The sequence below is a fragment of the Pseudomonas inefficax genome, assembly GCF_032164165.1.
In the GTDB taxonomy this organism is placed as follows: Bacteria; Pseudomonadota; Gammaproteobacteria; order Pseudomonadales; family Pseudomonadaceae; genus Aquipseudomonas; species Aquipseudomonas inefficax.
In genome coordinates this window covers 448,336-563,678 of the sequence record NZ_CP134401.1, presented here as the reverse complement: position 1 = coordinate 563,678, position 115,343 = coordinate 448,336, and the positions used below count along the sequence as shown (strand labels likewise).

The following is a 115,343-nucleotide window of genomic DNA, read 5'->3' as shown; positions in this document are numbered from 1 at the left end:
AGTTCAACACACATGAAAGCGATGCCCGAATGATGCGCACGCCAAAGGGGGCGCGTGTTGCCTATAACGTACAGACCGCGGTCGACGCAGAACACTGTCTGATTTTGCATCACGAAGTCACACAAGACGGTGATGACCGCAAGCAGCTTGAACCCATGGCTACAGCTACTAAGGCTGAGTTGGGGCAGGAAGCGTTGACCGTGACAGCCGATATGGGCTACTCAAACGGCCAGCAGTTCCAAGCGTGTGAGGAAGCCTCCATTACCGCGTACGTGCCGCCAAACCGAACCTCGAACCCAGGCGGAGAGACATTATTCGAGCGCAAGGACTTTACCTACGACGCCGAACAGGATCGGTACCAGTGCCCGGCAGGTCAGTGGCTAATGCTGAAGCAGCGCTACAAGGGCGACCGGATCTACCAGGCGGCGATCAGTGATTGTGCCAGGTGCGCGCTGAAAGCCCGATGCACGACGGCCAAGCGCCGCTATGTCTCGCGCCACGCTCAAGAGGAAGCCTTTGAGCGCATGGCGCAGCGAATGCAACTGCATCCAGAGATGATGGAGCGACGTCGATCCATCGTGGAGCACCCGTTTGGCAATCTCAAACAATGGCTATTTGGGAACGGGCGCTTCCTGCTGCGACAACTCGAAGGTACAAGAGCTGAAATGGCGCTGGCTGTGACCGCTTACAACCTCAAGCGAGCGATCAGCGTCCTGGGTGCCAAGCAAATGATGCAACTGATGGGCTGAAGAGCCTTTTTCAGCACAAAAACAAACGCCCCGAACAAGTCGGGGCGTTTGGTCTAGGGCCTGTCAGTGTGTTTTCACACAGTCTGTTCGGGGCCTTTTTTCGTTTCTGTCATTTGCTCTTTTCACTCCGCCGCCACGCCTGTCTGCTTGATCGACGCCACGCTAAGATCTGGTCATCAAAGGAGGCTTGAGATGCCCCGATCTTCTAATACCAGTGTTGCCACTGAAGTCAGAAACCTTGCCCAAAAGCACCATGTTACCGCGGAGCGTGACGGGGTGAGTGGTATGGCTGTGACTATCAGTCGTCTGGCTGGCGATATCATCAACCTGGACGTCGTCGAACAGTTGCTGGTGAACCTTAAAAGAAAAGGCGTGCTCAGCAAGGTTGAGATCATGGCACTGCAAGGGCGCTATCTCGCCGAAAAACGGTGCACCAGGAAACCGATCCGCGCATGAGCTTCGATCCGTTCGGAGATTTCGAGGTGGCAGGCTACCTGCAGAATGCCCTGCAACTCAAAGACCCTGTCGAAGTCAAAGAGTCGGAGCATTTGTCGTTCGAAGCAAGTATCGAAGAGGCGCTGGCGTTTCTAGAGAATGAGCCTTCGATCGACTATGGCGCGGTTCTCAAGGCGTAGCAGGGCTCGACACAACCCTGCTGCAGACCTGGATGTGGTGGCTATGCCCAAGCTACCGGTTGAGCACAATCCCTTCCTGCGCATGGAGGAGGTGCCTCAACTGCTGAGCAAGCTGCGAGGTTATCATGGCGGTCATGTCGACTGGCAGATGGGGCTTGCCATGGCGCTGGGCGGATTACTCAGTGTAAGTTGGGGAGTTCGGTGGGCTTATCGCGCCCCGGAAAAAACTCTTGTGCGGCTTATTTTCTTGCTTTTTGACCGTAAGCGCAGTGCTCTTGTTGATTCGGCCGTGAATAAATTCACGAACTGTGAATCCATGCTCCACTGAATGCGCGTTGATGCGCTTTACCGTATCGATATCCTGTTGTTGTTAACGCTGCCGCGCAGTGACCGTGATGCCTCAGGGCCTGAACAACAACAAGGGTATGAACTTGCGATGAGCAACCCAAGAACGCTATATCAGAAGCATATCGATTCCCACTCTGTCTGCGAGCTCGATGATCAGGGCCATGTCCTGCTGTACATCGATCGTCAAGTCGCCAACGAGTACACCAGTCCCCAAGCTTTCAGCGGCCTGCGCGAAGCGGGGCGCAAGGTTTGGCGCCCATCCGCCACCCTCTGCGTGGTGGACCATGTAAACCCGACTGCTCCGGAGCGTATTGCCGACATGCCTGATGCCGGCGGGGCGCTGCAGGTCAACTACTTTGAACAAAATTGCCGCGACTTTGGTATTGAGCTGTTCGATGTATTGGACAAGCGTCAGGGTATCGAGCACGTTGTAGCCCCTGAGCAGGGGTTTATCCTGCCGGGTATGGTCGTCGCTGCAGGTGATAGCCACACCACCACTTATGGTGCATTGGGGGCGTTCGGCTTCGGTATTGGTACTTCCGAAATCGAGCACCTGCTGGCTACTCAGACATTGGTTTACAAGCGTCTGAAAACCATGCGCGTCACTGTCGAGGGTGAGCCAGGTCCTGGCTTGGTGTCCAAAGACATCATCATGGAACTGATCCGCCAGATCGGCGCTGCAGGCGCCACTGGTTATGCGATTGAATTTACCGGTCCTGCGATCAGCGCGTTGAGTGTCGAAGCACGCATGACCATCTGTAACATGGCTGTAGAAGCCGGCGCGCGTGGTGCTTTCATGGCGCCCGACGACAAGGTCTACGCCTACCTTCAGGACAAGCCCCGTGCGCCGAAGGGAGCGCAATGGCAAGCGGCTGTTGAGCAGTGGAAGACCTTGTTCACCGACCCTGACGCGAGCTTCGATAAAGAAGTCCACATGCATGTTGCGGACGTGCAGCCCATGGTCACCTGGGGCACAAGTCCCGACCAGGCAGCCTCGATTACAGGTGTCGTGCCTGATCCGATGCAGGAGAAAGATCTCATCCTTCGTCAGGACCTGCAGCGTGCTCTGCGCTACATGGATCTGCAGCCTGGCACCGCGTTGGAAGGTATCCGCATTAGTCACGCCTTCATCGGCTCGTGCACCAATGCTCGAATCGAAGACCTTCGGGACGCCGCCCGCGTGGTCAGTGGCCGCAAAGTTGCGGCCGGTGTACGGGCGATGATTGTTCCTGGTTCGACGATGGTTCGTGATCAAGCGGAATCTGAAGGGCTTGCGCAGATTTTCCGCGATGCAGGTTTCGAATGGCGCCAGTCGGGTTGCTCGATGTGCCTGGCCATGAACGACGATGTTCTGAGCCCAGGGGACCGATGTGCTTCAAGTACTAACCGTAACTTCGAAGGACGCCAGGGCGCCGGTGCACGTACTCACTTGATGAGCCCAGCGATGGTTGCCGCTGCTGCGGTCACTGGTCATTTGGTCGATGTACGTTCTTTGGCGTTGGAGGCATGAGCATGGAACCTTTCAAGTATGTAGAGGGCTACGCTGCCCCGATGCTGGCAGCTAACGTCGATACCGATGTGATCATGCCCAAGCAGTTTCTCAAAGGTATCGACCGGAGTGGCTTGGACCGTGGCGTGTTTTTCGACCTGCGCTTCCTCCTCGATGGCACGCCAAACCCAGACTTCGTGCTCAATCAAGATCCATGGAATACCTCGACCTTCCTGGTGGTGGGCCCCAACTTTGGCTGTGGTTCCAGCCGCGAGCATGCGGTTTGGGGATTAAAGCAGTTGGGCATCCGGGCGTTGATCGGTACCACGTTTGCCGGGATTTTCTACGACAACTGCCAGCGTAATGGCGTACTCACCATCCAGCTCAGCCCCGCGGAATTGAAGGAATTGGGGCACGTGGTGAGTGAGCGTGGAGGTTCTTGCATCGCGATCGACCTTGAGGCACAGCACATTCTTCTGGTGGACGGTAGAGCAATCGAATTCAAGATCGATGCACTGCGCAAGCAAGCACTAATGCTGGGGCTGGACGCCATCGGCACGACGCTGCAGCGCAGCGATGACATTCGTGCCTTCGAGGCGCGCCACCTTCAGAGCAACCCCTGGCTGGTTTGATCGAAAGCTGATTGATGGGCGGGGGCGCGTCCCCCGCCTCGGAGTGTTGCCATGTTGAATGGATCTAGCCACGGCGACTGGCCTGCAGGCTATCTGATCAATCCCTGCGCGCCATCCTTGTCCGGGCAATGGCATGAGGCATTCGAAGGGATGCCCTCGGCCATCGTGAGTGATAGCTTGGGCCGTAATGCCGGCGGTTTGGGTTTGAAGCCCTATCACGGCCTACGCCATCTTTGTGGCACAGCGCTCACCGTACGGGTGCGACCGGGTGATAATTTGATGGTACTCAAGGCTATCCAAATGGCGAGGCCAGGCGATGTGCTGGTAATCGATGGCAGCGCCGACCTAAGCCGGGCTGTGATTGGTGGCATCATGCGGGCCATGGCCATCAAGGCGGGCATTACCGGGGTGGTAATCAATGGTGCCATTCGGGACCGAGAAGAATGGCTCGACGGCGAGCTACCGGTCTATGCGCTGGGTTATGTTCACCGTGGTCCCAGTACCGACGGTGGTGGCGAGATTAACGTTCCGCTGGTGTGTGCGGGAATGTTGGTCAATCCGGGGGATCTCATCGTTGGCGATGCCGATGGTGTCGTCGCAGTGAGGGCTGAAGAACTTCCCAAGATTCACGCGCGTTGCACCGAGTTGTTGGATCGCGAGGCCGCCATTCTCAAGGCAGTGGCCTCCGATGACCTGGACCCTACGCGATTTGACGAACTCTTGCGAAGCAAAGGGTGCCCTATTTAGCTTGGAACAATGGAACCGGTTCAGTCCGCTTTTAAACGACTGAACCACCCTTCGAGGAATTCGACGCAGGCTCGAAGCTTGCCTGACTCTCCCAGCCTGGTCGGATAAACCGCCCATACATTCGCGCTTTGACTGTAGTCGTGGAGTACCTGGACTAGGCGCCCCTGCTCTAAAAGCGGTTTGACATCCCACATCGATCGCAACAATAGCCCGCGATGCTTAAGGGCCCACTGCAACACTATCTCACCATTGTTGGATGACAAGCGCCCGTTGACCCGAACGGTTACTTCTTTATTGCCGTTTCGCAGCTGCCAAACGCCAAAGCTGTTATTCCTCTCTTTCAACACCAGGCAATCATGTTGCGCAAGATCTTCCAGTGTCTTGGGTGTGCCGCGTTTTTCCAGATACTCAGGCGTCGCACAGATAACCCTTCGATTAGCCACTAACTGGCGGCTAATATGCTGGCCGGGAATATCATCGCCAACGCGAATCTCCAGGTCGAAACCTTCCGCAACGATATCAACTACGCGGTCAAAAACGTCCACGCGCACTTCGAGGTCGGGATATTCCACCGCCAATTCGGCAATCGCGGGGGCGACGTAATTTCGCCCAAAGCCGAAGCTGCTACAAATATGCAGAAGGCCACGTGGTGCTTTGCGCACTTGGCTAAGGTCGCCCATAAAGTCGTCAATGTCATTCAAAATCCGGGTAGCCCATTGCTCAGCCCTGACACCTGTATCCGTGAGGGCGATACGCCGAGTTGAACGATGAATCAGCTTTGTGCCTAGCGTTTGCTCAAGGATTTTGATGCGTTTGCTGATGTAGGCAGGTGACTGCTGCAGCTCGATCGCGGCGGCGGCAAAGCTTAATTTGCGAATGACTGTCAGGAACACCCGCAGGTCTTCGGGCAGTGGAGCTTCTTCATGATTCGTGTTCATAGCGTGCATAGATGGCATGTTTTTCTACAGGTGGGTAAAGGATAGCATGTGCCTAGCCTCGAGCTTCCGTGATTCAGGCAGATTTTAATTTTCCTCACACAAAAATAATTGAGGACCAGTCAATGACTTCGCTTGCCCTTGCCTCATCGAAAAAAAGCCGCTTCAGTGCGCTCATGGAGTATGAAATCGGAGTGATCCCATTTCCATACTTTCTTGGCATATCCCTGATCGTATTCTGCTCCGCGCATTTTGGACTCTTGCCAAAGACCATGATTGGTGGTTTGGCTGTCATCATGACGCTTGGTATGTTTTTGGGTCAAATCGGGCAACGTTTGCCTATTCTGAAAGATATAGGCGGCGGAGCCATTCTATGCCTGTTGCTGCCTTCAGTGCTAGTGTTTCATGGTTTCTTCGGTAGCACGACAATCGACGCTACCAAGATGCTGATGAAAGATGCCAACTTCCTTTATTTCGTTATTGCCAGCCTGGTGGTGGGTAGTATTTTAGGTATGAATCGGACCATCCTGGTTCAAGGGATGATTCGCATGTTCGTACCCTTGTTGGCGGGTACTGTCGCTGCAATCGCGGCCGGTATTTTGGTTGGTGTGAGCTTTGGCTACACCGTGCACCACACTCTCTTTTACATTATCGTTCCCATCATCGGCGGGGGCATTGGTGAAGGTATTTTGCCGCTGTCTTTGGCCTATGCCCATATCCTTGGAGGCTCACCTGAGCAGTTCGTAGCGCAGCTGGTTCCCGCTGCGGTTGTGGGAAATATCGTGGCTATCATCTGTGCTGGTGTACTGGCTCGCATAGCGGTTAGAAAACCGCACCTGAATGGCGACGGTATGCTGATTCGCGCCAAGGAAGAAAACGACCAATTCAAGGTGGAAGAGGTCGAAGATAAAGAAATCGACTTCCGTTACATGGGCGCGGGCGTACTTCTGATCTGTGCGTTCTTTGTGTTGGGTGGGCTGCTGGAAAAGCTGGTGCATATTCCAGGCCCTGTAATGATGATTGTTGTCGCTGTACTGTTTAAATATCTTCGGGTACTGCCGGACCGGCTTGAAAAAGGTAGCAAACGTTTCTACAAGCTGGTTTCGACGGTGTTTATCTGGCCAACCATGATCGGTTTGGGCATGCTCTATGTTCCTCTGGAAAGTGTGGCTAGCGTGTTCTCTCTTGGTTATGTGATGGTCTGTATCGCAGTCGTAGTTGCGATGGCGCTAGCAGGCTTCCTGGTGGGTAATATGCTGAAAATGTACCCGATCGAGTCTGCCATCGTTACCTGCTGCCACAGCGGCTTGGGCGGCACGGGCGACGTCGCAATTCTTTCCGCTTGTAACCGTATGGCATTGATGCCGTTTGCTCAGATTTCCACGCGAATCGGCGGGGCGGCTACTGTAATCGCCGCGACGGTTCTGATGGGAATCTGGCATTAATCTAGCTGGTCGGTCACCGGCTTAGATTGGATGTACCTTGGCCCCCTTTTTCATTCCCTTTTGCCACGCTCTTGGGGGAATGCAGGAAGGGGGTTTTTTTATCGATATGTCTATCTCGCTGCTCACAACCGAAACCAGCAGTTCCTGGTACTGCAGCTGATTCAGGCATTCGCTGTGTTTACAGCAAATCCATCCGTGGTGAGCATCAGGCTCAAATCACTATAGCTGGCTTATGCTCTGTAGCTGATGAGTTTGAACCGACGGGAAGTGAGGCGAGTGCCTGGCGGGGCGAGGGAGAAGCGGGCAAGGGTAGGCGCGGGACTGATATAAAGAACAGGGGCTGAGTGGCTAACTCAACCCATGTCACTGGGCGCGCTGTGGCCAGAGGCTAAATTAACGGCAAAAGGAGTTTGGTCGCGTCTTTTGAAATGCCGGTTTAGGATCTTTGTTGCAAGGCTTCGGGATTGACCAGGTCTTTAGGCACTTGGCCGTCAAGCCCAGCTAACAGATTCTGCAGCGCGCGCTGCGCCATGGCCAAGCGAGTTTGAATGGTGGCAGAGCCGATGTGAGGGACTGTTACAGCATTGTCGAGTTTGAACAGTGGCGACTCTGAAAGAGGCTCTTTCATATACACGTCCAGACCTGCAGCGCGTATGCGCCGACTTGCCAAAGCATCAACCAGCGCGCTCTCGTCGACGATAGGGCCTCGTGAGACGTTGATAAAAATGGCCTCGGGCTTCATCAAAGACAGTTCTTGATGGCTGATGAGATTCCGGGTTTCTGAAGTCAATGGAACAACAGGGCAAACGAAATCAGCTTCTCTTAATAATTGATATTGAGGAACCCACTTTGCCCCAAGCTCTGCTTCAAGATCCGGTTTGCGGCTGCTCCCGGAGTAAAGAATGGTCATGCCAAAACCAAAACGCCCTCTGCGTGCGATCGCGGCGCCGATCTTGCCCAGGCCGATGATACCGAGCGTCTTGCCGTGGACATCACAACCAAATGCCGACTCATCAATAGTTTTTTGCCAAGCACCTGATTTTGTCCAGGCGTCGAGCTCTGGGATGCGCCGGGCCGTGGCGAAAATCAACGCGAAGGCGAGATCGGCCGTTGTCTCATTCAACACATCTGGGGTATTGGTCAGCAGGATGCCGCGCCGAGTCAGATACGCCAAATCATAATTGTCGTAGCCCACTGAAATACTAGAGACAATCTCCAGATTGTGCGCAGCCTCAAGCTCACGTTCGCCCAATTTTCGGTTGCCGCCAATCAGTCCATGAGCGCTCGGAAGCGCAGCCTGGAATTGAGCATCAATGTCACCGTTTTTTGCATCGAGTATTACAATATTGTAATGGTCAGCATACGGAGCCAGTAGGTTCGGATGAACGCGGCTAAATGCGACGATCGTTTTTTTCATCAAAACATGACCTATAGGTTAGTTAAAGCTTCTGCCGGCCTGAAGATAGGTGTCGGCTAATCGTTTGTAGCTATCGGACAAAGAGTATTTTGTAATTAATTGCGAAGCTGTCAATGCTGGATGTTCGCCTGGCTGTTCCGCGCAAAGTGCCTCGTAGGTCGCTCGCACCGCGGCAAAGTAGGGCTTGTGCCCGTTAACAACTATTCGAACATTCGCTGCGGCTAGTCGATCAGGATCGGCCAGTTCAGGGTTGCCATAATTTATTAGCATAATCGGCACTCTTAAATGCGCAGTTAGCTGGGCAAGATGATCGAAGTCCTTCACGCCCACTAGGCAAATGGCATCGGCGCCGGCTTTTTGATAAGCGGTCGTTCGGGCAATTGAGTCGTTGAGTGTTGTGACCCCGGCATGGGTTCTGGCGATTATGCTCAGGGTCTCATCGGAGCGGGCGACTCGAGCCGCATAGATTTTGCTTGCAGCCTCATCGAGGCTGATCAGTTGCGTGGAGGCGTTATTGTATCCTGCGGGCAGCTGTGTATCTTCAAGCGTCAGGGCTGCGACTCCGGCTTTTTGCAGTTCAGTAACGGTCCGCATGACGTTCAGGGCATTTCCGTAACCGTGATCGGCGTCGGCAATGACCGGAATTTGGCTGGCTCTGCCAAGCCTGGCTGCTTGCTCGGTGAATTCGTCTAGCGTAATCAGGGTAATGTCCGGTGCACCGAGAACCTGAAGAGAGGCGACAGAGCCACCCAAGATGGCTGTTTCGAAGCCGATATCGGCGGCCATGCGCACGGAGAGGGGATCGAAGACTGAGGCTGCAAACTTACACGACGCCCCCTGCAGGAGGGCGCGAAACGCGGTGCGAAGTTCCGAATGAGACCGTTCGTTCATGAGGTAGCTCCCAAAGCAAAATGCCAGCTCGCGTGATAAGCGCGAAGCTGGCATCTGTTACTGCTTACTTTTGAATGGCGTAGGATTCCGATTTCTGCTCCGGTTTGTCGCTCTTCAGTGCGGCGACTTCACGCTTGGCTGTTTCGACATCGAACGCGTTGTCCCATTTGGCAATCGCGATCGTGCCGATACCGTTACCAATCAAGTTGGTCACGGCCCGAGCTTCGTTGAGGAACCGGTCAATTCCCAGGAGCAGTACCAGACCAACCAATGGAATTGTATGGATAGTGGTGAGCGTGGCTGCCAAGGTAATGAAGCCGGCACCTGCGACACCTGCCGAACCTTTAGAAGTGAGGAGCAGCACGCCGAGCAGAACCATCTGATCCATAAGCGACAGCGGTGTATTGGTCGCTTGAGCGACGAATATTGCAGCCATCGTCAGGTAGATGCAGGTACCGTCAGCATTGAAGGTATAGCCTGTGGGTAGGACCATCCCCACGACGGATTTTTTGCAACCCAGCTTTTCAAGTTTAGCCATCATCCGTGGCAACACCGCTTCAGTGGAGCAGGTCCCCAAGGTAACGAGGATCTCGTCTTTGAAGTAACGCAGGAACTGCATCAGCGGCAGCCCCGACCACCGTGCCACCGCACCCAGGATGACAACGATGAAGACCAGGGTAGTAATGTACAGCGCGATGAGCAGTTGCCCGAGGGAGAGGAGGGTGCCCACGCCGTACTTGCCAATCGTGAACGCCATCCCAGCGCCGGCACCCAAGGGAGCGAGGCGCATGACCATAGCGACGATCTTGAACAATCCGTGCAGGAAGAGATCAATCATGTTGATCAATGGCTTGCTGGTCGGACCCATTTGCACAAGCGCCACACCCATCAACACCGAAAGCAGGATGACTTGAAGCATGGAGCCTTTGGCAAAGGCATCGATGAAGGTGCTGGGGATGATATTCAGCAGGAAGTCGACGGTGCCGCCTTGCTCTGATGCCGCTTGGCTGTATTTGCCAATGGCACTTCCATCGAGAGTGCCCGCGTTGATGTTCATGCCAACGCCTGGCTTGACGATGTTGACGACTACCAGGCCGATGACCAAGGCAATCGTAGAGAGAATTTCAAAGTAGATTAACGCTTTGACACCAATGCGTCCTACTTCTTTGATGTCGCCCATTTTGGCAATACCGACTACTACGGTGCCGAAGATGATGGGGGCCAGCAGCATTTTAATGAGTTTGATGAAACCATCGGCAAAGGGTTGTAGCTTGGCGCCGATGTCAGGCTCCAGATAACCGATCAGACCACCGATCACGATGCCAATCAGTACCTGGACATATAGCTGGCTGTACCAGCGGGATTTGGACGTTTCCACGAGCGCACCTCATTTTATTTTTGTGATCGGCTGTGTGGTCAAGCGCCGCCGAGCGACGCTTGTGATCCGGCAGTCTTGCGGGTGCAAGACTGCCGTTGGCAATGATCAGCCTTCGCCCAGCTCACGCATGACTTTGTACAGCTCCGATTTGGCCTCGAAGCCGACACCTGGGATATCCGGCAGGCCGACGTAACCATTTTCAACGCGAATGCCATCGGCAAAACCACCGAACGGCTGGAACACATCTGGATAGGATTCGTTACCGCCGAGGTGCAGACCGGCTGCAATGTTCAGCGACATCTGGTGGCCGCCGTGCGGCACGACGCGGCGAGACGACCAACCCATTTCTTCCATGACTTTCAAGGTGCGCATGTATTCGACCAGGCCGTAGGACAGGGCGCAGTCAAATTGGACATAGTCGCGGTCCGAGCGCATGCCACCGTGGCGCAGCAGGTTGCGAGCATCTTGGTGAGAGAACAGGTTTTCACCAGTGGCCATCGGCAGCTCGTAGTGATTGGCCAGTTCTGCTTGCAGCGCGTAGTCCAGAGGATCGCCTGCTTCTTCATACCAGAAGAGGTTGTAAGGTTTCAGCGCCTCGGCATAGGCGATAGCGGTTCGCTGATCGAAGCGACCGTTGGCGTCGACGGCCAGGCGGCGACCATCCCCGACCACCTTGATGACGGCTTCGATGCGGCGGATGTCGTCAGCCAGCGGCGCTGCACCGATCTTCATCTTGACGACGTCATAGCCGCGGTCGAGGTAGCCACGCATTTCATCCTGCAGCTTGGTGTCGTCCTTGCCTGGGTAGTAGTAACCACCGGCGGCATAAACCCAAACCTTGTCGTCTGCCTTGCCACCACGGTAGCGGTCAGCTAGCAGGCGATACAGCGGCTTGCCTTCTATTTTCGCTACAGCGTCCCAGACGGCCATGTCGATGGTGCCAACTGCGACCGAACGCTCGCCATGACCACCTGGTTTCTCGTTGGTCATCAGGGTTTTCCAGATGGCGAACGGATCCAGGTTGTTGTGTTCCTTGTCGATCAGCGACTCTGGGTCGGCTTCAGTAATGCGAGCCAGGAAGCGATCACGCATCAGCGCGCCTTGACCATAGCGACCGTTGGAGTTGAAGCCGTAGCCGATCACTGGTTTACCGTCGCGGATTACATCGGTGACCACTGCTACAACCGAGCAGGTCATTTTCGAGAAATCGATGTAGGCGTTGGCGATTGGCGAGGCAATGGAAACGGTCTTTTCGCGGATGTCGACGATACGCATGATGCGCTCCTCTTGTTGTTGGAGACTCCAAATTAAGCTTGGTCTTCGATGTCGCCCAATGCTATTAATGCAGTCCCCCATGCTGAAACGGCATTGCCCATGGAACTGGTCTGGCTAGAAGATTTTGTCGCATTGGCGGAGAACGGCAGCTTTGTCCGAGCTGCTGAAGCACGCCACGTGACCCAACCTGCGTTTAGTCGCAGAATACGGTCATTTGAAACTTGGATAGGTGTTGAACTTTTCACACGTACGCCACAAGGCGCGTCTCTCACGGATGCTGGCAAACTGATCTTGCCCAGTGTATTGGATGAGGTGAGCCGAATTTATCGAATACGCTCGGAAGCTCAAGAATTTTCCGGTAAAGCGGCAAAAGTTCTGCAATTTGCTGCCACTCATTCGCTTTCATTTACTTTCTTCCCTCGGTGGATACGGAGGGCAGAACGAGGCGCGCCAATTGAGGCTGTACGGTTACATTCCGACAGCATGGCCAGTTGCGAGCAAATGTTAGTGCACGGGCAGGTTCAGTTCTTGCTCTGCCATCGACACCCAGAAGTACCGCCACAACTGCCGCATAACCAATACATCAGTAAAAAGGTGGGTGATGACATTCTTATCCCTCTCGCCAGCCCTGCGTTAACCTTTGAGGGCGAACAGAGTTCCCTTCCTTATCTGGCGTACACTGAAGAATCAGGTTTAGGTCGTATCCTCCGGCACCGTTTGCAAGGTAAAGAAGAGTTTTTGCATCTTAATCCATTGTTTAGCAGTCACTTGGCCGCTGTGCTGATGTCAATGGCGATGGAAGGCAAAGGCATCGCTTGGCTACCTCGCAGTCTCACGGAGCAGGAAGTCGTTGATGGTCGACTTGTCCGAGCACTGGATGAAAGCTGGGACATCTTGCTGGATATAAACTTGACGCGCCCCGCGGCGCCAATGAATCGGTCTGCAGAAGCCTTCTGGAGTGGTCTCACCTCACAGTGAGGTGGGTTTGGCTCGCCGCCGTTAGGCGTGAGCCACTCCCATGTCTTCGCTCCAGATCGGTCAGGGCTGTCAACGATAAAGCCCCACAACAGACTGGCCTAGCAGACTTCGCCCTTTGAGCTTTTCCAAGAGGGCTTCTCGGTTGAGTCCCGCGGGAAGCTCACCTGGCGGAATTGTGGTTGCCACAACGGTCAACGTGTAATGGTGAGGATTTTCTTGTGGCTGCGCAGTTGGGCAAGCTTTTGCGCGCGTATTAACTGAATGAAACAGAAAGGGCGGGCAGCCCCATGATTTCACCCACTAAGCTGCCAGCTTCCGTCACCATGTGAAGGCCAGTGTAAGAGCCCGTGGTTACTACTAGGTCTTGGGGCAAAGTAACGCCTTGAGCGATGTGATGATTGACCAGCCATGTCAGCAATCGACGTGGATCGCCAGCGGGATTTTTCCCAGTTGTAGAACTGATGCTCGCTCCGTTAAAAGAAAATTTGAGCGGCGGATTAATGAAATCAAAGTCGCCCGAGTAAGGCACGAACTGACCGGTTACTAACGCTCCGTGATTCATCAGGTCCGCGAGTTTGGCCAGAGCAGGCGCTTCCGGCCAATTCGCGAATCGGCTTGATACAATTTCGATCGTTGCGCCCATTTCTCCGATAGCAGAAAGTACTTCGGCATCGCTGTAGGGTTCATGCCTGGGCGCGAATGACTCTTTTAAACGGAACGCAATTTCAAGTTCTACGCCAATAAATGGAAACTCACTTGTTGCAAGACGGCTGGCTGAAGGATATATACGGTCGTGAGGTAAGGGGGAACCTTGGATCGACGCGCTGGGTGAGCGTGCGCCTACTTTCCACCCTGCAGCCGAAACCCGGCGCAAGCGCAGTATTTCTTGTTGAGTTTGGTAAGCTTCTTTAACGTCAGCGGGGACGAGGGAGGCGTGCAGTTCGTAAATTTGGCTGTGAGACTTGTCAGCTTCCACAATGGTCTTGGCAAAAGACGAGATGTGTTGGGGTAATTCCATGTCCAATCCTCTTCAATATTACTGACATGTCCGCACAGGTCGCAGCCATTGCCGGCTGAAACAAGTTGAGCTGTCTATCATGGCATATGCCGAGTGGCTGATTGTTCACGTTTCGTGGCACTTTGCTCCACGAATTGTCAATCAGTTTGCGGAATGCTAGGTTTCGGTGGCCGCTCAGCGGCAAACCGCCAGCTCGAACCCGTCACTCGTTGCCCTGGCGCCCCCAAAGCTGCGCCGACAGCAGTTGCAGGCGCTCGGCCAGCTTGGCGACGTGGGCGGCAGTGGTGCGACTCTGGTTGCTGGCAAGCACGCTTTTCTGGGTGGTTTGACTGATACCGGCCAGGTTGCACTGGATGCTGTCACCCACCGCGCTCTGCTCCTCTACGGCGGCAGCGATCTGCACACTCATGCCGCTTATCTCATCGACGCGCTGGGTGATCCCGTCCAGCGCCCGGGCAGCCAGCAGTGCCTGTTCGACGCTGACCTCAGCTTTGTTGTGACTGCGCTGCATCGCCAGCACGGCACTACCCGTGGAGCGGCGCAAGGTTTCGATGGTGCCCTGGATGTGGGCGGTGGATTGCTGAGTGCGTGAAGCCAGCCCGCGCACCTCGTCGGCGACCACGGCGAAACCGCGGCCGGCCTCACCGGCGCGGGCAGCCTCGATGGCGGCGTTGAGGGCCAGCAGGTTGGTCTGTTCGGCGATGCTTTGAATGACCTCGAGCACGCGGTCAATTTCATTGCCATGCTGTTCCAGTTGATGAATCACCATGCTGGTCTGTTGCACCTCGCTGGCGAGGCTATCAATGTGCTGGCGGGTCTGCTCGACCAGTTGGTGGCCGCGGTCGGACTCCTGATTGGCCAGGTTCGCGGCGCTGGCAGTGAGCTGAGCGTTGCGCGCCACTTCCTGCACGCTGCTGGCCATCTGGGTTATTGCGCTGGCTACCTGGGCGGTTTCTCCCTGCTGCCGGAGGGTCGCGCAATTGTTGTTGTCCACTGCAGACACGAGCGCTTCGGCTTCCTTGCTCAACTGGCGGGACGAATCGGCAATGCGTCCGACTATTGCCCGGGTCTCGGCTTCGAGCATTTGCAGGGCGAAGTCGATCTGGCCAAATTGGTCGCGGCGGCCACTGTAGAGGATCTGGCTCAGAGGGTTGTCGGCGATCTTCCTGGCTTTGTGCGCAAGGGCGTCGAGGGGGCGCAGGCTGAAGCGCAACAGGCCGCCGAGCAGCAAGCTCGACAGCATCATGGAGAGGGCGGCATGGCTCCAGGCCAACGCGCCCAGCGAGCCCAAGGCAGCAAAGCACAGCAGGTTCACGCCAGTGCTGGCGAGTGCCAGGCGCATGCCCACGGATAGCCGTGACATACGCAGGCAGTTGGCCTTTCTGTCACTACGCAACTGCGCATAGACATGTTCTGCGGCTTGTACCAGCGCTTTGGCCGGTAGCGTGCGAACCGATTGGTATTCCACTGTTTCGCCATTGCGCTGCATCGGCGTGACGTAGGCGCTGACCCAGTAGTGGTCACCATTTTTGCAGCGATTTTTTACCAGCCCCATCCACGAGCGCCCAGCCTTGAGTGTCTGCCACAGATGCGCAAAGGCTTCCGGCGGCATGTCCGGGTGGCGCACGATGTTGTGATTGACGCCAAGCAGTTCGGCTTCACTGAACCCGCTGATGTTGATGAAGTCGGGGTTGACGTAAGTGATGGCGCCCTTGGGGTTGGTTGTCGAAAGAATGTTCGCGTTTGCGCTGAATTCGACGGCACGACCACTGACCGGAAGATTGGTTTTCATTGTTTTTCTCCTGAACTGACTGGTACGCGCCGCGCAACTGCGCTTCCCTCGAAACGGTCCTCTGTGCTGAGCAGGTGTTGTATCTGGGCGGCGGGTTGTGGCCGACTGAACCAGTAACCTTGGGCGTAGTGGCAGCCTTCACCGACCACGAATTCGAGTTGGGCGGAACTCTCGATGCCTTCAGCCACTACTTCCAGGCCGAGGCTACGGCCGAGAACAATGATCGCCTGGCTGATCGCGCTCTGTTTGTTCTCGTAAGGGACGCCGGTGATGAAGCTCTTGTCGAGCTTGAGGATGTGCAGCGGAAAGCGCGTCAGGTAGCCAAGCGAGGAGTAACCCGTGCCGAAATCATCCAGCGCCAGCAGGACACCAAGGCTGGTCAACTCGTGCAGACAGGCCAATGTGTCCATGTCGTCATGCATCAGTTGGCTTTCGGTTATTTCCAGGATCAGGCTGGCGGGAGGCAGGCCGCTTTCTTGCAGGATATCGATCAGCCGGAGGGTGAAGTCGGCCTGTTGCAATTGGGTGCTGGAAATGTTCACCGAGCAGCGCAGGCGCTCATGCCCGGCCAGTTGCCAGGCCCGGGTCTGCTGACAGGCCTGGCGCAGTACCCATTCGCCAACGCGGATGATCTCGCCGGATTCCTCCAGCGCAGGGATGAACTCAAGTGGCGAGATCACACGTTCGCCATGGCGCCACCGCAGTAGCGCTTCGACCCCGGTCACCAGCGGTGTCCCTTGGCCCAGGCGATAAATGGGTTGGTAGTACAGTTCGAATTCATTCTGCTGGAGTGCCTGGCCTAGCGCCGACTCCAGTTCCAGATGCTGCTGTGCGGTGTCTTGCAAGGTTTCGTCGTAGTGGGCGAACCGCGCCTTGCCAGCAGACTTGGCTCGGTAGAGGGCAAGGTCGGCAGCCTGCAGGACATCCAGGGCCTTGCCATCGTCGTGCAATGGCGCAATGCCGATGCTGGCGCTGACCACCAGGGTACGGCCGTCCATGTACAGCGGTCGATGCAGGTTGTCGAGGATGCGTTGGGATATCTGCTCGGCGTCGCGGTCGCAGGTGAGGTCGTGAAGCAGGACGATGAATTCGTCGCCGCCGAAGCGGAACAGTTGGTCCGTGGGGCGCAGCGACTCTTTCAAGCGCGCTGCAACTTCCACCAGCACGCGATCACCGACGTTATGGCCGAGGCTGTCGTTGATCAGCTTGAAGCGGTCCAGATCGATGAACAGCAGCGCCTCGTAGTCACCGCCCTTGCGCTGCTTCCTGAAGGTCTTCTGCATCTGCTCGTCAAGCCGGATACGGTTGGCCAGGCCGGTCAACGGGTCATGCTGGGCGGTATGCTGGAGGCGCTGCTCGGCATCCTTGCGTGCACTGATATCAGACTGCGAGCCAGCCATGCGCAGCTCGCCAGGGGTGGTCATTTCGGCGACCCCTCGCACCAGGACCCAGATATAGTCACCGTTGTGCTTGCGGATCCGGTACTCATGGTGAACGGAGGATGTCTGCCCTTGAAGATGGGCATCGATGGCATGGCGAAAATCCGGCAGGTCGTCCGGGTGTACGCGACCGAACCAGCTGGAACTGCTCTCGCCGATGCTATCGCGGCTGAGGCCGAGCATGCTGGCCCAACGCTCCGAAACGTAAAGCCGATCCTGATCGACATGCCAGTCCCACAGCCCGTCGTTGGCACCGCGCAGCGCGCGGGCGAAGCGCGCCTCACTGTCTTCCAGCGCCTTGTGCTGGGCCGCACTGTAAGTATCGATGGCCAGCGTCATGTCGAAGAACACCGCCTTCAACAGGCTTGAATAGAGCGTGGCATCCGGGCTGTCGCCGAACACGCTTTCAAGCATGTCGTCGAGGTACAGGCGATAGCTGCCGAGGTACCACTTCAACTCCAGGCCGATCTGCTGGTGGATCACACCGATGCGCAGGCGGCCGTTGACGTAGGTTTCATCGTAGGGGCCGCCCCACAGGCACTGGTAATACTCAGCCTGGCTCTGCTTCAAGCGGGCGGTGACCTCCGGTGTGCGAAGCAACGCAGACGGCGTGGAGAATTCCGCCAGGTGACGGTACAGATGGTCGACGAAAGCCTGCTGGGACGGGGCCATGTACTGAGCTGCTGCGCCTAGTCGCCTGGCATCTTCGCCGCTCCAGTCAAGAAAACGAAAGCGTTCGACAATCTCGGCGTGATCCAGACGGATACGCTTGAGCAGTTCCTCGAGGTCTTTTGTCACCTTCATTCACATCCCCCGGTGTTGGAGAAGATTCCTTTGTGCTGAACAAAAAAAAGCGCCGTGGCAACAAGTTCTGCTCGAGAACTTGTTGCCACGGCGCTTCGTCTTTCAGGCCTATTATCCTGCTCGGCAAAGCCGGTTCCCGCAGGGCGGAACCTGGTGATGGCACATTTACATCATTGGGGATCTTCCGACAATTTATCCAGCAATGCAACCAAGCGTCGCCGCAGCAAACCCAGTTCGCGGGACTTGAAGGCGTGTCGGGTCTGTGCGAGCACCTCGGTGGCATCCAGCAGTGCAGCCTGTACCTGCCCAGCCGAGCCCAACTGTGTTTCACCGAGCCAGCGACAAAGCGGTACGGCACTGCAATTGTCAGGCGTGCTCAGCACCTCGCAATCAGGTGCGATAGGCGCCAGCAACTGGCGCAACTGATCGGCCAGTTCAAGATTGTTGCAGATAATTCTGGTTGCCTGGTTGGACTGGCTCATCAAACTTCATTCCCGTATGTTCGGTGTGCTGTTTACAACACCGCCCATGGCGTTTGATTGATTCAGGTCAATGCTGAAACCTTTCCATTTACCCTGCGAAGCCCTTCGGCGCGAACAGCGCTCCTCGAAACCGAGCACCGTGGGACGTCGCTCGGTTTCGAATGCACAACGGACGTGCCATCAAGCGCGTGGCCGCCTGCTCAGTACCTGTATTCGACCCCCACGTATGCACCAATCCCGTCTCCCGGCCAGAACGACGCAGTGTCCTGCCCGCGCGCGTTGTACACCGGCGTCACTGCCGTCACGTATGCCTTGTTCGCCAGGTTCTTCAGGTCCAGCGACACCTTCCAGTTGCCCTTCGGCGCCTCATACCCCAGGTTCGCCCCCCAGATGGTGTACGACGGCGCATACAGGCTGTTGGCGTAGTCCACTGCCGTGCGCGAGGCCGACTGCACGTTGATTCCGCTGTACCAGCCGCTGTGGTCCTGGTACTGCAGTTCGCCCTGGTAGATGTGCTTGGGCACGCCCGGCAGCTGGTTGTCGCCGAACGTGTCGTCATGCCGGTAGTAGAAGTCGTTGTAGGTGTACACCTGACGCCAGCGTACCAGGTCGCCCTGAGGGTTTTCCCAGAGGCGGGTGTTGAGGCCGGCTTCGACCCCCTGGTGGATGGTTGGTGAGGCGTTGAAGGCGCCAGTGACCGCTGCCGACGATGACGTGGCGGGGATGATCTGCACATTCAGCAGCTCGTCGTGGATCCACGAGCGGTACAGGGCCAGGCTGCCATCGAAGATGCCATGCGAGCCCTTGATTCCGACCTCGAAGGTGTTGGCCTTCTGCTCCACCAACGGGCGGATGTAAGGCAGGGTCGGGCCGGAGCCTGAATATTCCCACGAAGCAGGCGGGTCGATGCTGCGGCTGAAGTTGGTGAATACCTGCAGGTTCGGGCTGAACTCGTAGCGCAGGCCGATGCGCGGGGCGACGCTCCAGTTGTCGTAGTCCACGTGCTGCGGGAAGGTGGTGGTGTTGGGGTTTACCGCGTGGTCGATGTTGATCTTGCGCCGCACGTTGATGAACGACACGCCGCTGGTGAGCCAGAGGTTGTCGACCAGGTTGATATCGTTGCCCAGGGCAATCACCCGGTCGAACGAATCCTTGTAGTTGACCTGCTTGAGCGACAGCTTGTCGTCATTGGCCGAGTTCACCCCGCCACGCAGGTGCTGGGTCGAGGTGAAGGCAATGTTGCTGCGGCTTTCGTGGCCGAACAGGTAGTCGACGCGATCATAGCCCAACAGCAGGCCGAGGTCGTGCCAGTCCCAGTAACTGGGATTGCTCGGGCTGCGCGGGCTGTTGGTATGGCGATAGTCGTGATACGACAGGCCGAAGGTCAGCCGTGCATCGTCGTCGAAGGTATAAGTGGTCTTGCTGCCTACCCAGATGCTGCCCGGGCGGCGCGCACCGGCACCGCTGCTCTCGGCGGTGGCGCTGGCACGGCGCGGGTGGTGCAGTGCGGCGTTGAGTGTGGTGGCGCTGGGGTCGTTGTGGGTTTCGTCGCGGTAGCGCAGCAGCAGCCGGGTTTCCAGCTTGGGGCTGAAGCGGTAGCCGGCATTGGCGACGATGCCCGAGCTTTTCGACAGGCTGTAGTCGCGAAAACCCTCGTTACGGTAGTTGTCGGCCTGCAGGTAGTAGTCCAGGTCGCCCTCGACCCCTCCGTAGCTGATGCTCTGCTTCTGATAGTGGTAGCTACCGGCTTCGGCGCGCACGCGCAGGCCAGGGGCGCTGTAGCCACTGTGGTTGACGAAGTTGACCGCGCCGCCGAGGGTCAGCGCCCCATACTGGAAGGCGTTGGCGCCGCGCAGGATCTCGGTGTAGTTCACGCCGCTGGCATTGAGGAATTCGTAGGGTGTGCCGCCAGGGCCGGTCAGCGGCAGGCCGTCGAACAGGAACTTGATGCCCTCACGGAAATAGCCGGGCGAGGTATTGGCACCGGAGCCGCGGATCGAGATCTTCGCAGCGTCGTTGCCGCCGGTGGACTGCACGAATACCCCGGGCTGGTAACCGAGGGTGTCCTGCAGTGTGGCAGTGCGGCCTTTGGCGACCTCTTCGCTGTCGACCACGCTGGTGCCGCCGGGCACCTCGGCGAGGGCGCTGGCGGCCTGTTGCACTTCGGATTGCTTGGCAGCCTGCACGGTCACCGTGCCCAGGGTTTGCTCAGCGGCCAGTACCGTGACCGGGGCCAGCAGGGCCGTGGCCGCAGTGGCCAGGGCGGCGTGGCGGATGGCCAGGCGCAGTGGATGGGGTTGAATCGCACGCATCGTTGAATTCCTTGCAAGTCATCGTAGGTCCTCGGCGTTCTATGGGAATAGTCAGGCCTGTCGGAATATGTGAGAGCAGTTTCTGTGCCAGCTGGCGAAAGGCCGGAAGTTTGGGGGTGTGGGCAAAGTTTTAGTGTGAAGTGCTGAATAAAACAGCAAATTTTGTTGCGCCCCTGTTGTTTGCGGAACAGTGCAGGTTATATCCAAATATCCGAATGCTATGGCGCAACCTGTGGGAGCAACTGTCTTACTCAATTTCTAAAAGCTGGGCGATCCCTGTGGGAGCGGGCATGCCCGCGAACACCGGCGTAGCCGGTGCCATGCACCGCGTTGGATTCTTCGCGGCTAAAGCCGCTCCCACAGGGGACGCGGGTTGCTTGCAATTTCAGTTATCTGCGCGACAGCGCAGCCCAAAGGGTTGGATGTTGTCAGCGCAACAGGGATGAAACAGTTTGTATGGTTAATGCGTCAGGCGGATTGAACTAACCTCAACGAATGCGCTGTGTTAGCGCTGGCACGACAACTGCAATAGCCCTTCATGTAGCCGTCTATATAAAGGGCCCGTTGTGCAGCTGAATTCTCGATTATTCAATACATGCCTGGTGGCCAGCGCACTGTTGGTTGTCGCCTGCTCACCCGCCATGTCCGCGCAGAGCCAGGCGCCGCTCAAGGGCGAAGCGCTCAGCGAAGTGAACGGCGTGATGCGCTACCCGGCCAGCGATTTCGTCGAGCAGCAACCCGGCAATCGCGGTGGCACGCTGCGCGTGTCGGCGGCGAGCGACGCTGGCAGCTTCGATATCCACGCGCTGTCCAATGGCAACATGCAGTGGATGGGCCGCATCCTGTTCGATTGCCTGGTGTACCAGTCCGAAGACGGCACCCTCACTCCGTGGCTGGCGAAAAGCTGGGACATCAGCGCCGACGGCCTGACCTACACCTTCCACCTGCGTGACGACGTCACTTTCAGCGATGGCGAGCGCTTCAACGCCGAGGCGGTACGGGTCAACCTCGAACACATGCGCGACCCGACGACCAAGTCGCCACTGGCCGCCGCCTATATCGCGCCATACCTGCAGGGGAGGGTGGTCGACGAGTACACATTCGAGGCAACTCTGCGTGCGCCCTATGCGCCGTTTCTCGATGTACTGTCGCAGGCCTGGCTGGGGATGATCTCGCCACGGCAGATCCTCGAGGCGCCGAAGACCATCGCCAGTCAGCCCATCGGCACCGGGCCGTTTGTGTTGACCGGCTGGGTGCGCGACCAGCGTGCCAGCTTTGTTCGCCGCCCGGGGTACAACTGGGCGCCGACGGCGATCAACCACCAGGGCGAGGCGTATCTGGATGGCATCGAGCTGAGCTACGTGCCCGAAGCGATGATCCGCTACACCTCGCTGGAAGCTGCCGACAACGACATGGCCTTGGATGCACCGGCGCAGAATGCCGCGGCGATCCGCGCCAACCCGCAACTGACCCTGCGCAATCGCATTCGCAAGGGCAACCCGTCGCGCAGCATCACCTTCAATGTCGAACGTTCGCCGTTCGATGACGTGCGGGTGCGTCAGGCAGTGGCCAAGGCCATCGACCGTGATGGCCTGGCATGGATTTCCGGTTTCGGCGAATACCTGGCCAAGGGGGACTTCCTTGCCGTGAATACGCCTGGCTATGACCCGGTGGCCCGCGACACCCTGGCCTTCGACCCGGCCGAAGCCGGGCGCTTGCTCGACGCAGCCGGCTGGACCGAGCGTGATGCCGAAGGCTATCGCAGCCGTGCGGGCCAGCGCCTCGGGGCGACCTTGCTGACCTATGACAATCCGGCGTTCCCGGCCAATGTCTCGGTGGCGGCCCAGGCGGACCTGCGCAAGGTCGGCTTCGACCTGCGCATCGAGTTGCTGCCGCTGAGCAAGGTCATGGAGCTGCGTTACCGCGGCAACTTCGACGCCATCGGCGGCGGCTACTGGCACACCAACACGGCCGATGGCCTGTACATCCTCTACCACAGCCAATCCATCCCCAGCACACGAATGATCGGTCAGAACGTCGGCTACTTCCGTGACGCCACCCTTGACCAGCTGCTCGGCGCCGCCCGGCGCAGCACCGACCCGGCGCAACGCCGCGAGCTGTATCGCCAGGCCCAGCAGCGCCTGGGCGAGACAGTGCCGGCTGTGCCTTCAGTGGAAAGCCAGATGCTGCTGGCCTACCGCAATGCGGTCGGCGGCGTGCTGTTCGATGGTTCGCACAATGTTCCCCTGTTCACCAGCGTGTGGCTGGCCAAGGAGCAACCATGAAACTGCTGACGATCTTGCTGCGCCGTCTGCGTGACGGTGTGGTCGTGCTATGGGCAGCGGCCAGCCTGACCTTTCTCGGCATGCAACACAGCGGTGGCGACACCGCCCTGGCGATTCTCGGCGGCCCGGATGCGATGCCGAGCGAAGCGTTGTTGGCGCAGGTGCGCACCGAGTACGGCCTCGACCAACCGCTGTGGGTGCAGTACGGCCACTACCTGGCGCGCCTGGCCAAGGGCGACCTGGGCGAGTCGTACCGGCTGCGCATACCGGTCGGCCAGGCGATTGGCGAGCAGGCCGCCGCGACCCTGGCGCTGGCCAGCAGCGCGGCTGTGCTGGCGGTGCTGCTGGCGGTGGCCTCGGCGCTGCTCACCGCTAACCGCGGGCGGCGTTTGCGGGTGGTGGTGTCGGGCATCGAGCTGTTGCTGTCGTCGGCCCCAAACTTCGTGATCGGCACCGTGCTGCTGCTGGCCTTCGCGTTCCACTTCCATTGGCTGCCGCCGTCCGGGTCTGGCGGTTGGCGCTCGCTGGTACTCCCGAGCCTGGCCCTGGCGCTGCCGATCGCGGCGGTGCTCGCCCAGGTGTTGCGCCAGTCGCTGGAGCAGGTGCTGGAACAACCCTTCATCACCCAGGCCCGTGCACGTGGCATGGGTGATATCGCTGTGTGCCTGCGCCACGCCCTGCGTCATGCCCTGGTGCCGCTGGTGACCCTGGCCGGCTACGTGTTCGCCAGCCTGCTCGGCGGTGCCGTGGTGCTGGAACTGCTGTTTGGCCGCCAAGGCATTGGCCGTTTGATGCTCGACGCTACCGCCAGCAAGGACGTGCCACTGGTGCTCGGCGTCACCCTGCTGGCGGCAGCGATCTACGTGCTGGTCAACCTGCTGGTGGACCTGGCGACCCAGGCCATCGACCCGCGCACCGCACGCGTCTGAATTCACGAAAAAGGAACCATCATGAGCCAAACCACGATTACCGATGCCGAACTGGATGCGCGTTTCGCGCCGGTCTACGCGCGAATTGCCGAAGGCGCGGTGGCCCGCGAACAGCAGCGCACCCTGGCCCATGAGCCGGTGGCCTGGTTGCGCGAGGCCCGCTTCGGCGCCCTGCGCGTGCCGCGCAGCCACGGCGGCTCAGGCGCAACCTTGCCGCAGTTGCTGCGCCAGCTGGTGCGTCTGGGGCAAGCCGACTCCAACCTGCCGCAGATCTTCCGTGCTCACTTCGGCTTCGTCGAGGGGCGGCTGTCGTCCGGTGACGCCGCCTCTCAGGACTACTGGTTCGCTCGCGTGGTCGCCGGTGAGCTGTGGGGCGCGGCCATGGCCGAGCGCACCGACAGTACCGGCAATACCGTGCAGTTGAGCGAAGACGAGGGTGGTTACCGCCTGGACGGCGAAAAGTATTACTGCACGGGCACGCTGTACGCCGATTGGGTGGCGGCAGTGGCCAACCACGGCGACGACTTTGTCAGCCTCGTGGTGCCGACCCGCGCGCCGGGGGTTGAGCGGATCGACGACTGGGACGGCTTCGGCCAGCGCCTGACCGGCAGCGGCACCACCCGTTTCACCCGGGTCAGCGTGCCGCCGCAACATGTGCTGCGCCGTTTCGCCAAGGGCGAGTTGCGCGCCGAGTCGTACCTGACCGCGTTCTACCAGGCGGTGCATCTGGCCACCTTGGCGGGTATCGGCCATGCGGTACTGGCCGATGCCGTAGCGTTCGTCCAGGGCCGTACCCGCGCCTTTGGCGTGCCGGGGCAGTCGCAGCCGGCCGCAGACCCGCGGGTGCAGGCGGTGATCGGCCGCCTGTCGAGCCTGGCCTTCGCTGCCGATGCGCAAGTCACCGCCGTGGGCCAGAGCCTGCAGGCGGTGTTCGAAGCCGGGCAGCACGGCGAGGTGGCCGAGCAGCTTTACACCGATGCCGAGATCCATGCCTTCCAGGCGCAGCAGGTTGTGCTGCCGCAAGTGCTGGAAGCGAGCACCTTATTGTTCGAAGTCGGGGGCGCATCGGCCACCAGCAATGCCCGGCGCCTCGATCGCCACTGGCGCAATGCCCGCACCTTGGCTTCGCACAACCCGGCGATCTACCGCGAGCAGGCGTTGGGCAATTACTACCTCAATGGCATCAGCCCGGCCCAGGCCTGGCGTGCCCTTCATGCCAGCGCCAGCGAAGGGCAGGGCAGCGGCGACGAAGCCAGCGCAGTCTGATCAGGAGAATCGGCATGACTACCAAACAGATGAGCCTGGGCATGAACATCCTCGGCTTCGGTTCGCACTCCGGCGCCTGGCGCCAGGGTGAAGCGGCAATCGACGCCTATATCGACGTCAACTATTACCGCGATATCGCGCGTATTTCCGAACGCGGTTGCCTGGATGCGATCTTCCTTGCCGATGGCCCGGCGTTGCCGCCGGATGTGTCCGCCCAGCCCGGCGGGCGCCTGGAACCGACCGTGCTGCTGACCGCAGTGGCGGCCGCCACCGAGCGCATCGGCGTTATCGCGACCTGCTCCAGCACTTACAACGAACCTTTCAACCTGGCCCGGCGAATTGCCTCGCTGGACCACATCAGCGGCGGCCGCGCAGCCTGGAATGTGGTAACCAATGCCGGTGATGCGGCAGCACAGAACTTCGGCCTGGCTGGCGCGCCGTTGCATGTAGACCGCTACGGGCGGGCTGAGGAGTTCGTCGATGTGACCCTCAAGCTTTGGGACAGCTGGGAGGACGACGCGATCATCGGTGACCGCAGTGCCGGCCGTTTTGCCGACCCGGGCAAAGTCCACACCCTGGATTTCAAGGGCAAGCACTTTCAGGTCAAGGGGCCGCTGAACCTGCCGCGCTCGCCGCAGGGCAGGCCGGTACTGGTGCAGGCCGGCTCTTCCGAAGGTGGCAAGGCACTCGGTTCACGCTATGCCGATGCGATCTTCACCACCCAGACCACCCTCGCCGACGGGCAGGCGTTCTATCGGGAAATGAAGGCACGGGCCAAAGCCTGGGGCCGTGACCCGCAGCACCTGAAGATCATGCCCGGCCTGTCGACCGTGATTGGCAGCACCGAGGCCGAGGCTCATGCACGCTTCGACGAGCTCAATGCCTGGCATGGCGAGCACGGCCTGTTGCAGCAAGTGGCGGGGCGTATCGGCATCGACCCCCGCGAGCTGGACCCCGATGCGCCGTTACCGTGGGAACGGATTGGCGCGGTGGCGGATTTCGAGCGGGGGTCGCAGGGTTTTCTGGAGGCCCAGTTGAACCTGGCGCGCAGCGAGAACCTGACCATTCGCCAGTTGTCGCGGCGGATTCTGGTCGGGCACCGGTTGGCCGTCGGTACCCCGGAACAGGTCGCCGATACCCTGGCCGAGTGGTTCCTGGCGGGGGCGGGGGATGGTTTCAACATCATGCCCGACATGTTCCCGTCGGGTGCTCGGGTATTCGTCGAAGAGGTGGTACCGCTGCTGCAGAAGCGTGGGTTGTTCCGCACCGAATACACCGGCACCACCTTGCGCGAGCACCTGGGGTTGCCCAAGGCACACAACCAGTTTGCTGCTTAAGGGGCGCTTTGCGCCCCACCTGTGGGAGCTGGCTTGCCGGCGATGGGCTGCAAGGCAGCCCCAGGATCTGAAACCCGACACATTCACAAGGATGCACCCATGCGCTACCGCCCACTCGGCCACACCAACCTGCAAGTCAGCCTGCTCAGCCTCGGCACCATGACCTGGGGCCACCAGAACAGCGAACAGGATGCTCACCAGCAACTGGACGCTGCCCTTGCTGCAGGCATCAACTTCATCGACACCGCCGAGATGTACCCCACACCTACCCGCGCTGAAACCTGGACCACCACCGAGCGCTTCATCGGCACCTGGCTGGCGGCCCGTGGCAACCGCGACAAACTCCTGCTGGCCAGCAAGATCGCCGGCCCGGCCCGTGACCCGGGCGGCCAGGTGCACATCCGCGATGGCCTGTCGCACCACGACCGCAAGAACATCGTCGCCGCCCTGGAGGGCAGCCTGCGCCGCCTGCAGACCGACTACCTGGACCTCTACCAACTGCACTGGCCCGACCGCACCAGCAACTTCTTCGGCATCCGTGAGTACCCCTACGTCGACGACCATCCGCAAACGGCAGCCATCGAAGAAACCCTTGCGGTGCTGGACGAACAGGTCAAGGCCGGCAAGGTGCGCCATATCGGTGTTTCCAACGAGACGCCGTGGGGTGTGGCGCAGTTTCTGCGGCACAGCGAGGACAAAGGCCTGGCACGGATTGCCAGCATCCAGAACCCGTACAGCCTGCTCAACCGCTTGTACGAGAACGGCCTGTCGGAGTTCAGCCATCGCGAAGGGGTCAGCCTGCTGGCCTATTCGCCGCTGGCGTTCGGGGCGTTGACCGGCAAATACCTGAACGGGGCAAGGCCGGAGGGTTCGCGATTGTCGTCGGTGTATCGCACGTTCAATCGCTATGGCAGCGAGGAGGCCAACAACGCGATTGCCAGCTACGTGCGGATTGCCCGGGAGCATGGGCTGACACCGGCGCAACTGGCCCTGGCTTTCGTCATACGCCAGCCGTTCGTGGCCAGTGCGATTACCGGGCAGACCACCTTGCTGCAACTGCAGGAGAACCTGAGTGCACTGGATGTGCAACTGAGCGATGAAGTACTGGCCGAGATCCAGGCCGTGCACCGGCGTATTCCCAACCCGGCGCCGTAGCCCACATGGCAAGGGCTTCGCCCTTGTTCGCGGCTAAAGCCGCTCCCACAGGGACCTCACGAATTCAGCCTTTGCTGTGCTCCTGTGGGAGCGGGTTTACCCGCGAAGAGGCCAGTACAGGCGACACAAGAAGGACAGACATGAACGCAATCGTCTCCATACCAAACACAGCGACCAGCAGGTGGCAGATTCGCCCTGGCCTGGCGCTGGCCTGGATCACCCTGGGCCTGTTACTGCTGGCTGTAATCTTCCCCGGCTGGCTCTCGCCAACCGACCCGTTGGCCGCCGACGCCCGCCTGGCTTACCACCCGCCAAGCCCCGCCTTTTGGCTGGGCAGTGACGAGAACGGCCGCGACGTCCTCAGCCGGCTGATCCATGGCGCCCGCCCATCGCTTTACATCGGCCTGGCCGCCACCCTGGTCGGGCTTGGCCTGGGCACGCTGCTCGGCTTGCTCGCCGGCCTCGCTCCAGCCTGGCTGGACAACCTGCTGATGCGCGCCGTCGATGTACTGCTGGCCTTCCCGGACCTGCTACTGGCGCTGGTCATCATCACCCTGTTCGGCCAAGGCACCAGCAATCTGATCCTCGCCGTCGGTATCGCCTCGGTGCCGCGCTATGCGCGCCTGGTACGCGCCCAGACGCTGACCATCCGGCGTGCCAGTTTCGTCGAAGCAGCGGTCACGCTGGGCCGCAGGCGCTTGGCCGTGGTGTTCTGGCATGTGCTGCCCAACGCCGTCCAGCCCGTATTTATCCTGGCCTGCATCGGCCTGGGTGGCGCCATCACCGCCGCCGCTGCGCTGAGCTTCCTGGGCTTCGGTGCACCACCTCCCGCGCCGGAGTGGGGCGCGATGATGGCAGTGGCGCGCAACTTCATGGCCAACGCGCCCTGGCTGATGGCCTGGCCGGCGCTGGCGATCACCCTGACTGTCATTTCCATCACCGTCATTGGCCGAGACTGGCTGCGCCGTAGCGAGGGCAGACGCGCATGAGCATCTTCAAGAAGAACCAGGCACCGCTGGTAGACATCCGCGGCCTGCACGTGAGCTTCAATGGTGTGCCAGTGGTGCACGGCGTCGACCTGCAGTTGCGCGGAGGGCAGTGCCTGGCACTGGTGGGCGAATCGGGCTCGGGCAAGAGCGTCACGGCGCGTACCCTGGTCGGCCTGACCGGCGCCGGCGCTCATGTGCAGGCGCAGCGCCTGGCCTTTGCCGGGCAGGACCTGCGCCAGCTCGACGAGCGCGCGTGGCAGCGCTTGCGTGGCGAGCATATCGGCTTTGTCATGCAGGATGCGCTGGGTTCGCTCGACCCGCTGCGGCGCGTGGGGGCAGAGATCGAAGAGCCATTGCTGTTGCACACCGACCTGGCCGCGGAGCAGCGCCGTCTGCGGGTGCTCGAGCTGTTGCGTCAGGTCGGAGTGCCTGAGCCTGAAGTCCGTGCCCGGCAATACCCCTGGCAGTTATCCGGAGGCCTCAGGCAGCGCGCCCTGATCGCTTCGGCCATCGCCTGTCAGCCGCGCCTGTTGATTGCTGACGAGCCCACCACCGCGCTGGACGCCACGGTGCAGGCGCAGATCCTCGACCTGCTGGAGCAACTGCGCGAGCGCGACAACAGCCTGTTGATGGTCAGCCACGACCTGGCCGTGGTCGCACGCCTGGCCGACTGGGTGACGGTGATGCGCCATGGCGTGGTGGTGGAGCAAGGCAGTGTCGAGCAGATCTTGCAGGACCCGCAGGACCCTTATACCCAACGCCTGCTGAGCGCGGCTCGGGCAGTACATTTCAAACGTCCGGCGGCGCCTGCCCTGGCGCTGATGGAGAATGTCGTGGACGAGCAACCGGTGGTGCTGGAGGCGCGCGGCCTGAGCAAGGCCTTTGTCGGCCCGGACGGGCGGCTGCGTCAGGTGCTGGACGAAGTGTCGCTGCAGTTGCGCGCCGGGCAAACCCTTGGCGTGGTAGGCGAGTCCGGTTCCGGCAAGAGCACGCTGGGGCGCATCCTGCTGGGGCTGGAGCGGCCGGAGCAAGGCAGCCTGCAACTGGCCGGGCAGGATTGGCTTGCGTTGTCCGCCGCGCAGCAGCGCCAGGCACGGCAGGGGATCCAGGTGGTGTTCCAGGACCCGCTGGCTTCGTTCGACCCACGCTACACCGTGTTACGGGTATTGGCCGAGGCGCTGGCGCATGCGGGGGTACCGCGTGCGTTGCAGCGCACCGAGGCAGCGGCGTTGCTGGAGCGGGTGCAGCTGCCGGCGGGGTTGCTCGACCGCCGCCCACTGGAATTGTCGGGCGGGCAGCGGCAGCGCATCGCGATTGCCCGGGCGCTGGCCATGAAGCCCAGGGTACTGGTGCTGGATGAACCGGTATCGGCACTGGATGTGTCGGTGCAGGCGCGCATCCTGGCATTGCTGGCCGAGCTCAGGGCGGAGCTGAACCTGGCTTGCCTGTTCATCTCTCACGACCTTGGGGTGGTGGAGCAGGTGAGTGACCAGGTATTGGTGATGCAAGGGGGGAGGGTGGTGGAGCAAGGGGCGGCAGCCCAGGTGCTCGGCCAGCCGCGTCAGGCCTATACCCGAGCCTTGCTCGATGCCGTACCTCATCTTCCGGCGGCGCGGCCAAGCTGGTTTGCGCGGATTGCCTTGTAAACCCGTGCCAGCCCTGACGCGGGCAAGGCCGCACTTATGGAGCTGCACATAACTCATTGAATTGGCAAGGATACTGTGGGAGCGGCTTTAGCCGCGAACACCGGCGCAGCCGGTGCCATGCACCGCGTTGGATTCTTCGCGACTAAAGCCGCTCCCACAGGATCACTACAGGAGAGGCATCGATGATCATAAACAAGACACAGTTTCACTGTCGCCCCACCAACACCCCCCGGACACTTTGCCCCCGCAACAGCACCTGACCCTCGGCAAACTCCAACAAAATCAAGCCTTTGAACCCGGCACAACTCCTGCAACAGGCCTATCGAAGCCCAGTCCTCGCAGGAGCGCCCTTGAACACACCCATCCTCCCTCTGATCCCGCTCTGCACCGCACTGGCCTTGCTCGGCTGCGAAAAAACCGAACAGCACGCCGCGCAAAGTACCCAGCCGCAGCAGGGCGGCACCCTGGTCTATGCCACCGACCGCGAGCCCACCTGCCTGGACCCGCATGTGGCCGGTGACATGCCGCAGGTTTTCATTGCCCAGCAGTACCTCGATTCGCTGGTGTCGATGGACAGCAACGGCCAGATCGGCCCCTGGCTGGCGACAAGCTGGGAGGTCTCGCCAGATGGCCTGCGCTACACCTTCCACCTGCGCCGCGACGTGCATTTTACCGACGGCACGCCGTTCAATGCCGAAGCGGTCAAGGCCAACCTCGACCACATGGCCAACCCCAAGACCCAATCCAGTACCGCCGGTGGCTACATCCGCCAGTACCGCGGCACGAAGGTGATCGACACCTACACTGCCGAAGTCACCCTGGCGACACCCTATGCGGCGTTCCTTGAAGTGTTGGCCCAGGGTTTTCTCGGCATCCAGTCGCCCACCGCATTGCAACGCAGCCGCGACCAGAACTGCGAAAGCCCGGTCGGCAGCGGGCCGTTCAAGGTGGTGCGCTGGGACCGGCAGAACCAGGTGGAGCTGGTGCGCAACCCGGCTTACAACTGGGCGCCGCCGACCGCACGACACCAGGGCCCTGCGTACCTTGATCGCATCGTCTGGAAGTTCATCCAGGAACCGTCGGTGCGCTTCGCCTCGCTGCAGGCCGGTGAGGTGGATGTGATCGAAGCATTGCCACCAGAGTCGCACGAAGCAGCACGGCGTAACCCGGATGTGGAATTGATCATCGCCCAGCGCCCGGGCAACCCCACCAATGGCACCTTCAACCTGCGCCGCGCACCGTTCGACGACATCCGTGTACGCGAGGCCTTCGTTCGCAGCGCCGATGTCGAGGGTGCGCTGAAAAGTGTGTACTTCGGCGAGTTCCCCCGCGCCGGTGGCCCGTTGAGCCTGGCCACGCCGTTCTACAGCGGTGACTTCGAACGCAGCCAGGAATACGACCCGGCTCGCGCCGCCAGGCTGCTCGACGAGGCTGGCTGGACCGGCCGCGACAGCGAAGGCTACCGCACCAGGAACGGCCAGCGGCTGCGTGCCGTCGTGCTGATCGGTGCGCGCACGCCGCCGTCGGAGCTGACCCTGTGGGAGCAGGTACAGGCCACAACCCGGCAGGCGGGCCTGGAGCTGGTACTGGACCAGATGAGCGATGCCCAGGTCACCGCTCGCCAGGCGGCATGGGACTACGACATCCGCACCGGTTACTGGAACACCAACACCCCTGACGTGCTGCGCATCATCTTCACCACCGCGTTCGTGCAGCCAGCCGGGGTTGGCGGTTATCACCAGAACTCTTCCGGCTACGCCGACCCGGGCTACGACGCACTGCTCGACAGTGCCCTGGCCACCCAGGACGCGGGCCTGAGGCGCCAGCGCTACTTCCAGGCACAGCAACAGGCCGCCGCGCAGTACCTGCAACTCACCACCTATCCGCAAAGCACGCGCCTGGGTATCTACAAGACCGCCCATGGCGTGCGACTGGAACCTTCGCTGGCGGTGACCTACCTCTATGACGCATGGGTGAACAAATGACTACGACGACACTCGCGGTGACCGACCCGCGTCGCGAACGCCTGGCTGCCCTGGGGCGGCGCGCCGCCATCCGCCTGGCCGGTGGCGTGCTGGTGCTGTGGGCGGTGGCGACCCTGACCTTCTTCGCACTGCGGCTGATGCCGGGTGACCCGGTGCTGGCGATTCTTGGTGGCCCCAGTGGCAACCCGACGCCGGAAGCGATTGAAGCCGCGCGCGTGGAGTACGGCCTCGACAAGCCATTGGCCGTGCAATACGCGTTCTACCTAGGGCGCCTGGTGCAAGGTGACCTGGGCGTGTCCTACTCGCAGCACCTGCCAGTCACCCGTGTGCTGGCGGAGCAGGGCGGGGCGACCTTGGAACTGACCGTCGCCGCCTTGGTGCTGGCCTGGTTGCTGGTGCTGCTGCTGACCGTGGTCACCGCCGGGCGCGGCAGGCTGGTCGGCGGCATCGCCTCGCTGGCGGAAACCCTCAGCGCAGCGCTGCCGCACTTCTGGCTCGGTGTGGTGCTGCTGGCGGTATTCGCCTTCGGCCTGCGCTGGTTCCCGCCGGCTGGTAGTGACAGCTTCGCCAGCCTGGTACTTCCGGCGTTTTCCCTGGCGATTCCATTGGCCGGTTTCATTGCCCAGGTCACCCGGGAGTCGCTGGAACTCACCCTCGATCAACCCTTCGTCCTCACCGCCCGCACACGTGGCCTCAGTGACCTCGCCGTGCGCTTCCGGCATGCCTTGCGCCATGCCTTGCTGCCAGGTGTGTCGCTGTCAGGCTGGGCCATCGGTGCGCTGATCAGTGGTGCGGTGGTGTGCGAGGTGATCTTTTCCCGCAAGGGGGTGGGCCGCCAGCTGTACCAGGCGGTGCAAGCCCAGGACCTGCCGCTGGTGATCGGCATCAGCCTGGTAGTGGCGGCCGGCTATGTGCTGGCGAATATTCTGGTCGACCTGCTGTACCAGTGGATCGACCCTCGGCAGCAGGAGGCTGCAGCATGACAGACCTGACCCATGGCAACGTGCTGGCGCCGTTGCGTCGGCAGCGCCACCTGAAACTGCCACCACTGGGCGCAAGCCTGGCGATCCTGTTCCTGTTCGCATTGCTTCTGGCCGCGATGGCGCCAGGGCTGTTCACCCGCATCGACCCATTGGCCATCGTACCGCGGGAGGCTTTCCAGCCGCCCAGCTGGGCGCACTGGCTGGGCACCGACCAGTCAGGCCGCGACATCTTTGCGCGGGTCATCCACGGCGCACGGCAGAGCCTGCTGATCGGCCTCGCGGCTACGGCCATTTCCATGCTTATCGCCATCGCCCTCGGCCTGCTGGGTGGCCTTGGCGGCGCACGCGTGGACCGTGCGGTGGGCTGGTTGCTGGAAGTGCTGTTCGCCTTCCCCAGCCTGGTGCTGGCGCTGCTGTTCGTGGCGGTGTTCGGCAGCGGTGTCGGCCCGTTGATCGTCGCCACCGGGCTGGGCGGTGCGCCGGGGTACGCGCGCATGGTCCGTGGCCAGGTGCTGGCGGTTCGCAATGCCGGCTACATCGAGGCGGCGCGGGCACTGGGGCACCCGACTTCGCGCATCGTGCTGCGCCAATTGCTGCCCAACGCCATGCGGCCATTGGTGGTGACGCTGACCATGGGCGTGGGCCAGGCCATCGTCTGGGCCTCGGCGCTGAGCTTCCTCGGGTTGGGCGCGCGGCCGCCGGCGCCGGAGTGGGGGACCATGTTGTCCATGGGGCGCGACTTCATCGCCAATGCCTGGTGGCTCACCTTCTTCCCTGGCCTGTTCATCGTCCTCACCACCCTGGCGACCTCCGTGACTGGCCGCTATATCCAACAACGCCTGGAGGGGCGCCTGCCATGAGCGACAAGACCTTGATCGTCGAAGGGCTGAACGTGGCCTTTGATGGCGCCAGCGTGGTCCGTGATCTGTCCTTCACCTTGCTGCCCGGCCGTTGCTTGGCCTTGGTCGGCGAGTCTGGCTCGGGCAAGAGCGTCAGTGCCCGCTGCCTGGTCGGGCTGGCCGGAGGGCGCGCGCAGGTGAGTGCCCGTCGCTTGAGTTTCGGCGGCCACGACCTGCTCGATCTCAGCGAGCGCCAGTGGCGCGCGGTACGTGGCAGGAATATCGGCTTCGTGTTGCAGGATGCGCTGGTATCGCTTGACCCGCTGCGGCCGGTGGGCAAGGAAATTCGCGAAGTGCTGCAGACCCACGGATACGGTGATCGCCACACCCGTGCCGCGCGTGTGCATGAGTTGCTCGAGCGGGTTGGCGTACCGGATGTCGAATTGCGTGCTCGTCAGCGTCCCGGGCAGTTGTCCGGTGGCCTGCGCCAGCGTGCACTGATCGCCAGTGCCTTGGCCCTGGACCCCGCACTGGTGATCGCCGACGAGCCGACCACCGCGCTGGACGCCACCGTGCAGGCACAGATTCTCGAAGTGTTCCAGCAGATCAAGGCCCGTGGGGCCTCGCTGCTGATCATCAGCCACGACCTGGCAGTGGTTGCCCAACTGGCCGATGAGGTGGTGGTGCTGCGCCATGGCGAAGTGGTGGAGCAGGGGCCGATGCAGCAGGTGCTGCGTCAGCCGCGCCACCCCTACACCCAGGCCTTGCTGGCGGCAGTACCGGCCGAGCACCCGCGAGGCAGCCGGTTGTCACCCGAGCGGGTTGGCGTGCGACATGAACCGCGAGCACGCTCGCACAGCGATGTGCTGCTCGAAGGCCGTGGCCTGGGCAAGCGCTACCTTGGCCCGGATGGGCTGGTGCGCCAGGTGGTGCAAGGTGTCGACTTCAGCCTGCGTGCCGGGCGCACCCTGGGCATTGTCGGCGAGTCCGGCTCGGGCAAGACCACCGTGGCACGCATCGCCCTCGGCCTGCTGCAGCCCGACGAGGGCGAAGTGCTTTATCGCGGGCAACCCTGGAACCGCCCGGCCAACGCCGTGAGCGAGGCAGTACGCAGGCCGTTGCGTCGCGAGATCAGCGTGATCTACCAGGACCCGCTGGGCTCGTTCGACCCACGTTGGAGCGTGGCGCAGATTCTTGATGACGCGTTGCAGGTAGCTGGTATCGAGGCACCAGCCAGGCCCGCACGTATCGCTGTGCTGCTCAACCAGGTGCGTTTACCGGCAGAACTCGGCCAGCGCAGACCGTTGCAACTGTCGGGCGGCCAGCGCCAGCGGGTGGCAATCGCCCGGGCGATCGCCAGCGAACCCAAGGTGATCATCTGCGACGAGCCGGTGTCGGCCCTGGACGTGTCGGTGCAGGCTCAGGTGCTCGATCTGCTGGCAGACCTGCAGGACGAACTGGGCCTGGCCTACCTGTTCATCTCCCACGATCTGGGGGTGATCCGTCATGTCAGCGACGACGTGCTGGTGATGCGCCACGGTCAGGTGGTGGAGCAGGCACCGGTCGAGCAGTTGTTCGAGAGCCCGGCCCACGAATACACCCAGCGACTGCTCGGCGCGGTGCCGCGCCTGCCCGGCAGCGGTGCCGCACTGGTGGTGCCACCTCTGGACCTGGAACACGAAGCCTTCGATCTGTTCGACGAAACCCGCCTGTGGAAGATCGCGATTTGAAGGTGAGCTGAGACGCCAAGCCTTGCGCCGAACCTGTGGGAGCCGCGCCAGCTTCAGGAAATTGGCAAGACAGCTGCTCCCACAAGGCTCGGGTCGCCTAAACGAAAGATGTACTTAAAGGACTGAACCATGACCACATTTCAACGTTTCCCAACCCAGGCTCCGGCCACCAGCGTCGCAGACCTGAAGGCGCGCATCGTCGCCTTGTTGCCCGCCATCGGCGAAGGTGCCGCGCAACGCGAACGCGAACGCCTGTTGCCCCATGAGGCCATTGCCCAGCTTGCGGCAGCCGGGCTTTACACCGTGCGTATCCCCGGGCAGTACGGGGGCCCCGGCGGCAATGTCAGCGATGTGATCGAACTGCTGCTGCAAATCGCCTCGGTCGACTCCAACGTGGCCCAGGCCCTGCGCCCAGGTTTTGCCTTTGTCGAAGGCCTGCTGGCTTCACAAGCCGAAGGCGCCGAGCAAGAGCGCGAGCGTTGGTTCGCGCGCTATCTGCAGGGGGCGGTGATTGGCAATGCCGGCTGGGAACTGGGCGGTGCCAACGGCGCCATCGCCGCGCGCCTGGTGCGCGAGGGCGATCACTTCCGCGCCAATGGCAGCAAGTTCTACAGCACGGGTGCGCTGTTCGCCGACTACGTCAGTGCCGTTGCCCTTGACGAGGACGAGCAGCCAGTGTCGTTCATCCTGCCGCGCGATCGCGAAGGCCTGGAACTGGTCGACGACTTTGATGCCATGGGCCAGCGCCTGACCGCCAGCGGCACCACCCACTTGCGTAATGTGCGTGTCGAGGCCAGCGATATCCGCACGCGTACCGTGGAGGAGGGCAAGCGCACCATCGTCACGCCGTTCCTGCAGCTGTTCCTGGCCACCGTGCTGGCCGGTATCGCCCGCAATGCGCTGGACGACGCCACCCGCTTCGCCCGCGAGCATGCCCGCCCGATCAAGCACAGCATGGCCAGCCGCTCGGTGGACGACCCCTACGTAGAGCTGTCGGTAGGCGATATCGCCGCCCGCGCATATGGCGCGGAAGCCGTGGTACTCAAGGCCGCTGCAACCATCGACAAGGCCTGGGCCGCGCAACTGGATGAAGCCGCCGTGGAGCAGGCCGCAATCGAGGTGGCGCAGACCCAGTACCTGGCCGCCGAGTTGGCGCTCCAGGCTGCGCAAACGCTGTTCGACGTTGGCGGTGCCTCCACCACCGGCCGCCAGCACAACCTCGACCGCCACTGGCGCAACGCCCGCACAGTGGCCAATCATAATCCGCGCCAATGGAAGGCGGCGGTGGTAGGTGCCTGGCAGCTCAAGGGCACTCGCCCACCTGTCTCGGGGCTGTTTTGACTGCCCAGCCGGCCTTGCTGGCCGGCCATGTGCAAAGCCCCAAGGTCCCGGTGATCATCGGCGCCGCATTGTTCATGGAACTGCTCGACAGCACAGCGGTGATGACCGCCTTGCCGCAGATGGCCGCCGATTTCGGCGAGCCGGGGCTGCGCATGAATCTGGTGGTGTCGTTGTACATGCTTGCCCTGGCCCTGTGTGTGCCGGTCAGCGGTTGGGCTGCCGAGCGCTTTCGCCCGCGCCAGGTCATGTTGGCGGCGATGGGCTTGTTCACCTGTGCCTCACTGGCCTGCGCCCTGGCCGATACGCTCTGGCAACTGTGTCTGGGGCGCATGCTGCAGGGGGCGGCCGGGGCATTGATGACACCGGTGGGGCAGGTGATCATCCTGCGTTGGTCGAGCCGCGAGCAGCTGTTGCAAGCCATGTCCTGGTTGGCCCTGCCGGCACTGGTGGGGCCGCTGGTCGGGCCGTTGCTTGGCGGTTTGCTGGTGACGGTGCTGTCCTGGCACTGGATCTTCCTGGTCAACCTGCCAATCTGCCTGCTCGGTTGCTGGCTGATCCTGCGCCATGTACCGGATTATCCGGCACGGCCGGTGCCCCCGCTGGATGTGCGTGGCTTGCTGCTCAGCGGGGGCGCCCTGGCCATGTTGGTGTTCGGCCTGGAAGCGCTGGGGCTGGGGCAGTTGCCGCAGGTCTGGGCCATGTTGCTGGTGGCCGGCGGAGTCGCCTGTGCGTTGGGGTATCTGCTGCACGCGCGACGACACCCCAATCCGCTGGTGGACCTGTCGCTGTTGCGCCTGCGCAGCTTTGGCGTGGCCCAGGCGGGTGGCGGGCTGTTCCGCCTGGGTTCGGCTGCCCAGCCGTTCCTGATCGTGTTGTTGCTGCAGAACTGCCTGGGCTTCAGCCCGTTGGCGGCAGGAGGGCTGGTGGTCAGTGGTGGTGTTGGTGCGCTGCTGATGAAGCTGTTGGCAGTGCCATTGGTGCGGCGCTACGGCTATGGGCGGGTGCTCAGTTGCAATGCCGTGCTCAGTGGTATGGGGATTGCCCTGTGCGCCAGTTTCGATCGTGATACCGCTGTGTGGCTGATGGCTACGGTGCTGTTCGCCGCAGGCCTGGTGCGTTCACTGCAGTTCTCGACGTTGGGGGCTGCCAGTTATCAGGACGTGCCTGGCGACCGTTCGGCGGCGGCCAGTTCGTTGTCGGCTATGTCCGTGCAGTTGACCATGGCCATGTCGGTGAGCCTGGCAGGGGGCGTGTTGGGGATGCTGGCCGGGCTGGGCGGCCGTAGTGAAACCTCGGTGGCGGATATCGCCACGGTGATGTTGCTGTGCGCTGTCATGTGCGGGGCTTCCGCGCTGGTGTTCCGGCGTTTGGTGGACTAGTCATTGGCCGGGTGTGCATCAGCCACCCGGGTGTTGAAGGGTGTTGCTCAAAAGGTCTCAAGTCTTTCGAAATATGACTTGGACGGTCTTGGTGGGTGGCGCATAGGATTGCAACCACTGGAGTTCACAACCAACTCCCCTCATCAGGAATACGCACATGAACCTCAAATCCCTTATTGCCAACCCACTGGGCTTCGGTACCGCACCGCTGGGCAACATGTTCCGCAACGTGCCTGAAGACGAAGTGCAGGCTACCGTCGATGCGGCCTGGAACAACGGCGTGCGCTACTTCGACAGCGCCCCGTTCTACGGTGCCGGCCTTTCCGAAAGCCGCCTGGGCAATGCCCTGGTCGGTCGCCCACGTGACGAGTACGTGCTCAGCACCAAGGTCGGTCGCATCATCCTCGACGAACTGGAAGACCCGGCGGCCCGTGAACTGGGCGAAAAGAGCGGCCTGTTCGAGCACGGTAACCGCAACCGCATCGTCAACGACTACAGCGCCGACGCCACCTTGCGCTCCATCGAAGACAGCCTGCGCCGCCTGAAGACCGACCGCCTGGACATCGTCTGGATCCACGACATCGCCCAGGACTTCTACGGTGACGAGTGGCTGAGCCAGTTCGAAGTCGCCCGCACTGGCGCCTTCCGCGTGCTCTCTCGCCTGCGTGAAGAAGGCGTGATCAAGGCCTGGGGCCTGGGTGTGAACCGCGTCGAGCCGATCGAGCTGACCCTCGACCTGGACGAGCCGCGCCCCGACGGCTTCCTGTTGGCTGGCCGCTACTCGCTGCTGGACCATGACCGCGCACTGCAACGCGTCATGCCGCAAGCGGTGGAGCAGGGGGTAGGTATCGTCGTGGGTGGCCCGTACAGCTCGGGTGTCACCGCCGGCGGCGAGCACTTCGAGTACCAGAAAGCCACCCAGCCTGTTCTTGCCAAGCTCGAGCGCATCCGCGCCGTGGCCCGTGCCCATGGTGTGGATGTGAAGGCGGCCGCCCTGCAGTTCGCCCTGGCCCACCCGTCCGTGGTCTCGGTGATCCCGGGTTCCACCCGTCCTGCGCATGCCAACGAAGACCTCGCTGCCCTGAGCAAGGCGATCCCGATGGCGTTCTGGAACGACCTGCGCCAGCAAGGGCTGATCAACGCCCAAGCCCCGGTACCTGCCGTTTAAACCGACCTTGCAGGGCCGCTCCGCGGCCCTGCATACCCGAATCGATGGGGCCACGCCCCGGGAGAATCATCATGGCAACTGCACAAGCTTCCATCACCCTTGCAACCGATGCCAACCGTGTTTGGCAACTGATTGGCGGTTTCGACGCGCTGCCCGACTGGCTGCCGTTCATTCCCGAAAGCGCCCTGAGCGAAGGCGGCCGCGTCCGCACCCTGAAGAGCGCGGCTGGCGACACCATCATCGAGCGCCTGCTGGACTTCAACGAAGCCGGCCGCAGCTACAGCTACACCATCCTCACAGGCCCGGCGCCGGTGCGTGACTACCAGTCGACCCTGCGTGTGGTGGCTGAAGGTAGCGGGTCGCGCGTGGAATGGTCCGGTTCGTTCGTGCCGGTGGGTATCAGCGATGCTGAGGCAACTGCGCTGTTCGCTGGGATCTATGAAGATGGCCTGGCGGCGCTGAAGAAGGGGCTGGAAGGCTAATGCCCGTCAGTTAAGCAATTGGGGGCCGCTTTGCGGCCCATCGCCGGCAAGCCAGCTCCCACAGAGATCGCGCAACTCCTGAGTTCTGCGCAGTACCTGTGGGAGCTGGCTTGCCGGCGATGGGCTGCGTAGCAGCCCCGTTAACGCTATTTTCGTTGCTTCAGAAAATGCTACCCATAACTGCGGTTAAAGCCACGCCTTGATTTGGCTGGACACAGCGTCAGTGGAGATCCCGTAACGGTCATGCAAGGTCGGAAGTGCACCCGCGTCGAGAAATGCATCCGGTAGCGCGATCTGGCGGAAGGTTGGAGTGACCCCATTGCGCAACAGCACGCCCGCAACCGCCTCTCCCAGGCCCCCTATGATCGAGTGGTTTTCCGCAGTTACCACCAGGCGACCCGGCTTGCGTGCCTCGGCGAGGATGGTCTGCTCATCGAGCGGTTTGATGGTAGGTACATGCAGCACTGATACATCCACACCGTCCTTTTGCAGCTGCTCTGCAGTCTCCAGCGCACGCATGGTCATGAGGCCGCTGGCAATCAACAGCACATCCCGGCCACCGCGCAGCACCTGTGCCTTGCCCAGTTGGAACTGGTAATCGTAGCGATCGAGCACCAAGGGTACGTTGCCGCGCAGCAGCCTCATGTAGACCGGCCCCTGATGGGCAGCGATCGCTGGCACAGCCTGCTCGATCTCCAGCGCATCGCAGGGGTCGACGATCATCAGGTTGGGCATCGCCCGGAAGATGGCCAGGTCATCCGTGGCTTGGTGGCTAGGACCATAACCGGTGGTCAGGCCAGGCAGCCCGCAGACGATCTTGACGTTGAGGTTCTCTTCTGCGATTGCCATGCAGATGAAGTCATAGGCCCGACGGGAAGCGAACACCGCATAGGTGGTGGCAAAGGGGGTCATGCCTTCCCGTGCCATGCCGGCAGCGGCGCTCATCAGCAATTGTTCGGCCATGCCCATTTGATAGAAGCGCTCGGGGTGGGCTTTGGCGAAGATGTGCAGGTCGGTGTACTTGGACAGGTCGGCACTCAGCCCAACTATATCCTGACGTTGCTCGGCAAGGCTTGCCAGGGCATGGCCAAACGGGGCAGGGCGGGTCGGCTGGCCGTCGGCGGCAATCGAAGCGATCATGGCCGAGGTGGTCAGGCGTTTCTTGGGTGAGTTCACAGTGCTCATGCTTGGCTCCCGGCGTCCAGCGCCTTGAGGGCGAGGTCCCATTCGTTTTCATCGACGCGAATGAAGTGCGTCTTGTCGCGGTTTTCCAGGAAAGGCACGCCTTTGCCCATGCGGGTATCGCATATGATCACGCGCGGTTGCGCCCCGGTGTGGGCGCGGGCCTGGTCGAAGGCGCCGACCAGCGCATCCAGATCATTGCCGTCCACGCGTTGAACGAACCAGCCAAAGGCTTGCCAACGGTCGACGATTGGCTCGAAGGCCAGTACCTCGCTGGAATGGCCATCCGCCTGCTGGTTGTTCACATCGATGATGGCGATCAGGTTGTCCAGGTGCCAATGGCTGGCCGACATGGCGGCCTCCCAGGTCGAGCCCTCGTTGAGCTCGCCATCGGACAGCAGGTTGTACACCCAGCTGTCCGACCCCTTGCGTTTGAGCCCGAGGCAAGCGCCGACGGCGATGCCCAAGCCGTGGCCGAGCGAGCCACCGGTGATCTCCATGCCTGGGGTATAGGCAGCCATACCAGACATGGGCAAGCGGCTATCGTCGCTACCGTAGGTTTCAAGCTCATCCTCGGGGATTACGCCGGCCTCGATCAGTGCGGCATAGAGGCCAATCGCGTAGTGCCCGATGGACAGGTAGAAACGGTCGCGCTGCTCCCATTCGGGGTTGCCGGGGTCGAGGCGCAACGCATGGAAATACGCGACCGCCAGCAGGTCGGCGGCGCCCAGCGCCTGGCCGATATAGCCCTGGCCCTGGACTTGCCCCATGCGCAATGCGTGGCGCCGGATATTGCGAGCGCGCACAGCCAGCGGCAGCGCCTCGGTGTAGGTAGGCACAGCAGTCATTGAAGTGACTCCTTTATCGAATCAACGATTGACCAGATGAGCCGGTACTCGCGACACCAGGAAGGCGCCAAACATGAGTACGGCCGTGATGAGATACATGCCGATGGCATTGCTGCCCAAGGTGGTAGTGACCCAGCCGATCAGGTACGGCGAGCAGAAGCCGGCAAGGTTGGCGAAACTGTTCACCGCCGCGATGCCTGCCGCCGCCGATACACCTCCCAGCAGCGTGGTGGGCAGCATCCAGAACAGTGAAGAGGCGGATAGCACTCCAGCCGCTGCGAGGCACAGGCTGAGGATCGACAGCGTCAGGCTGCTGCCCAGTGCTGCGGCGAGGCTCAGGCCCAGTGCGCCGAGCAGCATGGGGATCGCCAGATGCCAGCGGCGTTCACGGTGACGGTCGCCGCTGCGCCCGGCCCACAGCATCGCGACGATGGCACACAGGTACGGCAGGCTGGTCAGCAGGCCGATGTGCAAAGGTTCGCTGACGCCGGCATTACGTACCAGTGTGGGTAGCCAGAACGTGATTGCGTACTGGCCCATCACTACGCAGAAGTAGATGCCCGCCAGCAACCAGAGCCGACGGTCGCGGATGAAGTCGGCCACCGAACCGTGGTTTACCTTGTGTTGCTCGTCTTCAGCCAGCTCCTTGCGCACCAGGGCTTTTTCTTCGTCGCTCAACCAGTGAGCCTGATCGACGCCATCCTTCAGGTAGCTCAGCACCAGAACGCCCACCAGTACCGTTGGGATGGCTTCGAGCAGGAACATCCACTGCCAGCCCGCCCAGCCGTGAACGCCGGCAAAGCGCTCCATGATCCAACCCGACAAGGGGCCGCCGACCATGCCCGAGAGCGGAATCGCGATGAACCAAAGCGCGGTCATCTTCGCCCGGCGGTAAGACGGGAACCAATAGGTCAGGTACAGCAGAAGCCCTGGTGCCAGGCCTGCTTCGGCGATCCCCAGCAAAAACCGCAGGGTATAGAATTGCCAGGCTGTCTCCACCAGGGCGAACATCGCTGAGATGATGCCCCAGGTGATCATGATGCGTGCGATCCAGCGTCGAGCGCCCACTTTGTGCAGAATGATGTTGCTGGGCACCTCGAAGAGAAAATAGCCAATGAAGAACATGCCGGCGCCCAATCCGTAGACCGCTTCGGAAAGGGCCAGGTCGTCCATCATCTGCAGCTTCGCAAAGCCGACATTGACCCTGTCCAGATAGGCGCACAGGTAGCAGAGCATGAGAAAAGGCATCAGTCGCCAGGCCGTTTTACGGTAGGCACTGCTGCGTGCGGCGGATACCGCATCGAGCGCTAATGTGGTCATTCGTTCTGATCTCTTGTTGTTATCGAACGCGTGGCCTGCGCCGGGCTCGGGTGCAGGTCACGATGCACCGGGTGCTCAGTGGATCAGCATCCCGCCGTTGACATCCAGGGTAACCCCCGTCAGGTAGCTGGACAGGTCACTGGCCAGGAACAAAGCCGCATTGGCGACATCGCGCGCCTCACCCAGGCGGCCCAGCGGGATGCCTTCGATGATGGCGTGACGGCGCTCATCCTGCATGAGGCCACCGGTGATGTCAGTGTGAATCAGGCCTGGCGTGATCGAGTTGACGCGAATATTGTCCGGTCCCAGTTCACGGGCCATCGCCTTGCCCAATCCAAGCACGCCAGCCTTCGCCGCGCTGTAGTGAGGGCCACCGAAGATGCCGCCACCACGCTGGGCAGACACAGAAGACATGCAGATGATGCTGCCAGCGCGTTGCGCCCGCATGGTTGGGATCACCGCCTGGGACATCAGCAAGGTGCCACGAAGGTTCACGTTGAGAATCCGGTCATAGTCAGCCCCTGTAATTTCCAGGGTTTTCACCGGTTGAGTGATGCCGGCGTTGTTTACCAGCACGTCGATCCGGCCGAATTGCGCGAGCACTTGAGCGATGGCATCACGCACTTGTGCTTCATCGGCAACGTTGGCAGCCACGCCGAGGTGGCCTTCGCCGAGTGAAGCGGCAGCCTCGGTTGCGGCAGAGGCGTCCAGGTCCAGGATCGCGACTTTGGCGCCCTGAGCGGCAAACGCCTGGGCTGTTGCGCGGCCGATACCGCGGGCAGAGGCCGCGCCAGTGATCACGGCAAATTTTCCTGTTAACAGCATCGAAGGTGCTCCAGATGGTTGTTGTTGTGAGCGGCGGTTCCAGGAAGAACCGATAAGCACAGCTTCGTCCGGGACAGCACCCCAAGCAACGCTGCCTCCTTCACCCGGTGCTGAAAAAAATTCAGCCCTCGACTTGTGCCTTGGGCTTACAGGAAGGTAAAAGCCCTGGTATCGCTTCGAATCTTTCAGGAAATGGTCATGAGCCTGGACATCCTTAGAAAATCGCCTCAGATCCCTTCCCTGAAAGCAATTCAGGCCTTCGAGCAAGTTGCTCGCTTCGGCAACGTTGCACGGGCCGCAGAGCAGTTGAACCTCACGCCCTCTGCGGTGAGCCACCAGATCGCTAATCTGGAAGCCTTGATCGGTCGTCCATTGTTCATTCGCGAGGCGCGCGGTGTTGCATTGACCCCGGCCGGAGAGCAGTACCTGCGCGAGGTGTCAGGCATATTGCAAAGCCTGGCTACGGCCACCGAGCGCGCCGGCAACTCGGTGGGCTTCGATTGCTTGCGGCTTCATTCCGCGCCTAGCTTCGGCCTGCTCTGGTTGCTGCCGCGCCTGGACCATTTTCGTAACAGTCATCCGCAGATCCAGATCAACCTGTCGTGCTCCTACGAGTCGCTGCACTTCGGCCGCCATCAGATCGATCTGGATATCCGTCATGGCTACCCCAACTGGCCCAGCCTGGAAGTGCGCACCATCCGGCATGAGCGTGCAACTGTGCTCGCCTCGCCACAGCTTCTCGAGCGTACGCCTATCAAGCAGCCCAGCGATCTGCTGGGGCAGAACCTGATCCTGTCGGAAGCCGCATTGGTGCAATGGCCCCAATGGTTCGCACAGCAAGGCGTGGCGTTGCCACAAACCCCCTACGCCCTGAGCTTCGATCGCTCCTACATGAGCCTGGAGGCCGCCAGCCATGGGTATGGGTTGGCCTTGGAGAGTTGCCTGCTGGCGCAGGACTATATCGCCCGGGGCGTGTTGGTACCGGTATTTGCGGAAGACTTGGCGACGCCCGTCAGTGCCCACCACCTGGTATTTCCGCGAGGCCATGCTGAAACCCCCAGGGTTCGACAATTCCTTGAATGGGTGCAGGGCCAGCTCGGTCATGACTTCAACTACTGAGAGCAGTTTGCACAACAGATGAACTGCGGTAGGGGCCGGCTATCAAGTCAGCAGAAAGCTGGATAGCACTAGAACTCAACGGTAATAAGTGACAAGGGAAAAGCCCTACAACTCTATCGGAAGTTTCGCTGCCCGGTTCGGGTTGTACATCTTCAGGGTGTCGCTACCATCAGGGCTCGGCGCTTCCATGGAAATTCCAGTGACTATTTACGGCAATACAAGAAGGCGGGCTTGGTAGCGTGAATCAGCCCTTGGGTTCGTTCAGTAGCTTTCTGCGCTCGGCCTTGCTGATTCTATTGTGTCTACTGGGCGTATTTCCTTTGGATGTGATCCTGCCGTCATTCCCGGCGCTCGCAGACGAGTTTCGCGTCGAACCACAGCAGATAGCCTACTCGGTGAGCTTCTTTGCGTTTGGTGTCGCCTTGGCGCAATTGGTGATCGGCCGCGCCATTGGCGTTGATGGACAGCCTGGGGCTGACGCCCTATCAATTCTCGGTGGTGTTTATCGGCTATGGGCTTGCGTATATCGCTGGCGGAACAGCCGCGACCTATTTGAACAACCGCGTAAGCCCGCAGGTTCAGATCAAGACGGGATTCCTGCTCATAGCTGCCGGGGGCATCACGTTGTTGATCTGGGAGAAGATAGCGGGATTGACGGTGGCGGGGCTGCTGCTGCCGATGATCATCTGCACGACCGGGACAACGCTGGTGCGCCCTGCTGCAACGACCCAGGCCTTGGCGCGTTACCCGCAGCAGGCCGGTGCGGCAGCGTCGCTCAACACGACCTTGTTGTTCGCAGGTGGTGGTTTGGCTGGCAGTCTTGTTGCTGGCGTCGAAGGCGCGTTGCCGATGAGCCTGGGGCTTCTGTTCCTGGGTGCGGGGTTGTGCGGATGGCTACTGCTTGCATGCCTGACGGAAACGCCAGCCAGCACTCGAACTTGATGCCAAACGAGCCATCCGCAGTGAGAACGATAACGGCCTGGTGCTGATCAGGCCCAGAAACCGAACAGCACCAACGCCGCCACGCCAAGCCCGACTGCAACCGAACACCCGCCAATCGACAGCGCTGCCCGACCTTGTCGGTACCAACCATCCTGGCCCAGTTGCCGTGCCGGTGCCAACAAGCTTCGCCAGTGCAGTTCCGTGTCATGAAACGCCTGCAAGTTCGTCATGTCCGCATCCAGCCAACGGCGGAAATCGATCCGCTCGCACGCCGTTACCTGTGGGCTCTGCAAGCGCACATACCATTGCCCGGCAACACTCGCCAGCACATCCCGGCGCGAGCGGCCGGCCTGCAGCGCCTGGTCCATGTGCCGCTCGATGCTCGCCAATGGCAGGTCGAGGCGGGCGGCGATGCTGGCGAAGTCCAGCTGGTCGAGGCGGTTGAGCAGGAACACTTGCTGTACGCGCCGTGGCAGGCGCTTCAGGGCGTGCAGCAGGGCGTCGTCGGCATGGTGTTCGGCAGCAGGGGTTGGGTGCTCAAGGGGCATCAGCAGACGGGTCATGGACAGCTCCTTGCTCTATAAGGGGGAGGGAGGGGGGCATCTTCCGTGATGCGTGATCAGCGTAGGTTAAACGAGATTGATTCTCAAGTGCTGATTCCGCAAAGTTTTGTAATGAGCGTTCACGCCCTGAAACACCTTTGCTATCATGCGCGCCATCACGATCTTCATTAGCCTGAAGAGCCAAAAAAAAGACCCAGCAAAAAGCCGGGTCAAAAACCGTGATTAGCCTGATGAGGAGATAATCTGAGAGCGACCTAAGCTCCAGGTTATCCAGCAGATCTCGCGATCAGCTGAGTGCAATAATAATCGTTATCATTTGCCAGTCAAATGAATTTTCGCTAATCCGGTAAAAAAATTTTACCGGTGCGCTTCCTTGTCCCGGCAATCGGGGCCTTTGCCGTTACCTGGCCATCACGTTCTCTCCCTTCTTTCCTGCTTACGAACCCGAGCCCACCGAGCGGTTGTGCTCGAGCAGTGCGCGTGCCATGTCCATCATGTGCATCAGCGCGAAGGTCAGCTCGCGCTGGCTACCGTGCTGGTGGGTGGCGGTTTCCTGCGCGGTGGCGGCGGCGCAGCGCAGCAGGGCGATGGCATGCTCCTGGGCCTGGTCTTTGGTTACCCCCTCGTGCAGGGTCCAGATTCTGTTCTCCAGGGTTGGGCGCGGCGGGTTGGGGTTGAGGTAGTAATCGAGGGCGCGGCGGGCGGCTTCGCTGTCGAGATCTGTTTCGTCGTTTTTCGGTGGTTTCATCGCGATACCTTCTGATTTCCCTTCAAACACACAGGAATCAGAGGATAGGTCAGTCTGTACTATCTATCTCAAAATAAATAATTCAGATTGTGTATTGCTGCGAGTAATACAGTCCGTATTGTTGCCGCTCATGGAAAACTGGAACGCATTTCTCAAGCGCTACAAGCGCGAACACAATCTCAGCCAGCTCAAGCTGGCCGAACGCTTGGGCATGACTCAGGGGGGCGTGGGGCATTGGCTGCGTGGTACGCGGCGGCCGACGCTGGAAACCATCAACGAAAAGCTCGAAAAACTTGGGCTGGTGTTTCTGGAAGCCCAAGTCATGGTGGTGGAGCGCGATATCGTGCGCGAATCGCCTGGTCACTATGCGGCCGAGCAGCCGGTTTCGGCAGAAGCATTGCTTTACGCGAGCTTCCGCTTTCCGGTGCTGAGTTGGGCTGACTTGCAGGGAACTTTGCCAGAAACAAGCAAGGCCCACGAGCAGACTGACTACATGCCCGCCGGCAATGCGTTCTGGCTAGTGGTGGAAAACGACTCGATGAATGCCGCCAGTGGCAGGAGCATACCTGAGGGTATGCGTGTGCTGGTGGATACTGGCCTGCCGGCTGAGCCAGGCCGGTTGGTAATTGCTCGGCAGCCCGGGCGGCCGGCAGTGTTGCGGCAGTTGGTCGAGGAGGGCGGAGACAGGATGCTCAAACCGCTGAATACGCGTTATCCGACAGTTCTGTGTGAAGACGGCTGCGAATTTCTGGGTGTAGTTGTGCGGGGGCATGAGGTCTTCTAGCTTGCCGGGGCTGCTGTGCAGCCCTGTCGCGACACAAGGCCGCTCCTACAGCGGCCGCACCGGGTTCGATCGGGAGGCGCGCCTTTGCAGGAGGCTGATGGCAGCGATGAATATGGATAGATGGATTGCCCTGGTCCGTGATCGGATGGAGGAGCTAGGGCTCACTCAAGAACAGCTGGCCGAGCGTGTTGGTGTGTCTCAAGGCAGCGTGGGACATTGGGTGAACAAGCGGCGTCAGCCGAAGATCGAGTCGATGAATCGCACGCTCGTCGAGATTGGCATGCCCCATTACAGCGTCAGCTTGCACCTGCGCATTCAGGGGCAGGACGGGGAGCGGAGCGTTTACGATGTGGATGGCACCGATGACGATCTGGACCTCATGCAATACATCGTCTGTTTCCGCTACCCGGTGCTGGGTTGGGATGAGCTGGGTGTTGCAGATGGTACGGAGCCTGGCGTATTCGAGCAGACGGACTATCTGGCCCTGGGCAAGGCGTTCTGGCTGACCGTGGAAAACGATGCCATGAGTGCCGTCAGTGGCCGCAGTGTGCCGCAAGGTATGCGGATGTTGGTGGACCCTGGCTTAGAAGCCGAACCAGGGCATTTGGTTATCGCCCGTCAGCCGGGCAAACCGGCGATTTTCCGTGAATTGGTGGAGGAAGGTGGGCAGCGGTACCTGAAGGCATTGAACAGCAACTATCCGGCGCTGCTGTGTGAGGACGGCTGCGAGTTTCTGGGTGTGGTCGTGCGAGTGCATGGCTCCTTCTAGATTGCCGGGGCTGCTGCGCAGCCCATCGCGACACAAGGCCGCTCCTACAGAGGATCGCGCCGGGTTTGATGCCAAGCGCGGACCCTTGTAGGAGCGGCCTTGTGTCGCGAAAGGGCCGCACAGCGGCCCCCAGGACCCTTACTCTGCCAGTTCGACCAGCACCGTCCCTTCGCTGACCATATCCCCTTCCTGGCAGAACAACGCCTTCACCGTGCCGCCATGCGGCGCGCGAATGCTGTGCTCCATCTTCATGGCCTCCAGCACTACCAGCGCCGTACCTGCTTCCACCACTTGCCCGGGCTCTACCAGCACGCGCACGATGCTGCCGTTCATGGGCGCGCCCAGGCCGCCCTGGTGGCTGTGGCTGGCCTCGGCCTCGGCAATCGGGTCGAAGGCTTCGATGGCATGCATCTCGCCATCCCACTGCAAGTACAACGTGCCACCGCGGCGGATCGCCAGATGCTGGCGACGCACGCCCGCCTGGTCATGAACCAACTGCTCGCCCACCAGTTGCCAGGTAGACGCAGCGCTGCGCTCCAGGGCAACCGCCTGGTCCTGCCCGCCACTCACCAGGTGCAGGGTGCTGCGCGAAGGCAGGCCCAGGCGCAGGCCGTTGCGTTCGGCCCACGGCGAACTGTGGTCGTCGCTCCGCTGATATGCGGCCTGGCCCTGCAACCAGGCCTCGGCCGCCGCTTCCCAGAAGCCTGCTGGCAGCGCTTGAGGCGCGGGCAGCAAAACCTCCTGGTGACGTGGAATGAAGCCGGTATCCAGTTCGGCTGCAGCAAACGCCGGGTGGGCGAGAATGCGCCGCAGGAAGGCGATGTTGGTCTTCAGCCCGCCAATGGCAAACTCGTCGAGCATGGCCAGCAAGCGCAGGCGCGCCTGCTCGCGGTCTTCGCCCCAGGCGATCAGCTTGCCCAGCATCGGGTCATAGAACGGCGACACCACATCACCTTCGCTGACCCCGCTGTCCACCCGGCGGCCTTCGCCGGCTGCCGACTCACGGTACAGCGCCAGCTTGCCGGTCGCCGGCAGGAATTCGTTGGCCGGGTCCTCGGCATACAGGCGCACTTCGATGGCATGGCCGATCAGCGGCACCTGCTCCTGGGTGATCGGCAGGGCCTCGCCGCAGGCCACGCGAATCTGCCAGGCCACCAGGTCGAGCCCGGTAATGGCCTCGGTGACTGGGTGCTCCACCTGCAGACGGGTGTTCATCTCCATGAAGAAGAACTCGCCACGGGCATCGAGCAGGAACTCCACGGTGCCGGCGCCCACGTAGCCGATGGCCTGGGCCGCGCGCACTGCCGCCTCACCCATGGCCCGGCGCAATTCGGCTGACAGGCCTGGCGCAGGGGCTTCTTCCACCACCTTCTGGTGACGGCGCTGAATTGAACAGTCACGCTCGTTGAGGTACAGGCAGTTGCCATGCTGGTCGGCGAATACCTGGATTTCCACGTGGTGCGGCTTGAGCACGTACTTTTCCACCAGCATGCGTGCATCGCCGAACGACGACTGCGCCTCACGCTGGGCCGAGGCCAGGGCGTCGGCCAGCTGGCTTTCTTCCTCGACCACTTTCATGCCCTTGCCACCGCCGCCGGCGCTGGCCTTGAGCAGCACCGGGTAGCCGATGCGTTCGGCGGCGGCGCGGAAGGTGTCCAGGTCCTGGGCCTCGCCGTGGTAGCCCGGCACCAGCGGCACGCCAGCGGCTTCCATCAGTGCCTTGGCCGCCGACTTGCTGCCCATGGCGTCGATGGCGCTGGCCGGTGGGCCGAGGAAGATCAGCCCGGCCTCTTCGATGGCGCGTGCGAAGCCTGCGTTCTCGGACAGGAAGCCATAACCCGGGTGGATGGCCTGGGCGCCGCTGGCCTTGGCTGCGGCCAGCAGCTTGTCGACCTGCAGGTAGCTTTCGGCAGCCTTGGTGCCGCCGAGGTCGACACGGATATCGGCTTCGCGGCTGTGCCGGGCATCACGGTCGGTGGCGCTGTGCACGGCCACGGTGGTCAGGCCCATGGCCTTGGCGGTGCGCATCACCCGGCAGGCGATTTCGCCGCGGTTAGCGACCAGCAGGGTGGTCAAAGCGGGGCGGCTCATGGGCGCGGCTCCTTCTTGTCGTCGGTTTGCCAGGCGGGGCGGCGTTTTTCCAGGAAGGCGCGCAGGCCCTCCTGGCCTTCGGCGCTGACGCGGATGCGGGCGATGGTGTTTTCGCAGTAGCGGCGCAGGGCCGGGCTGAGCTCGCCGTCGTCCACCTCACGCAGCAAGTCCTTGGTGGCGCGCAGCGCTTGCGGGCTGTTCTGCAGCAGGTTGTTCACCCAGGCTTCGACCTGGGTCTCCAGTTCGCTGGCCGGGTATACCTCGGCCAGCAGGCCCAGCTCGCGGGCCCGCACGCCGCTGAATCGCTCGGCGGTAAGGGCATAGCGGCGCGCGGCGCGCTCGCCGATGGCCTTGACCACGAACGGGCTGATCACCGCCGGGGCCAGGCCTATGCGCACTTCCGACAGGCACAGTTGGGCGTCTTCGGCGCCGATGGCCATGTCGCAGCAGCTGATCAGGCCCAGCGCGCCGCCAAAGGCCGCGCCTTGCACCACGGCCAGGGTCGGCGCCTTGAGGCGGTGCAGGGCATACATCAGCTCGCCCAGCTCGCGGGCATCATCCAGGTTGGTGTTGAAGTCCAGCTGCGCCGACTGCTGCATCCAGGCCAGGTCGGCGCCGGCGCTGAAGTGCCGGCCGCGGCCGCGCAGCAGCACGAAACGCAGGCTGGCGTCCTCGGCCAACTGGTCGAGGGCGATAATCAGTTCGCGGATCATCAAGGCGTTGAACGCGTTGTTCTTGTCCTCGCGGCTGAGCCACAGGGTGGCGAAGCCGCGCGGGTCGCGGATCACTTCGAGGGTGCTGAAATCGCTCATGGGTCACATCCGGAAAATGCCGAAGCGGCTCTGTTCGATCGGTGCGTTCAGCGCGGCGGACAACGCCAGGCCGAGCACGTCGCGGGTCTGCGCCGGGTCGATGACACCGTCGTCCCACAGGCGGGCGCTGGAGTAGTAGGGGTGACCCTGGTGCTCGTACTGGTCAAGGATCGGCTGCTTGAGCCGGGCTTCGTCTTCGGCGCTGAACGGGTGACCACTGCGTTCGCTCTGTTCGCGCTTGACCTGGGCCAGCACGCCGGCGGCCTGTTCGGCCCCCATCACGCCAATCCGTGCGTTGGGCCACATCCACAGGAAGCGCGGGTCGTAGGCCCGGCCGCACATGCCATAGTTGCCGGCGCCGAAGCTGCCACCGATGATCACCGTGAACTTCGGCACCTGGGCGCAGGCCACGGCGGTGACCAGCTTGGCGCCGTGCTTGGCGATGCCGCCTTCTTCGTACTTCTTGCCGACCATGAAACCGGTGATGTTCTGCAGGAACAGCAGCGGGATGCCGCGCTGGCAGGCCAGTTCGATGAAGTGCGCGCCTTTTTGCGCGGCCTCGGCGAACAGGATGCCGTTGTTGGCCAGGATCGCCACCGGGTAGCCGTGCAGGTGGGCGAAGCCGCACACCAGGGTGGTACCGAACAGCGCCTTGAACTCGTCGAACACCGAGCCGTCGACCAGGCGCGCGATTACCTCGCGCACATCGAACGGTTGCTTGGCATCGGCCGGCACCACGCCATACAGCTCATCGGCGGCATACAGCGGTGCCACCGGGGCCAGGCGTTGCAGCTTGCCCAGCTTGTGCCAGTTGAGGTTGGCCACGCTGCGGCGGGCCAGGGCCAGGGCGTGTTCGTCGTTGTCGGCATAGTGGTCGGCCACGCCGCTGGTGCGGCAGTGCACATCGGCGCCGCCGAGGTCTTCGGCGCTCACCACCTCACCGGTGGCGGCCTTTACCAGTGGGGGGCCGGCAAGGAAGATGGTCGCTTGCTGGCGCACCATGATCGCTTCGTCGGCCATCGCGGGCACGTAGGCACCGCCGGCGGTGCACGAGCCCATCACCACGGCAATCTGCGGAATGCCCAGTGCGCTCATGTTGGCCTGGTTGAAGAAGATACGCCCGAAGTGCTCGCGGTCGGGGAACACTTCGTCCTGGCGTGGCAGGTTGGCGCCGCCGGAGTCCACCAGGTAGATGCACGGCAGGCGATTCTGCAGGGCGATGGTCTGTGCACGCAGGTGCTTCTTTACGGTCAGCGGGTAGTAGGAACCGCCTTTGACCGTGGCGTCGTTGGCCACGATCATGCATTCCACGCCTTCGACGCGGCCGATGCCGGCGATCACGCCCGCAGCGGGTACGTCTTCGCCATACACCTCATGGGCAGCCAGCTGGCCGATTTCGAGGAACGGCGAGCCCGGGTCCAGCAGGCGGTCGATACGCTCGCGCGGCAGCAGCTTGCCGCGCGAAGTGTGCCGCTCCTGAGCCTTGGGCCCACCGCCCTGGGCCACCTGGGCGAGCAGGCCGCGCAGGGCCTGGACCTGTTCGAGCATGGCCGCGCTATTGTTGGCGAACTCCGCCGAACGCGGGTTGATCTGGGTGTGCAAGGTAGCCATGTGCGCCCGTCCCTTGTGCTCAGCGGGTTTCGTTGAACAGTTCGCGACCGATCAGCATCCGGCGGATTTCGCTGGTGCCGGCACCGATCTCGTACAGCTTGGCGTCGCGCAGCAGGCGGCCTGCCGGGAATTCGTTGATATAGCCGTTGCCGCCAAGAATCTGGATTGCCTCGAGGGCCATTTGCGTGGCGCGTTCGGCGGTGTACAGGATCACCCCGGCGGCGTCCTTGCGGGTGGTCTCGCCACGGTCGCAGGCCTGCGCCACGGCATACAGGTAGGCGCGGCTGGCGTTGAGCTGGGTGTACATGTCGGCGATCTTGCCCTGGATCAGCTGGAATTCGCCGATGCTCTGGCCGAACTGCTTGCGGTCGTGGATGTACGGCACCACCAGGTCCATGCAGCTTTGCATGATGCCGGTCGGGCCGCCGGACAGCACCACACGCTCGTAGTCGAGGCCGCTCATCAGCACGCGCACGCCACCGTTGAGCTGGCCGAGGATGTTTTCTTCCGGCACTTCGACGCCGTCGAAGAACAGCTCGCAGGTGTTGGAGCCACGCATGCCCAGCTTGTCGAACTTGTTGCTGCGGCTGAAGCCTTTCCAGTCACGCTCGACGATGAACGCGGTGATACCGTGCGCGCCCTTTTCCAGGTCGGTCTTGGCGTAGATCACGTAGGTGTTGGCGTCCGGGCCGTTGGTGATCCAGGTCTTGCTGCCGTTGAGCACGTAGTGGTCGCCGCGCTTTTCCGCGCGCAGTTTCATCGACACCACGTCGGAACCGGCATTGGGCTCGCTCATGGCCAAGGCGCCGATGTGCTCGCCGCTGATCAGCTTGGGCAGGTACTTGAGCTTCTGCTCGTGGCTGCCGTTGCGGTTGATCTGGTTGACGCAGAGGTTGGAGTGGGCGCCGTAGGACAGGGCTACCGAGGCCGAGCCACGGCTGATTTCTTCCATCGACACCACGTGGGCCAGGTAGCCCAGGCCGGCACCGCCGTATTCTTCCGGCACGGTGATGCCCAGCAGGCCCATGTCGCCGAACTTGCGCCACATGTCGGCGGGGAACAGGTTGTCGTGGTCGATTTGCGCGGCACGCGGGGCCAGTTCGGCGGCGACGAAGGTGCGCACCTGGTCGCGGAGCATGTCGATGGTTTCGCCCAGGGCGAAGTTCAGGGTGGGGTAATGCATGCTGGGGCACCTTGTTGTTCTTGAAATTGGGTAACACCGTAGCTCAACGGCTATCACCGGCCCTGTGGGAGCGGGTTTACCCGCGAATGCGTCAGCAGGGCCACCGTCATTGCCTGATGATCGCATTCGCGGGTGAACCCGCTCCCACAGGGTCGGTGGTACGCCGGCAAACCAGATGTCGTTTTCACCTTTACGTTAACGTAAACCTGCGCGCATCCACTGTCAATCGGCTCATCACCTTTACGTAAACGTAAATCTGCGCCAGAGTATCCCCGCTTGCTTCAGTCGTGCCCAGAACAACCACAAGAAGGGACACCCATGAGTCAACCAAGCTATACCCGCGGTCGCCAGGACCAAGCCTTGCTCACCCAGACCATCGGCCAGGCCTTCGATGCCACGGTGGCCCGCTACGCCGACGGCGAGGCCCTGGTGTCGCGCCATCAGGGCCTGCGCTACAGCTGGCGCCAGCTGGCCGAGCAGGTCGAGGTGCATGCTCGTGCCCTGATGGCCCTGGGCGTGAACACCGGCGATCGGGTCGGCATCTGGTCGCCCAACTGCGCCCAGTGGTGCATCCTGCAGCTGGCCAGCGCCAAGGTCGGCGCGATTCTGGTCAACATCAACCCGGCCTACCGCGTGGGCGAGCTGGAATACGTGCTGCGCCAGTCCGGATGCCGCTGGCTGGTGTGTGCCGATGCCTTCAAGACGTCCGACTACCACGCCATGGTCCAGGAACTGGCACCGGAGCTGGCCAGTGCCACCCCGGGTGAAATGGCCAGTGAACGCCTGCCCGACCTGCGTGGTGTGGTCAGCCTGGCCGCCAACCCGCCGGCAGGCTTTTTGCCTTGGCAGGCGCTGGCCGAGCGGGCAGGGCAGATCTCGACCGAGGCCTATGCGACGCGCCAGCAAAGCCTGCAGTTCGACCAGCCGGTGAACATCCAGTACACCTCCGGCACCACCGGCGCGCCGAAGGGCGCCACGCTCAGCCACTACAACATCCTCAACAACGGCTTCATGGTCGGCGAAAGCCTGGGCCTGACCGCACGCGACCGCATGGTGATCCCGGTGCCGCTGTACCACTGCTTCGGCATGGTCATGGCCAACCTCGGTTGCATCACCCACGGCAGCACGATGATCTACCCCAACGACGCCTTCGACGCCGAGCTCACCCTGCGCGCCGTGGCCGAAGAGCGCGCGAGCATTCTCTATGGCGTGCCAACCATGTTCATCGCCATGCTCGACCACCCCGCGCGCGCGCAAATGGATTTGTCGACCCTGCGCAGCGGCATCATGGCTGGCGCCACCTGCCCGATCGAGGTGATGCGCCGGGTCATCGACCAGATGCACATGGCCGAAGTGCAGATCGCCTATGGCATGACCGAAACCAGCCCGGTGTCGCTGCAGACCGGCCCGGACGACCACCTGGAACTGCGCGTGACCACCGTCGGCCGTACCCAGCCGCAGCTGGAGAACAAGCTGGTGGATGCCGACGGCTGCATCGTCCCGCGCGGCGAGATCGGCGAGCTGTGCACTCGCGGCTACAGCGTGATGCTCGGCTACTGGGACAACCCCCAGGCCACCGCGGATGCCATCGACCCGGCCGGCTGGATGCATTCGGGCGACCTGGCGGTGATGGACGAGCATGGCTATGTGCGCATTGTCGGGCGCAACAAGGACATGATCATTCGTGGCGGCGAGAACATCTACCCGCGGGAACTGGAAGAGTTCTTCTACACCCACCCAGCGGTGGCCGATGCGCAAGTGATCGGCATCCCGTGCAGCCGTTATGGCGAGGAGATCGTCGCCTGGATAAAGCTGCACCCTGGGCACAGTGCCACGGTCGAGGAGCTGCAGGGCTGGTGCAAGGCGCGCATTGCCCATTTCAAGGTGCCGCGGCATATCCGCTTCGTCGACGAGTACCCGATGACGGTGACCGGCAAGGTGCAGAAGTTCCGCATGCGGGAGATCAGTGTGGCCGAGATCGCGGCGGTTACTGCTGGTTGATGCATTGGCTGTTCCGGCCTCTTCGCGGGTAAACCCGCTCCCACAGGTACAGCGCCGTGTTCGAGTTTGGCGCTGTCCCTGTGGGAGCGGGTTTACCCGCGAAGAGGCCGGCCCTGCCAGCACAGGATCCTGGTCTACCCTTAAGCCTTCACCGGTGGCTCCTGGCTCGGCGGGTCGCCCACTGTCGGCGGCACGGTCGGCTTGATCGGCAGCTCGTCCGGGTCTTCCTCCGGCACGGGCGGCGGCAGGCTCGGGTTGTCGATGTTGGGATCGGGAGTCTCCGGTGGAATGGGAATGTTCATGGCCTGACCTCGCTTGGGTAATTGAAGAGGTGCTGCAGGCTTCGACTTCGCGCAGCTGCCGTTCGCTCAATTTTTTTGAACCCCACGCCTGTGCCCGGCTCTGAACCCTTACCGCCACCAGCCTGAGGGAGCAAGGTCCGATGTCACGAAACGAGCCCTTCGAAAGCGTGCCCATGGCCAACGATCACCCGGACCAGGCCATCAGCCTGTCCCAGGCGCTGCTGGCGCCGCGCATCGTGATCGAAGACACCCAACCCGTGCTCGAAGCCGGCACCTTCGCCACCAAGGCCATCAGTGGCCAGCCGGTGGAGGTCAGCAGCAAGGTCTACAGCGACGGCCATGACCGCCTGGCGGTGATGCTCAACTGGCGCCAGGCCCACAGCCGGCGCTGGCATTGCGTGCCCATGCACTCACCGGGCAACGACCTGTGGCTGGCCGAGTTCACCCCCACCGATCTGGGCCCGCACCTGTTCAGCATCGAGGCCTGGATCGACCCGTTCGCCACCTATTGCCACGATCTGGAGAAGAAGTACCACGCCGGTGTCGAGGTCAGGTTGGAGCTGGAAGAAGGCCGATTGATGCTGGGCAAGGGCATCGAGCTGTGCAACGGTGCCCTGCGCGAGGAGCTCCAGGCCTTGCAGCAGCGCCTGCCCACGCTGAATGCCGACGACCAGGTGGCGCTGTTTCTCGACCCTGCTACCGCCCGCCTGATGAGCGATGCCGAGCATCGCAGCTACCTGGCCCGCAGCCGTGAATTCCCCGTCGATGTCGACCGCCCGGCCGCGCAGTTTGCCAGCTGGTACGAGCTGTTCCCACGCTCGATCACCGACAGCCCCGAGCGCCACGGCACCTTCAATGATGTGCACGCGCGCCTGCCGATGATTCGCGACATGGGCTTCGACGTGTTGTACTTCCCGCCCATCCATCCCATCGGCATGCAGCACCGCAAGGGCCGCAACAACGCCCTGACGGCGGCGCCCGGCGACCCGGGCAGCCCGTACGCCATCGGCAGCGCGGAAGGCGGGCATGAGGCGATTCACCCGCAACTGGGCAGCCGCGACGACTTCCGCCGCCTGGTGGCCGCGGCGGCCGAACATGGCCTGGAAATCGCCCTCGACTTCGCCATCCAGTGCTCCCAGGACCACCCCTGGCTCAAGGAGCACCCCGGCTGGTTCAGCTGGCGACCGGACGGCACCATCCGCTATGCCGAGAACCCACCGAAGAAATACCAGGACATCGTCAACGTCGATTTCTATGCACCCGACGCCGTCCCCTCGCTGTGGCTGGCCTTGCGCGATGTGGTGGTCGGCTGGGTCGAGGAGGGGGTGAAGACCTTCCGCGTCGACAACCCGCACACCAAGCCACTGCCATTCTGGCAATGGCTGATCGCCAATGTGCGTAGCCGGTACCCTGAGGTCATCTTCCTCGCCGAAGCCTTCACCAAGCCGGCGATGATGGCCCGCCTGGGCAAGGTCGGGTACGCGCAGAGCTATACCTATTTCACCTGGCGCAACCACAAACAGGAGCTGCGCGAGTACTTCGAGCAGCTCAACCAGCCGCCATGGAGCCAGTGCTACCGGCCCAACTTCTTCGTCAACACCCCCGACATCAACCCGTACTTCCTGCACACCTCCGGCCGTGCCGGCTTCCTCATCCGCGCAGCGCTGGCCACCATGGGCTCGGGGCTGTGGGGCATGTACTCCGGCTTCGAGCTGTGCGAAAGCACGCCGCTGCCAGGCAAAGAGGAGTACCTGGATTCGGAGAAGTACCAAATTCGCCCACGCGATTTCAGTCAACCCGGCAACATCATTGCCGAGATCGCCCAGCTCAACCGCATTCGCCGGCAGAACCGCGCCTTGCAGACCCACCTGGGCGTGGCGTTCTTCAACTGCTGGAACGACAACATCCTGTACTTCGCAAAACGCACGCCCGAGCGCGACAACTACATCCTGGTGGCAATCAGCCTCGACCCGCACAACGCACAGGAGGCGCATTTCGAGCTGCCGCTGTGGGAGCTGGGGCTGGATGACAACGCCGAAACCCATGGTGAAGACCTGATGAACGGCCATCGCTGGTCGTGGTACGGCAAGACCCAATGGATGCGCATCGAACCCTGGCATCTGCCGTTCGGTATCTGGCGCATCGAAAAGGCCCGTTAGCAAGGTACACGCCATCCCCTGTGGGAGCGGGTTCACCCGCGAAGCAGGCGCTGCGGAGCATGGCACCGGCTTCGCCGGTGTTCGCGGGTAAACCCGCTCCCACAGGGGATCGTGTCAAGTCAGTTGCTTATGCATCAGGGCCAGAGCAACCAGAATTGAAAGGAGTCCACATGGCCAAGCGTTCCCGCCCGGCAGCCTTCATCGACGACCCGCTGTGGTACAAGGACGCCGTCATCTACCAGCTGCACATCAAGTCGTTCTTCGATTCGAACAACGACGGCATTGGCGATTTCGCCGGCCTGATCAGCAAGCTCGACTACATCGCCGAGCTGGGCGTCAACACCCTGTGGCTGCTGCCGTTCTATCCCTCGCCACGCCGCGACGACGGCTATGACATCGCCGAGTACAAGGCCGTGCACCCCGACTACGGCAACCTGGCCGATGCCCGCCGCTTCATCGCCGAGGCGCACAAGCGCGGCCTGCGGGTCATCACCGAGCTGGTCATCAACCACACCAGCGATCAGCACCCTTGGTTCCAGCGCGCCCGCCATGCCAAGCGCGGCAGCAAGGCACGGGACTTCTACGTGTGGTCGGATGACGACCAGAAGTACGATGGCACGCGCATCATCTTCCTCGACACCGAGAAGTCCAACTGGACCTGGGACCCGGTCGCCGGCCAGTACTTCTGGCACCGCTTCTACTCGCACCAGCCCGACCTCAACTTCGACAACCCGCAAGTGCTCAAGGCAGTGATCGGGGTGATGCGCTTCTGGCTGGACCTGGGTGTCGATGGCCTGCGCCTGGACGCCATTCCTTACCTGATCGAACGCGACGGCACCAACAACGAGAACCTTGCCGAAACCCACGACGTGCTCAAGGCGATTCGCGCTGAAATCGACGCCAACTACCCCGACCGCATGCTGCTGGCAGAGGCCAACCAGTGGCCCGAGGATACCCGCCCGTACTTCGGCGAAGGCGAGGGCGACGAATGCCACATGGCCTTCCACTTCCCGCTGATGCCGCGCATGTACATGGCCCTGGCCATGGAAGACCGTTTCCCGATCACCGACATCTTGCGCCAGACCCCGGAAATCCCTGCCAATTGTCAGTGGGCGATCTTCCTGCGCAACCACGATGAGCTGACCCTGGAAATGGTCACCGACCGCGAGCGCGACTACCTGTGGAACTACTACGCCGAAGACCGCCGCGCCCGCATCAACCTGGGCATCCGCCGCCGCCTGGCGCCGCTGCTGCAGCGCGACCGCAGGCGTATCGAACTGCTCACCAGCCTGCTGCTGTCGATGCCCGGCACACCCACCCTGTATTACGGCGATGAACTGGGCATGGGCGACAACATCTACCTGGGCGACCGCGACGGCGTGCGCACGCCTATGCAATGGTCGCCGGACCGCAACGGCGGTTTCTCTCGCGCCGACCCGCAGCGCCTGGTACTGCCACCGATCATGGACCCACTGTACGGTTACCAGACCGTAAACGTCGAAGCCCAGGCCGCCGACCCGCACTCGCTGCTGAACTGGACCCGGCGCATGCTGGCGGTGCGCAAGCAGCAGAAGGCCTTCGGCCGCGGCAGCCTGCGTACCCTCACGCCGAACAACCGGCGCATCCTCGCCTATCTGCGCGAGTACACCGACGCCGATGGCAACACCGAAGTCATCCTGTGCGTGGCCAACGTCTCCCGCGCCGCCCAGGCTGCCGAACTGGAATTGTCACAGTACGCCGACAAAGTACCGGTGGAGATGCTCGGCGGCAGCGCTTTCCCGCCGATCGGGCAACTGCCGTTCCTGCTGACCTTGCCACCCTACGCCTTCTACTGGTTCCTGCTGGCCAGCCACGACCGCATGCCCAGCTGGCACATCCAGGCCACCGAGGGGTTACCCGAATTGACCACACTGGTACTGCGCAAACGCATGGAAGAACTGCTGCAAGCCCCCGCCAGCGATACCCTGCAAAGCGCCATCCTGCCGCAGTACCTGCCCAAGCGGCGCTGGTTCGCCGGCAAGGAAGGGCCGATCGACGCGGTGCGCCTCTGCTACGGCGTGCGCTTCGGCACGGCAACCACACCAGTGCTGCTGAGTGAAATCGAAGTGCTCAGCGACGGTGTGGCCAACCGCTATCAATTGCCGTTCGGCCTGCTGCCCGAAGAACAGATCAACAGCGCGCTGCCACAGCAGCTGGCCCTGTCACGGGTGCGTCGTGCCCATCAGGTTGGCCTGATCACCGACGCCTTCGTCCTTGAGCCGTTCATCCGCGCGGTGCTGCGAGCCTGTGAGGATGGCATGCATCTGCCTTGTGGCAATGGCGAGGGCGAGCTGCGCTTCGAAAGCACGCAGCAGTTGGCGGGCCTGGCGTTGAACGACGACAGCAGCGTGCGCTACCTCAGCGCCGAGCAGTCCAACAGCTCGGTGGTGATCGGCGACCAGGTGGTGCTCAAGCTGATTCGCCGGGTCAACCCGGGTGTGCACCCCGAGCTGGAAATGAGCGCCTACCTGACCGCCGCAGGCTTTGCCAACATTTCGCCGCTGCTGGCCTGGGTCAGCCGGGTGGACGAGCAGGGCGCGCCACACCTGCTGATGATCGCCCAAGGCTACCTGAGCAACCAGGGTGACGCCTGGGCCTGGACCCAGAACACCCTGGAGCGGGCCATCCGCGACCAGATGGAACCTTCCAGCCTTGACGCCGATGCGCACACCGATGCAATGGCCGAACTTACCGGCTTTGCCGCCTTGCTCGGCCAGCGCCTGGGCGAGATGCACCTGCTGCTGGCCGCACCGACCAATGACGAGGCCTTCAAACCGCGCCCAAGCGATGCTGACGACAGCGAACGCTGGAGTGCACAGATCAGTGCCGAACTCACCCATGCCCTCGACCTGCTGGCCCAGCACCGCGACAGCCTCGACAGCGAAAGCCAGGCGCTGGTCGACGACTTGCAGCAACAGCGCGACGGCCTGGCCCAACATATCGCCGACCTGACCCGCCAGGCCCAGGGCGGCCTGCTGATGCGCGTGCACGGCGACCTGCACCTGGGCCAGGTGCTGGTGGTGCAGGGCGACGCCTACCTCATCGATTTCGAAGGTGAACCGGCCCGGCCGCTGCAAGAGCGTCGGGCAAGACATAGCCCGTACAAGGATGTCAGCGGCGTGCTGCGATCCTTCGACTATGCTGCTGCGATGATCTTGCGCAGCGCGTCTGCGGTGGACCTTTCCGACCCGGCGCGCCAAGCCCGGCAACGTGTAGCCAGGCAATACCTGCACCAGTCGCGGCATGCCTTTGTCGAAGCCTATGGCCTGGCCACCGCGGCCATGCCTCACGCCTGGCAGCAGGCCGAAGGCGAGCGTGCTGCACTGGAGCTGTTCTGCCTGGAGAAGGCTGCCTACGAAATTACATACGAAGCCGAAAACCGTCCAAGCTGGCTGGCCGTGCCTTTGCATGGCCTGCATGGACTGATCAGTACTTGGGGAGAGTCAGAATGAACGTTACAACGCGTGAAAACGGCGGCCTTCGGCAACGGGACCTCGACGCCCTGGCCCGCGCCGAGCACGCCGATCCATTTGCGGTACTCGGCCCCCATGGCGACGGCGCGGGCGGGCAGGTGGTCCGCGCCTTCCTGCCCAATGCCCTGAATGTGCGCATGCTGGCCCGGCATGACGGGCGCATCCTTGCCGAAATGGAGCAGGGCAGCCTGCCCGGGTTGTTCACCGCGCACCTCGATGAGGCACACCCTTACCTGCTGCAGATCGGCTGGGCCGGTGGTGAGCAGATTACCGAGGACCCCTACAGCTTCGGCCCGCAACTGGGCGACATGGACTTGTACCTGTTCGCCGAAGGCAACCACCGCGACCTGTCCGGGCGCTTCGGCGCCCAACCTGTCCAGGTCGATGGCGTCGACGGCGTGTGTTTCTCGGTGTGGGCACCGAACGCCCGGCGGGTGTCGGTGGTGGGCGACTTCAATAACTGGGACGGCCGCCGCCACCCCATGCGCCTGCGCCACAGCGCCGGGGTGTGGGAGCTGTTCGTGCCGCGCCTGGGCGTGGGCGAAACCTACAAGTTCGAGGTGCTGGGCAAGGACGGCATTTTGCCGCTGAAGGCCGACCCGCTGGCGCGCGCCACCGAACTGCCACCGAGCACCGCCTCCAAGGTTGCGGGGGCGCTCAGCCACCACTGGCAAGACCACGACTGGATGGCGCAACGCGCTCAGCGCCATGCCTACAGCGCGCCGCTGTCGATCTACGAACTGCACCCGGGGTCGTGGCGCTGCGAGCTGGATGAGGCGGGTGAGGTCGGGCGCTTTTACAACTGGCGCGAGCTGGCCGAGCGCCTGGTGCCGTACGTTCAGGAGCTGGGTTTCACCCATATCGAACTGCTGCCGATCATGGAGCACCCGTTCGGCGGCTCTTGGGGTTACCAGCCGCTGTCGCTGTTCGCGCCCACCTCGCGCTACGGCAGTGCCGAAGACTTCGCCGCCTTCGTCGACGCCTGCCACCAGGGCGGGATTGGCGTGCTGCTAGACTGGGTGCCGGCGCATTTCCCCACCGACGAACACGGCCTGGCGCGTTTCGACGGCACCGCCCTGTACGAATACGAAAACCCCCTGGAGGGCTTCCACCAGGACTGGAACACGCTGATCTACAACCTTGGCCGCAACGAGGTGCGTGGCTTCATGATGGCCTCGGCGCTGCACTGGCTGAAGCACTTCCACATCGATGGCCTGCGTGTCGATGCCGTGGCCTCGATGCTGTACCGCGACTATTCGCGCAAGGCCGGCGAATGGGTGCCCAACCGCCACGGCGGGCGCGAGAACCTCGAGGCCATCGACTTCATCCGCCACCTCAACGGCGTGGCGGCCCACGAGGCCCCTGGCGCGCTGATCATCGCCGAGGAGTCCACCGCCTGGCCCGGCGTCAGTCAGCCGACCCAGCAGGGCGGCCTGGGCTTTGCCTACAAGTGGAACATGGGCTGGATGCACGACACCTTGCATTACATCCAGAACGACCCGGTGCACCGCACCTACCACCACAACGAGATGAGCTTCGGGCTGATCTACGCCTATTCCGAGCACTTCATCCTGCCCATTTCCCACGACGAAGTGGTGCATGGCAAGCATTCGCTGATCGACAAAATGCCCGGCGACCGCTGGCAGAAATTTGCCAACCTGCGCGCCTACCTCACTTTCATGTGGGCGCATCCTGGCAAGAAGCTGCTGTTCATGGGCTGCGAGTTCGGCCAGTGGCGTGAGTGGGACCACGATGGCGAGCTGGACTGGTACCTGCTGCAGTACCCTGAGCACCAGGGTGTACAGCGCCTGGTCGGCGACCTCAACCGTCTGTACCGCGAGGTGCCGGCGTTGCACGAGCAGGATTGCCAGCCCCAGGGGTTCCAGTGGCTGATCGGTGACGATGCGCAGAACAGCGTGTATGCCTGGTTGCGCTGGAGCAGCAGCGGCGAACCGGTGCTGGTGGTGGCCAACTTCACGCCGGTGCCGCGCGAGGGGTATCGCATTGGCGTGCCGTTTGGCGAGCGCTGGCAAGAGCTGTTGAACAGTGATGCAGAGCTGTATGCCGGGTCCAATGTGGGCAACCTGGGGGTGGTGGTGAGTGACCAGATAGCCAGCCATGGCCAGCCGCAGTCGCTGGCGCTTAACCTGCCGCCGCTTGGGGTTCTGATAATGAAACCCGCTTGATGCATTGCTTGTACTGGCCTCTTCGCGGGTGAACCCGCTCCCACAGGTAGTGCACAAGCTTCAAATGTTGTGCGGACCTTGTGGGAGCGGGTTCACCCGCGAAAGGGCCGAACCTGCCTACCACCGCATCCGCACCCCAAGGCTGCCAATCAACCCGTTCAAATCGTTGTCATCCACATCACTGCTGTAATCGGCACTGACGAACAACGCCACCGAAGGCGTCACCCGCGCCACCAGCCCCAACCCCAGTTCCACCGTGGTCGAGTAGCGCGAGCTGGAGATCTTGTCGACCTGGTCCAGCTTCACCTCATCGGCATTGCTGAAGTCATACCACACGTTGGTCCGCACATAGGGCTCGATCGGCATGCCGCGTACTTCATAACGCCCGGACAGCCTGGCACCGACCCGACCGCTCCAGCTCGGCTGGCTGTCGAAGGCCTGCAAGGTCTCCTCCTGCGCCCGGTTGCCGGGGAACAACCGCTGGTTGATCAACTGCGCCTGCGGCTCGATCACCCAGCCGCCACCCAGGCCGATGGGTATGCCGCCTTCCAGCGAAAAGGTCATCGCGTGGCCGCTGTCGTCCAGTCGCTGGCCATTCTCGCCACGACCATTGACGTCGATGCGCGACCCCATGGCCACGGCATCCAGGTGCCAGCCCTGCTCATGGGTCATGCTCCAGTACACCCCCAGGCTTTCACCGCTGAGGTTCACGGCGTTGCGTTGCTTGTCACCCAACAGCCGGCGCATGCCGTTGAAGCTGGTCTGCAGGTTGTTTTGCCCCACGAAGATCCCCGCGCGGTGCACATTGCCCGCAGCAGTTTCGCGCACGAACAGGTCCGGGCCGATCATCAGTTGCTGGCTGGGTGCCTCCAGCTGGTCCGGGGGCTGCGCGCCACTGCGTGCAGCGGTGGGGAAGAACTGCGCCCACTGGCTGGCGACCAGGTCCGGTGCAGCCTGCCCATGGCGTTCGCTCATCTTTTGCGAAAAGGCGTTCAAGGTACCCATGTTCAAGCCACTGGCGCTGACCGGGTCGAGCGACAGCTGTGGTACTGCCGGTTGGTGCAGGAAACCGGGTGAGATCGGGTCGTCCTGCAGTTCATACGCGATAGTTTCCACCGGGGTTGCCAGAAGCAGCGACGTGGAAACCGCGTAAAAAATGCTGTCGAAGCGCAAGTGGTTCGAGGTGCTTTTCATGGCGGATCTCCTTTGTTTTTGTGTTACAGCCCTAGGACCTGGCCTGTTGTCACGAGCTGTACGGCAAAAACAGTGGGCGACCCAAACCAGCACGCCAGGCTATCGCCAGCGCGCACGAAGGCGCGAGCTAGAGGCCCGGCGCGAGATCATTACTGCTTTGATATGTTCAGCTAAGGAGAGCGCGCCGCTTGCGTCAAGAAAGCGTGAAGGAAGTGTTCAGGTTCCGTGGTTTTATCCAACCTGTTGAATACTTTGACAAACTCGCTGGGCATAGCGGGGTTCGCTATTTGCCGTGACCGGGCTATGAAGAATGATTGCTAAGCCTGACTTCGACCGACAACGGCAGGTGGTCCGACAGGTGCGACCAAGGTTTGTGCCCAAGAATCCGCGGCCCATGGCTTTCGGCGTTGCGCAGGTAGACACGGTCCAGGCGCAGCAGCGGCAGCCGCGCAGGATAGGTGCGGGCCAGGTGGCCATGGTGGCGCTCGAAGGCCTCATGCAGGTCATTCTGCAAACCCAGGGTGCGGTTACCATGGGATTTCCAGTCGTTGAAATCGCCGGCGATGATCACCGGTGCGTCGGCGGGAAGGGATTCGAGCAGCTTGCGTAGCAGTTGCAGCTGCTTCTGGCGGTGGCTTTCCAGTAACGACAGGTGCACGCAGATGGCATGCACCTGGTGCTGGCCGGGCACATCGAGCACGCAGTGCAGCAGGCCCCGACGTTCGGGGCCGGTGATCGACACATCGAGGTTGCGGTGTTCGATGATCGGGTATTTGGACAGCAGCGCGTTGCCGTGGTGGCCGTCGGGGTAGACCGCGTTGCGGCCGTAGGCGAAGTCGCTCCACATGCTGTCGGCGAGGAATTCGTACTGCGAAGTCTGCGGCCAGCCGGGGTAGCGCGCGGCGTGGCGGTCGTGGCTGCCGAGCACTTCCTGGAGGAAGACGATATCGGCCTGTGTACTGCGCACCGCCTCGCGCAGTTCCGGCAGGATGAAGCGCCGGTTGAACGCGGTGAAGCCCTTGTGGGTGTTCACCGTCAGCACCTGCAGCCGCTTCACGGCCGGGGCCTGGTTGACACTGGCGAAACCTTTACTGCCGGCTTCGGGGTTCACGGTTACTCCTCAATGGCAGGTGCATGTGTTTTGCATGTACCGGCCCTATCGCCGGCAAGCCAGCTCCCACAGGTACTGCACAGCCCGTCAGCCAGCGGATTACCTGTGGGAGCTGGCTTGCCGGCGATGAGGCCAGTACAGGCAACCGATACACATTGGGACCGACGATGGTCCCGTGGGGTTCACTCCTCATCCCGCTGCAACACCATCAGCAGCAACGACCGCCCCTTCACCTCGAACGTGCTGTCGAACTGCAGGTGCTGGCCCTTGCGCAGCTCCGGCCGGTCGGTATCGACCAGGCAGCTCCAGTAATCCCCCTCGGGCACGGTCGGCAACTTGAACGGCACGATGTCGTGGTGGGCATTGACGATCAGCAGCACGGTGGCCTCGGCACCTGGCCGGGCAATGCCGCTGACCTGGGCACGGCCATCGATCAGCATGCCCAGGCAGCGCCCGTGCGGGTCTTCCCATTGCTCCACGCTCATCTCGTTGCCATCCGGTGCCAGCCAGGTCACGTCCTTGACGCCGATTGCCTCATTGTAGTCGCCCACCAGGAAGCGCGAGCGGCGTAGCACTGGGTAGGCCAGGCGCAGGCGGGTCAGGCGCTTGACGAAGGCCAGCAGTTCCAGGCCCTCCTGGTCGAGGTCCCAGTTCACCCAGCCGATCTCGCTGTCCTGGCAGTAGGCATTGTTATTGCCGTGCTGGGTGCGGCTGAACTCATCGCCGGCGACGATCATCGGCGTGCCCTGGGCCAGCAGCAGGGTAGCGAAGTAGTTGCGCATCTGGCGCATGCGCAGGGCATTCACTGCCGGGTCGTCGGTTGGCCCCTCGACACCGCAGTTCCATGACAGGTTGTTATCGGTGCCGTCCTGGTTGTTCTCGTCGTTGTCTTCGTTGTGCTTGTGGTTGTAAGACACCAGGTCGCGCAAGGTGAAGCCGTCGTGGGCGGTGACGAAGTTGACCGAAGCATAGGGGCGCCGGCCACGGTTGTTGAACATGTCCCCCGACGCGGTCATGCGCGAGGCAAAGTCGGCCAGTTGGCCTTCGTCGCCTTTCCAGAACGCACGCACGGTGTCGCGGAAGCGGTCGTTCCACTCTGCCCAGCCCGGGGCGAAGTTGCCCACCTGGTAACCGCCCGGGCCGCAGTCCCAGGGCTCTGCGATCAGCTTCACCTGGCTGAGCATCGGGTCTTGGCGGCAGGCGACGAGGAAGCCGTGGCGTTCGCTGTAGCCGTCGTGGTAGCGGCCAAGGATGGTCGCCAGGTCGAAGCGGAAGCCGTCCACGTGCATCTCGCCAGCCCAGTAGCGCAGCGAGTCGGTGACCAGCTGCAGCACGCAGGGGTGGCTGAGGTCCAGGGTGTTGCCGGTGCCGGAATCGTTGATGTAGTAGCGTTTGTCGTCCGGCATCAGGCGGTAGTACGAGGCGTTGTCGATGCCGCGCATCGACAGCGTGGGGCCGCGCTCGTTGCCTTCGGCGGTGTGGTTGTAGACCACGTCCAGGATCACCTCCAGCCCGGCGTCATGCAGGTGCGCGACCATTTCCTTGAATTCGGCGATCTTGCCGCTGGCCAGGTAACGCGGGTGCGGGGCGAAGAAGGCGATGCTGTTGTAGCCCCAGTAGTTGTTCAGCCCCTTGTCCAGAAGGTGCTGGTCGTTGACGAAGGCATGAATCGGCAGCAGCTCTATGCTGGAAACGCCCAGCTCCTTGATGTGTTTGAGCAGCTCGTCATTGGCCAGGCCGGCAAAGGTGCCGCGCAGTTCTTCCGGCACCGCCGGGTGGCGCATGCTGATGCCACGGGTGTGGGCCTCGTAGATGATCGTGCGTTCCCAGGGGATCAGCACGCGTTGGTCGCGGCCCCAGGTGAAGGCGGGGTCGATCACCTTGCACTTGGGCACGAAGGGCGCGCTGTCGCGCTCGTCGAACGACAGGTCGCCGTCGGGGTGGCCGATGGTGTAGCCGAACAGTGCTTCGGACCATTGCAGGCTGCCGACCAGTTGCTTGGCATACGGGTCGATCAGCAGTTTGTTGGGGTTGAAGCGGTGGCCGTTCTCTGGCTCGTAGGGGCCATGCACGCGGTAGCCGTAGACCAGCCCGGGGTGCGCGTCGGGCAGGTAGCCGTGGTAGATCTCGTCGGTGTATTCGGGTAGCTCGATGCGTTCGATTTCGTGCTCGCCAGTGGAGTCGAACAGGCACAGCTCGACCTTGGTGGCGTTGGCCGAGAACAGGGCAAAGTTGACCCCAAGGCCATCCCAGGTGGCGCCGAGGGGGAATGGCAGGCCTTCGCGAATACGCGAAGGGGCGACCGAGCGGGTTTTCTTCGGGGTGCGGGGGCTCATGGCGGTCCTCTGTAGCCGTGGTGAGGGAAGGGAGCTATGCAGTCCTGCACCGGCCTCTTCGCGGGTAAACCCGCTCCCACAGGTATGGCGTAATGCTCAGGCCTGACCCCATTCCTGTGGGAGCGGGTTTACCCGCGAAGAGGCCGGTACAGGCTTAACCGGCAGCCGGCTTTTTCACCGCCCGGGGTTTCTTAGCTGCCACGGCCTTCTCAACCGGCTCAGCCGCTACCTTGGGCTTGGCCGGGGCCCGTTTGCGCGGCGCCGCCTTGGGTGCCAGCGCCTCGGCTTCGGCCAGCTTGCGAGCCATGTCCCAATGGCGATCTTCCTGGCCGGCGGGCTTACCCTCGGACTCCCAGATCTGGTAGGCAAATTCGCGGATACGCTTTTCATCGACACTCATCATGACGCTCCTGATGCTCAAATTTGTTGTATCAGCAGGTTGACCGGAAACTCCGCCAGCACGGCGCTCAACAACAGCTCCCTGCAAGAGCTGACCGCAGCATTGGAGAAAAGTCCCGTCGAGTTGGCAGGCGACAAGGCAAACGGCAGGCTTACCCGCGTGTCTTCCCAGTTCTGTGCCGGGATCAGGGGTATCGGTGCATCTGCCAGCAGGGTACTGGCCAGGCGTGGCGCGATAATGACGGCCCGTTCGCCTTCGCCCAGGCGGGCGAACGCGACCACCTTGTCGGCATGCCGGCCGTGCACGGTCAGGGGCAGGTAGGCGCCACGACGGAACAGCTCGGCATGGGCCTGGCGGCAGTCCAGCACCCGGGCGATCAGCGCCTGCTTCAGGCGGCCGTCGCGCCAGTGCGCCAGCAGCTCGGCTACCGGCGTTGCATCGTCCAGGGTGCGACGTCGGCAGGCGTAGTCCACCGCGCGGCGGTTGTCCGGGTCGACCAGGCTGAAGTCCCAGTATTCGGTGCCTTGGTACAGGTCGGGCACACCGGGTGTGGTCATGCGCAGCAGGGCCTGGACCAGGCCGTTGAGGGCACCGGGGCAGGCCACCAGGTGCGCGGCGTCGGCCAGCGATCTGCGCAGCTGCTGGTTCTCTCCGTCCAGCAGCAGGCCCTCGATGTAGCGGGCGCAGGCGCTTTCGTAGGCCTCGTTCGGCGCGCTCCAGCTGCTGCGCAGCTTGGCCTCGCGCAGGGCCTTCTGCTGCCACTGGCGCATGCGTTCGGCGTACTGGCCAAGGGCGTTGTCGTCGTGCAGGTCGAGGTCCAGCGGCCAGCTGCCCAGCAAGGTCTGCAACAGCATCAGCTCGTCGCCGGGGCTGGGCGCCAGGCCGTCATCCAGTTGCGTACGCAACGGCGTGGCCAGTTCCCGCCAGTGTTCCATTCGGCTGGCCAGCCACGGGCCGCGCTCGCTGAGCACGGCCAGGCGCGCGCGGGTATCTTCGCCACGCTTGTGGTCATGGGTGGCGGTGGCCAGCAGGTTGTCGGGGAAGTCGCGCAGGCGCCGCTGGGCCTCGTTGTGGAAGTGCTCGGGCGGGGCGCTGAAACGCTCGGCGTCGAAGCCCACATCGTTGCGCGACAGCAGCCGCGCGCTGCGGTAGAACGCGGTGTCTTCCACCGCCTTGGCGGCGCTGGGCGCGGTCAGTTGCTGGAAGCGCACGCAGGCATGGCGCAACTGCTTGCGCGCCCGGCCTGCTGGCAGGTTGCGCCAGGCTTGCCCGCCCAGCCATTGTTCAAGGTGCTCGAGCAGCGGCCAGTCAGCTTCGCTGAGGTCCTGGCGAGCATTGGCCAGGGCCTGCCGGAAAAAACCTTCGTCTTCTGCCGGGCGCCCGCAGGCATTGAAGTAGGTGCGGTACACCGGGTAATGCGCTACCAGCGCCTGCAAGGCGCGGCGAATCGCGCCCAGGGTCAGGTCGCGGGTCATCAGGTCGTTGCGCGCCACCTGCAACAGCGCCTGGGCCACCGACTCGCAGTCACCGGCCAGGCTGGCATTGAGCACCAGGTGGCGGGCCTGACGCACTTCTTCGGGGAAGTCGGGGCGTTCGCTCACATTGGCCCACAGCTCGGTCAGTGTTGCTTCGCCCGCCGGGTCGTGCTGCAGCAGCGAGACCTGGTTCATGAAGTCATAGCCGGTGGTGCCATCGGTAAGCCAGTCGCGGTGCAGGTGCTCGTTGGCGCCGAGGATCTTCTCCACGTAGATCGGGAAGTGCTCCAGGGCAGCGTCCAACGGCCGCCGTGCCAGCAGGCCATCGACCCGCCGGCGCAGCTTTCGGCAGTAACCGCGCGGGTCGGCCAGGCCGTCGATGTGGTCGATGCGCAGGCCGTCTACCAGGCCGCGCTCGATCAGTTCGAACAGTTTGGCGTGGGTGGCCTCGAACACCACCGCGCGTTCGACGCGCAAGCCGCCCAGTTCGTTGATGTCGAAGAAGCGCCGCCAGTTGATGTCGTCGGCGGCCGTGCGCCAGCTTGCCAGGCGGTAGGTCTGGCGTTCCAGCAGCAGGTGCAGGCGCTTGAAGCCATGCTCGTTGCGGCTGTCGAAGGCCTGCAGCGCCGATTCGAGGTCGGCACCTTCAGCGACCAGGCGCGCCAGTTCGGCGTGCAGGGGCAGGGCGTCGGCCAGCGGCGTGGCCGATGCGTTCAACGCGGTGAAGCGTTCGGCCAGGGCATTCAGGGCCGGGTCCGGGCTGAGGGCGAGAAGCCAGCCGTAGTCGACCGGGCAGATCGGGAAGCGGTGTTCGTAGTGGGCGATTTGCAGCACCCCATTTTGCCTGTCGAACTCCAGCGGTATCTCGCCATTCTTCAGCGCCACGCCATAGTCGCTGCCCAGGAACGGCAACAGCAGCTGGCCGGCCAGCAGTGGGTCGCTGGAGTGCCACTGGATGTCGAAGAATTCTGCATACGGGCTGCGCCGGCCCCAGGCCAGCAGGCTCTGCCACCAGGGGTTGTCGGCACCGCCCACGGCCATGTGGTTGGACACCGTGTCCAGGATCAGCCCCATGCCGTGCTGGCGCAGGGCGGCAACCAGCCGTTGCAGCGCCGCTTCGCCGCCCAGCTCGGGGTTGACGCAGGTCGGGTCGACCACGTCGTAGCCGTGGCGCGAGCCGGCGCGGGCCTTGAGGATGGGCGAGGCGTACAGGTGGCTGATACCCAACTGGGCGAAGTACGGCACCAACGGCACGGCGTGATCGAGGGTGAATTCACTGTGAAACTGCAGGCGCAGGGTCGCGGTCAGCGCTTTCATCGGTCACGCTCCCACGCCTGTTCGCGGGCCTGGGCCAACAGCTCCAGGCGCCTTGCTGCGTCTTCATCGTCGAGCAGTTCACGTACCTGCCGGGCAAAGCGTCGGCGCCAGTTGGGGTGGCCGGCGGTGGTACCCGGCAGGTTGGGTTGCTCGTCGCAGCCCAGCAGGTCTTCCAGCGGCACCAGCACCAGCGGTGCGCGGGTGTGGCCAACGTAGCGGATGGCCGCGTCGATCAGCGCGTCGTTGTCCGACAGCGGGCCGTAGTTGGCCTCCAGGGTGCGGCGCAGGCCATCGTGCTCCTTCTGCCGCTCGTGGCGCCAGTGCAGTTCGGTGGCAGCGTCGATCAGTTGCAGGCGGTGGCTCCAGTCGATGTCGCGGTTTTCCAGCCAGCCGGCCAACGGCGCCAGATCGTGGGTGCCGGTGGTGGCAAGGGCGTTGTCCGGCCAGTCGAGAATCGGCCTGAAGTGGCCGGGCTGGGTCTGCTCGAAGGGCAGCACGCGCATGCCCAGCACGGCCTTGGCCGCCAGTTGCTCGCGCAGGCCGTCCGGTACGGTGCCCAGGTCTTCACCAAGGATGATCGCCTGGTGGCGCACCGACTCCAGCGCCAGCAGGCGCAGCAGGTCGTCCAGCGGGTAGTTGAGGTAGGCGCCTTCGCTGGGCTTGGCCCCCTGCGGGATCAGCCACAGCCGGCGCAGGCCCATGACATGGTCGATGCGCAGGCCGCCGGCGTGGGCGAGGTTGGCCCGCAGCATTTCGATGAAGGCGCGGTAGCCGTTGCGCTTGAGGCCTTCGGGCGAGAAGGCGCAGATGCCCCAGTCCTGGCCGGCACGGTTGAGAATGTCGGGCGGTGCGCCCACCTTCAGGCCTGCCAGCAGTTCGTCCTGCCGGCTCCATGCCTGGCTGCCGGCACCATCGGCGCCCACTGCCAGGTCAGCGATCAGGCCGACCGCCATGCCGTTGCCGCGCGCTGCTTCCTGGGCGCGTTGCAAGCCTCGTTCGGTCAGCCATTGGCAAAAGGCATGGAACTCGATCTTGGCCGGGTAGGCGTTGGCGAAGGCCTCCACTTCCGGGTGGTACGGGTCATGCCAGGTCTTGGGCCAGTGGCGCCAGTCGGCACCCAGGCCGTGCTCCACGGCTTGGGCCTGCAGCACCTCGAAGCGGCAGTGGTGTTCCAGGGCCTGGCCACCGGCTTCGCGGAAGCTGTCGAAATCCTTGCGCAGCGGGTGGTCGCCCTGGCTGAAACCCTGGTACAGGGCTTCGAGCAGGCGCATGCGGGCGCTGGCGGCACGCGGCCAGTCGACCAGCGGGCCTTGCTCAAGGTCGTCCAGCTGTTGCTCCAGGCCGCAGGCTTCTATGGCCACGCGCACCTCCCGCTCGCCCAGCAGTGCGGCTGGGCTGGCGTACAGGGTATTGAGCAGCAGGCGGCTGGAGGGCGAGTAGGGGCTGTAGTGCGTCTGGTCGATGGTCGACAGGGCGTGGATCGGGCTGATGGCCAAGGCATCGGCACCACGCTCGGCGGCCGCGCGGGCCAGTTGTTCCAGGGCCAGGCAGTCGCCGTAGCCGCCATCACCGGGCCGGCGCAGGCTGTACAGCTGCACCGCCAGGCCCCAGCAGCGCGGGGGCGGTGCCTGCACCCGGTCTTCAAGGCTGTGGCAGCGTGGCGGAGCCACGGCCACGGTGAAGCGGCGGCTGTCGATTTCCACCTGGTGATAGCCGATGGGCAACGCACCGGGCAGCTGGGCCTGGTCGTCGAGGCTGAAGGTGAGGGCGCTGTGGTCCTCCAGGGTGCAGTGCGCGACGCTGGCGGCGCTGAAATAGCGCGCCAGTGGCAGTGGCTGGCCGAGGTCGGCGGTCAGCAGCGGCGGTAGGTGCTCACTGTCTTCGGCAGCGTCCACGGCGCGCAGGCTGGCGGCAATGGCGGCGTCATCGGAAGCGGGATGGCCAAGGCCTTCAAGGATGTTGCGCAGCACCTCGTCGCTGACTCGCTGGGGCCGGGCATTGGCGTCGATCCAGTCGCGGCTCAGCCCGACGCGGGTGGCCAGGCGGTGCAGGGCGGTTTCGCTCATGGGCGCTCCTGGGCGGGGGAAAGCAGGCTGACCACGCAGCTGTATGCGGCCAGATGGGTATCGGGGTGTCGGGTGTCGCTGCTGTCGAACAGTCGGTTGGCGGGCGCGGGTAACTCGACCTCCTGCGGGGTAGCGGCCAGGTTGAGGTCAATGCGCAGGGTGGTGCCGTTGCCCAGGCGCCAGCGTGCGGTCAGGGCCTTGTCGCCGTGTACTTCGGCGCCCAGCGCGCGGCTGCCGGGCAGGTGCGGGATCACATGGCGGCGGCGCAGCTCGAGCAGGTGCTGGTACAGCCCGTGCCAGCCAGCGATCACTTCCCTGGCTTGCGGGCGGGAGGCCTCGAAGGTCTGTTCTGCGTTGGGGTCGGGAATGCGTTGGCGCTGCTCGGGGTCGGCGAAGGCGGCGAAATGGGCGAACTCGCCACGCCGACCTTCGCGTACGGCGTCGGCCAGCTGGTCATGGAAGTCGGTGAAGAACAGGAACGGCTGGCAGCTGCCATCGTCGTCGCCCATGAACAGCAGCGGGATCATCGGCGCCAGCAGCAACAGCCCGGTGGCCGCCCGCAGCGCCTGCGGCGGGCACAGGCGGGTAAGGCGCTCGCCCAGGGCGCGGTTGCCGACCTGGTCATGGTTCTGCAGGAACAGCACGAAGGCGCTGGGCGGCAAGTGCCCGCTGGGCTCGCCGCGGGGCGTACCATGGCGGTTGGCCTGGCCCTGGAACACGAAACCTTCGGCGAGGCAGCGGGCCAACTGGTCGATGGGGCGCTGCTGGTAGTCGGCGTAGTAGCCTTCGGTTTCGCCGGTCAGCAGCACATGCAAGGCATTGTGGCCGTCGTCGTTCCACTGGGCATCGAAGCCTTGTTCCAGCAGGAAGGCCTGGTTGTGCTCGTTCTCCAGGACCAGCCACACGTGGCGGCCCGGCTCCACGGCAGCGCGTACCCTTTGCGCCAGCTCGACCAGGAAGTCGGGCTGGTCGATAGCGTGCACGGCATCCAGGCGCAGGCCATCGCAGCGGTAGTCGCACAGCCACATCAGGGCGTTCTGGATGAAGTACTCGCGTACCTGCGGGCGGCGGAAGTCGATGGCTGCGCCCCATGGGGTCTGCCGGTCCTCGCGGAAGAACGGGCTGGCGTACTGGTGCAGGTAGTTGCCGTCGGGGCCGAAGTGGTTGTACACCACATCGACCAGCACCATCAGCCCCTGGCCGTGGGCCTGGTCGACCAGCGCACACAGCTGCTCGGGGCTGCCGTAGGTGTTTTGCGGCGCATAGGGCAGCACGCCGTCGTAACCCCAGTTGCGCTCGCCGGGGAACTGCCCCAGCGGCATCAGCTCGATGGCGCTGATGCCCAGCTCGGCCAGGCGCGGCAGTTGCCGGGCGACCCCTTGGTAGCCGTCGAGCAGGCCGACATGCAGCTCCTGAATGACCGCTTCGTGCCAGGGCCGGCCTTGCCAGGGGTGTTGCCAGGCATAGCTGGCCACATCCACCACCTGGCTCGGCCCCTGCACGCCGTCGGGCTGGTAGCGCGAGGCGGGGTCGGCCACCTGTAGTTCACCGTCGATACGGTAGTGATAACGGTCACCGGCCTGGCACGGGGCCACGCCGGTGTACCAGCCTTCATCGTCGGGCAACAGCTCGATGGCCGGCTGCTGCTCCAGTTCCACACTCACGCTGCGCGCATCCGGCGCCCAGAGGGCGAAGCGCGCCGACGTGGCGTCCAGCAGGTGTGCGCCATGCCTGTGCATCTTCAACTCCCCGTTCAGTAGTGGCTGTGCTGGGCCTGCTTGACCAGGTCTTCGTACAGCCGTGCGTAGGGTTCCACGGCCTGGCACCAGTTGAACGGTTGGGTCATCGACAGGCAGCGCATGGCGTTCAGCAGGTCCTTCTTGCCGTATACATAGAAGGCGCGGCTGAGTGCCTCGCGATAGCTTTCGACGGTGGACTCGTTGAACAGGAAACCGGTGACGCCGCACTCGATGGTGTCGGCCAGGCCGCCGGTGTTGCGCGCCACCGGCAGCGAGCCGAAGCGCTGCGCGTACATCTGGCTGAGGCCGCATGGCTCGTAGCGTGACGGCATCAGCAGGAAGTCGCTGCCGGCGAACATGCGCCGGGCGTCGGTTTCGTTGAAGCCGATGCGCACGCCGATACGGCCCGGGTGGCGTAGCGCCAGTTCGCGCATGGCCTGCTCTTCTTCGGGCTCGCCACGGCCGATGATCGCGATCTGCCCGCCTTGCTCGACGATGTAGTCGGCCACCCCCAGGGTCAGGTCCAGGCCTTTCTGGTAGACCAGGCGCGAAACCACGGCGAACAGTGGGCCTTCGGAGGGCTGCAGTTTGAACAGCTCGCGTACTTCCTGGGCATTGCGCGCCTTGCCTTCCCAGTCGTTGATGCTGAAGTTGTGCTGCAGGTGCTTGTCGGTGGCCGAATCCCAGCTTTCGTCGATGCCATTGGGAATGCCGCCGAGCAGGCCTTGCTGGGCCTTGCTGGCGAGGAAGCCGTCCAGGCCGCAGCCGAATTCCGGAGTGGTGATTTCCCGGGCATAGGTGGCGCTGACCGTGGTGATATGGCTGGCGTAGGCCAGGCCGGCCTTGAGGAACGACAGCTTGCCGTAGAACTCCATGCCTTCCTGCTGCATGGCGTGCTCGGGGATTGCCAGTTCCGGGCTGCAGCCGCGGCTGTACACACCCTGGTAGGCCAGGTTGTGGATGGTGAACAGGGTTGGCGTGCTCAGCCCGCGCCAGTGCATGTAGGCCGGTGCCAGGCCTGCTGGCCAGTCGTGCGCATGAACCACCTCGGGCTTCCAGTGGATCCTGCCTTCGCCGGCGGCGATTTCGGCGGCAGCCAGGCCCAGGCGGGCGAAGCGGATGTGGTTGTCGGGCCAGTCGCGGCCGTTGTTGGCGCCATAGGGGGTGCCGTCGCGCTGGTACAGTTCGGGGCAGATCAGCACATAGATGACCAGGCCGTCGGCCATGTCCATGCGCCCGATCTTGCACGGCGGCAAGGCGGCATGGCCACCCAGTTCACCGACGATGTGGATGGGGTTGTCGCTTTCCATCACCTGGCGGTAGCCGGGGATCAGCACCCGCACATCGTGCAGGTGTGCCAGGGCACGGGGCAGGGCTGCCGACACGTCGCCCAGGCCACCGGTTTTCACCAGGTCGGCGATTTCCGAGGTCACGAACAATATCTTGCGCTTGTTGCGGTTGTGCTGGCGCTGGGCGCCGGGTGCCTTGCCTGTCGTGGCGAAGTCCGGGGTGAGCGGCTCGCGGTTGTTCGGGTTGAATGAATCTACGTGAGGCTCGACAGCGGCACTGATCATACTTCTCTCCGTCCCTATGCTTGGCCGGGTGCTGGCACCCGTGGCGATGTTTCGTGTTGGTTCTCTCTGTTTCTGGATTCTGCGTAGTGCGTTCCATGCCCCAGGGTCGTGCGCGCAGGCACGGCGCGATCGGCATTCCGGCCGAAGGCGATTTGACTGGTTGGGATGGGTGGGCCGAGCCAGGGAATGTCCCTTGCGTTTGGCCTACTTAGTTCCTGACCTGCCGACGTTTTGGAAAGTTCGACTTTTTTTCGTCGCTCTTCCGTTGAGCAAATGGCGGGCCGAAACTCGAGTGTAGGAGAGAAAAAGGCAAAAAGGTGACCCATTGGTCACTATTGGCATCCGCGGAATAGACGCAAACGTTGGCGTCTGTAAGCGGATGTGAAAAGGGTTGGGCGGCGATGTTTGGGCGGTGCGCCAAATTGTGGCTAGTCACCCGCAATGCACCTTGATGGTGCGCGGTGACGCCTAACTTGTAGGAGCAGCCTTGTGCTGCGAAGAGGCCGGTATGACCGGTAGATTCATGCTTGCAGTGCTGGCCATTTCGCAGCACAAGGCTGCTCCTACCGTTACCGAGTAGGGGGCAGACGCGGCGACTTACTAGAGAAGGGGCTGGTGGGAGCCATTCAGCCCCCACAAGATGAAGGTAGAATCAGAGGCTGACAGTTTTGTCTTCAGCGCGCTGTCGCGCCAGCAGCAGGTTCAGTTGGGCGACCTGCTGGCGCAGCTGGTCACGTTCGTCCTTCAGTTTACGCAGCTCATCACGGCGCACGGAGACATAGAGGGTCTGGGTTGGGGTTGCAGGCATCAAGGTACCCATGAGCACACCTCGCGGTTTTGGCTGGTGACAAGTTAAAGCGTAGACGCTTCAGGCGGGCGCATTTTGAATTCTTTCGCAGGTCTTGGGAACTTTTTTGTTTATCGTGGTCTCGCCGTTCGTCGCTGAACCCTCGATCGGTTCGCTGGACTAATCTGAAAAGCTGGATTGTGTTGTCATTTATTTCGAAAGGGGAGCATCGGCTCATGCAACTGGGAATCATCGGGCTGGGCCGCATGGGCGGCAATATCGCAAGGCGCCTGATGCGCGCCGGCCACCGTACGGTGGTGCATGACCGCAACCGCGAGGCCATCGTTGGCCTGGAGGGCGAGGGCGCCCAAGGCGCGCACGACCTTGGTGCGCTGGTACAGAAGCTGAAAGCACCGCGTGCCGTGTGGGTCATGCTGCCCGCCGGCGAGCCCACCGAGCAGACCATCGCCCAACTGGCCGAGCTGCTGGAGCCGGGTGATGCGATCATCGACGGCGGCAACACGTTCTACAAGGACGACATGCGCCGCGCCGCCGAGCTGGCCAAGCGTGGGCTGCATTACCTGGACGTCGGCACCTCGGGCGGCGTGTGGGGCCTGGACCGTGGCTACTGCATGATGATCGGTGGCGAAAAGGACGTATTCGAGCGCCTGGAACCCCTGTTCAAGGCGCTGGCCCCGGGCGTGGGTGACATTCCGCGTACCCATGGCCGCAGTGGCGAACACCAGCGTGCCGAACACGGCTACATCCATGCCGGCCCACCCGGTGCCGGGCACTACGTGAAAATGGTGCACAACGGCATCGAATACGGCCTGATGCAGGCCTACGCCGAAGGTTTCGACCTGTTGCGCAGCAAGGGCGGCAACGAACTGCCGGAGGACCAGCGTTTCGACCTGAACGTGGCCGAAATCGCTGAAGTGTGGCGGCGTGGCAGCGTGGTCACCTCGTGGCTGCTCGACCTTACCGCCGATGCGCTGGTAGCCGACCCGCAGCTGTCGCAGTTCAGTGGCTCGGTGTCCGACAGCGGTGAAGGCCGCTGGACCATCGACGCCGCCGTCGAACAGGCGGTGCCGGTGCCGGTGCTGTCCAGCGCGCTGTTCGCCCGCTTCCGCTCGCGCCAGCAGCAGGGCACCTATGGCGACAAGATTCTCTCGGCCATGCGCCTGGGCTTTGGTGGCCATGTCGAGAAGAAAGGCGAATGACCAGACAGAGCATTCCGGCTGCTCCGCCATGCACCCTGTTCCTGTTCGGCGCCAATGGCGACCTGGTCAAGCGCCTGCTGATGCCGGCGCTTTACAACCTCAGCCGTGACGGTCTGCTCGACCGCAATCTGCGCATCGTCGGTGTCGACCACAACCCGGCCACCGCCGAGGAATTCGCCGGCCGCCTGCATGCGTTCATGGCCGAGCGTGACAAAGGTGGCGAGGGCACGGCCAAATGCCTGGATGACAAGCTCTGGGCACGGCTGGCCAAGCGCCTGGATTACCAGACCGGCGATTTCCTCGACCCAGCCACTTACCAGGCGCTCGCCAAGCGCATCGACACAACCCGCCATGGCAACGCCATCTTCTATCTGGCGACCTCGCCGCGCTTCTTCCCCGAGGTGGCGCAGCGCCTGGGGCAGGCCGGGCTGCTCGACGAATCGGCCGGCGGCTTTCGCCGGGTCGTGGTGGAAAAGCCCTTCGGCACCGACCTGGCCAGCGCCGAGGCGCTCAACGCCTGCCTGTTGAAGGTGATGGGCGAGCGGCAGATCTACCGCATCGACCATTACCTGGGCAAAGAGACGGTGCAGAACATCCTGGTCAGCCGGTTCTCCAACGGCTTGTTCGAATCGTTCTGGAACAACCACTACATCGACCATGTGCAGATCACTGCCGCGGAAACCGTCGGTGTCGAGACCCGTGGCGCGTTCTACGACAGCACCGGCGCCCTGCGCGACATGGTGCCCAACCACCTGTTCCAGTTGCTGGCGATGGTGGCCATGGAGCCCCCGGCCGCGTTTGCCGCCGATGCCGTGCGGAGCGAAAAGGCCAAGGTGGTCGGCGCCATCCGCCCGTGGTCGACCAAGATGGCCCTGAAAAACTCCGTGCGTGGCCAGTACAGTGCCGGCAGGCAGGGGCGCAAGCAGTTGCCCGGCTACCGCCACGAGGCCAACGTCGCGGCTGATAGCCAGACCGAGACTTATGTGGCGCTGAAGGTGATGATCGACAACTGGCGCTGGGCTGGCGTGCCGTTCTACCTGCGCACTGGCAAGCGCATGAGCGTGCGCGATACCGAAATCGCCATCTGCTTCAAACCCGCGCCTTATGCGCAGTTCCGCGAGTCGGAGCTGGAGCGGCCCAAGCCCAATTACCTGAAAATCCAGATCCAGCCCAACGAAGGCATGTGGTTCGACCTGCAGGCCAAGCGCCCGGGGCCGGAGCTGGTGATGGAGAATGTCGAGCTGGGCTTTGCCTACAAGGACTTCTTCAAGATGACCCCGGCGACCGGCTACGAGACGCTGATCTACGACTGCCTTACCGGTGACCAGACCTTGTTCCAGCGGGCTGACAACATCGAAAACGGCTGGCGCGCGGTGCAGCCGTTCCTCGATGCCTGGGCACAGGGTGGCGAGGTGCATGAGTACCCGGCCGGTGAAGACGGGCCCGAGGCCGGCAATGAATTGCTGACCCGGGACAAGCGCGAGTGGCATCGCTTGGGGTGAGGTTTTTGTAGAGCCTGTGCCGGCCTCTTCGCGGGTGAACCCGCTCCCACAGGTGCAGCACCGACTTGTAGGAGCAGCCTTCTGCTGCGAAAGGGCCAGTAAGCCAGTTGAGATGTGCCAGCCTTGGGCTGCCTTCTTCGCAGCACAAGGCTGCTCCTACAGGGATACCGATGGCTTCAAGGCCTGTGATGTACCTGTGGGAGCGGGTTCACCCGCGAAGAGGCCAGCACAGGCAGCCACTCAAGGAGCTCCAATGCCTGCCCACATCGAAGACTATGCCCTGCTGGGCAACTGCCGCAGCGCCGCCCTGATCAGCCGCGATGGCTCGCTCGACTGGCTGTGCCTGCCACGCTTCGACGCCCCTGCGGTATTCGCTGCACTGCTGGGCAATGAAGAAAACGGCCGCTGGCGCCTGGCCCCCTGCGACCCGGTCGAACACAGCAGCCGCCAATACCTGGACGACACCCTGGTGCTGGAAACCACCTGGGTCACCGCCACCGGCCGCGCCCGTGTGCTCGACTTCATGCCGCTGAGCGAGGTCAACTCGCTGGTGCGCATCGTCGAGGGCCTCGCTGGCGAAACCAATTTCGAGATGGACCTGGTCATGCGCTTCGACTATGGCCGCAGCGTGCCCTGGGTAGAACGGCTCGACCCGCTGACCCTCAGCGCCGTCGCCGGCCCCGACCGGCTGATCCTGCGCAGCACCGTCCTGCCGCATGCCCGCGACCAGCACACCGTCGCCCGCTTTCGTGTCGGCGCAGGCGAACGCCAGGTGTTCAGCCTGTGCCACCAGCCCTCGCACCTGCCGGTGCAGCCTGGCTGTGATAGCGACGAAGCGCTGGCGCAAACCATCGACCAATGGCAGGCCTTCGCCGCCCGCTGCCCACAAGTGGGTCCATATTCCGCGCTGGTGCGCCGCTCGCTGTTGACCCTCAAGGCCATGACCTATGCACCTACCGGCGGCATCGTTGCCGCCGTCACCACCTCGCTGCCCGAGCGCATCGGCCACGAGCGCAACTGGGACTACCGCTTCTGTTGGCTGCGCGACGCGACCATGACCCTGCTGGCCTTCATGAACCTCGGCTACTTCGACGAAGCCCAGGCCTGGCGCGAGTGGCTGTTGCGCTCGGTGGCCGGCAACCCCGAGCAGATGCAGATCATGTACGGCCTGGCTGGCGAACGCGACCTGCAGGAATACAGCTTGCCGTGGCTGGCCGGTTACGAGCACTCGCAACCGGTGCGGGTGGGCAATGCAGCGTCGCAGCAAATGCAGCTGGATATCTATGGCGAACTCGCCGACGCCATGGCTCAGGCGATCAGGGGCGGCTTGCCCCGGCACCCGCGCAGCGCTGCCATCTCCCGGCTGATCCTGCCTTACGTCGAGCGGATCTGGCGTGAGCCGGACGAAGGCATCTGGGAAGTGCGCGGCGGCCGGCAGCAGTTCGTGCACTCCAAGGTCATGGCCTGGGTCGCCTTCGATCGTGCCGCGGGGCTGGCCGACACCACTGAGGAGGGCCGCGAGCGCGGGCAGCATTACCGCCAGGTGGCTGACGACATTCATCGTGAGGTGTGCGCGCGGGGCCTGGACCCCAGCGGCCGCTTTTTCGTCCAGGCCTATGGCTCGACCGAGCTGGACGCCAGCCTGTTGCACATCGCCCTGACCGGCTTCCTGCCGGCGGATGATCCGCGCTTCTTGCGCACGCTTGAACAGGTCGAGCAGCGCCTGCTGAAAAACGGGCTGCTGCTGCGCTATGACAGTGACAGTTGCAGCGACGGCCTCACGCCCGGGGAGGGCACCTTCCTGGTGTGTTCGTTCTGGCTGGCCGACGTGTATGTCTTGCTGGGCCGTCAGGCAGAAGCGCAGGCACTGTACGAACGCCTGACCGGCCTGTGCAACGACCTAGGCCTGCTGGCTGAACAGTACGACCCGACGGGCCAGCGCATGCTCGGTAACTTCCCTCAGGCGTTCAGCCATATCGGCATCATCAACACTGCACTGAACCTGCACCGGGCACAGTGCCCGGTGCGTGATCGTGCGAGTGGTGGTTAGGTCAGGTGGCGGTCTCCCCTGTAGGAGCGGCCTTGTGTCGCGAAAGGGGTGCGTAGCGCCCCCAGGATTTCAGCCTCACTGGATGAGTTGCCGGGGCTGCTTTGCAGCCCGATCGCGACACAAGGCCGCTCCTTGTATCTCGACTTTCGCCTCACAAGAGGCGAAAGTTCTCGACTGATCATCGAGGGAGGGTCATGAAGCGGAGCCGCTCCAAGGGCATCGAGCCCGTATTGTAGATAACGCTCTGGCCCTCCAACCCCACTCGAACAGTTCGAACGGTATCTAGTGCCGCCCCCCGGCGTGAGCACGCATTCGCAAGGTTGAACCGAGTGCTGGGTGATCGAAACTTCGTTGTCTGAGGGAGAAGATCATGTCTGTTGTTGTTGGCGTCGATGTAGCCAAGCGATCTTTCGATATTGCAACTCCACTTCCCAATGGGAAAGTCCGTACCAAAGCCAAGCTGGCCAATAATCCGAGTGGTTTTGAGCAATTCGCAACCTGGCTTGAGCAACATGCCGAACCACGTGCCTGGGTTATCATGGAGGCCACTGGCACTTATCACGAAGCGCTTGCTGAGTGCTTTCATGCCAAGGGTTACCGGGTGTGTATTCTGAATCCCGCCGTGATTGCCAAGTTTGCCGGAGCGGACCTTCGACGCGTCAAAACTGATAAGGCTGATGCCAAGGTTATTGCTGCTTACGGTCAGCAGAAAAAAGATTTGCTTCGTCAGTGGAAGCCTGAGCCGCCAGCTCAGCGGCGCTTGCGGGCCTTGGTGCGGCGTCTGGACGACCTGAAAGAGATGCAGCAGATGGAGCAGAACCGTCTGGATGTGTCGCAGATCGCTGTCCAGGAATCGATCAGAGCTGTAATTGGGCACATCAGCGAAGAAATAGCGAAAACCCGTAAGGCTATTGAGCAGACGATCGATGACGATCCAGACCTGCGCCAGCGACGAGAACTGATTACGTCGATTGATGGCCTGGGAGACACCACGGCCGCGCTGATCCTTGCAGAACTGGGTGATCCGCTGAAGTACGAAAGCCCGTCAGCCATGGTTGCGTTTGCAGGCCTCAACCCGATGATCCATCAATCGGGAGAGAAGATTGGCCAATCGACCATTTCCCGTACAGGAGCCCCAAGATTGCGCGCCGGCTTGTGGATGCCAGGCACTGTCTCGATCAGATACAACCCGGTCGTGAAGGCACTGGCAGAGCGTTTGAGCAATCGGCGTAAAGCCTACAAGCAGATAGTCTGCGCTGCTATGCGTAAGCTTTTGCACCTGGTGTATGGCGTAGTGAAATCCGGCAAACCGTTTGACCCTCAAATCGCTCTTGCGGGGTGAGGGTCAAGACGGTATCTACAGGGATTGCGCTGGCTTGGAGTAAGCGGAGTAGACTAGGGCAAACCCCTTTGGCACGGAGCACACATGGGCATTCGCGGTACTGATCGGCAGATCGACAACATCGAGTTCAATTTCATCGACCCGGATGGTCATGACCTGGCGGTGTGGACGGCCCAAGCCTGATGGCCAACCACAAGATCGAAATTCGCCGGCGCAATATCGAGAAGATCCTGCAGGCGGCAGAAAAGGTGTTCGCCGAGAAGGGCTATGGTGCCACCTCAATGGGCGATATCGCCGAGCAGGCCGAGTTGCCGCGTTCCAACCTGCATTATTACTTCAGTACCAAGGACGACCTGTTCCGTGCGGTGCTGCAGGACCTGCTGGATGTGTGGAAGCAGGACGCGCTGTGCTTCGAGAATTTCGACGACCCGCGCGTGGTTTTGACTAGTTACATCCGGGCGAAGATGGGCCACTCGCGCTCGCGGCCGCTGGGTTCGAAGATCTGGGCCGAAGAGATGCTGCACGGGGCGCCGGTACTGGGGGTGAACCTGGATGAAAGCCTGGTGCCCTGGGCCAAGCTGAAGGAAGCCAAGATCCGCCGCTGGGTGGAGGAGGGGCGCATCCTGCCGGTGGAGCCGTCGGCGCTTTTGTACATGATCTGGGCCTCGACCCAGCACTATGCCGACTTTGGTTACCAGGTGGCCTTGCTCAATGGCGGCGAGGCGTTGTCGGACATGGCCTTTGAAAGTTCGGTGCAGACGGTGACCAGCGTGATCTTGCGGGGGATCGGGCTGGAGCCTTGAGGTCGGGGCCGCCGCGCGGCCCTTCGCGGGTAAACCCGCTCCCACAGGTGTCTTGCTGCCCTCACAAGCGGCGCGGTCCCTGTGGGAGCGGGTTCACCCGCGAAGGGCTGCGCAGCGGCCCCAATGGGTTTCAACTGGCCTCGCGGTAGGGGTTACGCGGATCCTGCGTCCAGTTCAGGTACGGCTTGCCGGTATCCTGCGCCACCATCTCGATGCAGCTCTCCACCGGGCAGGTGATCTGGCACAGGTTGCAGCCCACGCATTCCGCTTCGATCACGCTGTAGGCATGCGTGCCATCTGCCTTCAGCGTACTGGCAATCGCCTGATGCGAAGTATCCTCACAGGCAATGTGGCAGCGCCCGCAGCCAATGCATGCCTGCTGGTCGATGTGCGCCACCGACTTGTAGTTCATGTCCAGGTACTTCCAGTCAGTGGTATGCCCCACCGCCTGGCCGCGAAACGCCTCGATGTTGCGGTGCCCGTGCTGGTCCATCCAGCGCGCCAGGCCGTCCTTCATGTCCTCGACGATGCGGAAGCCGTGCAGCATCGCTGCCGTGCATACCTGCACGGCGCCACTGCCCAGGGCCATGAACTCGGCGGCGTCACGCCAATTGCCGATGCCGCCAATACCGCAAATCGGCAAGCCGCGCGTTTGCGGGTCGCGGGCGATTTCCGCCACCATGTTCAGGGCAATCGGTTTCACCGCCGAACCGCAGTAGCCGCCATGGGTGCTCTGGTCGCCGACGATGGGGTGGGCGACCATGCGATCAAGGTCGACGCTGGTGATCGAGTTGATGGTATTGATCAACGACACCGCATCGGCCCCTCCACGGTGCGCTGCGCGGGCCGACTGGCGGATGTCGGTGATGTTCGGCGTGAGTTTGACGATCACCGGCAGCGAGCAGTACGTCTTGCACCAGCGGGTGACCATTTCCACGTACTCCGGCACCTGGCCGACCGCCGCACCCATGCCGCGCTCCGGCATGCCGTGCGGGCAGCCGAAGTTCAGTTCGATGCCATCGGCCCCGGTGGCCTCCACCAGCGGCAGGATGAACTTCCACGAGTCTTCCACGCACGGCACCATCAGCGAAACGATCAGCGCGCGGTCGGGCCAGTCTTTCTTCACCTGGGTGATTTCGCGCAGGTTGATGTCCAGTGAGCGATCGGTGATGAGCTCGATGTTGTTGATGCCCTGCACCTGGCGGTTGGGGCCGTAATGCGCCGAGTAGCGCGACGACACGTTGACTGCCGCCGGGTCTTCGCCCAGGGTTTTCCACACGACGCCACCCCAGCCGGCCTCGAAGGCGCGGACCACGTTGTAGGCCTTGTCGGTTGGCGGTGCGGAAGCCAGCCAGAAAGGGTTGGGTGCCTTGATGCCGGCAAATTCGATGGACAGGTCGGCCATTTACGCAGCCTCCACGTTGAGCATGAGTTGGGCATGGATGGCTTCGGCGGCCAGCTTGCCGTGTTGCACCGCCTGGACGGTAAGGTCCTGGCCCAGGGCGGTGCAATCGCCGCCGGCATATACGCCCGGCAGGCTGGTCTGCATCGTTTCGTCGACGCGGATGCGCTCACCAATGCGCGCCAGTTGTGCGGCCACCGGGTCGCCGAGGCTGGCGTCGTCGAAACGTTGGCCGATGGCCTTGAATATGGCATCGGCGGCCAGCTCGAAGGTTTCGCCGGTGTCGCGCAGGCGGCCGTCTGCCAGCTCGGTGCGGGCAAAGCGCATGCCGCGCACCTTGCCGCTGTCGTCCAGCAGCACGGCATCGGGGCGGGCCCAGGTGTGCAGGCGTACCTGGTTGGCCTTGGCGATGTCCTGCTCGTGGCCGGTGGCACCCATGTCGGCATGGCCGCGGCGGTACACCAGGTTGACGTCGTGGGCACCCAGGCGGCTCATCTGCACGGCCATGTCGATGGCGGTGTTGCCGGCACCGATCACCAGGCAGCGGTCGGCCAGGGGCAACTGGCTCAGGTCGTCGGCCTGGCGCAGTTCGCGGATGTACGCGGTGGCGGCGAGCAGGCCGGGGGCTTCTTCCTCCGGCAGGCCGAGCTGGCGCACGGCATTCAGGCCCAGGCCGAGGAACACTGCGTCGTACTGGTCGCGCAGTTCGCCCAGGCCGAGGTTGCTACCCAGGCGCTGGCCATGGCGAATTTCGATGCCACCGATGCCGAGCAGGAATTCCACTTCACGCTGGGCATAGTCGTCCACCAGCTTGTAGCGGGCGATACCGTACTCGTTGAGGCCACCGGCCTTGTCGCAGGCCTCGAATACCACCACATCATGCCCATGCATGGCCAGGCGGTGGGCACACGACAGCCCGGCGGGGCCGGCACCGACCACGGCAATGCGCTTGCCGGTGGCCGGCGAGCGCTGGAACGGGTGCTCGGTGAAGTGGGCATTGTCCAGGGCATAGCGCTGCAACTGGCCGATCAGCACCGGTGCGCATTCCTGCGCGTTGTTGCGCACGCAGGCTTGCTGGCAAAGGATTTCGGTGGGGCAGACACGGGCGCAACTGCCGCCGAGAATGTTGGCCGAAAGGATGCGCTCGGCGGCGCCTTGCAGGTTTTCGTCGCTGATGCGGTGGATGAACGACGGGATGTCGATGTCGCTGGGGCAGGCATTGACGCAAGGGGCGTCATAGCAATACAGGCAGCGTGCGCTTTCGACGGCGGCCTGGCGGGCGGTGAGGGGTGGGGCCAGGTCGCTGAAGCGCTCGGCCAGTTGGTCGGCGCCGGCCCGGGGGCGCGGCAAGTGGTTCAGGGCGTCGATCACGGTTGTAGCCTCTCTTTCTTGTATTTTGCTTGGAATGGGGGCGCTTTGCGCCCCAATCGCCGGCAAGCCAGCTCCCACAGGTACAGTGTTGTTCTTGAGAGCAGTGCCAACCCAGCAAGAGCTGGTTCTGTCAGAAGAGCCATGCCCTTTAGAGCTGGCTCTATCAGGAGAGCAATGCCCTTGAGAGCAGCACTATTCCTGTGGGAGCTGGCTTGCCGGCGATGGGCTGCACAGCAGCCCCAATGGCCTTAACGCTGCACGGGCGTCGGCCGCTGCACTTCAGCCCTGCGCCCCAGCACCTCATACACCGACGGATACGCCGGCCGTTCCACATACCGCCCCGCGCCCTTTTCCGCGCGCAGGTCGCCATCGGCCCAGAGCACCTTGCCCTGGCTGATGGTGTGGCTGGGGATGCCGCGCACGGTACGGCCTTCGAAGATGTTGAAGTCCACCTGCTGGTGGTGGGTCCTGGCCGAGATGGTGCGGGTGCCTTGCGGGTCCCACAGCACCAGGTCGGCGTCGGCGCCAACACGAATGGCACCCTTGCGCGGGAACAGGTTGAAGATCTTCGCAGTGTTGGTGGAGGTCAGCGCGACGAACTCGTGCATCGACAGGCGCCCGCTGTTCACCCCGGCATCCCACAGCACCGCCATGCGGTCCTCGATGCCGGCAGTGCCGTTGGGGATACGGCTGAAGTCGTCGCGGCCCATCGCTTTCTGCTCGGCGCAGAAGCAGCAATGGTCGGTGGCGGTGGTGTGCAGGTTGCCCGACTGCAGCCCGCGCCACAGTGCCTCCTGATGTTCGCGCGGGCGGAACGGTGGGCTCATCACGTAGCCTGCGGCGGTGGCCCAGTCCGGGTCACGGTAGACGCTGTCATCCAGCAGCAGATGGCCGGGCAGGACTTCGCCGTACACCGGCTGGCCCTTGCCGCGGGCATAGGCGATTTCGTCCAGCGCTTCGCGGCTGGAAACATGCACCAGGTACAGGGGCGTGCCCAGCGTCTCGGCAATACGAATGGCGCGGCTGGCTGCCTCGCCCTCGACCTGGGATGGGCGTGACAGCGGGTGGGCTTCCGGCCCGGTCAGGCCCTGGGCGAGCAGTTTTTTCTGCAGGTGGTACACCAGTTCGCCGTTCTCGGCATGCACGGTGGGCACCGCCCCCAGTTGCAGGCAGCGCTCGAAGCTGGCCACCAGGGTGTCGTCGGCGGCCATGATCGCATTCTTGTAGGCCATGAAGTGCTTGAAGCTGTTCACCCCATGGTTGGCCACCAGTTCGCCCATCTCTTCGGCCACCTGCTCGCTCCACCAGGTGATGGCGACGTGGAAGCCGTAGTCGCTGGCGCTTTTCTGCGCCCAGCCGCGCCAAGTGTGGAAAGCCTCCAGCAACGACTGCTGCGGGTTGGGGATGACGAAGTCGATGATCGAGGTGGTGCCACCGGCCAGGCCTGCGGCGGTGCCGCTGAAGAAGTCCTCGCTGGCCACGGTGCCCATGAACGGCAGCTGCATGTGGGTATGCGGGTCGATGCCGCCGGGCATCAGGTACTGGCCGCTGCCGTCGAGGATCTCGCAGTCGCTGGGTGGTTCGAGGTTTTGCCCGATGGCGCGAATCAGGCCATCGGCACACAGGACATCGGCGGGGTAACTCTCTTCGTGGGTGACCACGGTGGCGCCACGGATCAACAGGGACATGCCGTTTTCCTCGCAGGCTGACCGGTCTGGGCCGGTTCTTGGAATTGTCTTGGCGCAGGGCGGGCAGGGAGGTTAATCCTGTCAGGCCTGACAAGATTGGAGGCTAGATGCAGATACGGCATTCAGCAAGAAAATTTTCCCATTAATTTTGTGGTTTTTAACTCATTGAAATTAATGGATTTATTTGTTTGGCAGTACTGATTGCGGGGTTTTTTGAAACTTTGACTGACTTGACAAGATGAAAATCTGGTCGAGATTTTCAAGCACATAAAGCGTGTGTACTCCGGCCATCGCATCAACCCGATGGGCAAACAACTACAAGAACATCTGGAGAAAGCCCCATGCAGCAGAGCAGATCGGAAGTGGTCGAGCAGGATGGCCTTTTCGAGCTGTCCGAGGGCAGCGATGTCCTCGACAGCCCGCGCTACAACCACGACATCGCCCCGACCAAGGTGCACCAGCGCACCTGGAACAAATGGCATATCACCGCCCTGTGGGTGGGCATGTCCATTTGCGTGCCCACCTACACCCTTGGCGGCGTGCTCACCGCCTACTTCGGCCTCAGCGTGGGCGAGGCCTTGCTGGCGATCTTGCTGGCCAACCTGATCGTGCTGATCCCGCTCACCCTCAATGCCTTCCCTGGCACCAAGTACGGCATTCCGTTCCCGGTGCTGCTGCGTTCGTCGTTCGGCATCCTCGGCTCCAACGTGCCATGCCTGATCCGCGCGGTGGTCGCCTGTGGCTGGTTCGGCATCCAGACCATGTTCGGCGGCCTGGCCATCCACCTGTTCCTGGGCTCGGTGTTCGACGGCTGGAAGGCCCTGGGCGGCACCGGCGAGGTGATCGGCTTCATGGTCTTCTGGTGCCTTAACCTGTGGGTGGTGCTACGCGGCGCCGAGTCGATCAAGTGGCTCGAAACGCTTTCTGCACCGCTGTTGGTGGCGGTCGGCGTCGGCCTGCTGTTCTGGGCCTTGCCGCACATGTCGATGACCGAACTGCTGGCCCAGCCGCCCAAGCGCCCGGAAGGGGCGAACATGCTCGGCTACTTCTGCGCCGGGCTTACCGCCATGGTCGGTTTCTGGGCCACGTTATCGCTGAACATCCCCGACTTCAGCCGTTACGCCCGCAGCCAGAAGGACCAGATTCTCGGGCAGATCTTCGGCCTGCCGCTGACCATGTTCCTGTTCGCCGCGCTGGGCGTGGTGCTGACCGCTGCCTCGGCGTCGCTGGTTGGCGAGACCGTGTCCGACCCGGTCAGCCTGATCGGCAAGATCCACAGCCCGTTCTGGGTGGCCCTGGCCATGGCGCTGATCGTGATCGCCACGCTGTCGACCAACACCGCGGCGAACATCGTGTCGCCGACCAACGACTTCCAGAACATCGCCCCACGCCTGATCGGGCGCAGCCGCGCGGTGTGGCTGACCGGCTTCATCGGCCTGGCGCTGATGGGACACGAGTTGCTGAAGAAGCTGGGCTGGATTGTCTCCGACCTTAGCCTGGAAAGCGTGTACTCCAACTGGCTGCTGGGCTATTCCAGCCTGCTGGGGCCGATTGCCGGGATCATGGTGGTGGACTACTTCCTGATCCGCCGGCAGAAGCTGGACCTGGCCGGGCTGTACCGTGACGACGTGTACCCGGCGTGGAACTGGGCCGGCTTTGCCGCCTTTGCGTTGCCGGTGGCGCTGACAGTAATGGCCATTGGCAACGACAGTTTCAGCTGGTTCTACGACTACGGCTGGTTCACCGGTTCGCTGCTGGGTGGGGCGCTGTATTACCTCTTCGCCGGCGTGGTCGCGCGCAGCCCGGCGCGGGTGGCCAAGCCCTTGCCGTGAGACCGCGCTGGCTTCTTCGCGGGCTCACCCGCTCCCACAGGTACGGCGCAGGTCCCGAGGCCAACACTGTACCTGTGGGAGCGGGTTTACCCGCGAAGAGGCCGGCACAGAAAACAAAAAGCCTTAAGGAGAAACTCGTGACCCCAGTCAAAGACATCCTGAAGACCACCGCCCCCCACATCGACAGCACCCGCCTGTGGCAGTCCCTGATGGACCTGGCCCGCCTCGGTGCCACCGCCAAGGGCGGCGTGTGCCGCCTGGCCCTGACCGACCTCGACCGCCAGGCCCGCGACCTGTTCGTGCAGTGGTGCGAGGCCGCCGGTTGCACAGTCAGTATCGACGCCGTCGGTAACATCTTCGCCCGCCGCCCGGGGCGAAACCCCAAGCTGCCCCCGGTGATGACCGGCAGCCATATCGACACCCAGCCCACCGGTGGCAAGTTCGACGGGTGCTTCGGGGTGATGGCCGGGTTGGAAGTGCTCCGCACCCTCAATGACCTCGGCGTGGAAACCGAAGCGCCGCTGGAAGTGGTGGTGTGGACCAACGAGGAAGGCTCGCGCTTTGCGCCGTGCATGATGGGGTCTGGGGTGTTCGCCAGCAAGTTCACCCTGGAGGAAACCCTGGCCAAGTGCGACGCCCAGGGTGTCAGCGTTGGCGAGGCGTTGAACGCCATCGGCTACGCCGGCCCGCGCGCTGTATCAGGCCACCCGGTGGGGGCCTATTTCGAAGCGCATATCGAGCAGGGCCCGATCCTCGAGGATCAGCGCAAGACCATTGGCGTGGTGCTGGGCGCGCTGGGCCAGAAATGGTTCGACCTGACCCTGCGCGGTGTCGAGGCCCATGCCGGCCCAACGCCCATGCACCTGCGCAAGGACGCCCTGGTCGGCGCGGCGGCGGTGGTGGAGGCAGTCAACCGCACCGCCCTTGGCCACCAGCCCCATGCCTGTGGCACGGTGGGTTGCCTGCAGGCCTACCCAGGCTCGCGCAACGTGATCCCGGGCGAAGTGCGCATGACCCTGGATTTTCGTCATCTGGAGGGTGAGCAACTGAATGCGATGATTGCCGATGTGCGCGCGGTGATCGAAGCGACCTGTGCCAGGCATGGCCTGAGCCACGAGTTGGTACCCACGGCCGATTTCCCGGCGTTGTACTTCGATAAAGGGTGTGTCGACGTCGTGCGCGAATCGGCGCAGGCGCTGGGCCTGCCGCACATGGACATCGTCAGCGGCGCGGGGCACGACGCGATCTTCCTGGCCGAGCTTGGGCCGGCGGGGATGATTTTCGTGCCGTGCGAGAACGGTATCAGCCATAACGAAATCGAGAACGCCACGCCCGAGGACCTGGCTGCAGGCTGCGCGGTGTTGCTGCGCGCGATGCTTGCGGCATCGGAGGCGATTGCCAGTGGGCGGTTGGCGGCATAGTGGAGCGGTGGGTTGTGGAGGGCTTCGCATGTGTTCGCCACAACATCTTCATCGCCTGTGAAATCGAGCGCCGCCCGCGCGGCGCTTCGCGGCACAAGGCCGCTCCCACATTTGTTGCAACGTGCCACACTTGTCAGGCAATGGTTGGCAGCCTTGTCGCTTTGACGCGGTTTTTTGGCTGGCGCTACCGAAGCCCCACTTGCCTCAAATCATGCACCAAGGCGGGCGACGCCTCTCTCACAGGCATGGCCACGTTGCAACAAATGTGGGAGCGGCCTTGTGCCGCGAAGCGCCGCGCGGGCGGCGCTCGATTTCACAGGCGATGAAGATGTTGTGGCGAGCATCTGCGAAGCTCCACAATTCATCCCGCCGGCTCGAGACAGCCATCGCGCCCGATGTGATAGCGCTGCAGGTCCTGCGCCAGGGTCAGCTGCCCGCTGTAGTGGGCGAGGGCTTCGTCGCGCACGTTGTCGATGCTCGGGTTGCGCCGTGGGTCGTTCTGGTAGCGGGCGCTGAAGTGCGTCAGCACCAGGTTGCGCACGCCCGCAGCTTCGGCAAAGCGCGCCACCGCAGCCGCGGTGCTGTGGCCGAAGGTAACCCCCGTGCGCTCGACCACCGCCTGGGTGAATGTGGCTTCGTGTACCAGCACGTCCGCGCCCTTGGCTGCGTCGGCCAATAGCTCGGGGTTGTCGTTGTCGCCGCACACGATCACCCGCCGCGGCGGGCGCGAAGGGCGCAAGTAGTCGCTGCCATGCAGCCGCCGCCCGCCATGCTGCACCGTCAGGCCCTTGGCCAGGTCGCCCCACAGCGGGCCGCGGGGGATGCCATCGGCTTCCAGGCGCGGAATGTCCAGGCGTGGTTCGGGGTTGAGCTCGGTGAAAACGAAGCCGACGCTCGGTACCCGGTGCGACAGTTGCACGCTGGTTACTTGCACGGCATCACTGCGCCACTCGACCAGCTCTTCCACGGGCAGCAGGCGCAGTTCGAATGGCAAGAAGGTATCGCTAGCCACCAGCCCCTGCCGCACCCAGTCGTGCAGGGCAGCGGGCAGGACAAGGTCCAGCGGCTGGGTGCGCCCGCTCATGCCGGCGCTGGCCAGCAGGCCCGGCAGGCCGAAGCAATGGTCGCCGTGCACGTGGGTGATGAAGATGGCGCGCAGGTCGCGGATCGACAGCGGCGTGTGCAGCAGCCGGTGCTGGGTGCCTTCGCCACAGTCGACCAGGTACCAGTGGCTGCCGCTGGCTTCGATCACGGCGGTAGCGCTGACGTTGCGTGCCTTGGTCGGCACGCCGGCGGAGGTGCCGAGGAACAGCAGGTCCATGTTCAGGCTCCTTGTTTCAGCCTAGCAACGCCAGGGCGCACACCTTAGCCTGATTGCTGCATGCCGTCGATGGCCCGCTACTCGGCCTGCCGCCAGATCAGGTTGCTGGTGTCATAGCCTTGCTCCCGGGCAATCGTCAGCAGTTGCTCGCGCAGCTGGTCGGTGACTGCGGGCGTGCGCGAAAGCAGCCACAGGTATTCGCGGTTCGGGTGGCCGACCAGGGCTACGCGGTAGTCCTTGTCGTGGTACAGCACCCAGTACTCCCCCTTGGTCAGGCCGGGCGCGAGGCGGCTGAACCAGTTGTCGAAGCGCACCCAGAGCTTGTCGGTGCTGCCCGGTTGCTGGGCTTCGGCGATGCCCTTGGCCTGGTCCCACTGGCCGTCCTTTTCCTGGCAGCGGTTGGTCACATCGAGGCGGCCGTCCTCTCGCAGGCCATAGTGCGCCTCGGACTGCACGCAGTTGCGCTGGAAGAACATCGGCAGTCGCGCGAGTTCGTACCAGGTGCCCTGGTAACGTTGCAGGTCGACCTGCTGGGTGCGCGGCGGCGCCGGGTGATCGTTGCCGGCGCAGCCGAGCAGGGCCAGGGTCATGCAGGAAAACAGCAACGTGGTGCGTAGCGCCATGGTGAACCTCCTTGACACGGACGGGGCTTACCTGTGTTTCGATGCGGGCGAGAGGCAAAAGTTGTACGGGATTGGAAAGTCGAATGGCGTGCAGCAGAATCGAAAGCGCAAATCTGTGCTGGCCTTTTCGCAGGTAAACCCGCTCCCACAGGCACTGCACAGCCTTTGAGCCTGGCGCAATACCTGTGGGAGCGGGTTTACCCGCGAAGAGGCCGGTGCAGGCTACCTCACAGCCAGTAGGTCACCGCCCACCACCCCAGCCCACCCATCACTACGGTATAGGGCAAGGCCATCCACACCATGCGCCCATACGACAGCCGGATCAGCGGCGCAATCGCCGAAGTCAGCAGGAACAGGAACGCCGCCTGCCCATTCGGCGTCGCCACGCTCGGCAGGTTGGTGCCGGTGTTGATCGCCACCGCCAGCGTCTCGAAATGCTCGCGGCTCATGCCGCCATCGAGGAACGCCTGCTTCACCTCGGTAATGTAGATGGTGGCAACGAACACGTTGTCGCTGATCGCCGACAGCAGGCCGTTGGCCAGGTACAACATGCCCGGTTGCTGCTCGGCCGGGAGCGCCAGCACCCAGGCAATCAACGGGCTGAACAGTTGCTGCTGGTGAATCACCGCCACCACGGCGAAGAACACCACCAGCAATGCGGTGAACGGCATGGCGTCCTGGAAGGCACGGCCCAGGCGGTGTTCGTCGGTGATGCCGGTGAACGCCGTGATCAGCACGATCACCATCAGACCGATCAGGCCGACCTCGGCAACGTGCAGCCCCAGGCAGACGATCAGGATCAGTGCGGCCAACCCTTGCACCCACAGCGCGATGCGCTGGGCAGTGGTGCGCGCAGCATCGTCCTCGGCGGCGTAAGTGGCCAGCACCTGGCGCACCGGCTCGGGCATCAGCGTGCCATAGCCGAACAGGCGCAGCTTTTCCAGCAGCACGCAGGTCAGCAGGCCGGCGCCCAGTACCGGCAGCGACACCGGTGCCACCTTCAGGAAGAAGTCAGCAAAGCGCCAGCCCATCTCATGGCCGATCAGCAGGTTCTGCGGCTCGCCCACCAGTGTGCACACGCCGCCCAGGGCGGTACCCACCGCGCCATGCATCAGTAGGCTGCGCAGGAAGGCGCGGAACTGGTCGAGGTCTTCACGGTGCAACTGTGCGACCTGCTGGTCGCTGTCCAGCGCACTGTCTTCGCGCGGGTTGGCCCCGGAGGCGACGCGGTGGTACACCGCATAGAAACCGACCGCGGCACTGATGATCACGGCGGTGACGGTCAGCGCATCGAGAAACGCCGAGAGGAATGCCGACAGCACGCAGAACAGCAACGCCAGGATCGCCTTCGAACGCACACCCAGCAGAATGCGCGAGAACAGGAACAGCAGCAGTTCCTTCATGAAGTGGATGCCCGCGACCATGAACATCAGTAGCAGGATCACAGGGAAGTTGTGCTGCAGCTCTTCGTAAAGGGCTTGCGGAGTGGTCATCTGCAACAGCAGGGCTTCGACCAGCAGCAGGCCGCCAGGCATCAGCGGGTAGCACTTCAGTGCCATGCCCAGGGTGAAGATGAATTCGAGCACCAGTGCCCAGCCGGCAGCGACCGGGCCGACGGTCACCAGCAGCAGCGGGTTGAGCACCAGGAACAGGCAGATGACTGCCTTGTACCAAAGCGGCGACTGGCCCAGAAAGCTGTGGGCGAGGGCGCCGGTCAGGGAGCGCGACATGAATTTGTATCCTTATGATTCGGCGATGGCGCACGGTGCCGGATCGGCGCGTCTTAGGCAAGGCGTAAAGTCCCGTTTTTGGCACAAGTGCGGTCATCGGGCTGGGTTACCATCCGTGCCATGAACCCTTCACCCGCAGGAGTGCCGCCCGTGACCGAGTACAGCGCATTCAAGGTCGAACTGACCGACAGCATCGCCCACGTTCAGATCAACCGCCCGGAAAAGGTCAATGCGATGAACGCGGCCTTCTGGGAGGAGATTGTCGACATCTTCCGTTGGGTCGACGACACCGACGCGGTGCGGGCGGTTGTGATCAGCGGTGCCGGCAAGCATTTTTCCGCTGGTATCGACTTGATGATGCTGGCTTCGCTGGCCGGGCAGATGGGCAAGGATGTGGGCCGTAATGCACGCTTCCTGCGCAGCACCATCCTGCGCCTGCAGGCGTCGTTCAATGCCGTGGACAAATGCCGCAAGCCGGTACTGGCCGCGGTGCAGGGTTACTGCATTGGCGGCGCGATCGACCTGATCTCGGCCTGCGACATGCGCTACTGCAGCAGCGACGCACAGTTCTCGATCAAGGAAATCGACATGGGCATGGCCGCCGATGTCGGCACACTGCAACGTTTGCCTCGTATCATCGGTGACGGCATGATGCGTGAGCTGGCTTTCACCGGGCGCAATGTCGAGGCCGAAGAGGCGCTGCGCATCGGCCTGGTCAACCGGGTCTATGATGATCAGGCCGCGCTGATGGACGGGGTCTTTGCCATTGCCGGCGAGATTGCCGCAAAATCGCCGATCGCCGTGGCCGGCACCAAGGAAATGCTCAGCTACATGCGTGACCATCGCATCGACGATGGCCTGGAATACATCGCCACCTGGAACGCCGCGATGCTGCAGTCCGAAGACCTGCGCGTGGCGGTGGCGGCGCACATGAGCAAACAGAAACCGACGTTCGCCGACTGATCAGGCCGGGGGACGCGCAGTAAGGGAACCCCCGACGTGTCAGCACGCTGGACTACCGCAGTACTCGACCCGCAGATCACCGGGGGGCTGGCCGTTGCCCGCAGCCCGGAAGGGTTCCTGGTGGACGACAACGGCGCGCTGTTCCCTCGCGACTGGCTCAAGCGCCAGGACCTCGACGTGCTGTGCGAGCACGGCATCGGCCACTTCGACGGCCAGCCGGTGTTCCTGCTGGAGCTGCGCAGCGCCACCGACCTGCCCGGCTGCGCCTGGCGCGGCCTGCGCGCGTTCATGCTCGAGGGTGACTTCGACACCTACAAAGTGCTGGGCTACGCCGCGCAGATTGGCACCTGGGCCCGCGAGCATCGCTTCTGCGGCAGCTGCGGCCAGGCAATGACGCAGATTCGCTGGGAGCGGGCGATGTACTGCCAGCCGTGCGACCTGCGCAGCTACCCGCGCATTTCGCCGAGCATGATCGTGCTGGTGACCCGAGGCGACGAAGTTCTGCTGGCGCGTTCGCCTCGCTTCGTCACTGGGGTGTACAGCACCCTGGCAGGCTTCGCCGAACCGGGCGAGTCGGCCGAGGACTGCCTGGTGCGCGAAGTGCGTGAAGAGGTGGCGGTGGAGGTGAAGAACATCCAGTACATCGGCAGCCAGTGCTGGCCGTTCCCGCATTCGATGATGCTGGGCTTCCATGCCGAGTATGCCGGCGGCGATATCGTCATGCAGCCGGACGAGATCGAGGACGCCAAGTGGTTCAGCGTCCACGACCTGCCGCCGCTGCCGGCCGGGCGGTCGATTGCCCGGTACCTGATCGATCTCTACGTTGCGCGTCGCCTAGGCTTGGCCGAGCCAGTGCTGCCACGCTAGGCGCACGGTCAATGCCAGCACCACGGTGATGAACACCGGGCGGATGAACTTGCTGCCGCCACTGATCGCCGTGCGTGCGCCGAAGAATGCGCCGACCATCACCGACAGGCCCATGCACAGGCCGACGATGTAATCCACCTGCCCGGAAATGATGAACACCGTCAGCGCTGCGATGTTGCTGACGAAGTTCATGCTGCGCGCCACGCCGCTGGCCCGGACCAGGTCGATGGGGTAGAGCAGCAGGGTGCTCACCGTCCAGAACGCCCCGGTACCCGGACCGGCCACGCCGTCATAGAAGCCCAGGGTGAAGCCTTGCGGCACTTGCCACTTTTTCCTGATCGGTGCATCGGCATCCAGCGGCGCCTTGGGCGTGCCGCCGAACAGCAGGTAGACGCCACAGGCGAAGACGATCACCGGCAACATCTTGTTCAGCCATTCGGCCGGCATGTAGTGGGCGATCACTGCACCGAGCAAAGCACCGACCAAGGTGGCGAACAATGCCGGGCGCCATTGCGCCGGGTGGAACAGCTTGCGCCTGTAGTAGGTGAAACCGGCGGTGGCCGAGCCGAAGGTAGAGCTGAGCTTGTTGGTGCCCAGTACCAGGTGCGGCGGCATGCCGGCGGTGAGTAGCGCCGGGGTGGTTAGCAGGCCGCCACCGCCGGCGATGGCATCGATGAAACCGGCGACGAAGGCGACCAAGGCCAGGATCAGCAGGGTGAGGGGTTCTACGGTGAGTTCGAAGGGCATGGGGTTCTGGCAGGCAGGGAGGCAAGGGGCGGCAAAGGGCCGCACTAGAAGGGTGACATGGTAATCCTGGGGGAGGTGTGTTGCCAGTGCCGGCCCTTTCGCGGGTGAACCCGCTCCCACAGGTTATATGCACATCTGAAGACTTGTGCGGTCCTTGTGGGAGCGGGTCCACCCGCGAAGAGGCTGGTACAGGCCATCACATCAGCTACGGATAAACGCCAGCAAGTCCGCATTGATCACATCGGCATGTGTCGTCGGCATGCCATGCGGGTAGCCTTTGTAGATCTTGAGCGAGCCATTGGGCAGCAGCTTAGCCGACAGCACCCCGGCGTTTTCATAAGGCACGATCTGGTCATCATCGCCGTGCATCACCAGTACCGGTTGCTGGATGCCCTTCAGGTCTTCAGTAAAGTCGGTCTGGGAAAACGCCACGATGCCATCGTAATGGGCCTTGGCGCTGCCGATCATGCCCTGGCGCCACCAGTTGCCGATGATGCCTTCGCTGGCTTCGATACCTGGGCGGTTGTAGCCGTAGAACGGCCCGGCCGGCACATCCCGGTAGAACTGCGCACGGTTGCTGGCGACCTGGGCCTGGAAGCCGTCGAAGACGGATTTGGGCAGCCCACCAGGATTACCGGGAGTCTGCACCATCAATGGCGGTACGGCGGCGATCAGCACGGCCTTGGCCACCTTGTCTTCAGGGTGTCTGGCCATGTAGCGCACCACTTCGCCACCGCCGGTCGAGTGGCCGACATGCACGGCGCCCTGGATGCCCAGGTGAGCGACAACCGCCGCCACGTCGTCGGCGTAGTGGTCCATGTCGTGGCCGTCCCATACCTGGCTGGAGCGGCCATGGCCACGGCGATCATGGGCGACCACGCGGTAACCCTGAGCGAGGAAGAACAGCATCTGCGCATCCCAGTCGTCGGCGCTGAGCGGCCAGCCGTGGTGGAAGTGGATGACCGGTGCGTCACGCGGGCCCCAGTCCTTGTAGAAGATCTGTACGCCGTCCTTCGTGGTTACATAGCTCATGTCGTGTCTCCTGGGTGCAGGGAGCGAAGGGAGCTATTGAGCATAGGAGGAATTTATCCCGGCACTGGAATTTGTATTTGCAGTACCGGCCTCATCGCCGGCAAGCCAGCCACAGGTACTGCACAGTATTTGCAGCCTGTGGTGATCCTGTGCGGGCCTCTTCGCGGGTGAACCCGCTCCCACAGGTACTGCACAGGTCTTGATATCCGTACATGACATGTGGGAGCGGGTTTACCCGCGAAGAGGCCCGCACAGGTGATACAAATTGCCCTTCAGACGCGGTCGCGCATTCGGTACCAGCACTTGGCAGCGGCTTCCAGCGGTGCCGCCAGCAGATCGCCGCCGGGGAAGCGGCCGTTGTCGATGCCTTGGTACAGCGTCAGCAGGTCGTCGTCGCCAAGAATGGCATCGCTGACCGCACGCGCCGCCGCCAGTGTAGGGAGCACGCCATGGCCGGAGAAACCCTGCAGCCAGTAGCGCTGGCCCTCGCGGCCGACATCCGGGGTACGCTGGATACTGCAATCGATATGGCCGCCCCAGGCGTAGTCGATGGCTACCCCGGCCAGTTGCGGGAACACCCGCTCCAGGTACGGGCGGGTGGCGCTGGCGACATCCTTGGGGATGCCACCCAGGTAGGTACAGCCGCCACCGAACAGCAGGCGGTGGTCAGGGGTAAGGCGGAAGTAATCGGGCACGAACTGGTTGTCGATCACGCAACTGTTGCGCGGCAGCAGCGAACGGGCGAAGTCGGCGTCCAATGGCGCAGTGGCCACCTGGTAGGACCCGACGGGCAGCAGGCGGCGTGACAGGCTGCGGTCGAGGCGGTCGATGTAGGCGTTGCAGGCCAGTACCAGGACGTCGCTGCGCACTTCGCCACGCGCGGTGCGGGCGATGTAGCCGCTGCCGGTCTGTTGATAGTCGAGCACCTGGCTTTGTTCGTAGATTCGCCCGCCAGCCGCTTCGATGGTACTGGCCAGGCCCTGGGCCAGCTTCAGTGGGTTGAGGTGGGCGCCTTTGGCGTCGTATAGCGCAGCCTGGTAGCGCGGGCTGTCGATCCATTGCGGCAGCTCGTCGCGGCCGATCAGGCGCAGGGCGTCGTAGCCCCATTTGTGTTCGGCCTCGTGCAGGGCTTCTTCCAGCATCTTCACCCGGCGCGGCAGCACGGCGGTCCACAGGCTGCCCAGCCGGTAGTCGATGTCGAAGCCATGGCGCTCGGGCAATTCGCGCATTTCATCGGCGGCCCAGCACATGCTGGCCCACAGGCGTTGGGTGCGTTCGACGCCCAAGGCCTTCTCCAGCGGCGGCATGTCGCACGACCAGCCGAGCAGTGCCTGGCCACCGTTGCGGCCGGACGCGGCCCAGGCCACGCGGCTGGCTTCCAGCAGCGTTACACGCTTGCCGGCCTGGGTCAGGCGCAAGGCGGTGTGCAGGCCGCTGAAGCCGGCGCCAATGATCAGGACTTCGGTGTCGTGGCTGCCTTGCAGGGTAGGGTGCAGGGGAATGCTGGCGGGGTAGGTCTGGGCATAGTAGCTGGCGATGTGCTGGGCGGACTGTTTGAACATGCAGGGATTCCATGAAATTTATTGTGTTTATTTTCATGAAAATTTAGCAGGTAAATTTCATGGTGCCAATGCATGGTCGGGGTTGATGGTTTAGCTGGGGTTGTTGTGATACCTGTCCTGGCCCTTTCGCGGGTAAACCCGCTCCCACAGGGTCATAACAGGTCTCGAGGTTGGCGCTGTACCTGTGGGAGCGGGTTTACCCGCGAAGAGGCCGGACCTGATAGTGCAAAAACTTCAGGTTGTCGCCTTTCTCCGAGGCTGCCGCGGCTTGCTGGCAGCCTTGCTTCCAGCCGCTTTATTCTTTCCATTTCCTCGACGCTTCTTCTTCCACGGCGGCGCTGCCCCGGCTGCCGGCCCGCTGATGGTCATGCGCATGCCGCTGCACCGTTCGACCAGCTTGCCCATCCACGCCGACTGCCGGGCGACGAACTCCTCCAGCGTCATCTCGCCACTCTGCACCATGTCCAGCGCCTGTTCCCAGATAGCCGTGGTGCCAGGGTCGGCAATGGCGCGTGGCACGGCGTCGATCAGGCTGAAGGCCGCAGGGGTGGCGGACAGCGCCTTACCGTTCTTCACCAGGTAGCCGCGGTCTAGCAACCCCTGGATGATGCTGGCACGGGTGGCTTCGGTGCCGATACCGGTGGTTTCCTTGAGCTTCTGCTTCAACCGCGGGTCGTCCACCAGCTTGGCGACGTTCTTCATTGCCTTGATCAGGTCGCCTTCGGTAAATGGCTTGGGCGGCTGGGTCCACAGGTCCTTCAGTTGCAGGCCCTGCACTGTGCAGTCCTGGCCTTCGTGCAGCGCCGGCAGTACCTGGGCCGGTGCTGCCTCGCGGCCCTTGGTCGGGGTCAGCGCCTCGGGTAGCGCACGGCGCCAGCCTGGTTCGACGATCTGCTTGCCTACTGCACGCAGGGCATGGCCGGCGCAGTCGAAGTCGGCCTGGGTGCGGTCGTACTCGTGGTTGGGCAGGAACTGCGCCAGGTAGCGGGCGCGGATCAGGGTGTACACCGCCTTGTGCTTGGCGGGCAGGCGCGACGGGTCGCTGGCGGCGGCAGTGGGGATGATGCCGTGGTGGGCGCTGACCTTGGCGTCGTTCCACGCCCGTGAACGGCGCTGCGGCTCCAGGTAGGGTTGCAGCGGCGCCAGGCTGGCATCGGCCCGTTGCAGGGCGGCGAGGATGGCTGGCGCTTCGGCGTGCTGGCTTTGCGGCAGGTAGCCGCAGTCGCTGCGCGGGTAGGTGATCAGCTTGTGGGTTTCGTACAGGGCCTGGGCAATGTCGAGGGTTTCCTGGGCGCCGAGGCCGAACTTTTTCGAGCACAGTTCCTGCAGGGTGCCCAGGTCGAAGGGCAGGGGCGCGGCTTCTCGTACGCGCTCGGTGGCCACCTTGATGGCCCGGGCAGTGCCGGCCTGGTTGATGCCCGTGGCGGCCTGTTGTGCCAGGGCCTGATTCAGACAGCGGCCTTGGTCGTCGCAGGCGTCCTCGGGTGCGCGCCATTGGGCATTGAAGCCTTGGCCTGCGTGCTCCAGCTGCACATCGATGGCCCAGAACGGTACCGGCACGAAGTCGGCGATGCTGCGGTCGCGGTCGACCACCAGGCGTAAAGTCGGCGTTTGCACCCGGCCCACCGGCAGCACGCCCTGATAGCCCGACTGGCGGCCCAGCAGGGTGAACAGTCGGCTCATGTTCATGCCGATCAGCCAGTCGGCGCGCGAGCGGCCCAGCGCCGAGTGGTACAGGTTGAAGGTTTCGTGACCCGGCAGCAGTCGCGCCAAGGCCTTGCGAATGGAGGCGTCGTCCAGCGCCGACAGCCACAGGCGCTGCACCGGGCCGCGGTAGCGGCAATGCTCGACCAGTTCGCGGGCAATCATTTCGCCTTCGCGGTCGGCGTCGGTGGCGATCACCAGTTCGCGCGCTTCGCCGAGCAGGCGTTTGACTGCCTTGAACTGGCTGGCGGTCTTGGGTTTGACCAGCATCTTCCACTTTTCCGGGATGATCGGCAGGTCGGCCAGGTTCCAGCGCTTGTAGCGTTCGTCGTAGCTGTCAGGCGGGGCGGTTTCCAGCAGGTGGCCGATGCACCAGGTCACGCAGACGTCGGTGCCTTGCCAGCAGCCATCGCCCTTGCGGGTGGCGCCGAGCACTTTGGCGATGTCTTTTGCCTGGGAGGGTTTTTCGCAGAGGAACAGGCGCATGGCCGGGGACGCTTCATCGGGGTTGATGGGCGATAGGATGCGCAAGCGGGGGCGCGGAGGCAAGTTTTATCTGGATGGATGTACAGGTTTTTTGTCAGGAGGGGTGTCTTGGCTGTGCCGGCCTCTTCGTGGGTGAACCCGCTCCCACAGAGGGCCCCCCACAATATTCAGGATTTGTGGTGGCCCCTGTGGGCAGATCATGGATCAGGCGCGCGAGTCGCGCACCATGTCCACGTGCGGGATGCCGGCTTCGAGGAACTCTTCGCTGACTACGCGAAAGCCCAGCCGCTCGTAGAACGGCGTGGCGTGCACCTGGGCGCTGAGCATCTGCTGCTTCAGATCGCGGTTCTGTGCTTCGACAATCACTGCGTTCATCAGCGCGTCACCCACCTTCAGCCCGCGCCAGTCCTTCAGCACCGAGACCCGGCCAATGGTGCCGTCAGGCAGCAGGCGCGCGGTGCCGATCGGGTAGTCGCCTTCCAGGGCCAGGAAGTGCACGGCGGTCGGGTCATCCGAGTCCCATTCCAGCTCCGGCGGAACGTGCTGTTCGGCAATGAACACTGCTTCGCGGATGCGGCGGATATCGGCGTTGTCCTTGTGCCAGTCGGCGAGGCGCACACGAATCTTATTCATTGGCGAATCCCAGGCTTCCTTGCTTGACCAGCTGTTGAACCAGCATAAGGCCATCTTCATCCTGCAGCCATTCGCCCAGGTTGTCGATGTGCAGGGCGTCGGCCGCGCAAACCAGCTTCAGTAGCTCGCGCAGTTTGCCTGGCAGCGGGCAGCTGCGGCCGCTGGCGAACAGCAGCAGGTCTTCTTCGAATTCGGACCAGGCCAGGCGCGCGCTCGGGTTGCGGATCAGGATGGCGCCCTGTTCCAGGGCATCGACCAGCTCTTCCTCGGACAGCTCTTCACCGACGATCTGCTCGGGGTAGCGCGGCTCGGTCATGAACTGGCCGAACCAGGTCAGCAGCAGGTCCTTGTCGCCCATGTGCTTGTCGAGCAGCGCCTTCAGGCGGTCGAGGGCGTCGTGCTGGATCTGGTGCGGGTCGCTGACCGGCTGGGCATCGGCGTCGCTGTAGCGTTCTTCGTCGGGCAGGAACTGGCCGAGGAAATCGGTGAAGTGGGTCAGCACTTCGGCGGCGCTTGGCGCGCGGAAGCCTACCGAGTAGGTCAGGCAGTCGTCCACGGCCACGCCGTAGTGGGCCAGGCGTGGTGGCAGGTAGAGCATGTCGCCCGGCTCCAGGGTCCACTCATCGCTCTGCTCGAAGTCGGCGAGGATGCGCAGGTCGGCGTGCTCCAGCAGCGAGCTGTCGCTGCTGCACATCTGGCCGATTTTCCAGTTGCGCTGGCCGTGGCCCTGCAGCAGGAACACGTCGTAGTTGTCGAAGTGCGGGCCGACGCTGCCACCAGGGGCGGCGAAGCTGATCATCACGTCATCGATGCGCCAGCTGGGCAGGAAGCGGAAGTTTTCCAGCAGTTCGGCTACCTCCGGGACGAACTGATCCACGGCCTGCACCAGCAGGGTCCAGTCCTTTTCCGGCAGTTCGGCGAAGGTATCTTCGGTGAACGGGCCGCGGCGCAGTTCCCATGGGTGCGCGCCGTGTTCCAGCACGATACGCGACTCTACTTCCTCTTCCAGGGCCAGGCCGGCCAGCTCGTCGGGGTCGATCGGGCTGATGAAATCGGGGAATGCCTGGCGCACCAGCAGCGGCTTCTTCTGCCAGTAGTCGCGCATGAATTCGCGGGCCGAGATGCCGCCAAGCAGCTGCAGTGGAGTATCAGGATTCATGTTCAACCTATTGAAAAAATGTAATTTTCGTTCGGGAATAAAAACGCCCGGCCAGGCCGGGCGTTGAACGCGACGGTCAGCTTAGATGCGTTTGGCCTGTGCTGCCGCGTTGCCGATGTAGGTAGCAGGGGTCAGCTGCTTGAGCTCGGCCTTGGCTTCGGCTGGCATGTCCAGGCCGTCGATGAAGGTCAGCAGCGCTTGCGGGGTGATGCCCTTGCCACGGGTCAGCTCTTTGAGCTTCTCGTAGGGGTTTTCGATGTTGAAGCGGCGCATCACGGTCTGGATCGGCTCGGCCAGCACTTCCCAGCAGGCGTCCAGGTCGGCGGCGATGCGGGCTTCGTTGACTTCCAGCTTGCCGATGCCTTTCAGGCTGGCTTCGTAGGCAATGACACTGTGGGCAAAGCCCACGCCCAGGTTGCGCAGCACGGTGGAGTCGGTCAGGTCACGCTGCCAGCGCGAGATCGGCAGCTTGCTGGCCAGGTGCTGGAACAGCGCGTTGGCGATACCCAGGTTGCCTTCGGAGTTTTCGAAGTCGATCGGGTTGACCTTGTGCGGCATGGTCGACGAGCCGATTTCGCCGGCAACGGTCTTCTGCTTGAAGTAGCCCAGCGAGATGTAGCCCCACACATCGCGATCGAAGTCGATCAGGATGGTGTTGAAGCGGGCGATGGCGTCGAACAGCTCGGCGATATAGTCGTGCGGCTCGATCTGGGTGGTGTACGGGTTGAACTGCAGGCCCAGTTCGTCTTCGATGAAGGCGCGGGCGTTCTGCTCCCAGTCGATCTGCGAGTAGGCCGACAGGTGGGCGTTGTAGTTGCCCACGGCGCCGTTGATCTTGCCCAGCAGCGGCACGGCGGCAACCTGGGCGATCTGGCGCTCCAGGCGGTACACGACGTTGGCCAGTTCCTTGCCCAGGGTGGTCGGCGAAGCCGGCTGGCCGTGGGTGCGCGACAGCATCGGCACGTCGGCGTGGGCATGGGCCAGGGCGCGGATGGCGTCGGCGATCTGGCGCATCAGCGGCAGCAGTACTTCGTCACGGCCGGCGCGCAGCATCAGGGCGTGGGACAGGTTGTTGATGTCCTCGCTGGTGCAGGCGAAGTGAATGAACTCGCTGACCTTGGCCAGCTCAGGCAGCTTGGCGGCCTGCTCCTTGAGGAGGTATTCGATCGCCTTGACGTCGTGGTTGGTGGTGCGCTCGATTTCCTTGACGCGTTCGGCGTGCTCGAGCTTGAAGTCGGTGGCCAGGCTGTCCAGCAGGGCGTTGGCTTCGGCGGAGAACGCCGGCACTTCGCCGATCTGCGGGTGGGCGGCCAGACGCTGCAGCCAGCGCACTTCGACCAGGGCGCGGAAACGGATCAGGCCGAATTCGCTGAAAATGGGGCGCAAGGCCTGGGTTTTGCCGGCATAACGGCCGTCTACAGGGGAAACCGCAGTGAGCGAAGAAAGCTGCATGGGGTGTTCTCGGACAGTCAGGCTTTTGGAAGGGCGCATATCATACATGAAAATTGCGCCCGAGTCGGGTGGCTGACCAAAGGTCGGGCCTTAAAACGCACGTCATGGCTTCTGTGGGAGCGGGTTTACCCGCGAATGCAGTGGTAGAGCCAACATTGCATTCGCGGGTGAACCCGTTCCCACAGGGTCAGGAAGGCGAACGCATCATGTCGTACAGTTCGTTCAGCAGCTTGCGGCGGCTGAACACCAGCTGCCAGCGATGCCCGCCCAGCTGGCGCCACAGGCGTGCGGCGCGGATGCCGGCCAGCAGCAGGGCGCGGATCTTCGAGGCGTTGCTCGCCTGCTGCAGGAAGCGCATGTCGCCATGCACCTGGATGCGCTGACGCAAGGTGCTCAGGGTGTCCTGGTACAAGGCTCCGCTGGAAGCGATGACGTTTTCATGAACCAGGCCGAAATGCTCGGCCTGGGACTGGATTTGCGGCAGGCGGTTGCCAATGGTGTCGAGCAGGTCGCCGCGTTTGTTCAGCTGGCGCTCAAGGCCCAGCATCGACAGGGCGTAGCGCAACGGCTCGCGCTGCAGGCTGCTGGGCTCGCGCTCCAGCGCGCCGACCAGCGCGCGGTAGCCGTCACGCAAATTCAGGTCGTCACCGCCGAACACCTCCAGGGTGTCCTTGGGGTCGCGGACCAGCAGGCTGCCCAGCATGCAGCCGATGTTGGCCTCGCTGGCCTGGCCGGTGCGGGCGATGCGGTCGACCAGTACTGCGGCCTGGAACACACCGCCCAACGCAATCAGCTGCTCCTGCAGGTTGCTCATGCGCGCGGGCTCCACGGCTCGGCAGCTTCGATAACGCCGCCGCCCAGGCACACTTCGCCGTCGTAGAACACCACCGACTGGCCTGGGGTAACGGCGCGCTGCGGTTCGTCGAACACCGCGCGGTAACCGCTTTCGGTCAGTTCCAGGGTGCACTGCTGGTCGCTCTGGCGGTAACGCACCTTGGCGGTGAGCTGGCGCGGGCTGCTGAGGTCGACCGGGTTGACCCAGAAAATTTCCGAAGCGAGCAGGGCGCGGGAGAACAACCATGGGTGTTCATTGCCCTGGCCGACCACCAAAACGTTGCGGGTCAGATCCTTGTGCAGCACGTACCACGGCTCGTCGCCGGCGTCCTTCAGGCCGCCAATGCCCAGGCCCTGGCGCTGGCCGATAGTGTGGTACATCAGGCCGTGGTGGCGGCCGATCACTTCACCGTCGGTGGTTTCGATGTTGCCCGGCTGGGCCGGCAGGTACTGCTTGAGGAAGTCGCTGAAGCGGCGCTCGCCGATGAAGCAGATGCCAGTGGAGTCTTTTTTCTTGGCGGTGGCCAGGCCGTGCTTTTCGGCAATGGCGCGTACCTCGGGCTTTTCCAGTTCGCCGACCGGGAACAGGGTGCGGGCGATTTCCTTGCCGCCGACGGCGTGCAGGAAGTAGCTCTGGTCCTTGTTCGGGTCCAGGCCCTTGAGCAGTTCGGTGAGTTCGCCGGTGTCGCGGCGGCGCACGTAGTGGCCGGTGGCGATCAGGTCGGCACCCAGCGACAGGGCGTAGTCGAGGAACGCCTTGAACTTGATTTCACGGTTGCAGAGGATGTCCGGGTTGGGCGTGCGGCCGGCCTTGTACTCCTCGAGGAAGTGCTCGAATACGTTGTCCCAGTATTCGGCGGCGAAGTTGGCGGTGTGCAGCTTGATGCCGATGCGGTCGCACACGGCCTGGGCGTCGGCCAGGTCTTCACGGGCGGTGCAGTATTCGGTGCCGTCGTCCTCTTCCCAGTTCTTCATGAACAGCCCTTCCACCTGGTAGCCCTGCTCCATGAGCAGAAGGGCGGAGACGGAAGAGTCCACGCCGCCGGACATGCCGACGATGACGCGGGTCTTGGCGGGGTCTTTGAGTGCTGGGCTGGTCATGGTTACCGGTGTGTATCAAGGGGGAAAAACGCCGATTCTATCAAACCTGCGGCGGCGCGTCAGTCGCGCAGCAGGTCGAGACTGTGCAAGGGGCCTTTGAGGTAGTCGTCGAGGCAGCGTGGCACCAGTTCGCTGCGCCAGCGGGCGGGGTCGGCCAGCAGTTCGTCGCGGGTCAGCCACACGGCGCGGACGATGTCGCTGTCCAGTGCCAGGTCGGCGTGATGGCGCACGGGGCGGGCGGCGAAGCAGATGCGCTGGTAGGTCACGCCGTTGCTTGGGGCGGTGTACAGGTAGATGCCGACCACGCCGGTGAGCTCGACCTCCCAGGCGGTTTCCTCGAGGGTTTCACGCAGGGCGGCCTGGGGCAGGGTCTCGTTGGGTTCGAGGTGGCCGGCGGGCTGGTTGAAGACGTGCTGGTTGGCCTTGAATTCTTCGACGAAGAGGAACTTGCCTTCGTGTTCGACGATGGTGGCGACGGTGATGTGGGGTTGCCAGGTCATGAACAGCTCCTTAGAGGCCTGCACAGCCCTGGAGCGGGTTTACCCGCGAATGCGTCAGTGGATTCGCCATCGCATTCGCGGGTAAACCCGCTCCCACAGGGTCCGCGCTGGTGGCCAGAAATCTTTTATCCAGAAAGCACAAACCCCGGTGCGTGGCCGGGGTTTGTGCTGTTACTTCAAGCGAACCTTACAGGGCAGCAATGGCGCTGTTCAGGGTCTGGCTTGGGCGCATCACCTTGGCGGTCAGCTCGGCATCCGGGGCATAGTAGCCACCGATGTCGGCCGGCTTGCCCTGGACGGCGTTGAGCTCGGCGACGATGGTCTCCTCGTTCTCGGTCAGGGTCTTGGCCAGTGGCGCGAAGCGTGCCTGCAGGGCAGCGTCGTCGTTCTGCGCAGCCAGGGCCTGGGCCCAGTACAGGGTCAGGTAGAAGTGGCTGCCGCGGTTGTCGATACCACCGACTTTGCGCGAAGGCGACTTGTTGGTGTCGAGGAACTTGCCGGTGGCCTGGTCCAGGGTGTTGGCCAGGACTTTGGCGCGCGGGTTGTCGTAGGTGTTGCCCAGGTGCTCCAGGGAAGCGGCCAGGGCCAGGAATTCACCCAGCGAGTCCCAACGCAGGAAGTTCTCTTCCACCAGTTGCTGTACGTGCTTCGGTGCCGAACCGCCGGCGCCGGTTTCGAACAGGCCACCGCCGTTCATCAGCGGCACGATCGACAGCATTTTGGCGCTGGTGCCCAGTTCCATGATCGGGAACAGGTCGGTCAGGTAGTCACGCAGCACGTTGCCGGTCACCGAGATGGTGTCCTTGCCTTCGCGGATGCGGGCCAGGGAGAACTTGATGGCGTCTACCGGTGCCAGGATGCGGATGTCCAGGCCGGTGGTATCGTGATCCTTCAGGTATTTCTGCACCTTCTCGATCATCACGCCGTCGTGGGCGCGGGCCGGGTCCAGCCAGAACACTGCAGGAGTGTCGCTCAGGCGGGCACGGTTGACGGCCAGCTTGACCCAGTCCTGGATCGGCGCGTCCTTGACCTGGCACATGCGGAAGATGTCACCGGCTTCGACGTTCTGCTCGAGAACGACCTTGCCTTTGCTGTCGACCACGCGCACGACACCGTCTGCCTTGATCTGGAAGGTCTTGTCGTGGGAGCCGTATTCTTCGGCCTTTTGTGCCATCAGGCCGACGTTCGGTACGCTGCCCATGGTGGTCGGGTCGAAGGCGCCGTTGGCCTTGCAGTCTTCGATGGTGGCCTGGTAGATGCCGGCGTAGCAGCGGTCCGGGATGATCGCCTTGGCATCCTGCAGTTCGCCAGCGGCGTTCCACATCTTGCCCGAGTCACGGATCATGGCTGGCATCGAGGCGTCGACGATGACGTCGCTCGGCACGTGCAGGTTGGTGATGCCTTTGTCGGAGTTGACCATGGCCAGGGCCGGACGCTGGGCGTACAGGGCCTGGATGTCGGCTTCGATCTCGGCCTGCTTCTCGGCTGGCAGGTCCTTGATGCGGGCGTACAGGTCGCCGATGCCGTTGTTGGCGTTGAAGCCAACTTCAGCCAGGGCGGAGGCATGCTTGGCCAGCACGTCGTTATAGAACTCTTCGACGATGACGCCGAACATGATCGGGTCGGAAACCTTCATCATGGTGGCTTTCAGGTGTACCGACAGCAGTACGCCGGAGGCCTTGGCATCGGCGATCTGCTCGGCGATGAAGGCTTTCAGGGCCTTGCGGCTCATGGTGGCGCAGTCGATGATTTCGGCAGCTTTTACCGCAGTCTTTTCTTTCAGTACGGTGGTGTTGCCGTCTTTGCCGACCAGCTCGATGCGCAGGCTGTCGTCAGCTTCGATCAGTGCGGCTTTCTCGCTGCCGTAGAAGTCGCCCTGGGTCATGTGGGCAACGTGCGACTTGGAATCGGCAGCCCAGGCGCCCATCTTGTGCGGGTGCTTGCGGGCGTAGTTCTTGACCGACAGCGGCGCGCGGCGGTCGGAGTTGCCTTCGCGCAGCACCGGGTTCACGGCGGAACCCTTGATGCGGTCGTAGCGGGCGCGGGATTCTTTTTCTTCCGCAGTGGCCGGCTCGTCGGCGTAGTCAGGGATGTTGAAGCCCTTGCCCTGCAGTTCCTTGATCGCGGCTTTCAGCTGCGGTACCGAGGCGCTGATGTTCGGCAGCTTGATGATGTTGGCTTCCGGGGTGGTAGCCAGCTGGCCCAGCTCCGCCAGGTGATCGCCTACTTGCTTCTCTGCGCCCAGTTGCTCCGGGAAGGCGGCGAGGATACGGCCAGCCAGGGAGATGTCGCGGGTTTCGACGGCGATGTCAGCCGAAGCGGTGAAGGCTTCGATGATCGGCAGCAGCGAGTAAGTGGCAAGGGCGGGGGCTTCGTCGGTGAAGGTATAGATGATCTTGGAACGGGTGGGCATGCGGGTTAACTCTCTGTGTGCTGAGCGTGCTCGAGTCTCGTGGTGCGCAGGGTAGGCGCATCGCCCTGGCAACGCCATGAGCGGAAAGTCGAGAGGCTGCGAGCGGTGATGGTGGATGCATCAGTCGAGCGTCAAGTGCTGAGCTGCGGTAACAACCCAGGCTTTATGGCCAGGCTATGTGTCCATTCATGGCCAAGGGCGGTCCGCATTTTTCCTAGGGATCGCCCCGATGACCCTTCGGTCGCGGCGGAGTATACCAAACCATTCGGGCTAATCAGCAAGGCCAAGTGATATCGGCCCATTTATAAGACCAAAGACGTACCCGCAATGTGGTCGGTTGTCGCATGCCTTGCACCTCGGCAGATGTGGTTTAGTCTCATTGGATCGAACGATGACCAATCACACCCGAAAGCGGAGTAGTGCAAGCATGGGATACCAGAAAATCAAGGTTCCGACCGACGGCGCCAAGATCACCGTCAATGCCGACCATTCGCTCAACGTGCCTGACAACCCGATCATTCCCTACATCGAGGGCGACGGGATTGGCGTCGATGTCTCGCCGGTAATGATCAAGGTGGTCGACGCCGCCGTGCAGAAAGCTTACGGCGGCAAACGCAAGATTGCCTGGATGGAGGTGTACGCCGGCGAGAAGGCCACGCAAGTCTACGACCAGGACACCTGGTTGCCCCAGGAAACCCTGGATGCCGTGCGGGATTACGTGGTGTCGATCAAGGGGCCGCTGACCACCCCGGTGGGCGGTGGCATCCGTTCGCTCAACGTGGCCCTGCGCCAGCAGCTGGACCTGTACGTGTGCCTGCGCCCGGTGGTGTGGTTCCAGGGCGTGCCGAGCCCGGTGAAAAAACCGGGCGATGTAGACATGGTGATCTTCCGCGAGAACTCCGAGGATATCTATGCCGGCATCGAGTGGAAGGCCGGCTCGCCCGAGGCGAACAAGGTGATCAAGTTCCTCAAGGAGGAAATGGGCGTCACCAAGATCCGTTTCGACCAGGACTGTGGCATTGGCGTCAAGCCGGTGTCCCGCGAGGGCACCAAGCGCCTGGTGCGCAAGGCCCTGCAGTATGTGGTGGACAACGACCGCGAATCGCTGACCCTGGTGCACAAGGGCAACATCATGAAGTTCACCGAAGGCGCCTTCAAGGACTGGGGCTACGAGGTGGCGCGTGACGAATTCGGTGCCGAACTGCTCGACGGCGGGCCATGGATGAAGTTCAAGAACCCGAAAAGCGGGCGCGAGGTCATCGTCAAGGACGCCATCGCTGATGCCATGCTGCAGCAGATCCTGCTGCGCCCGGCCGAGTACGATGTGATCGCCACCCTCAACCTCAACGGTGACTACCTGTCCGATGCCCTGGCAGCGGAGGTGGGCGGTATCGGCATCGCGCCGGGTGCCAACCTGTCCGACACCGTGGCCATGTTCGAGGCCACCCACGGCACCGCGCCCAAGTATGCAGGGCAGGACAAGGTCAACCCGGGCTCGGTGATCCTGTCGGCAGAGATGATGCTGCGCCACATGGGCTGGACCGAGGCGGCCGACCTGATCATCAAGGGCACCAACGGCGCGATTGCCGCCAAGACCGTGACCTACGACTTCGAGCGCCTGATGGGCGGCGCCACGCTGGTGAGCAGTTCAGGCTTTGGCGATGAAATGATCAAGCACATGTAAGGCAATGAAAACCGGCCGCTTCTGTCAAGGAAGCGGCCGGTTTTTCGTTTGCCGGCAGGCGACGCGGCCGATCAGACGTCGGCAGTGCTGCTGGTCTTCTGTGGGCTTACGGCAGTGGCAGCGCTCGCGCTGCTGATATTCACCGCATGCAGGCCTTTGGGGCCCTGGATGATCTCGAAGCTCACAGCCTGGCCGGCCTTGAGCGTCTTGTAACCGTCCATCTGGATGGCTGAATAATGAGCGAACAAGTCTTCGTCCTTGCCCTCTTCATTGATGAATCCGTAGCCCTTGGCATTGTTGAACCACTTGACTTTACCGCTTGCCATCCCTATGTCCCTCTGCAAAGGACTCCATCACTGGAGTATCATCCACTTCATCCGCATACGAACCTTGCGAAAAATCTGGTTGACTGCGCGGATCTTTATCGACCACGGTGGGTTCTTATTGGTTGTAACACCGTTTTGCCGATAGTCAAGGTCGCCCGGCGCCTGCCCTGGCCGTGCCCTTCGCAGTCAACCCACAACCTTAACCTGACGCTCATGATGAAATTCTTTCCATGCATGCACCTAGTGAGATTCGACTAACATTCAATCAGGATCGCCCGCAATCGAATGAGGACGACGGCTCAGGTCTTGCAGTTCAGGAAGCCAAGCCGATCCTGCAGG

General features: G+C 62.9%; 88 protein-coding genes and 4 pseudogenes (2 of these 92 only partly in view). 43 read left to right on the top strand and 49 right to left on the bottom strand.

Annotated features, from left to right (window positions below; all coding sequences use genetic code 11):
- From RIN61_RS02580 to RIN61_RS02550, 7 genes and pseudogenes are all read left to right on the top strand, one after another.
- Positions 1–749 (top strand): annotated as a pseudogene (locus RIN61_RS02580) (IS1182 family transposase) (it extends 669 nt beyond the left edge of the window).
- 192 nt (positions 750–941) lie between these two features.
- Complete coding sequence (locus RIN61_RS02575; protein WP_313855620.1) at positions 942–1,205, top strand: hypothetical protein; 264 nt, start codon at positions 942–944, stop codon at positions 1,203–1,205.
- Positions 1,202–1,378, top strand: a pseudogene (locus tag RIN61_RS02570) (cell filamentation protein Fic); the annotation flags it as partial. The gene RIN61_RS02575 and the pseudogene RIN61_RS02570, both read left to right, overlap by 4 nt.
- 19 nt (positions 1,379–1,397) lie before the next feature.
- Positions 1,398–1,553: pseudogene (locus tag RIN61_RS26700) on the top strand (integrase); the annotation flags it as partial.
- 267 nt (positions 1,554–1,820) lie between these two features.
- Positions 1,821–3,242, top strand: coding sequence for a 3-isopropylmalate dehydratase large subunit (gene leuC / locus RIN61_RS02560; protein WP_313857542.1), 1,422 nt, complete (start codon positions 1,821–1,823; stop codon positions 3,240–3,242).
- Positions 3,239–3,853, top strand: a complete 615-nt coding sequence (gene leuD, locus RIN61_RS02555; protein ID WP_313855616.1) for a 3-isopropylmalate dehydratase small subunit — start codon at positions 3,239–3,241, stop codon at positions 3,851–3,853. Before leuC ends, leuD begins: the two co-directional genes overlap by 4 nt.
- A gap of 51 nt (positions 3,854–3,904) precedes the next feature.
- Positions 3,905–4,600, top strand: coding sequence for an RraA family protein (locus tag RIN61_RS02550; RefSeq protein ID WP_313855614.1), 696 nt, complete (start codon positions 3,905–3,907; stop codon positions 4,598–4,600).
- Positions 4,601–4,620: 20 nt separating this feature from the next.
- Here RIN61_RS02550 and RIN61_RS02545 read toward each other — a convergent pair whose 3' ends face one another.
- The gene (locus tag RIN61_RS02545) at positions 4,621–5,538 is read right to left on the bottom strand and encodes a LysR substrate-binding domain-containing protein (RefSeq protein ID WP_313855612.1); all 918 of its coding nucleotides are present in this window, start codon (positions 5,536–5,538) and stop codon (positions 4,621–4,623) included.
- A 122-nt stretch (positions 5,539–5,660) separates the two neighbouring features.
- On the opposite strand from RIN61_RS02545, the gene RIN61_RS02540 reads away from it, so the two are divergent.
- The gene (locus RIN61_RS02540; RefSeq protein ID WP_313855609.1) at positions 5,661–6,980 is read left to right on the top strand and encodes a 2-hydroxycarboxylate transporter family protein; all 1,320 of its coding nucleotides are present in this window, start codon (positions 5,661–5,663) and stop codon (positions 6,978–6,980) included.
- 436 nt (positions 6,981–7,416) lie between these two features.
- On the opposite strand, the gene RIN61_RS02535 is transcribed toward RIN61_RS02540, so the two are convergent.
- The 4 genes from RIN61_RS02535 to RIN61_RS02520 form a co-directional block, all read right to left on the bottom strand.
- Positions 7,417–8,397, bottom strand: a complete 981-nt coding sequence (locus RIN61_RS02535) for a 2-hydroxyacid dehydrogenase (RefSeq protein ID WP_313855606.1) — start codon at positions 8,395–8,397, stop codon at positions 7,417–7,419.
- An 18-nt stretch (positions 8,398–8,415) separates the two neighbouring features.
- Positions 8,416–9,288 carry an isocitrate lyase/PEP mutase family protein gene (locus tag RIN61_RS02530; RefSeq protein ID WP_313855604.1) on the bottom strand — a complete coding sequence of 291 codons (873 nt, stop codon included), beginning with the start codon at positions 9,286–9,288 and terminating at the stop codon, positions 8,416–8,418.
- 64 nt (positions 9,289–9,352) lie between these two features.
- Positions 9,353–10,666: a C4-dicarboxylate transporter DctA gene (dctA, locus tag RIN61_RS02525; RefSeq protein ID WP_313855602.1), complete on the bottom strand. Its 1,314-nt coding sequence runs from the start codon at positions 10,664–10,666 to the stop codon at positions 9,353–9,355.
- A gap of 105 nt (positions 10,667–10,771) precedes the next feature.
- Positions 10,772–11,941 carry a mandelate racemase/muconate lactonizing enzyme family protein gene (locus RIN61_RS02520; protein WP_313855600.1) on the bottom strand — a complete coding sequence of 390 codons (1,170 nt, stop codon included), beginning with the start codon at positions 11,939–11,941 and terminating at the stop codon, positions 10,772–10,774.
- 99 nt (positions 11,942–12,040) lie between these two features.
- Here RIN61_RS02520 and RIN61_RS02515 point away from each other — a divergent pair, with 99 nt between their 5' ends.
- On the top strand, positions 12,041–12,919 hold the full coding sequence (locus tag RIN61_RS02515; protein WP_313855598.1) for a LysR family transcriptional regulator: 879 nt from the start codon (positions 12,041–12,043) through the stop codon (positions 12,917–12,919).
- 253 nt (positions 12,920–13,172) lie between these two features.
- On the opposite strand, the gene RIN61_RS02510 is transcribed toward RIN61_RS02515, so the two are convergent.
- From RIN61_RS02510 to RIN61_RS02490, 6 genes and pseudogenes are all read right to left on the bottom strand, one after another.
- Complete coding sequence (locus RIN61_RS02510; protein ID WP_313855596.1) at positions 13,173–13,937, bottom strand: 2-keto-4-pentenoate hydratase; 765 nt, start codon at positions 13,935–13,937, stop codon at positions 13,173–13,175.
- Between the two features lie 202 nt (positions 13,938–14,139).
- Complete coding sequence (locus RIN61_RS02505; RefSeq protein ID WP_390899144.1) at positions 14,140–15,279, bottom strand: methyl-accepting chemotaxis protein; 1,140 nt, start codon at positions 15,277–15,279, stop codon at positions 14,140–14,142.
- A gap of 120 nt (positions 15,280–15,399) precedes the next feature.
- Positions 15,400–15,729, bottom strand: a pseudogene (locus RIN61_RS26695) (PAS domain-containing protein); the annotation flags it as partial.
- Positions 15,726–17,972, bottom strand: a complete 2,247-nt coding sequence (locus RIN61_RS02500; protein ID WP_215520591.1) for a putative bifunctional diguanylate cyclase/phosphodiesterase — start codon at positions 17,970–17,972, stop codon at positions 15,726–15,728. The pseudogene RIN61_RS26695 and the gene RIN61_RS02500, both read right to left, overlap by 4 nt.
- Positions 17,973–18,142: 170 nt before the next feature.
- A complete protein-coding gene (locus tag RIN61_RS02495) occupies positions 18,143–18,454 on the bottom strand; it encodes a hypothetical protein (RefSeq protein WP_112252895.1) in 312 nt (103 codons plus the stop codon).
- A 200-nt stretch (positions 18,455–18,654) separates the two neighbouring features.
- Positions 18,655–20,766 carry a TonB-dependent receptor family protein gene (locus RIN61_RS02490; RefSeq protein ID WP_112252894.1) on the bottom strand — a complete coding sequence of 704 codons (2,112 nt, stop codon included), beginning with the start codon at positions 20,764–20,766 and terminating at the stop codon, positions 18,655–18,657.
- Between the two features lie 641 nt (positions 20,767–21,407).
- Between RIN61_RS02490 and RIN61_RS02485 the strand changes: the two genes are divergently transcribed.
- The 15 genes from RIN61_RS02485 to RIN61_RS02415 all read left to right on the top strand — a co-directional run bounded on the left by RIN61_RS02485 (position 21,408) and on the right by RIN61_RS02415 (position 40,280).
- Positions 21,408–23,051: an ABC transporter substrate-binding protein gene (locus RIN61_RS02485; protein ID WP_112252893.1), complete on the top strand. Its 1,644-nt coding sequence runs from the start codon at positions 21,408–21,410 to the stop codon at positions 23,049–23,051.
- Positions 23,048–23,980, top strand: coding sequence for an ABC transporter permease (locus RIN61_RS02480; protein WP_313855588.1), 933 nt, complete (start codon positions 23,048–23,050; stop codon positions 23,978–23,980). Before RIN61_RS02485 ends, RIN61_RS02480 begins: the two co-directional genes overlap by 4 nt.
- A 21-nt stretch (positions 23,981–24,001) precedes the next feature.
- Positions 24,002–25,246: an acyl-CoA dehydrogenase family protein gene (locus RIN61_RS02475; protein ID WP_112252891.1), complete on the top strand. Its 1,245-nt coding sequence runs from the start codon at positions 24,002–24,004 to the stop codon at positions 25,244–25,246.
- 14 nt (positions 25,247–25,260) lie between these two features.
- Positions 25,261–26,583: an LLM class flavin-dependent oxidoreductase gene (locus RIN61_RS02470; RefSeq protein WP_313855585.1), complete on the top strand. Its 1,323-nt coding sequence runs from the start codon at positions 25,261–25,263 to the stop codon at positions 26,581–26,583.
- 99 nt (positions 26,584–26,682) lie between these two features.
- Positions 26,683–27,738: an NADP(H)-dependent aldo-keto reductase gene (locus RIN61_RS02465; protein ID WP_313855583.1), complete on the top strand. Its 1,056-nt coding sequence runs from the start codon at positions 26,683–26,685 to the stop codon at positions 27,736–27,738.
- A gap of 140 nt (positions 27,739–27,878) precedes the next feature.
- Positions 27,879–28,727, top strand: a complete 849-nt coding sequence (locus RIN61_RS02460; RefSeq protein WP_112252888.1) for an ABC transporter permease — start codon at positions 27,879–27,881, stop codon at positions 28,725–28,727.
- A complete protein-coding gene (locus RIN61_RS02455) occupies positions 28,724–30,373 on the top strand; it encodes a dipeptide ABC transporter ATP-binding protein (protein WP_313855581.1) in 1,650 nt (549 codons plus the stop codon). The genes RIN61_RS02460 and RIN61_RS02455 overlap by 4 nt, the downstream gene beginning before the upstream one ends.
- 350 nt (positions 30,374–30,723) lie before the next feature.
- Entirely contained in the window at positions 30,724–32,358 is a 1,635-nt protein-coding gene (locus RIN61_RS02450; protein WP_112252885.1) for an ABC transporter substrate-binding protein, read from the top strand.
- Positions 32,355–33,341 carry an ABC transporter permease gene (locus RIN61_RS02445; RefSeq protein WP_112253239.1) on the top strand — a complete coding sequence of 329 codons (987 nt, stop codon included), beginning with the start codon at positions 32,355–32,357 and terminating at the stop codon, positions 33,339–33,341. The genes RIN61_RS02450 and RIN61_RS02445 overlap by 4 nt, the downstream gene beginning before the upstream one ends.
- Positions 33,338–34,201, top strand: a complete 864-nt coding sequence (locus RIN61_RS02440) for an ABC transporter permease (RefSeq protein WP_313855578.1) — start codon at positions 33,338–33,340, stop codon at positions 34,199–34,201. The genes RIN61_RS02445 and RIN61_RS02440 overlap by 4 nt, the downstream gene beginning before the upstream one ends.
- Complete coding sequence (locus RIN61_RS02435) at positions 34,198–35,910, top strand: dipeptide ABC transporter ATP-binding protein (RefSeq protein WP_313855576.1); 1,713 nt, start codon at positions 34,198–34,200, stop codon at positions 35,908–35,910. The genes RIN61_RS02440 and RIN61_RS02435 overlap by 4 nt, the downstream gene beginning before the upstream one ends.
- Positions 35,911–36,039: 129 nt before the next feature.
- The gene (locus tag RIN61_RS02430; protein WP_313855574.1) at positions 36,040–37,251 is read left to right on the top strand and encodes an acyl-CoA dehydrogenase family protein; all 1,212 of its coding nucleotides are present in this window, start codon (positions 36,040–36,042) and stop codon (positions 37,249–37,251) included.
- Complete coding sequence (locus RIN61_RS02425; protein ID WP_313855572.1) at positions 37,248–38,630, top strand: MFS transporter; 1,383 nt, start codon at positions 37,248–37,250, stop codon at positions 38,628–38,630. The genes RIN61_RS02430 and RIN61_RS02425 overlap by 4 nt, the downstream gene beginning before the upstream one ends.
- A gap of 157 nt (positions 38,631–38,787) precedes the next feature.
- On the top strand, positions 38,788–39,798 hold the full coding sequence (locus tag RIN61_RS02420) for an aldo/keto reductase (protein WP_207877800.1): 1,011 nt from the start codon (positions 38,788–38,790) through the stop codon (positions 39,796–39,798).
- 71 nt (positions 39,799–39,869) lie between these two features.
- Entirely contained in the window at positions 39,870–40,280 is a 411-nt protein-coding gene (locus tag RIN61_RS02415) for an SRPBCC family protein (RefSeq protein WP_207877801.1), read from the top strand.
- 186 nt (positions 40,281–40,466) lie between these two features.
- Here the strand turns inward: RIN61_RS02415 and RIN61_RS02410 are convergent, their stop codons facing one another.
- From RIN61_RS02410 to RIN61_RS02395, 4 genes are all read right to left on the bottom strand, one after another.
- Positions 40,467–41,465: a transketolase family protein gene (locus RIN61_RS02410; RefSeq protein WP_112252879.1), complete on the bottom strand. Its 999-nt coding sequence runs from the start codon at positions 41,463–41,465 to the stop codon at positions 40,467–40,469.
- On the bottom strand, positions 41,462–42,310 hold the full coding sequence (locus RIN61_RS02405; RefSeq protein WP_313855569.1) for a transketolase: 849 nt from the start codon (positions 42,308–42,310) through the stop codon (positions 41,462–41,464). The genes RIN61_RS02410 and RIN61_RS02405 overlap by 4 nt, the downstream gene beginning before the upstream one ends.
- Positions 42,311–42,331: 21 nt before the next feature.
- Positions 42,332–43,630 carry an MFS transporter gene (locus tag RIN61_RS02400; RefSeq protein ID WP_215520599.1) on the bottom strand — a complete coding sequence of 433 codons (1,299 nt, stop codon included), beginning with the start codon at positions 43,628–43,630 and terminating at the stop codon, positions 42,332–42,334.
- A 75-nt stretch (positions 43,631–43,705) separates the two neighbouring features.
- On the bottom strand, positions 43,706–44,455 hold the full coding sequence (locus tag RIN61_RS02395) for an SDR family NAD(P)-dependent oxidoreductase (RefSeq protein WP_112252876.1): 750 nt from the start codon (positions 44,453–44,455) through the stop codon (positions 43,706–43,708).
- A 198-nt stretch (positions 44,456–44,653) separates the two neighbouring features.
- Here RIN61_RS02395 and RIN61_RS02390 point away from each other — a divergent pair, with 198 nt between their 5' ends.
- Positions 44,654–45,574, top strand: coding sequence for a LysR substrate-binding domain-containing protein (locus RIN61_RS02390; RefSeq protein ID WP_112252875.1), 921 nt, complete (start codon positions 44,654–44,656; stop codon positions 45,572–45,574).
- Positions 45,575–46,024: 450 nt separating this feature from the next.
- Complete coding sequence (locus tag RIN61_RS02385; RefSeq protein WP_252192102.1) at positions 46,025–46,516, top strand: MFS transporter; 492 nt, start codon at positions 46,025–46,027, stop codon at positions 46,514–46,516.
- A gap of 47 nt (positions 46,517–46,563) precedes the next feature.
- Here the strand turns inward: RIN61_RS02385 and RIN61_RS02380 are convergent, their stop codons facing one another.
- Positions 46,564–47,079, bottom strand: a complete 516-nt coding sequence (locus RIN61_RS02380; protein WP_313855566.1) for a sigma factor-like helix-turn-helix DNA-binding protein — start codon at positions 47,077–47,079, stop codon at positions 46,564–46,566.
- A 436-nt stretch (positions 47,080–47,515) separates the two neighbouring features.
- Positions 47,516–47,827 (bottom strand): DUF6124 family protein, encoded by a 312-nt coding sequence (locus RIN61_RS02375; RefSeq protein ID WP_215520601.1) that lies wholly within the window; start codon positions 47,825–47,827, stop codon positions 47,516–47,518.
- Positions 47,828–47,957: 130 nt separating this feature from the next.
- Between RIN61_RS02375 and RIN61_RS02370 the strand changes: the two genes are divergently transcribed.
- Complete coding sequence (locus RIN61_RS02370; protein WP_215520602.1) at positions 47,958–48,611, top strand: LexA family protein; 654 nt, start codon at positions 47,958–47,960, stop codon at positions 48,609–48,611.
- Positions 48,612–48,717: 106 nt separating this feature from the next.
- Positions 48,718–49,380, top strand: a complete 663-nt coding sequence (locus RIN61_RS02365; RefSeq protein WP_215520747.1) for a LexA family transcriptional regulator — start codon at positions 48,718–48,720, stop codon at positions 49,378–49,380.
- Between the two features lie 138 nt (positions 49,381–49,518).
- Here RIN61_RS02365 and RIN61_RS02360 read toward each other — a convergent pair whose 3' ends face one another.
- The 4 genes from RIN61_RS02360 to RIN61_RS02345 are packed head-to-tail and all read right to left on the bottom strand — an operon-like array spanning position 49,519 to position 55,077.
- Complete coding sequence (locus RIN61_RS02360; RefSeq protein WP_313855562.1) at positions 49,519–51,471, bottom strand: acetyl/propionyl/methylcrotonyl-CoA carboxylase subunit alpha; 1,953 nt, start codon at positions 51,469–51,471, stop codon at positions 49,519–49,521.
- Complete coding sequence (locus RIN61_RS02355) at positions 51,468–52,283, bottom strand: gamma-carboxygeranoyl-CoA hydratase (RefSeq protein WP_252378261.1); 816 nt, start codon at positions 52,281–52,283, stop codon at positions 51,468–51,470. Before RIN61_RS02355 ends, RIN61_RS02360 begins: the two co-directional genes overlap by 4 nt.
- Positions 52,284–52,286: 3 nt before the next feature.
- On the bottom strand, positions 52,287–53,894 hold the full coding sequence (locus tag RIN61_RS02350) for a carboxyl transferase domain-containing protein (RefSeq protein ID WP_313855560.1): 1,608 nt from the start codon (positions 53,892–53,894) through the stop codon (positions 52,287–52,289).
- 19 nt (positions 53,895–53,913) lie between these two features.
- Positions 53,914–55,077, bottom strand: a complete 1,164-nt coding sequence (locus tag RIN61_RS02345; protein ID WP_013973339.1) for an isovaleryl-CoA dehydrogenase — start codon at positions 55,075–55,077, stop codon at positions 53,914–53,916.
- A 318-nt stretch (positions 55,078–55,395) separates the two neighbouring features.
- Here RIN61_RS02345 and RIN61_RS02340 point away from each other — a divergent pair, with 318 nt between their 5' ends.
- The gene (locus RIN61_RS02340; protein WP_313855557.1) at positions 55,396–57,078 is read left to right on the top strand and encodes an AMP-binding protein; all 1,683 of its coding nucleotides are present in this window, start codon (positions 55,396–55,398) and stop codon (positions 57,076–57,078) included.
- A 140-nt stretch (positions 57,079–57,218) separates the two neighbouring features.
- Here RIN61_RS02340 and RIN61_RS02335 read toward each other — a convergent pair whose 3' ends face one another.
- A complete protein-coding gene (locus RIN61_RS02335; protein WP_181457359.1) occupies positions 57,219–57,380 on the bottom strand; it encodes a hypothetical protein in 162 nt (53 codons plus the stop codon).
- 140 nt (positions 57,381–57,520) lie between these two features.
- Between RIN61_RS02335 and RIN61_RS02330 the strand changes: the two genes are divergently transcribed.
- From RIN61_RS02330 to glgB, 3 genes are all read left to right on the top strand, one after another.
- Entirely contained in the window at positions 57,521–59,539 is a 2,019-nt protein-coding gene (locus RIN61_RS02330; RefSeq protein WP_313855555.1) for an alpha-1,4-glucan--maltose-1-phosphate maltosyltransferase, read from the top strand.
- A gap of 170 nt (positions 59,540–59,709) precedes the next feature.
- Positions 59,710–63,030 carry a maltose alpha-D-glucosyltransferase gene (gene treS, locus RIN61_RS02325; RefSeq protein ID WP_252378264.1) on the top strand — a complete coding sequence of 1,107 codons (3,321 nt, stop codon included), beginning with the start codon at positions 59,710–59,712 and terminating at the stop codon, positions 63,028–63,030.
- On the top strand, positions 63,027–65,237 hold the full coding sequence (glgB, locus tag RIN61_RS02320; protein ID WP_313855552.1) for a 1,4-alpha-glucan branching protein GlgB: 2,211 nt from the start codon (positions 63,027–63,029) through the stop codon (positions 65,235–65,237). The genes treS and glgB overlap by 4 nt, the downstream gene beginning before the upstream one ends.
- Before the next feature lie 117 nt (positions 65,238–65,354).
- Here the strand turns inward: glgB and RIN61_RS02315 are convergent, their stop codons facing one another.
- From RIN61_RS02315 to RIN61_RS02275, 9 genes are all read right to left on the bottom strand, one after another.
- Positions 65,355–66,431, bottom strand: coding sequence for an autotransporter domain-containing protein (locus RIN61_RS02315; protein WP_112252864.1), 1,077 nt, complete (start codon positions 66,429–66,431; stop codon positions 65,355–65,357).
- 301 nt (positions 66,432–66,732) lie between these two features.
- The gene (locus RIN61_RS02310) at positions 66,733–67,542 is read right to left on the bottom strand and encodes an endonuclease/exonuclease/phosphatase family protein (RefSeq protein WP_112252863.1); all 810 of its coding nucleotides are present in this window, start codon (positions 67,540–67,542) and stop codon (positions 66,733–66,735) included.
- A gap of 182 nt (positions 67,543–67,724) precedes the next feature.
- Positions 67,725–69,878 carry a glycogen debranching protein GlgX gene (gene glgX / locus RIN61_RS02305; RefSeq protein WP_133973965.1) on the bottom strand — a complete coding sequence of 718 codons (2,154 nt, stop codon included), beginning with the start codon at positions 69,876–69,878 and terminating at the stop codon, positions 67,725–67,727.
- Positions 69,879–70,032: 154 nt separating this feature from the next.
- Complete coding sequence (locus RIN61_RS02300; RefSeq protein WP_112252861.1) at positions 70,033–70,281, bottom strand: DUF2934 domain-containing protein; 249 nt, start codon at positions 70,279–70,281, stop codon at positions 70,033–70,035.
- A 14-nt stretch (positions 70,282–70,295) separates the two neighbouring features.
- On the bottom strand, positions 70,296–73,070 hold the full coding sequence (locus RIN61_RS02295; RefSeq protein WP_313855550.1) for a malto-oligosyltrehalose synthase: 2,775 nt from the start codon (positions 73,068–73,070) through the stop codon (positions 70,296–70,298).
- Positions 73,067–75,136, bottom strand: coding sequence for a 4-alpha-glucanotransferase (gene malQ / locus RIN61_RS02290; RefSeq protein ID WP_313855548.1), 2,070 nt, complete (start codon positions 75,134–75,136; stop codon positions 73,067–73,069). The genes RIN61_RS02295 and malQ overlap by 4 nt, the downstream gene beginning before the upstream one ends.
- Positions 75,133–76,875 carry a malto-oligosyltrehalose trehalohydrolase gene (gene treZ / locus RIN61_RS02285; RefSeq protein ID WP_215520612.1) on the bottom strand — a complete coding sequence of 581 codons (1,743 nt, stop codon included), beginning with the start codon at positions 76,873–76,875 and terminating at the stop codon, positions 75,133–75,135. The genes malQ and treZ overlap by 4 nt, the downstream gene beginning before the upstream one ends.
- Before the next feature lie 14 nt (positions 76,876–76,889).
- Positions 76,890–78,449: a glycogen synthase GlgA gene (gene glgA / locus RIN61_RS02280; RefSeq protein WP_112252857.1), complete on the bottom strand. Its 1,560-nt coding sequence runs from the start codon at positions 78,447–78,449 to the stop codon at positions 76,890–76,892.
- Positions 78,450–79,101: 652 nt separating this feature from the next.
- Entirely contained in the window at positions 79,102–79,269 is a 168-nt protein-coding gene (locus RIN61_RS02275; protein WP_220087590.1) for a DUF6026 family protein, read from the bottom strand.
- 164 nt (positions 79,270–79,433) lie between these two features.
- Between RIN61_RS02275 and gnd the strand changes: the two genes are divergently transcribed.
- From gnd to RIN61_RS02250, 5 genes are all read left to right on the top strand, one after another.
- Positions 79,434–80,456: a phosphogluconate dehydrogenase (NAD(+)-dependent, decarboxylating) gene (gene gnd / locus RIN61_RS02270; protein ID WP_181457372.1), complete on the top strand. Its 1,023-nt coding sequence runs from the start codon at positions 79,434–79,436 to the stop codon at positions 80,454–80,456.
- A complete protein-coding gene (gene zwf, locus RIN61_RS02265; protein ID WP_313855544.1) occupies positions 80,453–81,958 on the top strand; it encodes a glucose-6-phosphate dehydrogenase in 1,506 nt (501 codons plus the stop codon). The genes gnd and zwf overlap by 4 nt, the downstream gene beginning before the upstream one ends.
- A 253-nt stretch (positions 81,959–82,211) precedes the next feature.
- The gene (locus RIN61_RS02260; RefSeq protein WP_313855542.1) at positions 82,212–84,008 is read left to right on the top strand and encodes a glycoside hydrolase family 15 protein; all 1,797 of its coding nucleotides are present in this window, start codon (positions 82,212–82,214) and stop codon (positions 84,006–84,008) included.
- Between the two features lie 370 nt (positions 84,009–84,378).
- The gene (locus RIN61_RS02255; protein WP_207880112.1) at positions 84,379–85,350 is read left to right on the top strand and encodes an IS110 family RNA-guided transposase; all 972 of its coding nucleotides are present in this window, start codon (positions 84,379–84,381) and stop codon (positions 85,348–85,350) included.
- A gap of 182 nt (positions 85,351–85,532) precedes the next feature.
- A complete protein-coding gene (locus RIN61_RS02250; RefSeq protein WP_112252853.1) occupies positions 85,533–86,153 on the top strand; it encodes a TetR/AcrR family transcriptional regulator in 621 nt (206 codons plus the stop codon).
- A 130-nt stretch (positions 86,154–86,283) separates the two neighbouring features.
- Here RIN61_RS02250 and preA read toward each other — a convergent pair whose 3' ends face one another.
- From preA to hydA, 3 genes are all read right to left on the bottom strand, one after another.
- Positions 86,284–87,558: an NAD-dependent dihydropyrimidine dehydrogenase subunit PreA gene (gene preA / locus RIN61_RS02245; protein WP_112252852.1), complete on the bottom strand. Its 1,275-nt coding sequence runs from the start codon at positions 87,556–87,558 to the stop codon at positions 86,284–86,286.
- The gene (locus RIN61_RS02240) at positions 87,559–88,926 is read right to left on the bottom strand and encodes an NAD(P)-dependent oxidoreductase (RefSeq protein ID WP_207879808.1); all 1,368 of its coding nucleotides are present in this window, start codon (positions 88,924–88,926) and stop codon (positions 87,559–87,561) included.
- Between the two features lie 248 nt (positions 88,927–89,174).
- Positions 89,175–90,614 (bottom strand): dihydropyrimidinase, encoded by a 1,440-nt coding sequence (gene hydA / locus RIN61_RS02235; protein ID WP_112252850.1) that lies wholly within the window; start codon positions 90,612–90,614, stop codon positions 89,175–89,177.
- A gap of 341 nt (positions 90,615–90,955) precedes the next feature.
- On the opposite strand from hydA, the gene RIN61_RS02230 reads away from it, so the two are divergent.
- Together RIN61_RS02230 and RIN61_RS02225 are read left to right on the top strand one after the other, a co-directional pair.
- Positions 90,956–92,446 (top strand): NCS1 family nucleobase:cation symporter-1, encoded by a 1,491-nt coding sequence (locus tag RIN61_RS02230; protein ID WP_112252849.1) that lies wholly within the window; start codon positions 90,956–90,958, stop codon positions 92,444–92,446.
- Between the two features lie 137 nt (positions 92,447–92,583).
- Positions 92,584–93,867, top strand: coding sequence for a Zn-dependent hydrolase (locus tag RIN61_RS02225; protein ID WP_313855539.1), 1,284 nt, complete (start codon positions 92,584–92,586; stop codon positions 93,865–93,867).
- A 361-nt stretch (positions 93,868–94,228) separates the two neighbouring features.
- On the opposite strand, the gene RIN61_RS02220 is transcribed toward RIN61_RS02225, so the two are convergent.
- The 3 genes from RIN61_RS02220 to nhaB all read right to left on the bottom strand — a co-directional run bounded on the left by RIN61_RS02220 (position 94,229) and on the right by nhaB (position 97,541).
- On the bottom strand, positions 94,229–95,188 hold the full coding sequence (locus tag RIN61_RS02220; protein ID WP_313855538.1) for a ribonuclease Z: 960 nt from the start codon (positions 95,186–95,188) through the stop codon (positions 94,229–94,231).
- A gap of 77 nt (positions 95,189–95,265) precedes the next feature.
- Positions 95,266–95,811 carry a lipocalin family protein gene (locus RIN61_RS02215; RefSeq protein ID WP_313855537.1) on the bottom strand — a complete coding sequence of 182 codons (546 nt, stop codon included), beginning with the start codon at positions 95,809–95,811 and terminating at the stop codon, positions 95,266–95,268.
- Between the two features lie 227 nt (positions 95,812–96,038).
- A complete protein-coding gene (gene nhaB / locus RIN61_RS02210; protein ID WP_112252845.1) occupies positions 96,039–97,541 on the bottom strand; it encodes a sodium/proton antiporter NhaB in 1,503 nt (500 codons plus the stop codon).
- 150 nt (positions 97,542–97,691) lie between these two features.
- On the opposite strand from nhaB, the gene RIN61_RS02205 reads away from it, so the two are divergent.
- The gene (locus RIN61_RS02205; RefSeq protein ID WP_112252844.1) at positions 97,692–98,504 is read left to right on the top strand and encodes a crotonase/enoyl-CoA hydratase family protein; all 813 of its coding nucleotides are present in this window, start codon (positions 97,692–97,694) and stop codon (positions 98,502–98,504) included.
- Between the two features lie 36 nt (positions 98,505–98,540).
- Positions 98,541–99,371, top strand: coding sequence for an NAD(+) diphosphatase (gene nudC / locus RIN61_RS02200; RefSeq protein ID WP_112252843.1), 831 nt, complete (start codon positions 98,541–98,543; stop codon positions 99,369–99,371).
- On the opposite strand, the gene RIN61_RS02195 is transcribed toward nudC, so the two are convergent.
- The 11 genes from RIN61_RS02195 to RIN61_RS02145 all read right to left on the bottom strand — a co-directional run bounded on the left by RIN61_RS02195 (position 99,339) and on the right by RIN61_RS02145 (position 112,994).
- Positions 99,339–100,118: a TSUP family transporter gene (locus tag RIN61_RS02195; protein ID WP_112252842.1), complete on the bottom strand. Its 780-nt coding sequence runs from the start codon at positions 100,116–100,118 to the stop codon at positions 99,339–99,341. The two genes, nudC and RIN61_RS02195, sit on opposite strands and share 33 nt — an antisense overlap.
- Positions 100,119–100,319: 201 nt before the next feature.
- Positions 100,320–101,150, bottom strand: coding sequence for an alpha/beta fold hydrolase (locus RIN61_RS02190; protein WP_112252841.1), 831 nt, complete (start codon positions 101,148–101,150; stop codon positions 100,320–100,322).
- A gap of 272 nt (positions 101,151–101,422) precedes the next feature.
- Complete coding sequence (locus tag RIN61_RS02185; RefSeq protein WP_112252839.1) at positions 101,423–102,712, bottom strand: NAD(P)/FAD-dependent oxidoreductase; 1,290 nt, start codon at positions 102,710–102,712, stop codon at positions 101,423–101,425.
- Between the two features lie 234 nt (positions 102,713–102,946).
- Positions 102,947–104,902: a DNA topoisomerase III gene (locus tag RIN61_RS02180; RefSeq protein WP_313857537.1), complete on the bottom strand. Its 1,956-nt coding sequence runs from the start codon at positions 104,900–104,902 to the stop codon at positions 102,947–102,949.
- Between the two features lie 204 nt (positions 104,903–105,106).
- Positions 105,107–105,535, bottom strand: coding sequence for a GNAT family N-acetyltransferase (locus tag RIN61_RS02175; RefSeq protein ID WP_112252837.1), 429 nt, complete (start codon positions 105,533–105,535; stop codon positions 105,107–105,109).
- On the bottom strand, positions 105,528–106,694 hold the full coding sequence (locus RIN61_RS02170; protein WP_112252836.1) for a ribosomal protein uL16 3-hydroxylase: 1,167 nt from the start codon (positions 106,692–106,694) through the stop codon (positions 105,528–105,530). The genes RIN61_RS02175 and RIN61_RS02170 overlap by 8 nt, the downstream gene beginning before the upstream one ends.
- An 81-nt stretch (positions 106,695–106,775) precedes the next feature.
- Positions 106,776–108,146, bottom strand: a complete 1,371-nt coding sequence (gene purB, locus RIN61_RS02165; protein ID WP_112252835.1) for an adenylosuccinate lyase — start codon at positions 108,144–108,146, stop codon at positions 106,776–106,778.
- 187 nt (positions 108,147–108,333) lie between these two features.
- The gene (gene hflD / locus RIN61_RS02160; RefSeq protein ID WP_313855532.1) at positions 108,334–108,960 is read right to left on the bottom strand and encodes a high frequency lysogenization protein HflD; all 627 of its coding nucleotides are present in this window, start codon (positions 108,958–108,960) and stop codon (positions 108,334–108,336) included.
- Positions 108,957–110,081: a tRNA 2-thiouridine(34) synthase MnmA gene (gene mnmA / locus RIN61_RS02155; protein WP_025339779.1), complete on the bottom strand. Its 1,125-nt coding sequence runs from the start codon at positions 110,079–110,081 to the stop codon at positions 108,957–108,959. Before mnmA ends, hflD begins: the two co-directional genes overlap by 4 nt.
- A 59-nt stretch (positions 110,082–110,140) precedes the next feature.
- Positions 110,141–110,581: an NUDIX hydrolase gene (locus RIN61_RS02150; protein WP_025339778.1), complete on the bottom strand. Its 441-nt coding sequence runs from the start codon at positions 110,579–110,581 to the stop codon at positions 110,141–110,143.
- A gap of 187 nt (positions 110,582–110,768) precedes the next feature.
- Positions 110,769–112,994: an NADP-dependent isocitrate dehydrogenase gene (locus RIN61_RS02145; RefSeq protein ID WP_112252834.1), complete on the bottom strand. Its 2,226-nt coding sequence runs from the start codon at positions 112,992–112,994 to the stop codon at positions 110,769–110,771.
- Between the two features lie 427 nt (positions 112,995–113,421).
- Between RIN61_RS02145 and icd the strand changes: the two genes are divergently transcribed.
- On the top strand, positions 113,422–114,678 hold the full coding sequence (gene icd / locus RIN61_RS02140) for an NADP-dependent isocitrate dehydrogenase (protein ID WP_313855529.1): 1,257 nt from the start codon (positions 113,422–113,424) through the stop codon (positions 114,676–114,678).
- Between the two features lie 71 nt (positions 114,679–114,749).
- Here the strand turns inward: icd and cspD are convergent, their stop codons facing one another.
- Positions 114,750–115,004: a cold shock domain-containing protein CspD gene (gene cspD / locus RIN61_RS02135; protein WP_215520627.1), complete on the bottom strand. Its 255-nt coding sequence runs from the start codon at positions 115,002–115,004 to the stop codon at positions 114,750–114,752.
- Positions 115,005–115,234: 230 nt separating this feature from the next.
- Between cspD and clpS the strand changes: the two genes are divergently transcribed.
- Positions 115,235–115,343, top strand: the 5' portion of a protein-coding gene (clpS, locus tag RIN61_RS02130; RefSeq protein WP_013973290.1) for an ATP-dependent Clp protease adapter ClpS. The gene runs 254 nt beyond the window's last position; the window shows 109 of its 363 coding nt (coding positions 1–109); its start codon is at positions 115,235–115,237; its stop codon lies off the right edge, out of view.

What these genes read in the sequence shown, in the direction of transcription:
- RIN61_RS02575 (WP_313855620.1), top strand. Translation starts at nt 942, where the DNA reads ATGCCCCGATCTTCTAATACCAGTGTTGCCACTGAAGTCAGAAACCTT.
- leuC (WP_313857542.1), top strand. Translation starts at nt 1,821, where the DNA reads ATGAGCAACCCAAGAACGCTATATCAGAAGCATATCGATTCCCACTCT.
- leuD (WP_313855616.1), top strand. Translation starts at nt 3,239, where the DNA reads ATGAGCATGGAACCTTTCAAGTATGTAGAGGGCTACGCTGCCCCGATG.
- RIN61_RS02550 (WP_313855614.1), top strand. Translation starts at nt 3,905, where the DNA reads ATGTTGAATGGATCTAGCCACGGCGACTGGCCTGCAGGCTATCTGATC.
- RIN61_RS02545 (WP_313855612.1), bottom strand. Translation starts at nt 5,538, where the DNA reads ATGAACACGAATCATGAAGAAGCTCCACTGCCCGAAGACCTGCGGGTG.
- RIN61_RS02540 (WP_313855609.1), top strand. Translation starts at nt 5,661, where the DNA reads ATGACTTCGCTTGCCCTTGCCTCATCGAAAAAAAGCCGCTTCAGTGCG.
- RIN61_RS02535 (WP_313855606.1), bottom strand. Translation starts at nt 8,397, where the DNA reads ATGAAAAAAACGATCGTCGCATTTAGCCGCGTTCATCCGAACCTACTG.
- RIN61_RS02530 (WP_313855604.1), bottom strand. Translation starts at nt 9,288, where the DNA reads ATGAACGAACGGTCTCATTCGGAACTTCGCACCGCGTTTCGCGCCCTC.
- RIN61_RS02520 (WP_313855600.1), bottom strand. Translation starts at nt 11,941, where the DNA reads ATGCGTATCGTCGACATCCGCGAAAAGACCGTTTCCATTGCCTCGCCA.
- RIN61_RS02515 (WP_313855598.1), top strand. Translation starts at nt 12,041, where the DNA reads ATGGAACTGGTCTGGCTAGAAGATTTTGTCGCATTGGCGGAGAACGGC.
- RIN61_RS02510 (WP_313855596.1), bottom strand. Translation starts at nt 13,937, where the DNA reads ATGGAATTACCCCAACACATCTCGTCTTTTGCCAAGACCATTGTGGAA.
- RIN61_RS02505 (WP_390899144.1), bottom strand. Translation starts at nt 15,279, where the DNA reads ATGCGCCTGGCACTCGCCAGCACTGGCGTGAACCTGCTGTGCTTTGCT.
- RIN61_RS02500 (WP_215520591.1), bottom strand. Translation starts at nt 17,972, where the DNA reads ATGAAGGTGACAAAAGACCTCGAGGAACTGCTCAAGCGTATCCGTCTG.
- RIN61_RS02495 (WP_112252895.1), bottom strand. Translation starts at nt 18,454, where the DNA reads ATGAGCCAGTCCAACCAGGCAACCAGAATTATCTGCAACAATCTTGAA.
- RIN61_RS02490 (WP_112252894.1), bottom strand. Translation starts at nt 20,766, where the DNA reads ATGCGTGCGATTCAACCCCATCCACTGCGCCTGGCCATCCGCCACGCC.
- RIN61_RS02485 (WP_112252893.1), top strand. Translation starts at nt 21,408, where the DNA reads ATGTCCGCGCAGAGCCAGGCGCCGCTCAAGGGCGAAGCGCTCAGCGAA.
- RIN61_RS02480 (WP_313855588.1), top strand. Translation starts at nt 23,048, where the DNA reads ATGAAACTGCTGACGATCTTGCTGCGCCGTCTGCGTGACGGTGTGGTC.
- RIN61_RS02475 (WP_112252891.1), top strand. Translation starts at nt 24,002, where the DNA reads ATGAGCCAAACCACGATTACCGATGCCGAACTGGATGCGCGTTTCGCG.
- RIN61_RS02470 (WP_313855585.1), top strand. Translation starts at nt 25,261, where the DNA reads ATGACTACCAAACAGATGAGCCTGGGCATGAACATCCTCGGCTTCGGT.
- RIN61_RS02465 (WP_313855583.1), top strand. Translation starts at nt 26,683, where the DNA reads ATGCGCTACCGCCCACTCGGCCACACCAACCTGCAAGTCAGCCTGCTC.
- RIN61_RS02460 (WP_112252888.1), top strand. Translation starts at nt 27,879, where the DNA reads ATGAACGCAATCGTCTCCATACCAAACACAGCGACCAGCAGGTGGCAG.
- RIN61_RS02455 (WP_313855581.1), top strand. Translation starts at nt 28,724, where the DNA reads ATGAGCATCTTCAAGAAGAACCAGGCACCGCTGGTAGACATCCGCGGC.
- RIN61_RS02445 (WP_112253239.1), top strand. Translation starts at nt 32,355, where the DNA reads ATGACTACGACGACACTCGCGGTGACCGACCCGCGTCGCGAACGCCTG.
- RIN61_RS02440 (WP_313855578.1), top strand. Translation starts at nt 33,338, where the DNA reads ATGACAGACCTGACCCATGGCAACGTGCTGGCGCCGTTGCGTCGGCAG.
- RIN61_RS02435 (WP_313855576.1), top strand. Translation starts at nt 34,198, where the DNA reads ATGAGCGACAAGACCTTGATCGTCGAAGGGCTGAACGTGGCCTTTGAT.
- RIN61_RS02430 (WP_313855574.1), top strand. Translation starts at nt 36,040, where the DNA reads ATGACCACATTTCAACGTTTCCCAACCCAGGCTCCGGCCACCAGCGTC.
- RIN61_RS02420 (WP_207877800.1), top strand. Translation starts at nt 38,788, where the DNA reads ATGAACCTCAAATCCCTTATTGCCAACCCACTGGGCTTCGGTACCGCA.
- RIN61_RS02415 (WP_207877801.1), top strand. Translation starts at nt 39,870, where the DNA reads ATGGCAACTGCACAAGCTTCCATCACCCTTGCAACCGATGCCAACCGT.
- RIN61_RS02410 (WP_112252879.1), bottom strand. Translation starts at nt 41,465, where the DNA reads ATGAGCACTGTGAACTCACCCAAGAAACGCCTGACCACCTCGGCCATG.
- RIN61_RS02405 (WP_313855569.1), bottom strand. Translation starts at nt 42,310, where the DNA reads ATGACTGCTGTGCCTACCTACACCGAGGCGCTGCCGCTGGCTGTGCGC.
- RIN61_RS02400 (WP_215520599.1), bottom strand. Translation starts at nt 43,630, where the DNA reads ATGACCACATTAGCGCTCGATGCGGTATCCGCCGCACGCAGCAGTGCC.
- RIN61_RS02395 (WP_112252876.1), bottom strand. Translation starts at nt 44,455, where the DNA reads ATGCTGTTAACAGGAAAATTTGCCGTGATCACTGGCGCGGCCTCTGCC.
- RIN61_RS02390 (WP_112252875.1), top strand. Translation starts at nt 44,654, where the DNA reads ATGAGCCTGGACATCCTTAGAAAATCGCCTCAGATCCCTTCCCTGAAA.
- RIN61_RS02380 (WP_313855566.1), bottom strand. Translation starts at nt 47,079, where the DNA reads ATGACCCGTCTGCTGATGCCCCTTGAGCACCCAACCCCTGCTGCCGAA.
- RIN61_RS02375 (WP_215520601.1), bottom strand. Translation starts at nt 47,827, where the DNA reads ATGAAACCACCGAAAAACGACGAAACAGATCTCGACAGCGAAGCCGCC.
- RIN61_RS02370 (WP_215520602.1), top strand. Translation starts at nt 47,958, where the DNA reads ATGGAAAACTGGAACGCATTTCTCAAGCGCTACAAGCGCGAACACAAT.
- RIN61_RS02365 (WP_215520747.1), top strand. Translation starts at nt 48,718, where the DNA reads ATGAATATGGATAGATGGATTGCCCTGGTCCGTGATCGGATGGAGGAG.
- RIN61_RS02360 (WP_313855562.1), bottom strand. Translation starts at nt 51,471, where the DNA reads ATGAGCCGCCCCGCTTTGACCACCCTGCTGGTCGCTAACCGCGGCGAA.
- RIN61_RS02355 (WP_252378261.1), bottom strand. Translation starts at nt 52,283, where the DNA reads ATGAGCGATTTCAGCACCCTCGAAGTGATCCGCGACCCGCGCGGCTTC.
- RIN61_RS02350 (WP_313855560.1), bottom strand. Translation starts at nt 53,894, where the DNA reads ATGGCTACCTTGCACACCCAGATCAACCCGCGTTCGGCGGAGTTCGCC.
- RIN61_RS02345 (WP_013973339.1), bottom strand. Translation starts at nt 55,077, where the DNA reads ATGCATTACCCCACCCTGAACTTCGCCCTGGGCGAAACCATCGACATG.
- RIN61_RS02340 (WP_313855557.1), top strand. Translation starts at nt 55,396, where the DNA reads ATGAGTCAACCAAGCTATACCCGCGGTCGCCAGGACCAAGCCTTGCTC.
- RIN61_RS02335 (WP_181457359.1), bottom strand. Translation starts at nt 57,380, where the DNA reads ATGAACATTCCCATTCCACCGGAGACTCCCGATCCCAACATCGACAAC.
- RIN61_RS02330 (WP_313855555.1), top strand. Translation starts at nt 57,521, where the DNA reads ATGTCACGAAACGAGCCCTTCGAAAGCGTGCCCATGGCCAACGATCAC.
- treS (WP_252378264.1), top strand. Translation starts at nt 59,710, where the DNA reads ATGGCCAAGCGTTCCCGCCCGGCAGCCTTCATCGACGACCCGCTGTGG.
- glgB (WP_313855552.1), top strand. Translation starts at nt 63,027, where the DNA reads ATGAACGTTACAACGCGTGAAAACGGCGGCCTTCGGCAACGGGACCTC.
- RIN61_RS02315 (WP_112252864.1), bottom strand. Translation starts at nt 66,431, where the DNA reads ATGAAAAGCACCTCGAACCACTTGCGCTTCGACAGCATTTTTTACGCG.
- glgX (WP_133973965.1), bottom strand. Translation starts at nt 69,878, where the DNA reads ATGAGCCCCCGCACCCCGAAGAAAACCCGCTCGGTCGCCCCTTCGCGT.
- RIN61_RS02300 (WP_112252861.1), bottom strand. Translation starts at nt 70,281, where the DNA reads ATGATGAGTGTCGATGAAAAGCGTATCCGCGAATTTGCCTACCAGATC.
- RIN61_RS02295 (WP_313855550.1), bottom strand. Translation starts at nt 73,070, where the DNA reads ATGAAAGCGCTGACCGCGACCCTGCGCCTGCAGTTTCACAGTGAATTC.
- malQ (WP_313855548.1), bottom strand. Translation starts at nt 75,136, where the DNA reads ATGAGCGAAACCGCCCTGCACCGCCTGGCCACCCGCGTCGGGCTGAGC.
- treZ (WP_215520612.1), bottom strand. Translation starts at nt 76,875, where the DNA reads ATGCACAGGCATGGCGCACACCTGCTGGACGCCACGTCGGCGCGCTTC.
- glgA (WP_112252857.1), bottom strand. Translation starts at nt 78,449, where the DNA reads ATGATCAGTGCCGCTGTCGAGCCTCACGTAGATTCATTCAACCCGAAC.
- RIN61_RS02275 (WP_220087590.1), bottom strand. Translation starts at nt 79,269, where the DNA reads ATGGGTACCTTGATGCCTGCAACCCCAACCCAGACCCTCTATGTCTCC.
- zwf (WP_313855544.1), top strand. Translation starts at nt 80,453, where the DNA reads ATGACCAGACAGAGCATTCCGGCTGCTCCGCCATGCACCCTGTTCCTG.
- RIN61_RS02260 (WP_313855542.1), top strand. Translation starts at nt 82,212, where the DNA reads ATGCCTGCCCACATCGAAGACTATGCCCTGCTGGGCAACTGCCGCAGC.
- RIN61_RS02255 (WP_207880112.1), top strand. Translation starts at nt 84,379, where the DNA reads ATGTCTGTTGTTGTTGGCGTCGATGTAGCCAAGCGATCTTTCGATATT.
- RIN61_RS02250 (WP_112252853.1), top strand. Translation starts at nt 85,533, where the DNA reads ATGGCCAACCACAAGATCGAAATTCGCCGGCGCAATATCGAGAAGATC.
- preA (WP_112252852.1), bottom strand. Translation starts at nt 87,558, where the DNA reads ATGGCCGACCTGTCCATCGAATTTGCCGGCATCAAGGCACCCAACCCT.
- hydA (WP_112252850.1), bottom strand. Translation starts at nt 90,614, where the DNA reads ATGTCCCTGTTGATCCGTGGCGCCACCGTGGTCACCCACGAAGAGAGT.
- RIN61_RS02230 (WP_112252849.1), top strand. Translation starts at nt 90,956, where the DNA reads ATGCAGCAGAGCAGATCGGAAGTGGTCGAGCAGGATGGCCTTTTCGAG.
- RIN61_RS02220 (WP_313855538.1), bottom strand. Translation starts at nt 95,188, where the DNA reads ATGGACCTGCTGTTCCTCGGCACCTCCGCCGGCGTGCCGACCAAGGCA.
- RIN61_RS02215 (WP_313855537.1), bottom strand. Translation starts at nt 95,811, where the DNA reads ATGGCGCTACGCACCACGTTGCTGTTTTCCTGCATGACCCTGGCCCTG.
- nhaB (WP_112252845.1), bottom strand. Translation starts at nt 97,541, where the DNA reads ATGTCGCGCTCCCTGACCGGCGCCCTCGCCCACAGCTTTCTGGGCCAG.
- RIN61_RS02195 (WP_112252842.1), bottom strand. Translation starts at nt 100,118, where the DNA reads ATGCCCTTCGAACTCACCGTAGAACCCCTCACCCTGCTGATCCTGGCC.
- RIN61_RS02190 (WP_112252841.1), bottom strand. Translation starts at nt 101,150, where the DNA reads ATGAGCTATGTAACCACGAAGGACGGCGTACAGATCTTCTACAAGGAC.
- RIN61_RS02185 (WP_112252839.1), bottom strand. Translation starts at nt 102,712, where the DNA reads ATGTTCAAACAGTCCGCCCAGCACATCGCCAGCTACTATGCCCAGACC.
- RIN61_RS02180 (WP_313857537.1), bottom strand. Translation starts at nt 104,902, where the DNA reads ATGCGCCTGTTCCTCTGCGAAAAACCCTCCCAGGCAAAAGACATCGCC.
- RIN61_RS02175 (WP_112252837.1), bottom strand. Translation starts at nt 105,535, where the DNA reads ATGAATAAGATTCGTGTGCGCCTCGCCGACTGGCACAAGGACAACGCC.
- RIN61_RS02170 (WP_112252836.1), bottom strand. Translation starts at nt 106,694, where the DNA reads ATGAATCCTGATACTCCACTGCAGCTGCTTGGCGGCATCTCGGCCCGC.
- purB (WP_112252835.1), bottom strand. Translation starts at nt 108,146, where the DNA reads ATGCAGCTTTCTTCGCTCACTGCGGTTTCCCCTGTAGACGGCCGTTAT.
- hflD (WP_313855532.1), bottom strand. Translation starts at nt 108,960, where the DNA reads ATGAGCAACCTGCAGGAGCAGCTGATTGCGTTGGGCGGTGTGTTCCAG.
- mnmA (WP_025339779.1), bottom strand. Translation starts at nt 110,081, where the DNA reads ATGACCAGCCCAGCACTCAAAGACCCCGCCAAGACCCGCGTCATCGTC.
- RIN61_RS02150 (WP_025339778.1), bottom strand. Translation starts at nt 110,581, where the DNA reads ATGACCTGGCAACCCCACATCACCGTCGCCACCATCGTCGAACACGAA.
- RIN61_RS02145 (WP_112252834.1), bottom strand. Translation starts at nt 112,994, where the DNA reads ATGCCCACCCGTTCCAAGATCATCTATACCTTCACCGACGAAGCCCCC.
- icd (WP_313855529.1), top strand. Translation starts at nt 113,422, where the DNA reads ATGGGATACCAGAAAATCAAGGTTCCGACCGACGGCGCCAAGATCACC.
- cspD (WP_215520627.1), bottom strand. Translation starts at nt 115,004, where the DNA reads ATGGCAAGCGGTAAAGTCAAGTGGTTCAACAATGCCAAGGGCTACGGA.